The organism is Paenibacillus paludis (assembly GCF_042610515.1).
In the GTDB taxonomy this organism is placed as follows: Bacteria; Bacillota; Bacilli; order Paenibacillales; family Paenibacillaceae; genus Paenibacillus_AQ.
Genome location: NZ_JBGJZP010000009.1, coordinates 57,672 through 173,014, shown reverse-complemented (window position 1 = coordinate 173,014; position 115,343 = coordinate 57,672). Strand labels below are relative to the sequence as shown.

The window sequence follows — 115,343 nt, the reverse complement described above, 5'->3', positions numbered from 1 at the left end:
CTCCTCGGTGACAATGCGGCTGCCGTCATAAGTTCCCAGAATCACTCTGCCGGAGCTGGCTCCAAGATCCACGGCCAGCACTCTTTTGAACTCGCTCATCGAAACCACCTGCCTAAGTTCTGTCAATGATACAGCGGACCGAAATTGCGGCATGCCCGGTAATCGGCATCCTCCAGGCTGTCTGTTCCAAACAGCGACCACACACGCGGTCTAAAGATCTGTGATTCGTCGACGTTATGCATGCTGACTGGAATTCGCAGTATAGAAGCAAGTGTTATCAGATCGGCTCCAATATGGCCGTAGCTGATGGCTCCATGATTGGCTCCCCAATTGTTCATCACATCATAGACCGATTTGAACGAGCCGGTTCCGGTAAGGATTGGAGCAAACCAGGTGGTCGGCCAGGTCGGATCGGTGCGTTCATCCAACTGGCGGTGAACCTCTCCGGGGAGTTCGGCGGTATACCCTTCCACCAGCTGCAGAACGGGTCCCAAGCCTTTGACGAGGTTAAGCCGCGCCATCGTGACAGGCATGCCGCCTTTGGTCAAATAGTCGGTAGAGAAACCGCCGCCGCGGAAATATTCCTGCGAGGCAGGGCGGAAGAAGGTCTCCTTAAGCGAAGCAGCCACTTCTTCATCCGTAATGTCCCAGAAGGGCTTGATCGCCGGCTTGCCTTCGAGGGATTGCTGCCCGGTTCCGTCTAGCGCGGCCGAACCGGAGTTGATCAAATGAAGCAGGCCATTCGCAGCAGCGCCTTCCAGCTCGTAGCCGGTCACACGCTTCACGGCTGCCGGACTCCAATACGTGCGGACATCAGCGAATATTTGCGCCGTATTCGTCAGCAGATAATTAAACAGCATCGTCACGCCGTTCAGGCTGTCATTTTCGGTAGCCAGAATATAAGGTGCCCGTTTGCCGTTCCAGTCAAAGGAGGAATTCAGGATCGTCTCCATAAAGTCGCCATTCGGGAAATGGTCGGTCCACTGGCGTTGCCCTTGAAAGCCTGCAGCAATAGCGTTATGTCCCTGCGCTTCTTCTTCAAAGCCAAGCTCCGCAAGCACAGGATTGCCGATCATGAGGTCACGTCCGATCAGGGCCATCTTGACACAGATCTCCCACTGCTTCTCCTTCTCTTCTTCGCTGACCTGCAGATGGGCAGGGTTGTTGTCAGGCCCTATCTGACAGTTCTCCTTGGTCCATTTCAAGGCCCGCGCGAATTCCTCCGGATCATAGATTTCCTCTTCGAAGCGGCGCACGAACTCAGACATGTCGATATATTCATTACGCATGCCCAGATACTCCTGGAAGAACTGGTCGTTCACGATGGAACCGGCGATTCCCATGGAAACGGAACCCATGGATAAATAGGAGCGGCTCTTCATAATGGCAGCAGCCAACGCCGATTTGGCAAACCGGAGCAGCTTGGCCTGAACATCGGCCGGAATCTCCTCGCTTCCGGAGTCCTGCACATCCTCCCCGTAGATCCCGAAGGCCGGAATTCCCTTCTGGGCGTATGCCGACAGAACTGCGGCTAGATAAACGGCACCGGGTCTTTCCGTGCCATTGAACCCCCATACCGCATGGGGAATTGCCGCATCCATATCCATCGTTTCGGAGCCGTAGCACCAGCAAGGAGTTACTGTAATGGATACCCCCACATTTGCTCCGGAGAACTTCGAACGTGCAGCCGAAGCCTCACTGACCCCGCCAATGGTAGAATCCGCAATGACGCATTCCACGGGCGATCCATCAGGATAACGCAAATTTCCCTGCAAAAAATCAGCTACCCGTTGTGCCATTCCCATAGTCTGCAGCTCTAACGATTCGCGCACACCGCGTCTTCTGCCGTCGATCGTTGGACGAATGCCGATTGCCGGATACTTTACTGCCATACTGAACAACCTCCTCAAAGGTAAATGGGTTTATAATATAAATAAATCGCTTTCATCTGCTTCATCATAAAATCTGGGAAATGGAATGTCAACAAAAAACCACACGTTAATGTGACTTTTTGTGGATTTTATTTTGATAATCGCTAATAAATGTGGAATATCCTTTTATTTCTGAAGTGAATTGTAGTACACTAACCTTATAGATGTTTTAATGCAGGAGGAACTACATGAGAGCTTTTGAACGCCGGGAATATATTATCAACAAGCTGCACCGCTATAAGAAAGTCCATGTTGCTGATCTGGCACAGGATTTCGGAGTCTCCGAAGAAACGATAAGAAGAGATCTCGACAAGCTGGATAAAGAAGGAATTGCCAAGAAGAGCTATGGCGGAGCGGTTCTGAATGTTCACACCAATGAAGACCCCGCCTACTCCCTCCGGCATTCAGTCCATCTTGACGAGAAGCGGATGATCGCCGACAACGTGCTGGGACTGATCAATGATGGCGACAGCCTGATGACAGACACCAGTTCGACCGCTTTTGAAGCTTTAAGGAAAATAACCGAGGTTAAACAAAATCTGACGGTGATCACCAATTCACTGGTAGTCCTGTCCGAGTTCCAGCATTCCGGCCACAAGCTGATCTCTACCGGTGGTGTGCTGGGTGCTGAGACGAACTCTTTTGTCGGACCAACTGCCTCCTATACTCTACAGAAGTACAATGTGGACGTCGCCTTGTTCAGCTGCAAAGCTCTGTCTATGACAGGCGGGCTGAGTGATTCCAATGAAGCAGAGAGCGAGCTTAAGGTTCTGATGCAGCAGCAGGCGAGCAAGGTGATCCTGCTTGTGGACCATTCGAAATTCGACCGTATTGCCTTCATCAAATTGTTCAGCTTTGACAAGGTGGATTACATTGTGACAGACCGCAAGCCATCGGAGGAATGGATTGATTTTTTCAAGGAGCATCAGATTTCACTGGTCTATGGCCCCACAGAGTAGCCTGCAATCTCTACCCGGAAAGGGGGTGAACCCGCCAATGGTCTCAATAAATATAACCGCTGCAGCCGGTCCGCAGTGGCTCCCCTTTGTCCTCCTGGCTGTAGGCTTATGCTTGATTGGGCTGTTATGGGCTGTGTTCAAAAAAATGGACTGATGTTTTGTATGCGCTTTCTATTAACAATTTACCTTCCGTATTCTACCCGCTTAAAGCTTCTACTCAACTTTCAGGTCTATCCATCATAATTCAGACTCCCTTCTTCATATAAAAAATCGGGTGCAATCCCTCTTTGACGGAGGAATCACACCCAATTTTTCCCAAGTGGAAACGGCTTCGCCGTCCTCAAAAGGACGGTATCCGTCAATGCTACAGATCCCTTTCGCTCTGAGCCCGCCGGGCAAAGTCCACGAACTGAAACTTATCCAGCCGGTGCCGTGATTCGGTATACTGGAACAGCTTGGTGTCCACCAGATGCACATAGTTGCGGACTACGACAATATGCTGATAATCGTGCAAATCAAGCAAAAGCTTATCCTCCGGTGTGGCTTCTTCCACAGAGATCTCTTTTTTAGCGTAGCTGATAGTGAGATGAAGTTCTCCTTCCAAATACGCATAGATCGAATTCCCGACGGTTTCAGCAGTGAGAGACGGTACATAGGAGGTTAGAAAATAATCCTTGTCCAGGATGATCTTCTCCCCATCAATCTCCCGGGCACGAACTACCTTCCAAAGCAGGCCCGGCTCCTTCATCTGAAGACGCCGTTCCTCCTCGGATGTACTGGGCACACAGCCGTTCTCATATACAATGGTACGTACGGAACGTCCCAGGTTCTTGGACACTTCCTTGAAGCTGACCAAGCCGGAAACGGGGAAATTCATCCGCTGGGTATCGAGTACAAAGGAACCTTTGCCCTTAATCTTATGGATATAGCCGTTCTGAGAGAGCATAAGCAAAGCCTTGCGTACCGTCTCCCTTGAAGTTCCGTAAGCTTCAGCAAGCTCGCTTTCCGAGGGCAGCTTCTTGCCGGCAGGGAGCTGCCCGGACTGAATCCGGGCCGAATAATCATTATAAATATGAAGATATATATTCTTATTCATCCTTAATCACCATGCCCATAGTACCACGATTGTTAACCTTTAAGATAGATCTTTAGAACAGGAACCGCCTGCCCCTGAACAGGATTTGAACTAGGGATCAGCTCCTCCACCCGTTCGATGATATCCTGCCCGTCAGGCACGATAACCGGTGAAGTCAGCGGGTATCCTGCTGCGGTAATAACATCCCGGTCGAATTCAAGCAGCAGCTGACCCGCCTTGACTTGATCTCCAGTGGCGGCATGAGCCGTAAATCCGCTGCCCTTCATCGAAACGGTATTGATGCCGATATGAATCAGAATCTGTACTCCCGTAGCATGCTCCAGAATCATCGCGTGCTTGCTCTTGATGACATGGGCGACCGTAGCGTCAAATGGAGCATACACTTTTCCTTCGGACGGATTTACCGCCACTCCTTTACCCATTTGCCGCTCGGCGAAGGCCGGGTCCGGCACTTCTTCCAGCGGTACAATCTGTCCTCTCACCGGCGAGACGATTTCCAGAACATTCGCTGCTGATTCCTTGGTACCATCCTTCTCTTGAATCATCGGAGGAAGGGAAACCGGAGTTGTGGCCTGGACGTTATCCGCCTTTGCGTTATTATCCGGTTCTTCTCCTCCCCGGCCGCGGATCTTGCCGAACAATACGGTAGCTCCGAAAGGAATGATTAATACGATGGCCATGCCGACAAAGAAGATTCCCCATTGATTCGGGAAGATGGACAGGAAGCCGGGAATCCCGCCGACCCCGATGGAGGATGCCAGTACATTATTGAGCGCCAGCAGTATGCCCGCCAGACCCGAACCGATCATCCCGAAGATAAACGGATACTTATAACGGATGTTAACCCCGAAGATCGCCGGTTCTGTAACCCCCAGGAAGGCAGAAATGGAAGAGGTCACGGCCAGACCTTTCGTCTTCTCCTGCTTGGCCACGAACAGCATGCCAAGTGCGGCTGCACCCTGTGCAATGTTGGACAACGCCAGCATCGGCCAGAGGAAGGTTCCTCCTTCGGAGCCGATCAGCTGAATATCAACAGCAAGGAACGTATGGTGCATGCCGGTAATAACCAGCAGTGCGTACAGCCCCCCATAAATGAGTCCTCCCAGCGCCGGGAAGGAGCCAAAGATGTTGACCAATCCCGTTGTAATGGCGTTGGCAATCATGAATGTAACCGGACCGATAACCGTAAACGCCAGAAATCCTGTAACCAGCAGCGCTACCGGTGCAACGACCAGCAGCTTAATGGAATCATGCACACGCTTGTTAAGCCAGCGCTCCAGCCGGGCGAGCAGATAAGCGGAGACCAGCACCGGGAGCACCTGTCCCTGATAGCCGATCTTGTTAACTTCCCAGCCGAATAAATTCCAGACCGGAACCGTACCTTCCAGCTTGGCATCCGCATATCCGTATGCACTGAGCAGATCAGGATGAACCAGGATAAGACCAAGCACAATCCCCAGCAGCGGACTGCCGCCGAACCGGGTTACTGCCGACCATCCAATAAGTGCGGGCAGGAACGTAAAGGCCGTACTGGCAATCGTATTGATAATCGAAGCGATGTCCTTCCATTGCGGATACACATCCACCAGGGAACGTTCGTCGAAAAAGATGCCGGGACCCGTCAGAATGTTGTTGATCCCAAGCAGCAGACCCGCCATCACAATGGCCGGGAGGATCGGAATAAAGATATCCGCCAGTGTCTTGATTGCCTGCTGCAGCGGATTCTGGTGTTTGCTGGCCGCCGTCTTTACCTCGTCTTTCGAAGAACGGGCTCCGCCGGTAATGCCGATCATTTCTTCATATACTTTGTCCACCAGTCCCGGACCGATAATCACTTGAAATTGGCCTTGGGAAGAAAAATGACCTTTCACCAGATCATTCTGCTCCAGCGAAGAGGTATCAACCTTGCCCTCGTCTTTCAAGGCAAATCTCAGCCTTGTGACACAGTGCGTGGCTGCTTCGATATTGTCTTTTCCGCCGATGGCCTGTACGATCTGCTCCACGTTTTGCCGGTTAATCGCCATGTTCTCACTCCTTAATTTAGTTAGGTTATATTCGTGCTGTTATCGGATAATCCACATGTAGGATGCATAAGGTGATAGCTCAACCGTCTGGCCCCATACCGGGGTCTGCGGGGTATTACCGACCAGCAGCTCTGCTTCCTTGCCCTTGACCGTCTCCCAGAACACTTCGGCAGCAGTAAATACTACATGTTCACCGCTGAAATTGGAAACGATGACCAGTATTTCGGTTTCGTTAATCCGGGCATACGCGTAAATCTGAGGATGCGCCTCATCAAGCCGGACATAACGTCCGTTGGTAAGCACTTCTTCCTGCTTGCGCAGACGGATCAGCTTACGGTAATGAGCCAGGATGGAAGTCGGATCTCCAAGCTGTGCGCTAACGTTGATCTTCTTGTAACTCTCATCCACCTTCAGCCATGGGGTTCCGCTGGTAAATCCGGCATTCGTTGTCTCATCCCACTGCATCGGTGTCCGTGAATTATCGCGGGAGCGTTCCCGGATGATGGCAAGTGCTTCATCCGCTGACAGGCCTCTTTCCTGCAGGATCTTGAACATATTGGTGGATTCGATATCATTGAACTCACTTATGTCCAGCCATTTCGGATTTGCCATTCCGATCTCCTCACCCTGGTACACATAGGGTGTACCCTGCAGCCCGTGGAGCGTCGTCGCCAGCATCTTGGCACTCTCCACCCGGTAGATTCCGTCGTCCGCAAACCGGGACAAAGCCCGCGGCTGATCATGGTTGTTCCAGAAGAGCGCGTTCCAGCCCCCTCCCCGTTGCATGCCGGACTGCCATTTCGTGAACAGCTGCTTCAATTCCTCGAAATCGTAAGGCTTCAGTTCCCACTTCTGCCCGTTCTGGTAGTCCACTTTCAGATGGTGAAAGTTGAAGGTCATGGAGAATTCCTTCTCCTCCGGATTAGAATAGCGGATACAGTGCTCCAGTGTAGTTGAAGACATCTCTCCAACAGTTACAAGATTGTATGGACCAAAGACCTTGGCATACAGCTCCTTGATGTATTCATGCACCCGCGGCCCGTCCGTATAGTAACGCCGTCCGTCACCGGGTGAAATACTTCCGTCATCCTCCGGAAACCCCTGATCCTTGGAGATCAGGTTGATAACATCCATACGGAATCCCCTGACTCCCTTCTCCGCCCAAAAAATCATCAGGTCGGCCACTTCCTGCCGCACTTGCTCGTTCTCCCAGTTCAGATCGGCCTGTGTCTTATCAAACAGTGTCAAAAAATACTGGCCCGTTGTCTCTTCCCACTGCCATGCAGGTCCGCCAAACTTGGACTGCCAGTTGTTGGGAGGACCGCCGTCCGGTGCTGCATCTTTCCAGATATAATAATTGCGGTAAGCATTGTCCTTCGATTTGCGGGCTTCCTGAAACCAGGGATGCTCTGTTGAGGAATGGTTGACCACAATATCCGTCATCAGATGCATGCCGCGCTTATTAAGCTCATGCATCAGCTCATCGAAGTCCTCCATCGTTCCGAAAGTCGGGTCAATCTGCCGGTAATTCGCGACATCGTAACCGTTATCATTTTGCGGGGATACATAAACCGGCTGCAGCCAAACGATATCAATGCCCAGGTCCTGCAAATAATCCAGCTTCCGGGTCAAACCTTTTATATCACCTGTTCCGCTCCCGGTCGTATCCTTGAAGCTTTTCGGATAGACCTGATACACCGTTGATTTCTGCCACCATTGTTGTTCAGGTGTATTTGCCATTTATTTGTCCCTCCTAGTTGTATGTAGCATTTTCCACCCATTATAGGTTTAGCTCACTTCTCTTTAACCTGTATATACAAGATGGATTGTACACCTGTATATACAGGTTGTCAAACCTGAAAATGCCTCTATTTCATCATGATGCAGCACAGCGTGCATGCCACCATGAAATACAGCTATGTCACTTACTTAAACTAGATAGGCCATTTATTAACAAGTAATTGTCAATAATACCTCCTGCCTGAACAGGAGAGACCGCATTTGGGCTTCTTCATAGCAAAAAACCCCGCAAATAAGTGTCCTCATTTGCGGAGCTTTTACAGTTGCAGCCAATTTTACCGAGCTTATTGAAGAATAGATGAAATGAACTTTTCCATCTCACTGCTGGTCTCATTCAGGCGCTCAATAAGCTCGCTGAACTGGGTGACCAATTCGGCCTGTGCAGAGGAAGAATCCGCAATGGCTTCAATTTCCTGTTCCATCTGCAGAATGGAATGCTGCACGGTGCTGAGTGAATCTTCGATCGTCTTCGTCGCTTCCTTTGTGTTGACGGAAAGCTTGCGCACTTCGGTAGCTACTACACCGAAACCTGCACCCTGCTCCCCTACGCGGGCCGCTTCAATCGCTGCGTTCAGGCCAAGCAGATTCGTCTGTTCCGAGATTTCACGGATAAAACCGGCCACCTTGTTCACCTGCTTTGACTCCTCAACCGTCTTGCGCGAATTCTCCAGAATTTGGGCCGTCGTAGCTGACAGCTCCTCGGACTGTGCGGCAACGTTCTGGACCATATCCATCAATTGGCCACTGATCTGGTTGATACTATCAGTCAGCTGTTCCATTTTGTCTTCGTTCTCAAGCGTATAAGCAATCGCAAATGCCCCGATAATCTCCCCTTCATCTCCGTAAATCGGCACTGCCGAGGAGATTACAGTCGCACCGTACAGCTCGGCAGACAGACGATTCGTCGTAGCACGTCCTGCAAGTGCGTTTCCAAGCGACGGGTCATCCTCTGGAACAGGACTTCCCTTGGTCAGGCCAAAATCAAGTACCTTGCTGGGTGCGTAGTAATGAAAGATCTCCTTATCCGTAATCCCAATCATAATATCCTGTGCGTGAATTTGCTTAATCATTGGTGCAGCCAATACAAGTGCGGTCAAATTATCCATGATGCATCTCCTAAATGTGAATGTTTTTAATTATTATCGTCACATACAGTTCATAAATTAAGAAGAAATTATTCTGTTCTATTTGCTGCGGATCAATCACTTTCCTTGTCTGTTTGTTTGATCAAGAAGTAAGCGATATAGCCGATCATCCCCAGGAATAACCCGGTGCCAACGATGATGTAGACAATAGTAAAAGTTTTCCCTAAAGTGGTTTGCGGAACAAAGGTAGGATGTCCGATTGTACTAAGCGTGGCTACGCAAAAATAGATCGCGTCAATTACAGAAAGTCCTTCCTCTTTGACATAAAAAATAGTTCCGGACGTCAGCGTGATGACCACCAATACGAGCAATGCCTGAAAATTCTTAAGTTTGAGCGCCCGCCATAAGCCGGTCACCAGACGCTTAAGCGTAAGCAAAAACGATAACATGGGCAGCACCTTTCAACTATTTCAGATTGTGAATTTTATAATTCAGTATAATCGGCTAGCTGAAGAAAGTATAGTTCTGCTTTCATGGGGTAGAATTACCGAGCCGGCATAGAACACAACTGCGGTGAATGTTTGGACTTCCGGCCGCTGTTGTCTACAGATTTCTTGATCAATACCGCTCTTAGCGGTAGAAATCCGTAGACAAAGGCGGTCGCTAGCGCTCCTACAGTTCCAAACTTCCCCTCCGCTGCTTTTGCCTCTAGGTGTTCTTTAGTTCAACTTATATTGTTTGTATTTTCCGAAATTCAAAGAATACTCAAATGGATGGACAAACTGTTGTGATGGATAAAAAACCTGAGAATCAATGACTATGCAATAACTTATAAAAGCAATAACACATTTCAGCTCACCATAAATGCAACAAACATAACCGGTGAAAGTATTCCTAAGGGTAAGGCTGACATTCATCCACTTGTTTCTTTTGGGGCTAGTTATGGAGGCTTTGCTAGCGACTCTTATAGTCGTCCAGTTTATCCAGCAATTCGAGAAATTAATGTAAATGGTAATATATCTATTTCACAAAACTTTCCTCAAAAAGAAGTTAACTATATTATTACGGTGGCAAGATAATTTACAGAATGGAATAGAACACAAACAGCGCGTGCCAGTATCCATTGGCTCGCGCTGTTTGTGTTAGATCTACCTCATCATATATCGAGCGGTGAAAAGCTGTATTACACGATCCTTGCGCAGAGCAAATTGCTCCCATCTTACTCAAGCTCGCTCCCAATCCCTTTTTTCCTGGCCTTCTTTACATAATATACCGCTGTTGCAATATCGAAGACAGCCATCCCCATCGGGCAGAAAAAGACCGGCTCATCTTCGGCGAATTCAGTCAGGCCGCTTCGGCAGACGACGTCGCTAATCTTACGGGTGCCGGTACGGGTCAGCCCCTGTTCCAGATGGAGCCGCTCGATGTCTGTATTCTCGCGGCACACTTCATCCCAATCGTCGACAATGACAGCTTTCACCGAAGCTAACGCCTCCGGCTTATAATCACGCAGAGAAACATTCAGCAGAAGACAACCTTTTGCAGGGGGAAGATCGATATACCGGTGATCGGATACGGTACATGTGATGAAGATATTAGACTTCAGATAGACGTCCGCCCAGGTCTCTGCCACTTCAATCCTGTCCCTGTAACAGGACTGAATTCCTGACAGATCGGCTCCCCTTAGATCGAAGATGCGGATACGTTCAATTCGATCACCGTACAGAGCCATTGCCATTTGAAAATGATGCTGCCCAATCGGCCCCCAGCCGATAATGCCGAGCTGAATCTTTTCCAGCGGCCGCGCCTGCATAAAGTGACGGATCATCAGCCCGCTGATCGAAGCTGTCCTGACGATGCTGGGCAGCGGCGAGTTCAGAACGGCTGAAGGCTGGCCCGTATGGGGATCATTCAATATGATAACGCTATGTGCGCGGGGAAGACCGGCCCCGATATTATCCGGGAAGCTGGAAATCCACTTGATCCCTGCTGCATTCACGTCTCCCCCTACATACGCGGGCATTGCAATAATCCGGTTTTGAGGATGGTTATACCTTAGATAAGGCTTAACTGGCTGTGCGTAATCACCGGAATCAAGAATGCGCACCGCAGATTCTGCAGACTCCACAAGGTCAGGCCACTCAAGGCCTATCGCCTGGATATCCTGGTCATTTAAGTACAGCATGCCACTCCCTCCTTTGGCTATTAGGTAGGGACATCTCCGTCTTCAGACGAGAGATCCCGGCCGAACTGGTTCTGAATCCATGAGTCCGAATATACGGTATCGAGGTAACGTTCTCCCTTGTCATGCAGAATGACCGCGCAGTGAGATCCCGGAGTTATTTCTTGCTCCATACGCTTGACGGCGGCAATAATCCCTCCGGAGGATGCACCGGCCAGGATCGATTCATTCTGCGAGAGCGCCCGGCAGCCTTTTATGATCTCCCAGTCCGAAACATACACGATATGGTCGATTAGATCTTTTCTGCAGAAAGGCGGTACAATGCCGGCACCCAGTCCGGGGAAACGCCGGCTGCCCTTATTTCCGCCAAAAATAACGCTGCCCTCCGCGTCGACAGCCACGATCTTGGTCTTTAGCCCATGATCCCTTGCGTACTCCGCCAGCCCCCTGATCGTGCCGCATGTACTGACACTGCAAAACAAATAATCCACCCGGCCAAGTTCGGTCACGATCTCTTTCATGGTCGTATGGTAGTGGGCCAGATAATTATTTGCGTTTCCATACTGATTCGGCCAAAAGCTGCCGGGTATCTCCGCCAATAACTGCTGTACGCGTGTGAGCCTCGCAGGCAGAAACTCGCCTGTTTCCGGGTCTGGCTCCGCGACATAGTCGATTTTTGCATCCAAAGCCTTCAGGATCTGAATATTAGTTTCGGTTGTTCGGGGGTCGATAACGCTGATAAACCGCAGCCCCAAATATTTGCAAATCATCGCCAGGCTAATCGCCATATTCCCCGAACTCGATTCAATAATGACAGTTCCAGGCCTGATTCTACCTTCCTTCCAAGCTTCCTGGATCATCCGCAGGGCAGGACGGTCTTTCGCACTTCCGCCCGGATTCAGCAGCTCCATTTTGGCGTAGACCTCAAACCCGCTGTTCTGGAACAGGTTGCTCAGCTTGATTAAGGGCGTATTTCCGATGGTCGACAGTATGCCGCCACTCAAGTTCATCTCTGCCCTGTCTTTATCTTTCTGGTAATATAGCTTTTTGTTCTTTACCTGCCCGCTCTCCAGCGTCTCGCCATTGGCCACTATAAAGACTTCAATATCGTCAAGCAGGTGATTCCGAATCATCATGCCGATTTCCGGAATGCACTCCCTGATTTCCTCCCTGATTGCCGGAGCTGTGGAGTTAACTGCCGATTTACTTTTGATATAAATGGTCAGCGCATTGTTCCTTACCTTCACCCGGATGATCGCATCTTCTATATGACGGTATACAACCTGTTCGATATCGTACAGGCTGATTTTTTCCCCATGCTTCAGTTCCCGGCCCACCCGTTTGACGATTGAGGCAAAACTCTGCTTTTCCACACCGCCTATCTTCACAGGTCTGAAATCCCTTACCACATCATAGGTAACAAAACGAATGGCTGGCATCATCTTGCGGACGGTTGAAGTAAGAACCAGAATACTTTCATTTTTACCCAGCGGCCTTAAATCTTCACCTAACGCCTCCGTCCCGAGCCCTTCCGCAAAAATTCCGTCGGCAAGGATGTATCTGCCTAGCTCATGAGAGTAATAAGCGATCGTGCCCATTTCAATGGAGCCATACGTATCGACGATGTCCCGTGGATCAAGACCGAACAGGCGCGCCATATTCCGCTGCCATCCCAGTGTGGCGATTTCCCCGACCAGAATGATCTTGCGGATGCCGAAGTCGCGCGGATTTCCGGCGGCATATACGATATGGTCAAGGATGGAAGGCATCGTATACAGCAGCTCAGGCTTAAAGGCTTGCAGCCGTTCAATGTGCTGTTCGATGGGAAGCTCAAAGGGTATTGAACTCTTTTCGAGTCCCAGCCGCTCAAATATGGACAGGGCCGTGTTCGCTGCATGTCCCGTACCCATGTCCGCCAAAGCCCTTGTACAGCCGCTTCCCGCAAGCAGCTCACCGAACAGCTTTGTTTTGATATCAATGTAGTTTTTATCGTCTTCCTCTGAGTAGAATATCGCTTTTCGGCGGCCCGTGCTTGTGCCCGAGGTCCGGTATACGGCCAGAGTAGGGTCACTATCTTGGGTATAATAATGGGTATCCAGAATCTCCGACGTCATAAGCGGAAGGTTCTGTAGGCTATAACTCGTCTTCTCCCCGCCGATCAGCCTCTTGTACCAAGGAAAAACCCCGGTGACTTCTAGCACCTTATCCTGCAAATTGCCGAGCAGCATCTTCGCCGCCTCCTATTGGCCGCATGCTGCAGCCTCATTAGATAAACACCTGCAATAATCTTATGTAGAATTCTCCGGGTGTGTTCTATTGCTGTGTAGATGCCCAATCAAAAACTGAACATTTCCGTAATATAGCCTATGGAACTATAGAGACGGAGGGACAAGATGAAGAAGCAAATAAGGCATATATCCAATAAGCTGACGAAGACAAAGGTGATGGCTCGAAGCCAAGAATTAAGGACATACATCCCGGTAACGAGAAAAATGGATCAAAGCACACTGCATGAGATGCTGCAAAAATATAATATGGTCTACATTAAGCCATGCTGTGGATCCTTTGGGAAAGGTGTGATGCGGATGGAAAAGACCGCCCGGAAGGAACGGATTCAATACAGCTATCAGGCGGGTATACATGTACGCAGCTTCCCGGATTACGAAACAGCTTATCGCGCAATCTTAAAGGAGACCCAGGGGAAGTCCTATTTAGTGCAGAAAGGGATCCGGCTTTTGGTTTATGAAGGCCGCCCCTTCGATATCCGGGTGATGGTGCAGCGAAATCTTAAGGGTGGATGGGAAGCTACGGGGGTTGCAGGACGCGTGGCGCATCCCCGCAAGGTTGTTACAAACGGGAGCCAGGGGGGGACGATTTATCCGGTTGAAGTATTGTTGAACGCCTACACCAGCCTGGAGAAGCGTAAAGCATTGATCTCGGCCCTGAAGGAAATGGGTGTGAAGTCCGCCAAGCAGCTAAGCATAACCTTTCCCGGCCTCCAGGAAATTGGCGTGGACATTGCCTTGGACCGGCGCCTCAAGCCCTGGATTCTGGAAGTGAATACTTCCCCCGATCCTTGTCCGTTTACCAAGCTGAAGGACAAAAGCATGATTAAACGGATCGTCAAATACGCTAACGCCTATGGCCGCACATATAATCTAAAGTGTATGAAATCTAAACAGGGTGTGGTGTAAACTGCGGGGTTCTCTGCGGAACAACGCAGCCGGAAGCGGCGAATTGTGGAGCTGCTCTTCCACAGCTCGCCTGCTCCTGTCAGCGATCTTGTTCTACAGACAGCGCCTGATCCTCTTCCATGGAGGGCTTCAGGTCATCCTGAATGCTGCCTTCCCATAACGGGACTCCCGACCGGTAGGCTGATCTGCCGTTTAAATGGCCTGCTACCGGAGAGGTAATGAATACAAAGACGATAGCAAGCAGCAGCTTATAGCTAACCGTTCCATCGTGAAACAGGAAGTAGACAAACGCTCCGCTCAGCACACAGAGCACCCCAAGTGTCGCGCTTTTAGTAGCGGCGTGTGAACGCAGGTACACATCGGGCAGCCGGACCAAACCGAATGCGCTCAGACCGCAGAATACAGCGCCTAGCAGCACCAGAATCGAACTGAACAACTCACCGGTCATGCCTGTCACCTCCCTCTTCAAATACAACGCCCCGTTCAATATATCTGGCCAGCGCCGTCGTTCCTATAAAAGTAAGAATGCCTATCACCAGAATAATCTCAAGAAAATCCTGTGTATTCAGCAGCATAGAGACTACCGCAATCATGGCCAGCACATGGATGCCTATCGTATCCAGTGCAGCAACCCTGTCAGAACGGGTCGGTCCTTTAAGCAGACGGTACAGACAGGCCAGCATGGCCACCGATAATATAATCAGCGCTGCAGTTAACAAAGTCAGACTCATCAGCGGGTCACCTCCATAATGGCTTGCTCAAAAGTGCCTCTGATCTGCTCGGTAAGCAGCTGTGCATCTTCAATATCAATGGCATGGATGTACAGGATCTTTCCATCTCCCGAAACATCAAGTGTCAGTGTTCCCGGTGTCAGGCAAATCAAACAGGATAATAAAGTGACTTCCCACGCGGATGTTAGGGCAGTCTCATAAGCAAAAATACCGGGACGTATAGCCAGCTTTGGACGAACGATATGACCGATCACCACAAAGCTCGATACCAGCAGCTCGCGGATAAATATCAGCAGCAGCTTCAGCATTGCCCATACTCGTTTGAGATAAAAGGGCTGCGTCCAGGATTTCCGCAGGATCAGCAGAATGAACACTCCAAGCACAAACCCCACGATAAAGCTTGAGCCCGAACTGTTGTTATTCAGCAGCATCCACATGAAAGCAATCATCAGGTTGAACAGTATTTGCAAAGCCATCTCCTCTACTCCTTCATTACAGCTTCAATATAAAGCCCGGGTGAGACCAAGATATCTCCGGCCTGCGATACATAGGCGTATACCCACTCCGCCCCAATACCCATTGCAATAACAAGAACAAGCAGTCCGGCAGCAACGGCCGAAGCGCTTTTTAAGTTGGCCTTTGGTAATTCCTTCTCCGGTTCATTTCCCCAAAATGCCAGTCTGAACACCTTCATCAAGGAATACAGTACAAGAAAGCTTGACGCCAGACCAATCAGAGACAAGGTCAACATGCCGGTATCCAACCCTCCGCGAATGATCAGAACCTTGCCGGTAAAACCGCTGAGCGGAGGAATCCCCACCAGAGCAAGCGCCAGTATAAAAAACATCCAGCCGATCAAGGGGTACTTTCTGATCATCCCCCCCATGTTCTTCAAGTGTTCTGTTCCTGCGGCAGAGATGATCATTCCTCCGAGAATAAACATCAGTGCTTTCGCCAACATATCATGCAGCAAATAGAATACCGCCCCGTTCAGAGAGTCAGGTGTCCCAACTGCCAGGCCAAAGGCGACAAAACCAACGCTGATGATGACATTGTAATTAAGAATACGGGGAATATCCTGATAGGCTACAGCTCCCAATCCGCCCAGAATCATTGTAGCCGCCGCCATCCAGGCTATCCAAGGCTGGGTGAAGCCCGGATCGTTTACGAACAGGAGGGTAAATGTACGAATAATTGCATACAAGCCCACTTTAGTCAACAATGCGCCAAACAAAGCCCTGACCGCCACCGGAGGTGCACTGTATGATCCAGGCAGCCAATAAAACAGCATGAGCCCGGCCTTTAAAGAAAATACGATCAGGAACAAAATGGCTATTACATTAAGTACGCCGCCTTGCCCCGCTTCGGCAATACGCTGGGACAAATGGGCCATGTTGAGCGTGCCCACTGCTGCATAGAGATAAGCTACCGCCGCCACGAACAGTGTGGAGGATACGATATTTATCAGCAAATATTTGGACGTCTCCCGGAGCTGGAGCTTCGTCCCGCCAATAGAAATAAGCGCATAGGAAGAAATGAGCATCACCTCGAAGAAGACGAACAGATTAAAGATGTCCCCTGTAAGGAAGGAACCGTATACCCCTACGAGCAAGAAATGAAAAAAGCTATAGTAGTAAAAACGCTCCCGCTCCTCACCTATACTGCGGAAGGAGTAGAGCAATATGGCAAAGCTGACCAGCGAAGCCGTCAGCAGCAGCAATGACGCTAACATATCGCCAACGAACACAATGCTGTAAGGCGGGGACCATCCCCCCATCTGCAGGGTTTGTATACCCTTATCGTGAACGCGTGAGACCAGGACAGCAGCAATGCCGATATTCAGTAATCCGCTGGCGGAGCTGATCCAGCGCTGGAGCCGGATTCTTTCTTTCAGGAAGATCAGGATCACAGCTGTACACAGGGGGATCAGAATCGGCAGCACCAACAGATTGCTCATTCTTTCTCCTCCTTGATACTATCGATTTCATCCGTACCCAGTGTCTGGTAGGAACGGTAGGCCAGAACAAAATAGAACGCAGTAACTCCAAAGCTGATCACAATGGAGGTTAAGATCAGCGCCTGCGGCAGGGGATCGACATAAGTCTCCGCATTGTCTCCCAGCACCGGTGCAGCGCCTTTTTTGAGTCCGGCCATCGTGAGGAGCAGCAGATGGACGCCATGTGTCAGCAGGGAAGTTCCCAGCACAATGCGCAGCAGACTTTTGGACAGAATCAGATAGACACCAATTGTAAATAAAATCCCTACAGCCACCGCCATTATGAGTTCCATTGTTTATCCCCCCCGATCGATAATATGATGTTCATGGTTACACCCACTACGGCCAAATACACGCCCAGGTCAAACAGAACCGCTGTCGCAAGCTCTGTATCCCCGAGTATAGGCAATTGAAAATGACCAAAGGCATGACTGAGAAACGGTGCATTAAATATGAAGGAACCCGATGCCGTAACAATCGCGATCAGCAATCCGGCTCCCGTAATCAAGCGGTAGTTCACCGGAATAACCTTACGGACCGTATCCATGCCAAAAGCGACAGCCATCAGAACAAGCGCGGCGGAAGTCATCAGCGCTCCAATAAAACCTCCACCCGGATGGTTGTGGCCCGCAAAGAATAAGTACAAGGAGAACGTAAGTATAATGAGGACAATTCCCTTGGACATGGTCTGAAGGATCACATCATTACTCCGCAGCCGCAAGGCTGAGTTTCCAGAATGGACTTTTCCGGATTCAGTCTGACCAGGTTCCATTCTTAAATGGATCAAGCCATAGATAGCCATTGAGGCGATACCGAGCACCATAATTTCAAACAAGGTATCAAAGCCGCGGAAATCCACCAGAATGACGTTGACTACATTTTTACCGCCGGCTGAATTGTAGCTTTCTTTCAGGAAAAACTCGGAAATCGGTTCAAAGGGACTGCTCCCCATCGCCGCCAATGCAATTAAAGTTGTGGTGATACCAACACCAAGGGCGATAATCAAATTCGGCAGCTTAAACCGCAGGCGTTCCTTCTCCTTCTTCAGCTTCGGAAGATATCTGAAGCAGAGAAGGAAGAGAATGACCGACACCGTCTCTATCATCATTTGCGTAAGCGCGAGATCAGGCGCCCGGAAGATGACGAACAATAGCGTTACCATATAGCCGACACAGCCAGTGAATAAAATGGCACTGACCCGTGATTTGGCAAAAGGCACCGCGAATGCCGCAAGCAGCATAACGGCTATTACCGCTGTCTCATAAATGGACAATGGCGCATAGTGCTCCATGCCGAAGCTGATACCCGGTTGTCCTATTAGAGCAGCGAGCAACGCAATAATAAAGAAGCTGAAAATATACAGCAAATAATGACGGTTGGAGCCGGTCATATAAGCATTGGTCAGGCGTTTTGAGCCCCGCTCCAACAATTGAAGGCTCCCATCATAGAGATGGTTGAGCGTTTTCCGTCCGCTTGGCCCACGGTCCAAGACCCGCAACCGGCTGTAGCTTCGGTATAACAGCACACCGGCAGCGATAACACCTATGGTCATAAATATCTCCGGTGTCCAGCCATGCCAGAAATGAATCGAGACCTCGAACGTAGCTTCAGGCGCCAATACCCCGTTATGGATCGACGCCATGGCCGGCATAATCAGCGAATTAGAAACAAGCTCAGGAAAGAAAGCAAAGACTACAGCAAGGGAGACCAGCATCACTGGTGACAGCAGAAGGCCGAGCGGTGCTTCATGCGGCATTTTATCCAGTTTAGCCTTCTGAAGTTTACCCCCAAAGGTCTTAAAGACGAGAATCATACTGTACACAAAGGTAAACACACTGGCAAGCCAGGCGGCTACCGGAAAAATCCCCATCCAGGAGCCAGTATTCAGTATGTCGAACTCACGGATATTCAGCATAGCGGTAAAGAACATTTCTTTGCTGAGGAACCCGCTGAACGGCGGCAAGCCCGCCATGGAGAATGCGCCGATCAATGCGACCGAGAAAGTAATGGGCATGAGGGACATCAGCCCGCCCAGCTTGCGGAGATCCCGGGTACCCGTTTCATGGTCAATAATTCCGACAACCATAAACAAGCTGCCTTTAAAAACAGCATGATTCAGGAGATGAAAGAGAGCCGCTGTAGTAGCCATAGTATAGAAAACAGCTTCTTCCTTCCCGGCAAAAAAGGAAGCCGCCGAACCAAGTCCCAGCAGAGACATGATCAGACCAAGCTGGCTGATGGTAGAGTACGCAAGCAAGCCTTTGAGATCGCTTTGCTTAATCGCTTTAAATGCTCCATAGATCAGTGTCACCATTCCTGTGAGCGAAACCAGCCAGAACCACCCGGATTGACCTGCAAATACAGGGGTGAGCCGTGCAACCAAATAGATTCCCGCCTTAACCATCGTAGCCGAATGAAGATAGGCGCTGACCGGTGTCGGTGCTTCCATCGCATCAGGCAGCCAGATATGAAATGGAAATTGCGCGGATTTCGTGAACGCTCCCAGCAGGATCAGCAGCATCGCCGGGATAAACATGGAGTGGCCCGGCAAAGATCCGGCTACAGCTACAATTTCCCGGATACTATAAGTTCCAGTCATGACGTATAACAGATTAAATCCGGCAAACATAGCCAGACCGCCAAACACCGTAATGAGCATCGACTTCATTGCACCGTAGCGCGATCTTTCCCGGCGGTGCCAGAAAGCAATCAGCAGGAATGAAGAAATACTGGTGAGCTCCCAGAACCCGTATAGAACCATCAGATTATCTGACAGCACAACACCCAGCATCGCCCCCATAAACATCAGCAGGTACATGTAGAATTGGCGAATCCCTTCGCAGTGCTTACTCAGATAATAAATGGAATAGAGTACCACCAGAGCGCCCATTCCGGTAATCAGCAAAACAAACAACAGGCTGAGTCCATCCAGGTAAAGTGTAATATCGACTCCAAGTGAAGGCATCCAGGAGAAGCTTGTCATTAGATTTGATCCTGCTTGAATACTTGGGATTCTTGTCAGGAAGTAGAGAAATAGAGCTGCAGGCAAGGGCAGAACGATCCAGCCCACATGAAAACGCGGCAAATATTTAGTAAGCGGAATAAATGCAGCAAGCAAAAATGGAAGTAAAACTACAAGATGCAGCACGGTCCAGCACTCCTCCTCTTTTATTCATGTTCTAGTTTTCTGCTATTGCGGTTGTATCCATTCATTCTGTACAATTCTCAGGTATTGATAATTAACTTATTTTCCCAGTAAAAAAACACAAAAAGAGCCCGCTTTTGGCAGGCTCCTCCGTTTGATTCCGTATACAATTAAAAATAATTATACAGTCAGCGCAAGAAACTGTAAAGCCCCGTTCGAACGAATGAAAAAAAGATAAATACAATATTCCATAAATATTTATCCAATCTTTAGGTTTGGTTTAGAATGAATAAAGGTTAGAGAGTTATATTGAGTAGGGGTGATTTATTATATTTACGATACTGATCGCTGATGACGAACTCGAAATCGTCGAATTGCTGCAGCTTTACCTTGAAAAGGACTACCATATTTTGAAGGCTACCAACGGTATGGACGCTTTACATATCATTGGGGAGCATACCATCGATTTAGCTATTCTCGATATTATGATGCCGGGGATGGATGGATTACAGCTGCTTAAGAGTATTCGCCGGGCGTATCATTTTCCCGTCCTGTTCTTATCGGCCAAAAGCCAGCATCATGACAAAATTCTCGGTCTGGAGCTCGGAGCGGATGATTATATCTCTAAACCCTTTAATCCGCTGGAGGTCGTTGCCCGTGTCAATGCTTTGCTGAGGAGAGTCCATCATTTTGATGTTTCTCCTGTGGAGAAGGAGCCGGCGGTTGAGAAAATTGTACTTGGAGCACTGACACTAGATCTGAGCGAGTGTGTTCTGTATGTCTCAGGGGAACCGGTTGTGTTGACCTCCACTGAATATAAAATCCTTAAGCTGATGATGGAGGAACCGGGGCGGGTGTTCACGCGCAAGCGAATTTATGAAGCGGTTTGGGAAGACTTCTATATGTATGAGGACAACAGTATCATGGTACATATCAGCAACATCCGTGAGAAGATTGAGCTGGATTCCAAGAAACCTGAGTATCTGAAAACCATCCGGGGATTGGGGTACAAAATTAATGCGCCTGTGGAGAACTAGAAACCAACGGCCGCTGCAGACGTCGCTAGCCCTTGACTTTTTACGGTTTCTTGTCATTGTTCTTGTCATTTCGCTTGGCGCCTATTTGTTTATACAACTGGATGTGACGCAAAAACTAAAGGATTATCAACTTGCGGATCCGGATTTAAAGGTCACGGCAAGCCAATATTTGAATAATCCCAAATCCGGACCGGAAACCGAGAAATTGCTGCGCAGCCGGGGCTGGCTTGAAATCTTGGACGGAAGCAAGCTCATCAAAGAAGTGATCGGAAATAAACAGGATCAGATGATTAGCTACTCAGAGGAACAATTGTATAAACTGCTTGAGAATGATCGAAGTCAGGATTATTACTATTCATTGTCCCGCTACCCGGGCCCTGGTTCGCCAGACTGGCTGCTGCTGAAAATCCCACGGGACCGTATTGACATCTCCATTAACAGCTACCCGTTTATGTCCTATTTTAACCATTCGGTTACCTTCTATATTTTGATTGGGGCGATGGTGCTTCTGGTGCTGGTTGTTGTTTACAGCTATTCTGTAGCCCGGCGGATTCTCAAACCGCTCAAAACAATTAACGAAGGATTAAAGGAAATGATCCAAGGTAATTACAGCACCAGGATCTCTGTCCATGCTGAGCAGGAATTCGAGCAAATGGCTGAAACGTTCAACTACATGGCAGATATGATTGAGAAAACTACCAAGGCTACGCGGCTGGCGGAAGAAAGCAAGCAGCGGATGATGATGGACCTCTCTCATGATCTGAAGACTCCGGTTACCAGCATTCAGGGTTATGCGCAAGCCCTGTATGAAGGCCGCGTCGAGGATGTGGAAAGACAGCGGAAATATCTGTCATATATTCACAATAAGTCCTCCCAAGTCACTAAATTAATTCAAAATATGATGGAACTGCTCAAAACAGATTCGCCGGATTTCCTGTTGAAAATGGGGCATCACGAGCTTGGCGACTTCCTGCGGGAAATTATCGCCGATTCGTATGGAGAAATCGAACAAAAGCGGTTTACGCTTCAGTTCCAAGTACCCGATCAGGATATTTATGCGCTCTTTGATCCTGAACTGCTGTCACGAGTGGTCTATAATCTGATCACCAATGCTCTGACTTATAATCCGCCCGGAACGAATCTTCGGATTGAGCTCATTCCCCAGGCCACCCGAATGGTCATTGAAATTGCCGATAATGGTGTGGGGATTCCTCAAGAACTCAGATCCACCCTTTTCGATCCCTTTGTGCGGGGAGATGAAGCCAGAACGGCATCTGGAGGAACCGGCTTAGGCTTGGCTATAGCCCTGAAAAATACGGAAAGAATGGGCGGAACTTTGGAACTGGCCAACCCCGGGAAGGAATCAACTGTCTTTAAGATCAGTTTACAAAAATAGTCTAACGCCAAATAAATAGCGGCAGCCAAGGACGATAGAATAATGTCCTTGACTGCCGCTGTTTTATTGAAAAATTCAAATTGGCTCCGGTATAATGCCAACCACGGTTACATTCACTTGTGACACTTTTAATCCAGTCAGTATTTCAAGGCTGCTCTTAATTTTTTGCTGCAAAAGCTGTGCAAGCTGGTGAAGAGGAGTTCCGAGCACAAAAACCGGAAATATGTGAACCGCCAGTTCTCCCCCGTTTATCTGGAGGTCAATAGCTTTATAGAAGTCATCTCTGTTTTTGCGTTTTGTTTTGCCTTCCATAAGCGCCTTCACTTCTTCCGCTTCCTGAATCGCCTTGCCGGCAATCTTCAATATGGCCCGATTTGAAATCGTAATGTTACCTCTATATCCGTTATTTAAGTTGTTCATCCTATCGCCTCCTTCGATTTATACGAACTATAGTCCCTCCCATTTTTCTTTAAAGAACAAATGATACGTATGCTTAGATAAAATTTTGATGACCATATACACAGGAATAATGATCAGCATGCCAATGAATCCAAAGAAATTCCCCACTCCGAGCACAAGAACTGTTGTGGTAATGGGATGAATATCAAGGCTTTTGCCAAAGACCAACGGTGAAATGATGTTATCCTGAACCTGCTGTGCCAACAGGATAATAACCAAAGCCCACAATCCCACAGCAGGAGATTCAACCAGTCCTACAATCACAATAGGAACAGATGAGATGATGGCCCCAAAATAAGGAATAAAGTTCATAATGACAGCAATCAGCGTCAATACAAGAGCATAAGGTAACCCGATCAAAAGGAATCCGAGATACATCAGGACACCCAGCGCCAGATTAACGATAACTCTGCTAACGATATAGCTGCTGAGCGCGGCATCGATTTCTTTTGTAATTGTACTGGTTTTCCCGCGAAAACGTTTGGGAACAGCTCTTACGATGATTTTCCCGAATTTGTCGCCCTCCTTAAGCATATAGAACAACAATATTGGAAAGGTAAACAGTATAATCGCTAAGTTGGAGACCGCTGAAAATAGCCCTGTGACATAACTGGTTAATAAAGTGAACCCCTTGTTTAAATATTCATTTAATTGGGAGAGCAGGCTGAAATCTTCGGGGAAAATTTTCGAGAAAACTCCTGTCTTCTCCAACTCCACAATTTTATCGTTTAATAAATTGAAAAGATGAGGCGCATTTTGCACCAGATTTATTAATTGCGATTTCAAGGGAGGCCAGACACCCCCAAAGAATGCCATTACAATGATAAACAAGAAAAGGTAAATCAGAAGGATCGCCGGTGTTCGCTTCAATTTCCACTTTTCCAGCAGAGGAATTAAAGGCCGCAAGATATAGTAGAAAAAAACGGCTAGCAGCATCGGGATGAGGATTACACCCGTCAGCGCCTTAAAGGGTTTAAAAATAAAATCCACTAAAGAACCCACATAAATGATTGCAAGGACCAGCAGTATTGCTTTACCTATGGTAAGAAATTTATTTACATTTTTCATCTGCCATCTCCTGCTCTATCCAGCTTATTTGTATTAATATAGCGTTCCAATCTTTATACACTCTAAACTGAACCTAAAGATTAGATAAATATTATTACATTTTATCAACTCAAATGATGCAATCGGTGTTCTCCTTCAAAGCGATTTGCCCGTTCAAGCAGCGGCCCCTTGGCTCCCATAACAAAGGCATAACAGCTGCCGCGGATCGGGGTTATAACTGGAGCTCCATCCAAATCACTTTAATAAGATTCAGAATTCTTAGCAGCTCATAGTAAACAACCGTTTCCCCATTGAACAAGGAAACGGTCGCTTTAAATTGGTGTTACAACACATACCCAAATCCCAGTATCGTTCATTAAACAAGATCATGGCATGGCAGCGTCCAGTTCACAACAAGCGGATCGGCTGTTCAGATTAAAGCTCCGTCCACCCATATATTCGCTGTCCCGAAGCCGGGAATGCCCCCTTTTTGTCGTACTAGGCTGAAGCAGCGGTTATCCTTGAGCGGTCAGCTAAAAAATAAGCTTGGAGAACTGATACAAGCCGTTCTTCCAGACCGGCCAATCGTGGTCGCCATGTTCTTCCACCCAGATATGCGGCACGGAATGCTGCGATAAATAGGCATGCGTCCGGTCGCTGACATTCTTGAGACTGTCCAGATCACCACAGGATAGCCAGAGCAGGCTGAGCAATTCTGCCGTCTTCAGCGGTTCCGGCACCAGCAGCTCGGGCAGCTTCGTATTGGGAGCCGGGGAGAACGCCCCGATCCAGGCGAACTGGTCCAGATTGTTCAGACCGATATTCAGGGATTGCCCTCCGCCCATGGATAATCCGGCAATGGCGCGGTGCATCCGGTCCGTCAGGACCGAATAATTCGCTTCTATATAAGGGATAAGATCATGGAGTAAATCCGACTCGAAGGTTTCGAACGCCTGTACCTTGTCGTGAGCAAAAACATCTCCTTCCGCCCGGTCATTCAACATCGCCCGGCCGTTCGGAAGCACGACGATCATGGGCTTCAGCATTTGATCGGCATACAGATTGTCCAGGATAATCTGAGGCTTGCCGTGATTGTACCATTCGCTCTCATCTCCGCCAATTCCGTGCAGCAAATACAAGACACCGTATTCCTCGGCGGCGGAATATCCGGGCGGTGTATATACCATTGCCTTCCGGGCGTTCCCTACCGTTGTAGAAGGATATTCTATAGTACGGATCACTCCCCGCGCAATGGCTTCCCTCTCCTTATCATATCCGGCCGTTGGTATCGTATAATTCTGATTGCTCTCGTTCATTCCCCCTCATTCCTCCCCTAGATATAAATGGATTGCCGCTTGAAATATTGCTCGACCAGAAATTGCATAACCTCACCCGAAGGCTCCTTCACAAATTCTGCCTTGTCCGCAAAAACCATGCCGTAAGGCGCCTCCGGCGTACACGGTTTCCAGAGAGGCAAGTCCTCCCCGGTGGAATCTTTGCCATTCGGATCGCCCGTGCCGATGAAATAGGCAAGATAATTGCACATCTGGCGGGCAAGATCATAATGCTTGCCCACAAAAGGCCGCCAGCATTTGGCCAGCGTTTCGAAGTGGAACCACAAATCCACCGAATGGAAGGTTCCCGGATCATCCCAGCCCGGAATTTCCGTATCAAAAGTGTAATAATACATTGGTACGCCGCTGCCGGAATCGCAATTGGCCTTAACGGCAACACGGACCGCATATTCAATATTGCTCACGGAAGCCTTATGGATCATTTCCTCCAGCTTCCCTGAATCAACACCGCATAGCTTAAGGTACTCTTCCGCTTTACTGCCGAACATTTCAACCGCCAAGGCTCTGAATTCCTCCACGCTGCCGGCATCGGGAACAGCGAAAAATTCGGAAGAGGTATTTCCCAGCATGACCGGCACCTTATGGTGCTGTCCCTTCAGAAAAAGGTTATAGGGGTTGCCCGGACAGTACAACTGGTCTATGACCGTTCCCCAGAAGCTGCCGTACTCCAGCATTTTATCACGGACATAGAGGGCATCCAGCTTGCGGGCCTCTTCCAGAGTCGACACTCCCATAAATTCAAAGAAGGCTGCCCCTCCTCTTCAGCCTGACTGAGGGTACGCTCTATCGGAGGCACGGGGTTGTTCGGGTACAGCGGAGTAAAGATCCCGCTCATAATCACGGCTCGCTGAAACAGCCCTTCATTCTGCGGCGAGGCCAGTTGGCTCAGCACACTTCCACCGCCGGCTGATTGTCCCCCGATTGTGATTTGGTCAGGGTCTCCGCCAAAAGCAGCGATATTGCGTTTCACCCACTGCGTGCCCGACTGCTGATCCAGATGCCCGAAATTCGCGGGAGCCACGGGGGATTCCGCAGTAATCTCGGGATGGCTCAAAAAGCCAAACGCATTCAGGCGGTAATTCACGGTCACCACGACAATTCCCCGGCGGGCAATACGTTCGCCGTCAAATTCCATTTCGGCTGTATGGCCGACCTGAAATCCTCCGCCAAAATACCATACAAAGACGGGAAGCTTCTCATCTGCGCAGACGGCCGGTGTCCAGACATTCAGGTAAAGGCAGTCCTCATCCATCGGAAGATCCGGGTCAACCGACCATTCGCGGGAATAAATATTATTCACATCTATGATGGTTGGGACCTGCATCGAAATCGGGGCAAAATCATACGCTTTCAATTCCCCTTCCCAGTCTTGCACAGGCTGGGGAGCACGCCAGCGGTTCTCCCCCACAGGCGGGGCAGCAAACGGAATTCCCTTGAAGCTGGTAATACGCGGATCAGCCGCCGGCAGTCCTTGAACAATACCATTTTCCACACGCACTATTCTTAACACACCTTTGCTCCTCTCTGAATATTAGCGCTTACTTCTTTGTTTATTCGATCAGCAGAGGAAGTACTCCCTCTGCTTAATTGGAAGGGTACGGATTGAGGGGTTGAATTGTGCCGTCCGGGTTATACTTCAGCTCTGTATATTTGACACACCGCTTATGGTTGACGCCATCAGAGAGCGAGCAGTCATGATAGAACAGATACCATTTCTCTTCAAACTGTACAATCGAGTGATGGGTGGTCCAGCCGATCACAGGCGACAGAATTTCTCCCTTGAAGGTGAACGGGCCCATAGGCTGCTCACTGACGGCATATACCAGCGTATGCGTTGTGCCTGTTGAGTAAGACAGATAGTACAGCCCGTTATATTTATGGACCCATGGCCCTTCGAAATACCTCCGGTCCTCGTCGCCGGCAAGAATAGGCTTCCCTTCCACGTCCACAATGGAAATTTCCTGCGGCTGCTCCTCAAATGAGAGCATATCTTCACTCAGCACCGCTACACGCGGCCCGATCGCCGGCTTATCCAAGGCAGGCCCTTCTTGCTCAGGATTAAATTCTCCAGTCTGCCACTTCTCCAACTGCCCTCCCCAAAGACCGCCGAAATACATATAGGCCTGGTTGTCTTCATCGACAAAGACGGCAGGGTCTATGCTGTAGCTCCCTGGAATATACTCGGGTTGTGCCTGAAACGGACCTGCCGGAGAAGGAGAAGTCGCTACGCCAATACGGAAAATGCCTTCCTTGTCACGGGCAGGAAAAAATAAATAATAGGTATTATTTTTGTAAGCCGCATCCGGTGCCCACAACTGCTGCGAGGCCCAGGGAATGTCTCTCAGATGAAGAGCCTCCCCATGATCCACCACCGGTGAAGCCAGATTCTCCATCGAGAAAATATGATAGTCTTCCATTGCATATTGATCCCCGTTGTCATTGCTCGGTTCATCATGATCGAGATCGTGGGAAGGATAGATATAAATTTTACCTTCAAACACATGCGCGGACGGGTCTGCGGTATAGATATGGGTGACGAGAGGTTCGTTAGGCTTCGGAATTGATTTTATATTGCATCTCCTTTTTTATATTGTATATTTGATTGGAAACGTGGCGGTTTATCTCACGGTTACTTCTATAAATATCTTTTTCAGCTCCTGGTTCAGATCTTTATCCTCTGTCAGATCCAGGACCGGAACACCGTCAATGTCAAAATGCACGCGGCGCAAACCCGAGCTTCTCGGTCCGTCAATTTCCGGTCTTGCATGGTAGGCGTTCCAAATGACTCCATCCTCGTCTGTCACATAGGAATTGTGGCCTGGGCCATATTCCCCCGGCACGTTTCTTGAAGTCAGCAGTGGATAGTTCCCCTTGGTCCAACTGCAGATATCCAGTAAATCTGCACCCTTGTCTGCAGTTAAAAGCCCCACAACATAAGTTGCATCCACCGCTGCGCTGGCAAAGGTCAAAAATAATTTGTCATCGGTATAGAGAGCGAAGGGCCCTTCATCCACAAAGGTGTGATTATTGGCCCAGCCATAATCAGGTTTTGTCAAAAGCACCGGATCACTGGTCAGCTTCCACGGCTCCTGCGGGTCGATTGTGGCGATATAGATCCAAGCTCCAAGATCGACAGGCATGAACTGGCGCTCTGACCATGCGGCGTAATACTCTCCGTTCCATTGAATTACGGTCATATCAAGGGAAATGGTCTTCCCTGCTTCGCACAAATTCGTCCCGTCCTTCTTCACTACACGCCGGGGCATCGACCAATCGGCTGCGCACATCGGATTTCCGCCTGCCCGCAGTTTCATTAAATGTGACTCCTCATATAGAAATTCCCCCGGTGTTGCCGCATGAAAGAGATACAGCTCATCCTGAATGATATGAAATTCCGGCGCCCACAGCAGCCCGCCAATCTGCTCATACGTCTTCGAATCCAGAATCAATGCTTCCTCGGCATTTACCAGACCGGGGATGGTATCGGCTTCCCGCATATACAGCGTGTGATTTTGGTCCGCGTCGTTGGTGGCAATGAAATAATACTTCCCTTTCCATTTTGCAATGCAAGGGTCCGCACGGTCGAACGCAATTGGAAACGGGTAATGCTCCTGATGGACCTCACCGGAAATTCTGTAGGTTCCCGCCTTGTCCCATTCGATTTCGTCCGTATTCCAATTCACCCTTTTCAGCGCTTTAGTGCCGTCGCTGTACAGCGCCGTGGCCCGGATAGCCTTCACGTCCTCTTCCGATGCCGCTGTCACACGGTCCGGAACTTCAATTACAATGTTGGTCGGAACCGTAAGCTTACAGTAGAGCCTGCGGGCTACTTCCTTGGCTACAGGGATGTAGTTGCGCGGCAGAATCCCCTCAATATCGGCAAGCACTGTATCCAGGGTAAAAGGCAACACCGCTTCCGGTGCCGAGATATCCTTCAAGCTCATAATATTGGTTATAAAATTCTGATAACCATTCCCCAGCTCGTCGATCCAGCGGATCAGGTAGCCCTTCCGGTCGGTATCGTACTCGCAGGAAACTTCACTTACAAAGGTATCGGCCTTAAGCTCCAGCAGTCCAACCTCGCTGTATTGCAGCAAATCACCGGAAGAGAACAGTAACACTTTTCCCTTGCTCTGGGCATCGGTTTCGCCTTCTGCCTCCGTACGAACGGCGATCACCCCGAAATTCCCCTCGGAGGTGTGGAACAGATACGGATTCTTCAAGCTCTTGGCCCGTAGTGTACCATCCTCGTTCTCTGTCCCCTTGGCGAATAAAACGCCCGAATTATGGTTCAATTCTTGAAAAAAAAGCCCGTCATTGCTGTAAGCTAAATGCATGCTGTGTGCCAGTTTTGGAGCGTACACCATGTCCTCCTGCGGTAATCGAGTATAGCAAAGGATATAATTCCGATCTTCGTTTTGTTGTGGTATCATGAAACAAATGACCCTCCTTCATTATTGATGATTTCTAATTTCCATAAATTAGAAACTCAGTGACTTAATTTTGGATTTCGCCAAAATCCCCTTAATTTACAATATAAATTATAGAGAAGCACTGTAACTCTAACAATGACATTTACTGATCATTAATTGATCTATCCAAAGAAAGGAGAACCCAATGCCCACGATTCACTACGTAGAGTATGACGCTGCGCATTCTGACGATTTTGTGTACAGCATACCCGAAGGGCTGGATGCCTGGCTTCTGGTACTCACACAAACTGCGGCGTTGTTTGAAGTAAACGGAGAATTGAAGGAGTTTCCGGCCCACTCTGTTGTTCTATATCCGCCTAAGCACTACATCTATTACCGTGCTTGTTCCAAAAAGTACGTTAACGACTGGGTCCGTTTCGATGCGGACGAATCCTATATTACAGAAACCACTTTGCCTGTTGGTGTTCCATTCTCACTGCCAGACCCCGGCTATTGCCATCATTTGTTTCAACTGTTGACCCTGGAGAACACTTTTCAGAACGACTATCGCGAGATTTCCATCGACTACCTGTTCAGAATCTTCTTCAACAAGCTATTAGAAGCGTCCCAAGACAAGCTGAGTCCGCAATATTATAATCTTCTGGACTTACGCAAAACTCTGTACAACAACCCGGGCCACCCTTGGACCGTGTCAACGATGGCCGAGTATCTGCACATCAGCGCAGGCTATCTGCAGACCATCTATAAATCAACCTTCGGTATTTCCTGTATGGAGGACGTTATTCATTGCCGGATTCGGCTGGCCAAAGAAAAGCTTGGCTTTGGCCAGCACAAAATCGCCGAAATCGCGGCGCTCTGCGGCTATGTGAATGTGGAGCATTTCTGCAGGCAGTTCCGGCAGCTTACCGGCTATTCCCCCCGGGCCTACCGTGACAAGCTTTCCTCCAAAGAACCAAAAGCCCGGGCGGACCAATAACTTGAGAACGGCTCCCCAGTTTCAGCTTATATAGCTCTTTCTTATTTACTGAGTTCACCAAGGACAGGCAACGCCGCATCATCGCGCAAGAACAGAGGAATCTGCTCCAGGGGCGCATCCGGCATTCCCGGGAAGACCCAAACGTCTGCGGCATCCTCGCCCAACTCTCCGCCCGCCTTCGGTCACAACAATAAGAAAACCGGAAGAATGCGCCTCTGGATCTCATCACGTTATTTCCATATTGGACTGTCTGTGTTCTATCACTTGTATACTTCCGGGTCCAGCCTAACCCTGCCTGTGATAATGAAAATAATCGAAATCGGCATAACCGCCGGACTGTTTAGTTGCGTAATTGAACAGGCCAATCCGGTATCCCATAAAATGGTCCAGCGTATATTTCATATACAGTGTCCGGCCAATCGGCTTCCAAGCGGTTCCATCCTCCGAATAGAAGAAATCGGCCTGATCCAGACTATCCTCAAAATTGAAAACAATTCTGAGATAAACCTGGTCGCTGGTGAACTCCACACTCTCCACTGTCTCCTCGCCGCCGTCGCCGCCATTGACACACATGCCCACGTTGAACCGGCCTTGCTCCCCGGCTGCAATCCCAACAGTGCCGAACCCGTTTTGCAGGGCTACCATACCTGCCCGGTCGCCGGGCCGCAGGCCGGAGAGGTCCAGCACCGTCTCCGCGCTGCAGGCCGGACCTTCTGTACGTTGCGTCAGCGTATTGCGTGCCCATAGGATGCTGTCTGCTATTTGACCGGTGCGGAGCCGCAGAAAACCCGGCCGCTCAGTGACAGACCATAGCCCGTTGTCTGGATTATGGTTCCACTGCCAGTTCAGTGCCAGCCGGTTGTTTGCATAGTCGAACTCATCGCTGATGACAAGCGGCTTCGGCTCAGCGGCAGGAAGCTTCGTCGCAAAAACTTGAGACACTCTGCCGTTCTCCCCGACGACCGGCCAATCATTCTCCCAGCTCATGGGAAACACGCAGGGAATCCGTCCGACAGCATCATGATCCTGGAACAGCACCGTGTACCAATCGCCACCCAGAGTATCTACAATGCCGCCTTGCGCGACACCGTTATTATGGTAATCCAGATCATCATTCAGAATAATCTTCCGCTCATAAGGACCCAGAAGCTCGCGCGAACGGTAGCATAGCTGGCGTCTGCGCCGATTGCCGCTTCTTGGCCATTCAATAAAGAATAAATAGTAATAACCATTCAGCTTGTACGCATGACAACCCTCGATCCGCAGACCAATGTCTGTCCGTTCGCCTTCGAGCAGCAGTTGATCGATTCCACCTGGCTTCACAGCCGTAAGATCTTCCGTCAGCTCCTTAATACGGATACTACCATTACCGTAGATCACATAATTCTTGCTATCGTCATCCAGCAGCAAACTAGGGTCATGGTGAAGCCCCGGTATCACCGAACGCTCCCATATTCCGTGTTCAATATCCTCCGTGCGGTAGATATAGAACCGGTCCATGTCATTGGATGAAAAACAGACGTAGAATATCCCGTCCTTGTATCGAAGGGATGCCGCCCAAGAGCCTTTTCCGTAAATACCTTTTCCGTCCTGCAGCTGGTGGGCCTCGTTATCCTCAAAGGTATCATAGACATAATTCACAATTTCCCAATCGTTCAGGTTCACCGATTTCATAATCGGACAACCCGGCATGGAATGCATGCTGGTACTAACCATATAGAACACAGACCCAAACCGGATGACATCAACATCCGGGACATCTGCCCACATAACAGGATTGGTAATGATGGCGGTATTCAATATATTGGCCTCCTTGGGATTAACTCCGCTGCTCTATAAATCCCCAGTCTTCCAGCTCGAACAAGCCGGTCCCGCTCTCGCCCGCAAACACCAGATACAGGTGATGGACTCCTGCCGCTCCCTGGACCTCCGTCTTTAACTCCATCCGTTTCTCCGGCCCATTCGCGGCGGGAACGGACAGTTCGCCAATTAATAGACCTGCCGGTTCATCCAGATGCAGTTCGATGGTACCGCCGCCCTCAAGGCTTATGACGGAAGCACTGAATGCCCCTGCCCCTTTGCTGCCGAAATCGACCCCGGATAATCCGATCCAGTCACCATTGTCAATATCCGTTACAACCCGTTTTCCCACGACTGCCCCGAATTCCGTCTTTACGCCTGCGCTCCACCCTATTGTTGACGCTTGTACGCGTTGATACGGGCTTAAAAATTTGATTTGCTGCACACCTTTATAGTCTGCTTCAACACCCTGAATGGAACCATCCTCGTTATGAAAAAGACGGTTGAGATGCGTCGAACGGTAGCCGTTCGCAATTCCCTGTGCCTTGGACAATGTCTGTGCGTGATAGGCGATGTACCACTCGTCATGAAATTGGAAAATCGCATGATGGTTATTTCCGGATACTCCGAAGAAATGTCCCGGATTCTTCAGGAGCGTCTCGCGATAGATCCAGGGACCCATAGGATTTCTGCTCGTCATAAACGCGATTTCTCCCGCAGGAGGACTGCCTTCCGGACGTTCCCCGTAATAGAAATTTGAACAGTAGGTATAGTAGTAGACGCCTTCTCGCTTATGTATGCCGGCATCCTCGAACATGAAGGGGGCAGGAATAACCTCAGCAGTACCCAGTACGCTGGTCATGTCATCTCCCAGCTTCATGACCCGTGCTGTGCCAGGCTCCGCGAATTGTCCTTCCGGGACACCACCTCCGAAATAAATGTAGCCCTTGCCGTCATCATCGACCAGAACCGCCGGGTCAAATAGCCAGGTTACATCCTCGACTCCCGGAGTGGAGCGCAGAATCAGCGCCTCTCCGATGGGGTCGATCCATGGCCCCACCGGACTGTCACTCGACAGAACGCCGATGCCGCTGGCATTATTGGCGAAGTACAAGAAGAACTTGTCCTTGCCGTCAATCACTTTATGGACCGCCGCAGGCGCCCATGACTGGGTAGCCCACTTGGCCGCCCCTTCCGGCCCGGCCACCGCGATCTCGCCGTGATCGGTCCAGTTGACCAGATCGGCGGAGGAAATTACCGTAATCGTACGGATGCTGCTGTAAGAGTTTTCTTTTACCGTGCCGTTCCCATCGTACTCCAGCACGTCGTTGGTCATGTACAGATAGACCCTGTCCCCGAATACCAGGGCATAGGGATCGGCCCCGTATCTGTGCGCAACCAGCGGATTGCCGCTTGGCGGTACCTTTCCGACGGCCTGATTCATTTGCTGTGTCATTTGATTCCTCCATTGTTGTTAAGCGTTTCAAATTTCAGTGAATGTTATGATTTCGAAGCCGCCAGATCGACAAGCCGTCCGAACGAAGCTTTGGGCTGCTGGTGTTCGTCAAACAAAAAAGGCCAGTTTTTACGTCCGCGAACCGGGAAACCGTCCAGCCAGGTATAGTCATCAGCCACACCCCAAAATGTAACAGAATCAATAGCCTTTCTATATTCCAGCAGCAGGGCAAAAATCTCCGCATAACGTTCCTCCTGCAGCTTCAACATCTCATCTGTTGGCGCTTTCAAATCAGTTCGCTTGTCTTCGAACCGGAACATAGAGAGGTCCAGCTCTGTAATGTGGATTCTAACGCCAAGAGAAGCATACAGCTCAAGCGCACTGCGGATTTCGTCGATTGAAGGGCCATAGATATTCCAATGCGCCTGCATGCCTATCCCGTGAATCGGTGTATTTTGATCGAGCAAGCTGCGGACCAGCTTGTAGATTTTGTCGCGTTTGACAGGATCGGTCTCATTATAGTCGTTGTAGAACAGCAAGGCGTCCGGGTCTGCCTGATGGGCCATCTCAAAAGCCTGGCGGAGATAATCTTCTCCGATGATGTCCAGCCATTTGGTATCCCGCAGGTATTGATCGGACTTATCCTCGATGGCTTCATTGACCACATCCCAGGCATAGGCCCGCCCCCGGTATCGTCCTACAACCGTATTGATATGGGTTTGCAGACGGCTGAGCAGTTGCTCTCTGGTGCACGGCTCACCCGCCGAATTGCGGAACATCCAATCTCCTGTCTGATTATGCCAGAGAAGCGTATGGCCCCGGACTCCAATTTGATTGGCCTCCGCGAACTCAAAGATACGGTCGGATGCATCAAATGTATAGATTCCTTCCTGCGGCTGGACTTCCTCCGGCTTCATTATATTTTCCGCTGTAATGCTGTTGAAATGCTTGGCAATGAAAGGAGCTTGGGCAGATAAAATATCAGTGCTGACCGCAGCGCCAATTTTGAAGCCGTCCCGGAACAATTCATGCAATGCGGGTAACCCGCTGCTTGTCTGTGTAATCATCTAAAACCTCCTAATTTGAATGTTATCAGACAGTTAAGTCTATGATATCGCTTTTGTATGCGTTCACCATTACCAAATTAAAGAAATATACCCATCATCCTTCAGAGTGAGCCTGGTTGCGGTAAGCGACTGGTTTCAGCGCGGTCCGCTTCTCAAACTCTCTTAAAAAATGATGGTAATGCACATAACCCACATTCTCTGCAATGTTCCGCACGGTCTCGCCCGTTTCAATCAGCCGCTTTTGGGCTTGTTCGATGCGCAAATTATGAATATATTCGAGGATGCTGATTCCATTCTTCTTGATAAAAGCCTGGCCAAGATATACCGGATTGATATAAAATCGCTCCGCAATCTCTTTCACGGTCAGTGGCTTTGAATAATTGTCCTTCAAAAAATACTCCACCCGTATAAGCGGATGCTCGGAGCCGCGTTCCTTATGCTGCTTGATATATCCCATACATGAATTCAACAAAACCCGAAGGGTGTCCTCCAGCGCTCCGAGCGACTTTGGCTCTGTTTTAAAAAAGTCTAAAGAGTCGCTCCACTGCTCAGCCGTCCCTCCGAACTCCTGCACCAGCTCTATACTTTTCAGCATGATATCAACGCTGGTCATCTGTACAACTTCAGGCGCAGTCCTATTCTGTTTGAAAATCCTGAATATTTCCTTTAATTTATCCCAAGCTTTCTGCTCCTGCAATCTTTCCACTGCGCTCATCAGTTCCTCGGTCAGCTCTGCGGAAGGTAGATTATAGCTAAGCTCGCTCCGGGGGTTCGTGGCGGAATCAATAGGCCCGTCCGGCTCCGAATAGAAAAAATGGCGGGAAGCGGCCCTTGCAGCCACCATATAGGAGACAGGCAGCTCCCGAAGCGACCGCACACTTGGCCCAATGCTGACAGCCCCCTTCACACCGTTCCCTGACAATGACAGCTCGGCATGTACCCGCCTAGCCAGCTCCGCCGCTCGTGCTGAGCTATCCACAACAATTCCCGCCTGATCGCCGGACAAATCAATGAACAAGGCGCCCACCGAAACAGCCAGTTCCCGGCAGATTTCCGAGATACTGCTTTTGGGGCCATTTACATGTATATAAGTCCACCCCGAAACTGCCTCGTCCAGACGATCCATTTGTTCGGCAATCTCCTCTTCAGGCTCCGTCCACTGCCCTTCAAGCATACGGGCGATCGCAACGGGAAGAAGCTGGTTCGCCAGCATGTTCTGCTGCGTCTTCTGCTTCATGCGCGTTTCCAGCTCGTCCGTAATTGCAGCAAGCGCCTTCTCCCATTCCGCTTCTAGAACAGGCTTCAGCAAATAGTGTCTCACACCATAACGGATTGCTGTCCGCGCGTATTCAAACTCACCGTAACCGCTAAGGACGATGAAGATGGGCGGCTCCATATCCAACTGGCGTGCGCGCTTGATTAGCTCCAGTCCATCGATGCCGGGCATGCGGATATCTGTAATCACAAGGTCCGGAGAGCACTCAGTAACCGCAGTCAACGCTTCTTCCCCGTTCTCGCATACTCCGCAGATTTCAAAGCCCAGCTCCTCCCAATCGGTCAACGTTCTTAATCCCTCTAATGCAATCGTTTCATCATCAGCCAAAACCACTTTAAACATGAGATTCCTCCACTTTTGAAACCATTGCCAAATCTATGGGAATTTGAATGGTGATAGCCGTCCGTTCATACTCGATGCTTTCAATGGTAAACCCGGCTCTGTCGTCGTAATACATCATCAGGCGCTTATAAACATTTCGGAGCCCGATATTTTTACCGAATTCTTGCTCCGATTGCAGGTGGGACTCGATCCATTCCAGCTTCTCCTTCTCGATTCCCTTTCCGTTGTCAGTCACAACAATCATTAGACCTGCGTCGTTCATAGAAGCAGACACGTGAATCTTCCTTGCACCTTTGACCGACTGCAGGCCATGCTTGCAGGAATTCTCCACCAAAGCTTGTACGCTCATCTTGGGAATCCGGCAATTCAGCACGGCAGGGTCGATGTCCAGATCGTAAGTGAATCGGCTCTGAAAGCGGAATTTTTCAATTTGCAGATACATTTCAATAAAGGATATTTCTTCTTCGACGGTAATCAGATCGTCCTTCCAGCTTAGCAGCCTGCGCAGAATAAGAGCGAGATTCCGGATCACATCGGTGACCTCTTCATATTTGTATTTCTTGCAGATGACCAATATGGCATTCAATGTATTAAAGAGAAAATGCGGGTCCACCTGACTTTCCAAATACTTCAATTCAGCCCTTACCTGTTCAAGCTCAAGGTCCTTTTTCTGAATTTCCAGCTTATAGACATCATTGATCAAATTGCGAATTTTCTCCGTCATCAGATTGAAGCTGCGGATCAAGCCGCCGATTTCATCCTTCCCCTCATACATATCAATGTTCTCAAAATGTTCGTATTTGACGAGCTTCATATGTTTGTAGAGCAACCTTACCCGCAGATTATAAGATTGTATAATTACAATCATTAATAGTGTGGGAATAATTATCGTCAATACAGCAAAAATTAGTGAAACCCGAAGTGCCCGGCTCATCTCACCATTGCTTTTTCTGCTTTCCGGAGTTCCGATCAGCCTCCAGCCCTCTGTATATCCTGCACTGCCCAAAGTTCGGACTATCTGCTTGGACGGCTGGCTGTCGCCCGTGTCAACGTTTAACAAGGCGTTTTTATCCAGTGCGTAGAAGGATTGATCCGATTCCAACACAACACGGCTCTGCTCATCCAAGAGCTTGAACCGCAAATAGTCGCGCTCCTTCTGAAACAGCTCCTGGATATTGTTCAACCGCAGATCAATCCGCAGATATTTATGGTAGGGCTGTCCCGTAAAGTTATCCAATTTGCGGATAAGGCTGACAAACACCTCCTTTTGAGGCGGATTAAGCGGGTTGGTTCCCTGATACGCGGTTAACAGCACCTTGTCCGCACCACTGGAAATTTTGCGGTACCATTCACTCTCCTTGTCGCTGTCGGAGAACACAAAGTAGCTGCCGCCATTCTGGATGGTCGGATTCGTAGTATACACACCCATCCAATAAATATAGGAATGCAGAGTGCTGTATTGCCGCATCTTATCCCTTAGAACACTGTCATAGGCTTCATAATAAGCCTCGTTATCCGGAAAAGTATAATCCATTATTTCATTAAAGTTACTGTCTGCGGCGACCGTATTGCTTATCGCTACACATTCATTCACGATTTGCATGATATCATAGACTACGCGATCTACAGAGATCTCAAGATTGCCTCTTTCACGAGCATCTACATTACGGCTGATCTGAACATAAAAGAGGGCGTTAATGCTGAGAATGGGGACAAGTACGCACAGCAAATAGATAAACAGAAATTTATATTTGAGTGGAATATCGTTGACGAAGGCAGATGGTTTCCGTTTACCCTTCATGCCGCTTCCCTCCTCCCCTTTGAATTAGCCCTTTTTGTATACTGAAGGCGAGACGCCATTCAGCGCTTTGAACTTGGCAGCGAAGAAATCCGCGTCGGAATAGCCCACACGCCCCGCGACATCCGAAATGCACATATCCGTCCGGCGCAGCAGCTTCTTGGCTTCTTCAATGCGGTATTCATGGAGAAATTCGTTAAAGGAACTGCCATGGTGTTTCTTGATTCGTTGTCCCAGATAGGCGGAATTCACATGCAAGTGCTTCGCAATGTCCTGCAGCTTCAGCTTCTCCTGATAATGTGCCCGGACATAATCCATCGCCGCCGATACGATCTGGTCCTCCTGACGGTTGTCCGCTGCGGCGAACCATTCTGCAACCTCATGAAGTTCTTCCTCTGTCTGCCGCTCAAGCAGCGGCAAGCAGCAAGCGGTGACCCGGGGCGGAAACCACTTATTCGCCCATATGGCCGCTTCCCCTCCTCTAGCGTCGATTTCACGGAGCAGTTCTGCTTTGATATTGGCCAGAAAAGCGTCGATCCATGCATTTGAAGCAACATCACTCGAGAAAATTTTGAATATATCGCTCAATTGAGCGCTTAACCGGTCAAATTCCCCTTCCGTAACCGATTGCAGCAGCGATTTCCTCAGCCCTGCCGAAAGCGACGCCATTTGATCCTTGTCCTGTTCCCGAAAGAAACCAATATCGATGTTATCCAAGTCCGGTCGGTGTAATTCAGCCGCCAGCGCTTCATGATAGGCTGTATTCAGGAACTTCGCCCCGCGATGCTCCAGGCTTGCTGAGAAATGTACATGACCGCTGTATTCAGTCCGCACCTCATGGACCCAGCTCGCAATCATCTTCGGGTCAAGCACCGGGCCTTCCTGCGGGGAAACCAGCAAATAGCCATGCTTATGGCTTCCGGCTGTAAAAGGATAAGCGGTTATATTGCGGAACGGCTCCTTGGCGTTCATGGAACCAACCTGGCTTCGCAGCTGCATGCTGCCCGGCGAAGCACCCCGGGCCAATACACAGCATATCCGGGAATCGGGACGGATATTAAACGCCTTCGCCCCTGCCGCCAATTCTTCTTCTGGAGTGTTCTCCCGCATCAAAAGACGGGATATGGTTTCCATCTGCATGAAAGCGGAAACCGCTTCGCGCCTTGAAGCAACCTTGCGTTCAGCTTGTATTTGCTGGGCTACAGCCTGCAGTGCCTCTGTGAGTTCTTTTTCATCCAAGGGTTTCGTCAAATAGTTGGACACACCATACTTAAGAGCTTTTTTGGCATATTCAAAGTCAGCATACCCGCTAAAGATGATGAACTTAGGCTGGAAATCGCTTTCAGAAAATTTTTCAATAAGCTCCAGTCCGTCGATTACAGGCATGCGTACATCAGTTATGACCAAATCAGGCCGCGTGTTATGAATAAGCTGCAGCGCATCTTCGCCATCGAGAGCCTCGCCGCACACTTCAAAGTCCAGGTCCTCCCAGTCCAACAAAAATCGCAGCCCCTCCAACATCAGCGGCTCATCATCGGCAAACACTACCTTAAGCATTGTATCACCAACTTTATTTCTGAATTATGATTCCGATAAGCTGACCGTTATTGAAAAGAGAAACCGCTTCGGTCGCTGCCGAAACGGTTATTATTCACCTATGATCTATTTCAATAGATACGTCCAGTTATTCTTTGACACTTCCCAGGTTCAATCCTACCACGAAGTACTTCTGCAAGAAAGGGTATACGAACAAAATCGGCACGGCGGTAACAATGGTGATGGCTGCACGCATAGAAGCCGGTGTAACCAATGACTGCACCTGATTGTTCTGATTGCCAGCTATTAGCGAAGGATCATTATTCGTACTCATGATGGAACCGAGCAGCTTCATCATTTCATATTGCAGTGTGCTCAGCTTGATATCCGATGATGCGTACAGGAACGTGTCAAACCAGTTATTCCACGCGCCAACGGCAATGAGCAAAGCTATGGTTGCCAGCACAGGAGTACACAGCGGGAAAATGATTTTCCAGAAAATCCGGAAATCCCCCGCCCCGTCGATCTTCGCCGACTCCGTGAGACTGAATGGAAGGCCGCGGATATACGTCCGCATGATAATCAGGTTGAACGCGCTGACCAAGCTGGGAAGGATATAAACCCAAAAGCTATGAAGCAGGCCCAGCTCTTTAATCAGGAAGTAGTTCGGAATCAGCCCGGCATTGAAATACATGGTCAGGATGAACAGCATGCTGATTTTTTTACGAAAAATATATTGCGGCTGCGCCAGGGTATATGCCAGCATGGTGGTCAGAAAAACGCCGAATACTGTAGAGAGCACCGTGCGGGACACAGAGATAAAAGCGGCATGATAAATCGTCCCTGAAATAAAGACGGCTTTATAGTTCTCCAAGGTCCATTCACGGGGCCAGATATTGATTCCACCGGCAAGAGTGTCACTGCCGTCATTTAAAGAAACAGCCAGCGTGTGGAGGAATGGATAGAGCGTGATGGCAACCACAAAGAGCATAAATATCGTGTTAATCGTATGAAATACAACCGGCTCAATGCGGCTTGAACTTTTCGTCACTGCTTTCATATGGGCTTCCTCCTCTATACTAATCGCTCTTCGCCGAGGCGTCTTGCGATATAATTTGCGCTGAATACAAGAACGACACTGACGATGGTTTTGAAGATCCCTGCCGCCGTAGCCAGAGAGTAATTCCCCATAGAAATACCATACTTCAGTACAAAGATATCAATGGTCTGCGACCAGTCCACAGTGAGCCCGTTGCCAAGCAAATATTGGAGTTCAAAGCCGGCATCCAGAATATGTCCGATGTTCATAATCAGCAAAATAACGAATGTAGCCTTAATCCCCGGAAGTGTGACATAGCGCATCTTCTGAAAACGTTTGGCGCCGTCTATGGACGCTGCCTCATACAGAGAAGGATCGATCGAGGTAATGGCCGCCAGATAAATGATAGTACCCCAGCCCACCTCTTTCCACACGTTCGAAGCCCCGACAATGCCCCAGAAATATTTCCCTTCACTGAGCCACATAATCGGTTCTTTAATTAAATGAAGCTTCATTAAGATTATATTGACAATTCCATCATCAATCGACAGCGAAGTGGCAACGATGCCCGCCGCGATAACCCAGGACAAGAAGTGCGGCAAATACGAAATTGACTGAACGATACGTTTGAAAAACTTGACTTTGATCTCATTCAGCAGCAAAGCCAGGCCGATTGCTGTAACAGTACCAAGCACAAGGTTAATAAAGCTCATGGCAATCGTGTTGCGCAGCACCATCATAAAGGTCTCATCTTCAAATAAAAACTTAAACTGCTGCAAGCCTACCCATTCCTGCTTGCCGAAGGGTAGCGCCGGGCGGTAGTTCTGAAAGGCCATCAGCCAGCCCCAAATGGGAGCATAGTTAAAGATAATTAAATAAATAGCAAGCGGCACGGACATGAAAATAAGCTGCTTTTGCGTTTTTAGCGTTTTCCAGCTAAGGCTCACACCGATTTCCGGATCGACTCTGCGTTTTCTGGTCTTCTGTGTTTTGACCTGTTTGTCCAGTACGGTATCAGACATGTAGTGTTCCCCTCCTGTAAGATCATTCTCTCCATACTATCCGGATTAATGAAGAGCGGGAAATAGGATTTCCCGCTCTGTTTGCAGCTTTGAATTACTTCACGCTCCAGTTTTTGATGCGCAACTGGATTCCTTCATTTATCCGGTCTTCATATGCCTTGATATCCAGCTTTTGAATCTGCTTGACATAATCTTGCCAGACCTCTTCAAATTCAGCCGGACTGGCCATAATAGCCTTGGGCAAGTACTTGATCTGAAGGTCATTCAGCTTGGACTGCGCAAGCTGGGCTGCCGAACCGTCCTGAAGAACGATGGAGTAGGCAGGGAAGTAGATATTATTTTCTTTGGGTTCCTTGAAGAATTCAGACCATGATTTCTTGTTATACGCCTTCAGGATTTTCTGATCGTAAGGCTTCAGACTGTCGAAGAATTCCTGCGGCTGAGTTCCTGGATCTCCTGCATTTCCGTCGCTGTAGGTACCTTGAATTTTAGGCATATACCCATGCATGGTTGTGATTTTGTTAGCTACCTGCCAGCTTGTTTTATCTGCGTTCGCCCGTTGCTCCGGCGTCCGGTAGAATGTGCCGTCTTCCTTGACTTCATAATCTTCGCCTTTGATACCCCATTGAATCGTTTTCTGCCAATCTTCCGTAATCATCTGATCCCAGAATTTGATAATCCGGACAGGGTCCTTGGCATTGATTGAAATCCCGAATCCGCGGTTGGTGCCGACCGCTCCGCGGTCACGGTACCATTCCTCAGCGCCTGGATAGAGCAGTGGAAAGCCGATATACGTATTTTCAATTTTGCCTTGGGAGATTAAGGACTTTTCACCATCTTCAAAGTTCCAGTGCTGGTCGAACATACCGATGACCTTGCCGCTTGCGACTTTGGCCAAGTACTGGTCATAGTTCTGTACGAAGGCTTCCTTGTCCATCAAACCTTGATCGTTAATTTCATTAAGCTTCTTGTAATAGGTCTTGGAAATATCCTTATCAGCAAAAATCTGCGCTTTGTTGTTGTCTACAACAACGGCCCCGTCATTCGGATGGCCCGACAAGTGCTCAGGAGCATTCTGAAGCGGGAATACACGCCAGTCGAAGTTGAGCGATTCAAATCCGATCATATCCGGGTGTTTTTCTTTATATTTGGCAATGATATCGAAATACTCATCCAGGGTCTTCGGTGTCGGATATCCCATTTCCTCAAGTACGGCCTTCTGAAGCCAGAAGCCTGGTCCCTGGTAAGTCGGTTCAGTGATTTTACCTTGATATACGCCATAGCTCGGCAAAACATAGATGTGGCCGTCGGTCTCATCCTTGATCTGATTCCAGACTGCAGCATAATGTTTTTTCAGGTTTGGAGCGTGCTTCTCAATCAAATCCTCAAGCGGAATGTAAGCCTTGGCATTGATTAATTTGTCATCGCCCGACATAATGTCCGGGTAGTCTCCGCCGGCAATCATTACTCCCAGCTTCTGCTTCAGGTCGCCCACGAGAAATTCCATATTGAAGCTGACCCCGGTTTTTTCTTTGATCAGTTTGAGAATCTTGTTGTCGGCTGTAGGCTGCTGCCCGGGACCGCTCATAAATACCGAGAACGTTGCCGGTGAATTATCGTCCCCATTTGCCGCTGGACTAGCGGTTCCTCCATTGGCTGTATTGCTGTTCGTGCTGTTCGTGCTGTTCGAACTACAGCCGGTCACTGCCAGTGCTAGCGCGAATACACCGGCTGCTACTGCCTGGGCGGAACGTTTTGCCGTTTTGTGCATTTTGTTATGCCTCCCCTTTTTGGCTAGTTGCTTATATTGGTTCATTACCTGGTGACAACTATAATTATACCTCCCAAGAATGCGCTTCCAATTCATAAAATATAGTTCTTCCCCCCAAAAAATACGATAGAATGTAAGCGCTTGTTATTCATGTACTCCTTTGACTTGCTAAAGTACAAGGCTTGTCCATACCGGATTACCGAAATTGGATGGAGTGAAGGCTTCCAGAAAAGTTATTTCTGCGGGTGAAGCAAAAGCGATGCAGAACGATTTCAAGAAACGTCGATTGCATAGCGGAAATGGATTTGCCTCAAACGAAGTCCCTGCCAAGCGAAAAAAGGCTGGCGTTAATACGCCAACCCCAGCCAGCACTGTTCTATTATACAGACAAAAACACCCTGGCAGGTAAATATGGTCTTGGAGGTGATATATTTTCTTACCGGGTGAACGTATAGGAGCATCCGGCTTCTCCTGTGAACGAAACGGGGTCAAGACCGGGAGCTTCCAGACAGCAAGGACCGGTAACTGTGCAGGTCACAACAGCTTCCGTAACAAGACCCTCCGCCCAGGTGAAATCGAGGGTATATCCGCCCCTTGCCCGCAGGCCTTTGACGCTCCCCTCGCTCCAGCTTGTCGGCAGCGCGGGCAGCAGCTTGATTCCATCGGCATGGCTTTGCAGCAGCATCTCGGCAATCCCCGCCGCTCCTCCAAAATTGCCGTCAATCTGGAACGGAGGGTGGTTGTCAAACAGGTTGGGCAGCGTAGAATGCTCCAAAAGAGCACGGACGTTTGCATAGGCTTTGCCCTCATCCTTCAATCTGGCCCAAAAGTTAATAATCCAGGCCCGGCTCCAGCCGGTGTGACCGCCGCCGTTCGCAAGCCTGCGTTCCAGCGTCGTCCGGGCGGCTTCAGCCAGTTCTGGCGTATGCTCCATGCTAAAGGAGTCGCCGGGATAAAGTGCAAAAAGATGGGAGATGTGGCGATGCCCCGGCTCCACCTCTTCATAATCCTCCATCCACTCCTGGATCTGGCCATATTTCCCGATTTGTGGTTTGGGAAGCCGCTCCAGAGCGGAGGCGAGTTCTTCGCGGAACGCCTCGTCCCTGCCGGTAATCTCTGCACTGCGGATGCAGGCTCCAAACAGCGCTTCTATTATCTGAAAATCCATCGAAGCCCCGGCGCAGAGCACTCCCGACTCGCCGCTTGGCAGCTTATAGGTGTTCTCAGGGGAGACGGACGGGCAGGTAATCAGCCGGCCTTCGGCGTCTTCCATCAAATAATCAAGCAGGAACTGGGCCGCCTCCTTCATCGTCTCATACGCCTGTGCCAGAAAATAATGGTCCTGGCTGAACCGGTAATGCTCCCAGAGATGCAGGCACAGCCAGGCTGCGCCCAGCGGCCAGAAAGAAGCCGGCAGGTAGGTATCCTGAGGAGCTGTGTCTGCCCAGATATCCGTATTGTGATGTGCCGTGAACCCCCGGCAACCGTACATAACCCTGGCTGTGACCCTCCCTGGCTCCCGCATCCGCTCGATCAAATCAAACAGTGGCTCATGGCATTCAGCCAGGTTGCAGATTTCCGCAGGCCAATAATTCATTTGCGCATTGATATTGATCGTGAATTTGCTGTCCCAAGCTGGGGTGAAGCTGTCATTCCAGATACCCTGCAGATTCGCGGGCAAGGAGCCTTGACGGCTGGAGGAGATAAGCAAATAGCGGCCATACTGGAAATAGGTCGCTATCAGACCGTTATCCTCCTCTCCCTTCCGGAGCAGTTTCAGCCGTTCGTCGGTCGGTAAAGCACGTTTATGTGGGATCTCCGGCAGTGCCAGCTCAACTCGTCCGTACAGTCCGCGGTAATCTGCGATATGCCGGGCCAGCAGATCTTCATATGGAACCTGGCTCAGCTCTTCCAGCCGTCTTTTGGCGTAAAGCTCCGGATCAGGATGGCGAAACGTGGTTCCTGCGGCCAGCAGTAGCGTAACCGAGCATGCACCATCCACAAGCAAATACTCGCCAATGGTCCGGCAGATACCTTCTTCCGTGACAGCCTTCAAGACAGCGGCAAAGGAGCTGCCCCCTTTGCCGCCGCAATCTCCGCTCATCGCCAGTCCGCTGTTCTGCCATTTCTCTGTTTTCTCCAGGTATCTCCAGCTGTGGCGGTTAAACCTCGCCTTCAGGGAAACTCCTTCCTTATTGTCGGTGGAAATTCGAATGACAATGGCCTGATCCGGGTAGCTAGCAAACATCTCGCGGGTATACCAAACCTCACCGATCCGGTAACTAATCCGGGATACGCCGCACTCCAAATCAAGCTCTCTTCTGTAGTCATCGGCAGGCTGTTCGTGACCTCCGAATGACAGCAGTAGCTCACCCAGCGGCAAATAATGCCGCTGCGCTTCGGGCAGTCCCGCCATCGACATTGCAGCCAGTGTCTCAGCCTCCATGAGCCTTCCCTCCAGAATCAGCTTGCGAATCTCGGGTAAATGAGGCAGCGCATCTTCATTGTTGCGATCACGCGGACCGCCGTACCATACGGAATCCTCATTAAGTTGCAGCTTCTCCTCGGCTGCACCGCCAAAAATCATAGCACCGAGCCGCCCGTTTCCAATCGGCAAAGCCTCATTCCATTCTCCCGCCGGTTGGCGGTACCACAACTGCTGCTTGTGTACCATGCTTGTCATGCTTGTACCCTCCTTTAATCTGCCTAATAGTGTTGAACATAGCGATACTATATCGTGATACGCGTGCAGATCGATTCCGCAAATGCCGATCCGGCGAATCTGCTTCGCACCGGATCATACAATATATTGGAAGCCGCATTCGAGTCCGGTTACCAGCATGTCAGTTATTTTTCCAAGTGGTTCAAATTTTATATGAATATGACGCCTTCAGACTACAAGGCCAGTTATTCTTCCGGTCTTTAGCCATCGGACCAGCCAACCGGCAAGAGAAAAAAAGGCAGCACCAGAGTATACCCCAAGCGCTGCATTCTTTTTAAAGAGTATTCAAAATCCACTTGGGATTATTCCAAAGTAAATGAGGCCAGACTGGCACCGCCATTGCCGGTATACGTAAAATACAGTGCTTGTACACCGTCCGGAATAGCTAGTTCAGTAGAGTATTCCTTCCAGACATTTGCAAACCCTACCGGTATCCGTCCGAGAACCGGTCCGTCCCACGACGTTTTTATTTCAAACACGCCCTGGCAATATCCGCGCACCTTGATTTTGATTTTGGTGACTCCCTCGCACGCGAAATATTTAAAACCGGCGGTAGCCGAATCCGTCATATTGGCAATATAGCCGATTTCCTCGTCGCCATCCCTGCCGTCCTGGGTAATTTTCGGAAACCGGCTGTCCATCCATGCTCCGGTACGGCCGAAGCCTCCGGTGTATATTTCCTGATCTTTGCAGAACAAATGGCAGGTAAGGTATGCCGGATATTCCCCCCGGCCCTCGAGCGGCCCTCCGTTCGGACCGCAGGATGTTACCTCCACCTGGGGAATAGTGCCATCCCCGCGGAATTCAATCCTTTCGATGCAGCCCTGCCGGCAGAATGCCGTCCCATTGGTGTGCCGGTGATAAAAAATGTACCATTCTCCGTTGATTTCAACGATGCTGCCATGGTTATTGCCGCCATAATACATCGGCTGGTCCCCCGGCTTGTACGTATCGATATGAAGATCGCAATTGCTGACAATGACTCCCTGGTAGGTGAAGTCTCTTGTCGGATGCTTGCTGGTCGCATAGCACAGCTCATGCATGGAGATCGAGGAATAGATAAGGTAGTAGGTATCTCCCCTTTTGCGGATGGAAGGAGCTTCGAAGAACTCGTAACCTTCGAATCCGCTCCCCTTGCTGTATGGCTGGCTCGGCGCAACAAATACAGGTTCTTCGACAATTGTGAGCATATCCGGGCCAAGCACCGTTGCCATTGCGCCATGTCTGGATTGGTCTCCATACGCGCAGAATCCGGTGTACAGGTAGGTGTTCTCTCCTTCGGTCAGTACGCCGGGGTCAAACTGCGGCTCGTCGCCTTCCCGCTCTCCAAGGCGTGTTCCATCGGCATATCTGACATAGCCGTAGAACTTATACTTGCCTCCCGGCTTGTCGCAGACAGCTACCGAAACGACGGGAACCTTGTCCAGTACATAGTAGAGATAGTACCGCCCGTCCGGTCCCACGGTGACATCGGGAGCATACAGGCACATGCTGCCTTCAGGGTTAAACGGATCATCCGTAGTCCGGTAGATTACGTCCTCATACCGCCAATCGGCCAGATTGTCCTCCGGTGCCGACCAGCAGACATAGTCATTCAAGCAAAAAGCGTGTCCGTTAAAACGGTCATGAGAGCCATACACATACACTCTGCCTTCAAAAACATACGGCTCTCCGTCGGGTACATATTCCCAAGACGGGAGATACGGATTGAATCCTTGTTTTTTTGCCATCGTAATTTCCCCCTTGTCATTTATAAATTTTGTCTGCTTATGCGTGCATTCTTCACCGGTGCCATCAAGGTCACAAACAGCCTCTTTGACATAAAGCTCCTTGTGCAGTTGAACCAGACCATGATTATGAAAGGTAACCAGATCCGGGGAGGTCCACAGAAGAATATGCCCTCTGCTTTCTACGTCATCATCTCCCAATGCATCAACTCTGACCGCGACAATGCCGAAAGAGCCGTCAGCGGTGCGGAACATGATTTTTCACCCTATTCCTACCCATCACCCTTACATTTTTTTTGCTTCACGGTTTGTCCATTACAGTATAGTGAAGCACCTTGATCGAAGTCCATGACATATAGCCACTTAACATTGATCTATTCTTAGATGTTCCGGAAATGATTTGCGGTGTGGAGAACCAGGCCTGAATCATCTATAAATTTCAAGGAAAACTCTTTAATTTCTATACCACCGCTTATGTTAGACTTTGAGAAAACCATATCCAATGGAGGATTGTTATGAACATCTTCAAAAAAGGCTCCTTCTATACGGGAAAATACAGAAACCTCTTCCAGGAGAACGGAATGTCGGAGAGGCGATCCGATGTGGGATCCGGCGACCAAGCTGATTAAGTTCGTTCCTGAAACTCCTTTCAGCGATCCCTCTTACCCTCTGCCGCATTTCTATGAATTATTTGCCCTGCAGGCGGACGAACAGGACAGAGCGTTCTGGAAAAACGCGGCTCCAGAAGCAGAGCCTATCTGTAAAAGGCTTGCCATCCGGAAACCGGCCTTTCCCCCGAATATTCTTTTATTATTACTTGATATTCAACAATTTCCCCAGCCGAGGTACACCAATCGTTTATGATATCAAATTCTTAAATGGACAACCCTCCAACTTGGACGTTGCCAAGATTGAGCTGAAAACGAAAATTCCATACAAAAAGCAGCGACTCTCCTTTAGAGAATCGCTGCTTTTTTTCTCATTTCATTATTATTATAGCTGCTCATTATCATTTCTCGGCGCAAATCATGAACATCGGTGTTGAACGGTTCAATACTTGCTGCTTCTCATCCAGCACTATGGCGTTCAGGTTCTCTTCTGTATATACAGCGGAGAAACCCTCTTCCTTGAGGGTCCGTACATCCCACTCCGGACGCCACTCTCTGGTCAGCGGCAATAAAAGGCTCAGACGGTCAGTCTCCTCGATATCCTTGTGATGCGGAAGCTCACCAAAACCCCTGTCTATGTAGGCCTGCTGATCCTCGGCATGCTTCAGCTGCATCTCTTCGTCCCAAAGATGACGGTTCCAGTTGGCATCGAAAACCAGCAGCCTTCCCTCCGGCTTGAGTACTCTTCTCCATTCCTTGTACGCTGACTGCGGATCGGCAAGGCTCCAGGTGACATTACGGCATACGATCAGATCAAAGCTCTCCGCTGCAAAGTCCAGCTTGTGTGAATCCATCTTGCGGAAAGTAACGGTGACACCTTCCCGGCTGGTATGTGCTCTCGCTTCTTCCAGCATATTGTCTGTGCAGTCGACCGCAGTGACCAGATGCCCGGCACTGGAGAGAATCACAGAGAAGAAGCCGGGACCGCAGCCAATATCAAGAACATGCAGTCTATCCTTCTGCGGTGCATTCGCCAGGATAAGCTTCAGCCACGCTTCCCGCTGGAATCCGTTCAGTTCCCGCTGAATGCCTTCACTATACAGCTCTGCTTCACCTTCCCAATATGTTTCTACTTCCTGCTGGATACTCATGTATCATTCACTCCTTCTTGGCTATAATCATGAACCGGTTTACATTCTGGTAGCCGTATTTCAAATAATTCAGCGGCATCGCACGGGCAGGAATAAAGTTCCGCTGAACATCTATGCTGCGGAATCCGGCCCGTATCAGCGCTTTCTCATCGGCCTCAGGCCGCAGTACATTAACAAACGGCAGCTCGCTTAGCATACTTTTATCCTGATTACTCCGTTGCCGGATTCTCTTCTCTGTAAGCAGAATCAGTGTCCAAGACAAGGCATACCATAGTCTGCGAAATACAGTCCTGCTCTCGTTATACAAATAATTACCGTCAAAAATAATCAGGGCCCCTCCAGGCTTCAGAATCCGGTACCACTCGGCATAAGCCTTCTGTGGATCGGGCAGCGTCCATACCACATCCCGGCAAACCACTGCATCAAAGCTGTCGTCCAGCTCAGCATGCAAATCCGCAGCATCGCCGACATAAGCAGGAACTTTATATCCAAAATGTTCAAAATTCTGTGAAGCTCTATAGATCATCCCCTGAGATGCATCAACGGCTGTAGGCAGATGTCCCATCTGCGATAAGAGGATGGAGAAAAAACCGGGCCCGGTTCCCACATCCAGCACCTTTTGATGGGATTTAACTCTCAAGCCTTTTGTAATCAGCTGCTTCCACAGGTTAATGGTTGTCTTGCTGCGGAATTGGGTCTGTATGACTTTGTCATAACTCTCCGAGCTTGCGGTCCAATATTTCGAAATTTCTCTCAACATCATTCTCCACCTATATCCAGCTGATTCCAGAAGATTGGCGAGAAGGTGGTATACCCGGCTTTGAACCCTGTTACTCTCTTGTTCACTGCCAGGATATCATCAGGGAAGTATATAGAAGCAAACATGGCCTCCTGGTACAGCTTGGTGAAAATAGAGTCATAAGCGCTCTGGCGTTCCTGCAGATCGGTTGTACCTACGGCTGTGTCAATCAGTGATTCCAGTCCAGCATCTGACCAGACCACAGCAGGTGCTTCCTCAGTTTCATGGAACAGAGATAGGAGGAACGCATGCGGATTATATGCATCATCGTAGGTCCGGTACATGATCAGATCATAAGCTTTGGTTGTCCATAAGGCATCGTAATAGGCATTAGGCTCCAGAACCTGAAGATTCACAGCAATCCCAATCTCTTTGAGTTCGGACTGAATCAGCTCACTGATCGATTTCCATTCCGGAAATTCAGCCTGCTGCAGTACAAAGTTCAGCTCAAGCGGCGTACCAGCCTGCTCGACAATTCCATCTCCGTTTGAATCACTATAACCTGCATCCGCGAGAAGCTGTTTCGCTTCCGCCGGATCGAAGCCGTACCAGGTATTATTGGAGTCCGTCACATAAGGAACTGTCAGCGGGAACAAACCTTTAGCTTCACTGCCGATACCATCCATCAGATCATTGACGATACTTTTTTTGTTAATAGCCAAATTAATGGCTTTACGCACATTCAGATCTTGCAGAGCGGGTGTATTGTAGTTGAAGATCATGAAATGAGAGTTTGTTCCAGGTGCTTTTTGCAAGCTCAGTGAGGAAGCCGCTTCGATCACGGCTACACTTTCCACCGGAATCTTACCCATTTGTCCCCCGGCAATGTCTATATCCCCGCTTTGCAGCGCCAGTACTCTGGACTGCGGGTCAGGAATGACCTTCAGAATGATTGTGGACAGCTTCGGCATTTCTCCCCAATAATAGGGATTTCTGACGAGTACGGCTTCCTGATCGGTTGTGAAGCTCTCGGCCATCCATGCCCCGGTTCCAATCGCTTTGATGAATTTGCCGGTAACATCCCCTGCAGGCTCCACCGCGGAAGGGCTGATCATCCGTACTGGTCTTGCAAAGGAAAGCTCTGTCAGGAAGGGATAATAAGCTTTGGTGAAGGTCATGGTAATCGTATGCTCATCCACAACATCAATAGATTGCATCGCTGTAGCCACATTCAACGAATTGGCCGGATCTTTAATCCAGCGTTCAAAGGAGAATTTAACAGCTTCAGCATTAAACTCCGTACCATCTGAGAATTTGACTCCTTGGCGGAGATGAAAAGTATATACTTTTCCATCTTCGGAAATATCCCAGGACTCCGCAAGTGCCGGCAGGATTTCGCCCTTTTCTCCGTACTCCACCAATCCGTCATATATCATCGCATGCACATTCATCGAGCCCTTATAGGCACCGGCGTCCAGCTGATCCACACCGGCATCAGCCGATATAGCAACAGTGATTACCTTGTCCTGAGCGTTGGCTGCTTGTGCGGCTTCATTATTGGCAGTGTTATTCGAACCGGCCGTTGGAGTGCTGCTATTATTGTTGCTGTTGCTGCAGCCTGATGTCACCATAATTACCGCAAGAAGCATTAAGAATAATAGTTGTGTTAATAAGCTGTTTGTCTTTGAATTCGTTCTCATTCCCAGTACTCCCCTTCTCCATTTAACATCATCAGAACGGCTGTAGTGCCAAGCTTTGCTAGACTTTCTTTCTTAACCTGGGGTCCTGCACTGGTACTGATGACAGCAATGTTCGTGTATAAGGGTGGCTCCCTTGCTGCATGATATGCACACCCGATTGCTTCTCCACAATTCCCCCTTGATACATCACAGCCACACTGTCGCACAAACGGCTTACAACGGACAAGTCATGTGTAATGAAAACATAGGATAATCCCAGCCCATGCTTCAACTCCTGCAGCAGATCCATCATTTGTTTCCGCAAGGTAACATCCAGACTCGAGAAGGGTTCATCACATACAATCAGCTCCGGCCGCAGCGTGATCGCTCTGGCAATCCCTACCCTCTGCTGCTGGCCGCCACTGAGTTCATGCGGATAGCGGCGGATATGCCGCTGCTCCAGACCCACAAGATCGAGCGTATCTGCTACCACTTCCCTGAGGTTTTCGGCCTTGCCCGTTCCGTAGTTTCGCAGCGGCTCGCCGATAATCTGCTCTACCGTAAACAAGGGATTGAAGGAAGCGAGACTATTCTGAAACACCATTTGCATATTGCTGCGGATCATACGCATCTTGCTGTGGCTCCAATCCGTATAATCCGTGCTTCGGTACAGAACCCTTCCGGAGGACGGTTTCTCCAATCCCAGCAGAATTCTGGCCAAAGTGCTTTTACCACACCCGCTTTCACCTACAAGTCCCAGGCTTTCACCGGCCTCAAGACTGAGTGACAGATTGTTCACGGCTTGAACACTCTTGGCCTTATGTGTGAACCACCCCCTTTCCGCACTATACCTTTTGTTCAGGCTTACCGCTTCCAACAGCTTTATAGCTCCCACCTTCTTTGAATTTATGTGTTATTACAGTTGTTATCTGCATTCTATTAAATACTTAGTATATGGATGCACTGGATTCGAAAAGAGTTCAAACACGTTTCCCGATTCCACGATCTTCCCGGATTTCATCACATATACATAATCTGCGAGCTCAGCTACAACGCCGAGGTCATGTGTGATCAGCAAGATGCCGACATGGTTCTCCCATCTAATTCTGTCCAGCTCTTTGAGAATCTGGGCTTGAATGGTTACATCCAGTGCTGTTGTAGGCTCATCTGCAATAAGCAGGCGTGCACCGGAAACCAGTGCGATGGCGATCATTACCCGCTGACACATGCCACCGCTGATCTGAAAAGGATATTTATTGAAAAGCCGCTCAGGTTCGGCCAAGCCTGCTTGCTGCATCTGCCTCAAGGCAAGCGCCTTAGCTTCTTTTCCCGATACCCGTTTGTGCAGCATAACCGTCTCCATAAGCTGCCTGCCAATAGTCAGCACCGGATTCAGCGCATTCATGGGATCTTGAAAGATAACAGCCATTTCTGTTCCCCGGAGCTTCCTTAACTGGCGGCTGGAGCACTCCAGAAGGTTGTTGCATCCCAGCCGGATTTCTCCGCTCTCAATAATGCCTGGCGGGTCTACTAATCCTAAGATGGACATTGCCGTAACACTTTTGCCGCTGCCGCTCTCACCGACAAGTGCTACAATTTGCTGCGGCTTCACTTCGATGCTGACATCATCCACAGCCGTAACTTTTCGACTCCCTGTATGGAAGCTGGTACGTAAATGACTGACTTTCAGCAGTGCAGGTCCTTCCATCATCTTCTGAATCCCCACTTCCCTATAGTAACGGAATCATGCTCTGACCGGCGCAAGCCCTCCCCCAGCAGATTAAAGCCCAGGACAGCAAGCATTATTGCCAGTCCGGGGAACAGCATTAGCCGCGGCTGCGTCTGAATGTAGGCGCGGCTGTCGTTCAGCATAATCCCCCATTCCGGTGTTGGCGGCTGGGCTCCCAAACCCAGAAAAGACAAACCTGCAATCGAGAGCATAATTGTACCCACCTCCATAGAAGCAAGAACCAGAATGGGACGGGCAGCGTTCAGCAGGATATGCCTGAGTACGATTTGCAGATGGGGAGTGCCTGACGCTTTGGCTGCCAGAATATATCCACTTTCCTTAATTTCAAGCACCATGCTGCGGATCACCCTGGCGTACCCCGTCCACCATACTGCGGCAAATGCGATTAACAGGTTCTTCATACTGGGTCCCAGCATGGCTGCAATGGCAAGGGATAGAATCAGGCTCGGAAAGGCAAGCAGGATATCGATGATCCGCATCATCAAGTGATCGATCCTTCCGCCAACGTAACCGGCAAGAAGACCAACTGGAATGCTGATCGCAAAAACAACGATCAGTACTATGAATGAATAATACAGGGATGTCCGGGTTCCATAGATCAACCGGGATAAGACACAGCGTCCCAGATGATCGGTACCGAGCGGGTATTGCCAGGAAGGCATGCTCAATTTGTGTTCCATGTGAATCTGCAGCGGATCAGAGGGTGACAGCCAGGGGGCGAAGAGTCCTATACAAATGAATAAGAGCACTATGCCCGCTCCCAACCGGGCTCCTGTATTCTTAAATAAGCTAATACGAAACATGACAAGCGGCTCCTTCTAGAGCTTCACCGCAGCCTGATTCGAGGATCCAGCAGCAGATGCAGCAGATCCACTGCCAGGTTAATCAGGACAACGACAACAGCCATCAATAATACATAACCCTGAATGACAATATAATCCTTCCCAAAAATAGCCTCGATGGCATATTTACCGATTCCCGGCCAGGAAAATATAGTTTCAACAATAACAGAGCCGCCGAGCAGCCCGGCTATGTTAACACCAAGGAGGGTAAGACTTGGAAGAAGCGCATTGCGGAGTGCATGACCTGTGATAATCCTCCATTCCTGCAGTCCCTTGGCTCTGGCTGCCGTGATGTACGGCTTGCCCAGAACGTTCAGCAGACTGGAACGAATCAAACGGATATAGACTCCTGCCATACCAAAGCCTAGTGTAAATGCAGGCAGAATTACACTGGCAGCCCCCTCCATTCCCGTAACAGGAAACAGTTTAAGCTTCACTGCACCATAATAAATCAGGAGCAGGCTAAGCCAATACCCTGGCATTGAAACACTGAGCAGTGCGACTACTCTGCCCAGCCGATCGGGCAGTCTCCCCGGATACAGTGCTGAGCCCACTCCAAGAGGCAGGGCAATAAGAATTGCAGCCAATAAGGAACAGGCGCTGAGCAGCATTGTGGCCGGAAAACGGTTCATTAGCTCCGTGAACACGGGACGGCTGCTGCTGTAAGATATCCCTAAATCGAGATGGAGCACCCGGTACAACCAATGGAAGTACTGCATATGTATAGGACCGTCCAGACCAAGGATATGCCTGGTCGCTTCAATAGCTTCACGTGTAGGCTTAATGCCGTCAACACGCAGCATAATCTCCGCCGGATCACCTGGCGTTAAGTGCATCAGCGCAAAGGTAATGAAAGAGATGCCTAACAGCACGGGGATCATCTGCAGCAAACGCTGCAACAGATAACGAATGATGGCATTCAACTCCAAATTATTAATCGTAATTATTACGATTATATCACAATAATTTTGAATTAGTAGTCTTAAAAATATTTATTTCATGTTTATCCATAATAATTACGATTATGACAAGTCTACTAATTTGGTAAATCCCCTACTCCTGCCGAAGAAACGCCTGCTCTCCACGATTCGTAGAATCAAAAGGAACAAAATAAATAAATAAGACCTATACCAAGAACAATCTTTATATAACCCACGTTGGCACGATTCTATACTCTGTACCAATAGCGCTAATGATCCTAGCACGCTTCAACAAGCAGATAAAGCAATGTCTGCAGCGAAGTTAATCCGGAGTAGGGCTGCAAGCACAGCTCCGGAGGATGCCCCTAAAAGTCCGGGCATTAATAACGTTTTCCCAAGTCCATTATGCAGGTCGAATAAATTTGCTGATTTATAGTTACCTTAAGACCATTTGCCTGTTAATACCTAATGATATGAACTGATTTACGTTCTCTCATTGACGGGAGTACCGCAGCAATCGCATATAGACCCCTTTATTGTTGACGTCAATCATCTGCTCCCATTCCTCAATTTTTTTCTTAAACGGCATGATACCCGCATTATTAACTAATACATCAATCTGCCCAAACTCTATTTCGTTTTTAAAAGTAGTTTTAGACGCTTGATTATCCTTAAATGTACCTACTCCGTCTATTTAATGAGGGTAGAACATTTTCTTTCAAGAACGGATTCTCCAAAAAGCTTTGCCCTCCTATCGAGTACTGATGGTCCTTATATACCAACTCGTTTACGAGAACATTTCTACACCACACCTGTACAAAACAAAATCCATTCTTTTTGAACACCTTCACTATTCATCCCAAAGTAATCTCCTCTTGCAGACACATGCTTCAAGTTTACATCTTTGCAATTCCATAATGTCTCTAGCGCGTTTGACAGAGCTACATTAGTGAGGTGGATATAGCTTGCACGCCGAAATATGTATACCAAATTCCCGAATGAGCCATTTCTAAATACTTATAATCAATGCCTTTTCATGCTTTTTTGTTATCCCTTATATATTGAATAAGCAGCTCAGTTGCGGCACTGAAGATTTGTGACTTTTTCCATGCAAATACATGTCCAGTGGTAAGCAGTGGTGTGAAAGGAATAAACCGAGTATTTTTGCTGCCGCGAATTTCATGAGCACCTTCGACACAAATGGCATAACCCAACTTTTCCTCAACCAATAGCGATGCATTCGTCAGTAAATTATGGGTAGCAAATATCTGGAGTTCTTCTTCTGAAATACCAAACCAGCTGGACAGTTCGTTTCTAACAATCATTCTTCTGGGTGGAATAAGAGGCAGCTTTATCACTTCTTCTATCCCGATTGAATCTCTTTGTGCTAGAAGATCGTCCTCACGCATTACAATCCCCCACTTTTCCAAGGTTGGCAAATGAATATAGTTATATTTTGCGGTTTCAATCGGTTCTAGTAGTATCCCAATATCAATGATACCCTTATCAAGCTTCTCGCGAATATCATCTCCGTCCGCACTATATAGGTCATATCGAACAAGCGGATAACGATTGGAAAACTCCCTTAGCACCTCTGCAAGCATACGTGAGGCATTAGTTTCTACACATCCAATAGACACTGTTCCCCCAACAGAATCTTTCTGATGGGTAAATTCATGCGTGGTCTTGCTAACTAAGGAAACGATTTCGTTAGCTCTTTGCTGAAACAGAATCCCCTCAGTTGTTAAAGTGATTTTTTTATTCCCTCGGATAAATAAGGTAACACCTAGCTCTTCTTCCAACTGCTTGAGTTGGCGGCTTAAATTGGGCTGTGAAACATGAAGAACCTCAACTGCTTTGGTAATACTTCCTTCTCTAGCTACAGTTAAATAGTAATTTATTACTCTCAATTCCACCACGAACCCTCCTAAAGGCAGGATAGTTTAATAAAATGATATTAATCCACACTTCTACGGGAGAAACACCAAAGCTAAGTGCGGCCGGACGCATGTATTTAAGCTGGTCAATTCCTTGACAGCCGATTAAAGTGGGGCAGTCTCCAATAAATTGGATTCATACCCTGGAAACAGTTTTTCAAGATACTCTTTTGCGGCTTCTGTAGTTTTCATTAACTACATCTCCTTATAGTATGGAATTTTGTCCATTTCCCGTTTACATATCGCCAGACAAAGATGATTCCTTTTACTAACCAATCGCAGTATATGGCGATCCATGTTGCAAACATATCCATGTGGAACCAATATACAAATGCATAAGCAAGTGCAATACGACAGAATATCATCGTTAGCATACTAATTTTCATAGGGTAGGTTGCATCCCCTGAAGCACGGAAGACAACTGGCAATGTATTGCCAAGAGGCCATATTAGCATCATTACAATGGCATGGCTCCATACGATTTTGGTCGTCAAAAGAGTTGCTGCTTCTGATAAGTCATAAGCATTCAAAATAGCCGGTAACAGCAACAAGATGACGATCGAGCTAATGATCTGTGCGATATAGATAATGAGGATAATTTTCTTCGTGTAATATCTGGCCTGCTCATAATCATTGGCACCTGCACATCTGGCCACGATGACCGTCAAACCCAACCCTATGGCCATTCCGGGGAGCGCCTGAAACGACACAATCGTGCCCCCGACTGAATTGGCAGCTATTGCAGCTGTTCCGAAGGTAGATACAAGACTCAGTACCAGAAGCCTTCCGAAATAAAACATGCCATTTTCTAAACCAAAGGGTACGCCGATCGCCAATATGCGCTTGATCATTCCCAAATCAAATTTGTGCCGGAATGTCTTTTGTAGATATAAGATATTTTTAGGGTTGAATGCGAGAAAGATAATGATACCTGCAGCCCCAAGTCTCGAAGCTAATGTGGAAATTGCAATACCTGAAGTACCCATGTCAAAGAGATAAACAAATAATACATTTCCTACGACATTCAAAATATTCATATAAAGCATGATCTTCATGGGTAGCTTTGAATTTCCCATCGTACGAAAAATGACAGCACCTGCATTATAAAGTGCCAGAGCAGGAATGGATAACGCTACAATCATCAGATAGGTATTAGCATGTCCGTATACCTCTTCACTAATCTGACCAAAAAGTCCATGTAAAATGAAATTTTTCATCAAGTATATTAGTAACATGACGATTAACCCTAAGCAGCCCAGTAACCATATTAATTGATTGCAGACTTTTCGTGCTTCATTCTCTTGCTTGTTTCCAAGGAACTGCCCGGCAATCACAGCACCACCAGTAGCAAGCGCGGCAAAGATACTGATTAGCAAGGCCATGACAAACTCCACCAATGATACGCCGGATACTGCCGCTTCACTAACAGCTGCGATCATTATAGAGCTTATTAGGCCAACTGAAAATTCTAAGAATTGCTCAACAATTAGAGGAATAAACAGCTTGCTTAAGTCTTTATTGGAAAATAACTTATGGTTCACTAGTGCTGTATTCAAAGTCACACTCCTCATTTATTGAAACTGTTATATGGAATGCACTTATCGTCTGATTGCATCGCTAATTAGCTTGATTTTAAATCAACAGCTTCTCCATAGCTAATACTTATAATTAATGCCTTGTCATGCTTTTTTGTTAGAGAGTAATTTGATGGGCCTTTCACCAAATTTGTTAAATTCTTAAAATAAACATTCATATTCTATCTAAATGTGGCAGTCCAGATATCAAATTAGAGGATTCCACAGAAACAGCGCATCAGTTTCTTATGCGCTGTTTCTTAATATACATATGGGTAGTTAGACAGATTTCAAATAAATGTAAAATAGCCTGCGGCAGTTTCTGCCACAAGCTATTTAATGTTGATAGTTATATTTTTTTGACTACTTCATAAACGTCCCTCACCATATACGGAGGGTAGCAAACCTTACGGGGCCACAAAAAAGAATAGCTGATTGTCCGCTCCGGTATAGGACCACTGCTGGATTTTGGTCCCGTTCATGGTTGAAGCACCTGGAATATCCAGCACTTTGCCGCTGTGCTTATTCACCACCTTATAATAACCCCCGCCTACCGCTTCAAGCTTCCACTGCTGATTATTTCCTCCCGTACCGGTAAGCGCCCACTGCTGAACGCCCGCACCGTCCGTGGTGGAGCCGTTTATCACATCAAGGGCTTTGCCGCTGGCTGTGTTAACGATATTGACATACCCGCTTCCTGCATCGCTGATCGTCCACCGCTGGTTATTTCCGCCTGTATACTCCCATTGCTGGACAAGCGCTCCATCCGCAGTAGAAACATCAGTCACATCCAGGGCCATTTCACTTGCTTTGCTCAAGATCTTATAGGTGCCGCCGGTCACCGGGGCCGAGGTGGACGACCATTTGAATGTGATCGCGCCCCCGGCAGGAACCGTGTACGTGAATGACTGGGAATTCCACTGAATCTTGACGGTCTTAGCACTGGAGAGCCGGTTGGACAGCACAAGCGCAATGGTGCCGTCCGGATTTTTATAGGCTACGTCCTCCATGCTGTCCTGAAACGTATTCGAATCAATGCGGGACGCATTGAGGTCGACAAATTTGCTGCTGTGTCCCAGACCGTAAAATTGCGGGTTGTAGGTCACTGAGTCCGTAGTGTCAGAGCGGATGGTCAGCAGGCCGCGGTTGGCAGTATCAATTCCGGCGAGCGCGGGGCCGCCATTCTGATCCAGCGCGACATTCCACATGATATAGGACTTTGCCCAGTTTCTGGGGAAGCGGATCATATGCATCATCAGATCCTGGAACATTCCCATGTTCGTGCCGCCGCCAATCCACGTTCCGCTGCCGCCTTCCGTGAACCAGATCCGTTTGGTTGGATACTGGTTATGCAGCGTGGTCAGGTTGGAATGGCTAAGGGCCGAATAATAATGAAAAGCACTGCCCTGCGTATAGGCAGATGCGCTAGACCCCAGCACTGACGAGGCATAGCTGATATCGTCATAGTTGTGGTCATAGGCCATAATTTGAGTGTTAAGTCCGTTCTGTGCCAGCTTCGGGCCCAGCACATTGATCAGATTGCTTTGTTCACTGGCAGACATTAGCAGTCCGGGATAGTGTGGGGCAAATTTCGGTTCATTCTGCAGGGAGAGGGCATAGACAGGTGTTCCAAGTGCAGCATACTGCTGCAGATATTTCACCAGATAATTGGCATAGGCATCATAGCTATCGGTACGTAGAGTGCCGCCCGTATCGCCGTAGAGGCTTTTTTGCGTCTTCATCCAGGCCGGAGGACTCCACGGGGCGGCGAACAGCTTGATCCGGCCCGGATTAACGTTGTAGGCCTGATTAAGCATAGGGCGGATATAGGCTTCATCCCTCCAGAGCGAGAAAGCGCTCAGGTTCATATCATCACTGTTCCCGTTCGTATCATCATAGGTCCACATTTCCCAGTTGAAGTCACTCGCGCCGATCGGCTGGCGGAGGGCGCTGATGTTGATGCCGCTGGCGCTGAACAGCTGATTCATGACCTCGGTTCTTTTGGCTGCAGACAGTTTGTTTTGCAGCAGCCAGCTGGATGAATCTGTGAGTGAAGCTCCAAAACCGTCCATCGTCTGATACGTGCTTCCTTCATTGACAGCAATCGTATAGTCGGCACCTGCGCTGGATGCAGAGAACCTGACATCCGACTGTCTTGCCAACCAAGTATTTGTGTTGGGATTGGACAGCCATACCTGTACGTTTTCACCTGCAGCCTGCGCCTGCTGCGGTGAGGACACCGCCCCCATGGGCACGGAAATAGCCAGAACAACTGCCAGAGTCAGCATTTTTTTGATTGCCATAACAGTTCACTCTCCCTGAATAATATGAACTTCTCAAAATGCCCTTATAGTGCTAACAGTTTTGATGACTTAACCCTTTCTTTTCTGAATATGAACTGGAACAGCGGCGAAATTGCCTCCGCCGCTGTTCCTCATCATTCCAAGTTTTATTTAATTCCTTTTTCGTCAAAATACTGATTCGATTGTTCCTGCACATAAGCCAGGAGTTTTTCGACCCCGGCTTTTTTCAGCTTGTCGCGATAGGTCTTGAGTGCAGCGTCCACATCAGGTATCAGCCCGAGCATCAGCGGCTTGCCGTATTGCTCAAACACCTGGTTGACCGCTGCAAGCTCAGTTTTGACCGGATCATAATCCATATAAATGGGTCCAAAAATATCCGGTTTGCTGATTGCATTGAATTCTACCTTCAGCTTATCGAGGCCGTCCCAGCCTCCTTCTTCTTTCAGCATGTTGGGCTCATAGCGCCAGCCCCAGCTTGCGATATCGAAACGCGGCGTCACATTAAGATCGACACCCGGTGCCGGAATGACAATCGTTTTGGCGTCCTTGCCCTTGGCCCAGTGCTTGCCTTCGATCCCGTAGGTCATCAGATCAAAGTAAACAGGGTCGTTGCGAAGCTTATCGAGCACCATCAGCGAGCGCTCCGGATTCTCCGAACTCTTCGGAACAGCCATCGCGTTCGAGCTTGGCAGCGTCGGCATTACATAATTGTGGAACCGGGTGAACGGGAAGTAGCCGATGTCCATATTCAGTTTTTTTGCCTTCACCTCATTAATAAAGCCTCCGGCGCTGGACGGGTTGCGCCAGTAGAGCGCTCCTTGTCCGGTCTTGATGAAATCGCCGGCTTCCTGCTTCGAGGACAGCGAATTTTTGTTCCAGTAGCCCTTGTCTGCCCACTCCTTCATCTTCTTGACCCAAGCTTCGTACTTGTCGGTAAACGGTACGATTTGAATGTCCCGCGGAGTATCGTAAGAATTGGCCGCGATCACCTCACTTCCGCCAATCATCCGGAAATCATTCCAGTATTCGGATAGGAACTTCACGTTATCATAGACCAAGCCATTGATCGGGGTAACATGCTTCTTCGTCTTCACGGCATCCATGTAAGCCTCAATCGAATTCAGGTCGGTGAACTCCGGCAGGCCCAATTCCTTGCGCCAGTCCTCCCGGTAGACGTAGCCGGCTGGCGTGTATTCCGGAACCGTATTCGGCACCGCGTAAATACCGCCGCCGACCGTGACGGAGCCCCAGTCATCCTTCGGCACATTGCCCCAGGTTACCAGCGCATATTCAGGGAGCAGCTTCGTCAGATCCAGGAACGCCCCCTGCTTGGACAGCTTGTAGAAATCTGCCCAGCTCGATGCGAAGATCATGTCGATCTTCTCACCGGAGGTTAACAGCAGATTATATTTAGTCTGCCAGTCGTTCCAGGTGGTAAACTTGAGATCGACCGTAGTGTTCAAATCTTTTTCCAGCATTTTGTTCCATTCGTCCATCACCTTGTCCATATCCTTATGCGTATCGCCAACCAGATACCAGGTCAGCTTTACCTTTTTTGCTGTAGCCTCATTTGCCGATGGGCTGGCATTGCCTCCGGACGTATCCGGATTGTTCTTTTCCGCCGCACCGTTATTCGATCCGCCACAGCCTGCCAGCAGCGATGCCAGCATGGAGAGCGAGACGAGCAGCGTCCATCTTTTTTTGATTTTCCCCAACTTGATTCCTCCTCAATTAATGTGCTAAATGCTTCGAGCCTGTCTGACCTTGCCCTTTATTACTTATAAAAAAATACTATGTTAGCCGGCAAGCCGGTTCTAACCTTTGACCGCTCCAACAGTAAGCCCTTTCACGAAGTAGCGCTGAACGAAAGGATATAGCAGGATAATTGGCCCTGTCGCCACTACAGCAACGGCCATTTTAAGTGTTTCTGTCGGCGGCACGACATTAGCGGCCAAGTAGGCCCCGTTATTCGTCCGCAGCACCGCTGCGCTGGACAGGATTTTATAGAGCAGGAATTGCAGCGGATATTTACTATCCGTTGTAATGAACATATTGGCATTGAACCAGTCGTTCCAGTAGCCGAGTGCGAGAAACAGCCCGATTGTGGCGAGTCCCGGCGTCGACAGCGGCAGAATCAGCCTCTGGTAGATTTTGAAATCACCTGCGCCATCAATTTTGGCGGACTCTACAATGGATTCAGGGATCGACTTCATGAAGCTGCGCATCAGGATAATGTTCCAGGCACTCAGCAGCGGAGGCAGAATCAGCGCCCAATAGCTGTCTTTGAGCCCCAGATTTTTGGTCATGAGAATATACCAGGGAATCAGGCCGCCGCTGAACAGCGTTGTGAAGTAAATAAAGAACGAAATGCCGTTGCGCATCGCGAAATCCTTGCGGGAGAGGACATACCCGGCCATCGAGGTCAGGAAAATACCCAGCAGCGAGCCGGCGACGGTCACACCGATCGTTACACCATAAGCCCGGTATATTTGCTCCGGCGTACTAAATAAGGACTTATACGCCTCGAACGAGACCGTGTCCGGGAACAATTGAAAGCCTTTTGAGATAATCTCCAGCTCATCGGTAAAAGAACCGGCGACGATCAGCCAGAAGGGGATGAGACAGATCAGGGAAACGAATGTCAACAGCGTGTAGCCGATGATATTAAAAACGATGGTTTCCTTGTCCTGCTTGATCCGGCTGCCCTTGAAGGCATCCGCTTTGGCCAGTTGTTTGACTTGGGTACTCATGCGTATACCTCCTTTCTAAAACAAGGAGTAGTCCTTGTTCGTCTTACGGATGATGTAATTGACAATCATGATTAAAGCGAAGCCGAAGAATGATTGATACAGGCCGGCTGCCGTACCCATACCGATGTCAAAATTGACTGTCAGGGAACGGAACACAAACGTGTCGATAATATCTGTGGCATCGTAGAGCATACCGTTGCTGCCGATAATCTGATAGAACAGATCGAATTGCCCCTTCATAATGCCGCCTAGACTGAACAGAATCAGCAGAATGAATGTAGGCTTCAGCAACGGCAGCGTAATATTGCGGATTTGCTGAAAGATAGTCGCCCCGTCGATTTTCGCCGCTTCGTAATATTCATCGCTGATCGCCATAATGGCCGCCAAATAAATGACAGTGCCGTAGCCAAGCCCTTTCCAGACACTAAAGAACACAATAATGAACTTCCACGGTGCCGTATGCAGGTAGAAATCATAGGAATGAAGTCCAAGCTGCTTAAGTACGCTGTTGACTACCCCAAGATCTGAGAACAGGTTATAGACGAACGCGCCTACCAGCACCCAGGACAGAAAATAGGGAAGAAACATCAGCGACTGGGCTGTCTTCTTAAACAGCTTGCCGGACAGCTGAGCAAGGAATACGGCACAAATAATCTGCATGATATTACCCAGTAAAATGAACGCCAGATTATACAGCACGGTATTCTTGGTCAGATTCCACAGCACTCCAGTATTAAATAAGAACTTGAAATTCTCCATCCCGACAAACTGGCTTCCAAACAGCCCTCCGTCAAAATCAAACTTCGTAAAGGCGTAATACACGCCTATCATCGGGATGTAACTAAACACAATGAAAAACACAATGGTTGGTGCAATCATTAGCAGAAGCGTCTTGCTCTGACGCAGCTCCCGGATGATCCCGCCCTTTCCGGACATCGAATCGGCCTCCTTCTCCTTCTGTTTGTATATTCCGCCGGTACTCCCGGCTTCAAGCTCCATACTAGGAGACCGCCTCTTTCCGGGCAACTTACCATATGCGATATGACTCACTTTCCGCTTAAAAAGCAGACTAATTTTTTCCGAACTGACTGCTTATTTGCTACCTCTGTCCGTTAAAAAAGGCGATCCTGCGCGATTTCGCCGCCATGGATCGCCTTCTCTTCTAATCAGCTGCAATGCCTGCCTCTACGCCGTCATCATCCTTTCGCCCCCGGCCCGTTCTGCGGTATTCCGCAGGCGTTACACCATTGTACTTCTTGAACGCTTTGAAAAAGTACGGGCTGTTCGAGAAGCCGGCGCGTTCTGCGATTTCTCCGACGGGGGCATCCGTATGCAGCAGCAGTTCGCGCACTCTGCTCATCCGCACCTCCTGGATATAACCGAGTATCGTCTGCAGCGTATGCTGTTTGAACACGCGCCCGATATAGGTGGCGGACATGCCAAGCTCCTCTGCCAGCATGTCCAGAGACAGATTCGGATCAGCATAACGTTCATCGAGAATTTTTTTGATCCGGCCCGGTAATTCATCCTGCCGGCTCTTCTTCCGTTCATTCATCTGATTCTCCAGCTGATCAAATAGGGACATACAACGTTCAATGAACTGCTCCATCGTCTCTATCCTGGAGTGCGGCATATACAGCTGCAGGTTAATGAACTCCCAGTCCTCGTTCGACGGAGAATGCTGCCGGATAATCCGCAGCGCGTTCTGCAGCGCAAAGGTCAGATGTGAAACGGCAAACTGGTAGGAAATATAGGTATAACCAGCCGTATCTATAATGATCTCGCGGAACTGCTGCCTTACATCAGCTATCCGCCCCAGCATCAGTTCATCAATCATCTGCTTCTCTTTATGCAGTGGATATTCATAACGTTTGGTCTTGTTCTGTTCCACCTCTTCAGCTTCGATATGGCTGCCGGCTCCGCTGAACACCCAGCTGTATGAGGCTTCAACCGCCTGCTGATATAAGGCGTGCACCGCTTCAATCCCCGGGCCGCTCAGGCTGGAGGAAACAGTGACCGACAGCTTCAAATATTCGCTGACCGCCGCCTGAATCCAGGAAGCCGACTCCTGGCACCGCTCCCGGTCACCTTCGGCATCGCCGGACATCTGAAGCAGCACCGCCGCCTGTTCATCCCCGATATCCGCCGCGGCGGCGGGAATGCCGGCGGCAGCGAACAGCTCCTGGGCAATGTTGAGCACTCCGTAGAGCAACAGCTTGCGGTCCTCCGCTTTGTATCGGTTCACGAACAGCAGGTGATCGTCCACCATGATCAGCAAGACACGGACCGGCTGTACAGGATCCAGCGGAATGCTGTACTGTTCAAACCGGGCGGCTGCATGCCGGGCGTTCATCTGTGTATATCCCTTCAACAGGCTGCGGAGATAATCCGTGCGCATGGCCTGGACACTCTCCCGCTGCTCTGTTTCCAGCTTACCCAGCCGGGAGAGCTTGTGGTTCAGCCCGCTGAAAATCCGCCGGGACAGCAGAGAAGACAGCGCAAGTCCGGCGAGCAGGATGCCCCCGGCAACGATCATCGTCTTGGTCCGCATACTGTCGATATTCCGGCTGATCACTGAATAAGGCACAATGCGGATATACCTCCAGCCCAGATAGTCAGGCCTGCTGTAGGTGACCAGTGATTTGACATGATCTACCGCAGCGGCAAAATACCCTGAGCCCTCCGGATCGCGCAATATCCGGTCTATATACGGCGTGCCCTTAAGGCTGGTCAGCATCGGTGTCTTCCAGCTGTTCGTGACAAGTGTGCCGTTCTCGTCGATCAGAAAGGTATTCGTCGGATCATTCGTCAGAGAACCGTCGATATGCTTATGCAGCTGCGTCTCCTTGATATTGACGACGACCGCATTCTTCCGCGACTTCTTGCTGAGCGTGTCATACAGCAAAAAAGTATACGTATCCCGTTCCCGCTCAGCGATGTTTCCGACGAGCCCATCGATCCTCAGCTTGCGGGGAATCGGCATTAGCGTGTTGTAATCGTTCACATGATGGAGCATGCTGCGCAGCTCCTGGTCGTAAAAATCCGGCTCGCTGAACACAGAAGGCACGTTCATATCGGAAGTGACATAGAAGGTGCGCGCCTCGGCATTGTACACATAGATAGACTCGATAAACGGCGAGGTTTCACGGTAATTGGTCAGCTGCCGGATGGAAGCGGCGATGTCCAGCGCACTGACGTCGGGAAAATTAAGCAGATTGGCGACATTCTGGTCGCTGTGAATCTGCTTGGCGAATGTGGCGGCGGTCACAGCCATCACGGAGGCTTCCTGAGTCGTCTGCGCCAGACTGTCCATCGTCTGATCATAGGATTGGCGGAGCGCGATTTTCTCAAAATTCATATACAGAATGATAGACAGGATGGAGATTGTCAGAAAAATCGTGACTACCATTACGGAAAAAAACTTCCCGAAGTAGCGATCTACCTTTCTGTGCGGCATTTTCATGCATGATCCCCCCACCAAAGGATAGTGTTGTTCCAGCCGCGTAAGTAGGCATTCATTTCGAATCAGCCCCTTTTTGCGAAGAACCTTTGACAACCAACCTGGAATCGATCATAAAATCCCTTTGACCCGGCTGGAGATTACCGTTGATCTGATCGATAACCTTGTCCGCCAGCAGCGCCCCCAACTCGTACAGCGGCTGTTCAACTGAGCTGATCTTAGGCGATACATAGTTGGTAATCCGGATATTGTCGACGCCCACCACCGCCATGCGGTCCGGAATCGCAATGCTATACTCAGAGCAAGCTTTGTACACACCTAGTGCCATCTCGTCATTGGCGGCAAAAACCGCTGTGAAATCGCTGCTCTCTTCCCATAGACGACGGAAAGCCGCATATCCTCCATCTTCGGAGAATTCTCCTTTGTCAACCAGAGTTGGCAGAAAAGGAAGTCCAGCCGCAGCCAGCCCCTCCTTGAACCCTTGCAGCCGCTCGATGCTATCCAGCGCATCCTCGTAGCCGTTCAGAAAAGCAATACGCCGGTGCCCGTTCGCTGCCAGATGAGTGACCACATCACGGCCGATTTTCCAGTTATCCGTAGTGAAGCAGGGAATATTGAGATGTCCAAGCCGGCGTCCGATAACCCCAATCGTGTAGCCTTCACCAGCGAAGGCTGCGATCTCTCCGTCGCTTAGCATCGGCGCCACCAGAATAATGCCGTCTACTGTCCGGTTCTGGAGCAGCGACAAATACTCCAGTTCCCTCTCCTTCTCATTTTGCGAATCACAGATGAGGATTTTGTAATTCATTGCGTTCGCCCTTTGTTCAATTCCCTTGATAATCTCGGCATGATAGGATATACCGATATCGAGTACGACGACGCCCAGCGTCATGGTCTTCCGGGATCGGAGCTGTTTGCCCATGGCGTTCGGTTTATAATTCAATTCCTGAATGGCCTTCAGTACCTTGCTTTGCGTTTCCTTGGTTACCAGCGGACTGTCGTTCAATACGCGGGATACCGTGGCAGGTGAGACATTGGCAATTCGGGCAACATCGATAATTTTGCTATCCTTCATCAGTTCACATACTTTCAAGGTTTGATAAATCCATTATAGCATTAATGAAATCGATTTCAATCTCCTTTCGTTCCCTGCCTGCAGGCGGCGTGGCATAAGGAATGCCCTTGAAGACACACTATCTGCCTTCCTACAGCCCTTCTAACTTTCCACTTGTTATCTCAATAATCTTCCAAAATCCCCCTCCCTCTGTATTGCCCTTTTGTGTAGTTATTAAGTTCATTCAATATAGCCTTCACTTCTTTACGTTTTACGGCAAAACAAATCAGGCACAGCACAAGCTATGCCTGATTTCTGCCCTTCCTTTCGAAGGATCGGGCCCTCTCCGGCAAAATACGTTCGCCGAAACGGCCGCCAATTCAACTAGTACATTATTCCGTACAACCGATAAAGCGTGACAGCAGCTTCAGCCCTGGTGATCGGCGAAGCGGGCTGTAAGTAACCGTTATAACCCTGGAACAAGCCGGCTGAAACCGCCCGGGCGACACTTTCCCTGGCATAAGCGGATATCTGCGAAGCATCCCGGAATTCTGGCAATGCCTCCCCGCTGCCCACGGAGCGTTCCTTGCCTGCAGCAAGCATGGCGTTGTCCAGCATCATCATCATTTCCTGACGGGTTACCGGCTGCTCCGGCCGGAACTCGCTGCTGCCCGTACCGCGCACAATGCCCAGCGTCCGCGCAGCATTCACATCTTCATAGTAATAATTACTCTGCGCTATATCCGTAAAGGAATGGGACGCCTGCACCTGCAGATCAAGCAGCCGCATAATCATGACTACCGCATCCGCGCGGGTAATAGTTTGCGCAGGCGAATACGAATGCTGCGAGACTCCCCGGATGGCGCCCTTAGAGGCAAGAGCTTCCACCGCGGGCTGCGCCCAGCCGTAGCGGCCCAAATCGCCGAAACTCTTGGCTACAGAGACAACTGCATAGCGGCTGAAGTGATGTGTGGTGAATAACATCTCGCCGCCTGCGCTGTCATATCGTCCGCTGACTACCGGCTGTCCCTTCCCGTCTTCCCCGATCTGCCAGAACGTCAGCCGAGACGGGTTGAGCGCTTCGGCGGAAGAAGGCTGGTAAGGCGTGCGGAACGTAACGGTCGCTAGATTGTTCTGCCAGCTGACAGGGTTGCCGTCCACGGCTGCGCCCAGCTCGACAACCGGACGGCTGCCCGCAGCCTGCTTGACGTCCTCATCCGCACCGGACAGATCCGCGAGCTTAACGGACACAGCAATCTGCTTCGCGTCTTTAGCCATGCCTGCAAACATATCGCCCGGAAGCAGCAGGCTGCCTGCAGGGGTAATAAATTTGATCAGCACCTGCTTCATCGAAGCCAGATACGAGGCTGGCAGCTGCAATTCGAATGTTGTCTTACCCGCGGCTGATCCGGCCTCAAACGTAAGCGTCCGCACTCCATTGGCATCCGCCGGAGCGGCGGCAAGCGCCTTCGTAAGCTCCGCTGTGCCGGGAGCAAGAACAGACTTCGCACCGTCTGCTACGCCAGCGGAGACGGACGGGGTCGGTGTGCCGGTTCCGGTATCCGGGCTGGTAGCAGGCGTTCCTTTCTTGCTGATAACCAGCATTTGCGTTCCAGGCACGGCTTCGTAATAGACGAATGTGCCTTCACCCTCACGGACCGGCTTCAGGTTCTGCGAAGCGGCTCCCCGGGTGAGAGTAACCTCACTCCATTCTGCCGGAACCTTCGTTCTCAAGGTCAGCGGCTCATTGTAAACTGCCGGGTCCAGTGTGCCCTCCAGCTTAACCTCAATTGCACCGGAAGCGGCTTTAGCAGCCTTAACCGTGGCGTTCTGTCTTTCACGCGAATATTTGCCCACCTCGGCAAAGGTACCATTCCAAAGAGCATCTATCCGCTGGGCTACATATCCGTAATGATTGTCAAACAGGCTGAGCGGAGGTGAGGACCAGCCTTCACCATCATTGCCATGGCCGGTCAGAATCAGCCAGTTGCCCTTGGCGATGCCAAAGTCGGTCCACGCATCCAGTTGGGCAGCCGTTGTCGTACTTTCAACCATTGTGCTGCTCAGGTTGTAATACTGTTCTGTGCCGCTGGCGTTGCCGGCATTGTTGCCTCCCTGGCGCGCGGCAACGAAATATTTGGCTGCTTCCGCCGCAACCGCCGCATTGCCCGTATTGTACGGGAGCGCCAGCGTTTCCGGCTTATAGCCGGTCTTCTCCTTGATCCGCGCGACAGAATCCTTGAACTCGGAGGACACATCTGACGCGCTGAGCGTAGTCAGATTGCGGTGAGTAACCGTATGGCTTGCTACATCGAAAACCCCTTTATCCAGCAGCGCTTTCCACTGCTCCCACGTTCCCGTGGAAGCGCCAGTGTCATTATAGGCATCGTCGATCCAGCCGCTGATCAGCGCCAATGTTCCCTTCAGGCTGTATTTTTCATGCAATCCGGCAAACCGTAAATTGGATTCGTAGATGCCATCATCGTACATAATCGAATACGCACCGGCCTTGCCATCCTTCCAGGTCGTAACCTCTGTATCCCCAATGCTGTAAAGTGTGCCCCGGATGGCTGTGGCCGCGTTCACGTCGATCAGGGTTGCGCCTGTCGCTTCGGCCGCCTGACGGATCAGAGGAATGACTCCGTTTTGCAGGACGGAGGCAACAATGCCATAAGCCTCGTTCGGATCGTCGTTGAACACTACCGGCGGCAGATTGACAAAGACCTTCGGATGACTTGGCAGTGCCTGATACAATTGAATCAGCTCTTTATAATCGCTCAGAAACTGGTTCTGCCCCTTCTTCCAGTTCCAGGATTTCGTGTCGTTGGTGCCAAGCTGGATAACCACGACGTCTGGTGCATAAGTCTGGCTAGCCGCAAATGCCGCTTCCTTCCAGTACGGATCGTCGCCATCCTTTTGCAGCGTACGGCCGCTGACACCGAAGTTCTTGACGGCAAAGTTGCTGCCGAGCAGCGACTGGAGCTGTGCCGGATAACTTGTTACCCCGGCATATTTCAGCCCGGCTCCCGCTGTGATGCTATCGCCGACCGCAGCTACCTTGATTTGGCCTTCCGGATGGTTCTTCTCCGGAATCTTTTCCGTATACGTGGCGGGAATTTCATCCGACGGATATTCGGCAAAGTACAGATCGTCAAAATAATAGGTGCCGGGATTCCACTCCGACAACCGGATTTCTTTTAGACGGCTGATGTCCGCAGAGGTCTTCATCAGCGGAAGATACACCTTCGTCCACTGCCCCTTGACTGAACCGACATCGGTCCAGTTGTTCACGGAGACCGTACCGTCCGTATCCGCAAAGGTAACGTGGACGGTGTTCGACCCCTGCATATCCTTAACATAGAAAGCCAGATAATTGAAGCCGGAAGCATCTATCGAAGCTGCGCCGCCCTGGGGTCTAATGATGACAGATTGCTTATCTGCTCCCGGTGAGCCGCCGTCTCCAGTGACTTCCAGCTTCACACTTCCCGTTCCTCCAGGATTGACCCCGAATGTCCGGTCCACCGCCGCAGCGGCATTCACACCCTGGCCGACCTGTACGTCTGTCTCCTCAAAAGACTGGAACCAGCCACTGGAACCAACAGGATACGAAGCGGGCTCCGCGCCGTTCTTGTAGGTTGCCGCGAAGAAGTTGTCGACCCATAGCTGTTCAGAAGCATTCACACCGATCCTGATCTGGGTAATCGCCAGCGTATTCAGCTGCCGGCTGGACAGCGGCACGCCCTGCGCCTTCAGAAGCGGAACACTCAGCCGCGTCCATGTGTCTTTTACCGTCTTCCCTTCCGTCTCCGTTGTCCAGGAACGCCCCTCGGCATCCACAAGCGTAACGGAAAGAGGTCTGTCCCCCACGCTGTCCTTAGCGTAGAAGTTCAGGTAATTGTAGCCTGTCAGATCACTGTTGATCGCGCCGCCCTGCGGAACAAATGCGGCATAAGTCCCGTCCGCACCGGAGTCTGCTGTGATCTTTAGACTCTTCGTGCCGTTGCCGGCTGCACTGTCCGCTGCTGATTCCAGCTGCAGCTGAGCGGATGAAGATAAATAACCCCGGCCCGACTCAAAGCTCTGGAACCAAGCCGAAATACCTGCCGGCTGCGGCTGTGTTCCGGCCGAAATCCGGTTATACCGGTTATACCGCTCCGCCAGAATATCCTTCACCTGCTTCGGCGTTGTCCGGTCCATATGATACAGGCCCATCGTCTGCAGGCCCGTAATATTGGTATACCAGTTATATGCGGTCCACCAGGCCGCGCCGCTCAGCAGTCCGCCCGGGTTCGGTGTTCCGTCCTCCGCCCGGGTAGCTGTGCGGGCAAAGGCATTGAAGGTGCCGGTGAATAGCGTCGTCTGCCTTGTGTCCGAGGCGGTTTCGTCACCCGACCAGTAGCCGTACTCTGTGGCGATGATCGGCTTGCCCGGATGCAGCGCATGTATAGCCTCGATTTCCTCCTGTGTCTCCAAGTCTGTATTTGCACCGTAGAAGGCTCCGAAATACATGGTCATTCCGATGATATCCGCCGGGGAATGCGAATGGTCGCTCACGCCTTTGTACGGATTCGCCACGGCGGACTGGCCGACCAGTCTTGTTCCGTCGATGGCATGTGCAGCGTCGCGCAGCTCTTGGATAAAGTTGACTCGCTCCAGCTGCCCGCCTGACTCATTGCTGACTCCGTCAAACCAGACGGAAGGCCGGTTGTAATTACTGAAGATCATTTCCTCCATCATTTGCTTGGCCTGGCCCCGCTGACGCTGCAGGTCGAAGGCTTCTCCGCTGAACCAATAGGCCGGAATTTCCTGCCAGATGGCCAGGCCGATCCGGTCGGCATACTGATAGGTCGGCAGGCTGTGAGGGAAATGCCCGGTCCGGACGAAATTGGCCTTCAGCTCCTCCTTGATCTTCAGCAGGTCGCTGTACCGGGTAGCATCATCCAGAGAAGGTCCTTTCTCACTGCTGTCCTCCGTATAACCGACCCCGGTAAGGAACGGGGCCAACTCTCCGTTCAGCTTAAGCTGTACACCCTCCGCTTCCAGCGTACGGATACCGAACTGGGTATAGAAGGTGTCCGTTACTGCTCCGCCGGTCTTCTGCTCTACCTTTAAAATATACAGATTCGGTTCAGACGGACTCCACAGCTGCGGCTCAGGTACCTTCACCTCGACCGTTTGTACCGCCTGCCCGCTGGCCGGAACCGTAAATGCGCCTCCTTGCACCGCGGCGGCTTCCGTACCCGTCAGGTTCTGTGCATATTCGCTGAGCCGGTTACCCTCTCCGATCTCCGCTTCATAGACTGTATAAGACAGCTGAACCTGCTCCGCCGTTTTGCCCGTATGATTCAGAAAGGTGCGGACCGACAGATGTCCATCGGTATCCAGCGTACGCACATCACTGCGCACCACATAAGTGTCCGGCATAAATTCAAAGTAGGCGTCCCGCAGGATTCCTGTGTAGTTGAACCAGTCGGACGTCGCGTATGGCAGTATTTCCCCGTTATTGAACGTGTCCCATTTCGGATTGTCGACCCGCACCGCGATCACATTGTCGCCGCCATAGTTCAATAGACCGGAAGCGTCCAGTGCGAACGGCGTGTAACCGCCCTGATGCCCGCCCGCATATTGTCCATTGATCCACACATCCGCGAAATAGTTGACGCCGAGGAAAGTAAGCTGTGCAGGCTGCCCCTTAAGTGAGCTATTCACCTCAAAATGCTTGCGGTACCATACCCCGCCCTGATAACCCGACTTGTCACTCTTGTTCTCCGGTCCGCTCGGAGATTCGTAAACCGCGCTCTCATCCTCCGGGAGAGGCAACGTCTTGCCGGCCCAGCCGGAGTCGTTGTAACCAGTCTGCTGTCTGCCGCCCGCCTCTTCCTCAAGACCGGCAGTTCTGGCGCTGTCCCGGGGTGCTGCTGACAGCTGGGAATCCAGGGTGGTTCTTTCTTTTTTCCAATCCCCGTTTAAAGAGAGGTACGTTCTGTCCTGCTGCTTCTCGAAAGAACCCAGCGGCAGATTGCCCGAATAAGGCATCGCTTCACCGTCCACATCCTTCAGCACCAATTGCGTAAAGCCGGCATTCGGAAAGCCTGCGCTTTCATTTTTACCGAAATAAAATTCATCCAGATAATAGGTCCCCGCTTTCCCCGGCGTCACCGTCACCGCGCTAAGGCGTGCAAATTGGAAACTCACGCTTTTGTCCAAAGGCATGACGATCCGATTCCAGCCGTCTGCTGTCGTCCCTCCGGTCTGCCAGTCAACCGTTCTGCCGCCAGCATCCTTCAACTGTACCGACAGCGTCTGACCGCCCTGCTCATCCCACACATAAAAGATCAGATGGCTGAAATTTGTGGCGTCGAACTCCGGCTGATAGTCGTATGGCAGGTTCTTATCCGGGGACTCTTCGAGCGCCTGCGGCCTGACGGTTATGCCATTCATGGCAGGGTTGGACGAATCCTCGGACAGCACAGCCCGAATGCTCGCAGAGTTGTATGCACTCGCAGACTTCTCCATGCTGAGTGCGGTACTCACCCCAGTACCGGCCGTAATCCCGTACTGTCCGTCCTGTCCTCTCGTCTCGAAATTCTGATACCAGACCGCTCCGATATTCTGGGTTACGCTGATGAAGCCGGCCAGCACATCGTCTTCGGCTATGGCAAAATACATATCATCAAGATAATACACTCCGGCATTGTAAAAGCCGACGTCGACCGAAACGATTTTTGTCAGGTCAATCTTCGAGGCACCTTCCAGCGGAAGCAGCATTTTGACCCATTTATTCTTGGTCGAGCTGGAGGTTCCCCACGTGTCCCAGACGCCCCCGTTGGCGTCCTTGATACGGAATTCAACTCCATTGCTGCCCTGGGTGTCCTTCAGATAGAAAGCAAGATATGAATAAGCCGACGCATCGAACGTACCGCCTGCTTTGGGCTGTACGCTCAAATAACTCCCGGCCGTATAAGGCCAGTCATTTTTGCCTGTCGTGACCATGACACCGGCCTTGCCTGCTGCGTTGGCTATATCCCCTGAGGATTCGGCGGTGGCAGCGCTGCCTGCGGAGTATCCGGTTCCGCTCTCGAAATCATTGAACAAGGCCGTGCGCTCTGGCTCAAAGGCAGGCGAAGCATCCGTTTCGTTCTGGGCCAGATAAAGATCATCGTAGTAGTACACATTACCGTACCCCCAGTACGTTCCGAGCTCAATCTGCTGCAGTCTGGACAAATCAATTTTCGATTTGTCCAACTTTACGGTCATTTTCACCCATTGCTTTGACTCCGTCTTGACCGCTGCGCTTGTTTCCGTATCCCAGACCCCGCCTTGGGCATCCTTGAATACAACATGAATACTGGATCCGGCTGCCGCTGTCGTATCCTTGACATAGAACAACAGATAACTGAAGGGGGAAGCATCCATATACGTCGCACCGGATACGGTCAAGCCGCCTTCAGGTTTAATTCCGGCTCCATAAACGCCGGTGTCCCAGGCTTCGTTCCGTTCCTTCCCTTCCCCGTCCGTATAGGTGTTCTGCACCATTTTAAGACTGCCGGAGCTTGAGGAATAAGCAGCATCCGTGGTGACACGCTTGGCGGCGGTCGCGCTTCCCTGACCTGCCAAGCCATAGCTGCCATCACTGCCGGGTGGTTCGAAGCTCTGGTACATGACAGGCGCCGACGGCTCTACGCCATCATCCGGATAAGCGGGCGGCGGAGCGGCAGCAGATTTGGCAAAGTACAGCTCGTCAAAATAATAGATGTTGCCCCAGCCCCAATACTCGCCCAGCGAAATGGAGACAATCCGCGAAAAATCGAGTTTTGTCTTATCGAGCGGAATCGAAAGCCTCGTCCACTCATCCTTCACGGACAGTGCCTGGTCCGTATTGGCATTCCATACTTTCCCGTCTGCATCCCGGATGACAACATTCGGGTTATGAACATCGGCGTCCAGAATGTAAAAATTTAAATAGTTATAGGCAGAAGCATCATAATAGGTCGCTTCTGTAACTGTATCCTTCTGCGGCGATACCGTGAACCCGTAAACATCGGTGTTCCAGGCTCCGCCGCCGGGATTATTGTCGTTCGTCTGGATCAGGCGTACACTTCCCCGGCTTCCGCCTCCAGGTGTCCGGTCTGTAACCGACGCTGTTGATGAGGTGCCAACGGCAGAAATTCCATAGGTTCCATCCGGCCCGGCCTGCTCAAAGTTCTGATACCACTTGCTGTCTGTCTGCGTCTGTGGTGGCGTCTCCTGCGCGTATGCGATATCTCGTGCCATTCCCCCGAACACGACTGGGAACAGCAAAACCAGTGCCATGGCAGCCGCGAAATATTTGTTATGCCCCCGCTTGCGCTTTACCGATGTGCTTATGGACTGCATACATGACTCCTTTCGACTCTCATTGTTTGTAATCGATTTCATTTTCATGATAAAAAAAGAAAACAGAATTATTTTTTCATTCCTCCCTCTCTCAAAACCGTATAAAAGGTTTGAGCACCTAAGGCATCAAATGTAATATGACTCCTTTGGAATCTCATTTTCTTGAAATCGATTTCATTAAAGAAAACAGATTGCCCCTTTTCATCCCTCCCACTCTCAAAACCATAAAATAGTTGAAGCGAATAAGGCAACAAATGAAATCGATTTCAAATCTATTATAAGAATACACCAATAAAGATGTCAACGCTTTCTTTGATGTTATTATTAAGGTTGCAGCCGATTGCAGCTTTTCAATTCCCCTTCGGGATGGGCTATAATACGCTTGCATACTTCTATTTCTAAATGCAAATCAGCGTCTTATTCTCATGATTAATAACAAGTCCGTTTGTAAATCCCATATCAGCTTTTCGTTAATTATTTCTTCGCTATAATGAAATCCTACTTTTCACTAGATTGAACAATATTACTAACGATTTAGAAAGTCAGTAGAGGGGCAAGACGCTTTTAGCGCTCATTTAGCATTAACTCCAGCAGCGGATTTGGCTTTGCCCCATCCCTGTTACATCAAGGAATAGTTATCGAATTCAAGCTATGAAAGTCGAGTTAATATAAGTGCTTTTTCATATTCTCAAGAATAACTGAATATGCATTTGGCCACATATGAACACCTTCCACAGTATATTCTGCTCTTAAATTCCCTTCTTCATCTGTTAAACCTTCATTAACGTTTATAAAGTTAAGCCCTAATTTCATAGCTAATTCTTTGACTTCTTCATTTATTGACAAAATATTTGTATTATTACGAGAAGCAAACATGTTGCTTTGACTTTCTGAATCCAGCCCAAAATTCCCCTTTGCATTTACTGGATAATAAGCCATTACGTACACTTCACATGTAGGCAATATTTCTTTGATGCGCAGCAGAATTTCTTTATAATTTTCTAAAAGTATTTCTTTTTTTTCATTATCCAGACCACCGCCGATATCATTTGATCCAATATTTATAAATATTTTTGATGGTTCTAATTCAAAAATGCACTCATTCATTAGAGAAAGCAGATCTTTTGTAGTGATGCCACCAACTCCGCGATTATAGATAAAACGGTCTAAACTCAGTACAGCTTGCATTTCCTCAATAGGAAAATGTTCCATTAATGAAGAGCCGACAAATAAAATCTGTCCCTTTTTAATATACTTATTACGCATTCTATATTTTTTCACTAAAGCTTTTTGATATTCAAGAAAATTACTGTGCTCCCTCTGTCTTATTAATTCATTAATTTCCGGGTCTTGTAAAAGCTCCTTCATTCTGTTTGTTGTCATAATAATCACTCCCGTTCAATTTTAAATTTCCTTATTCATATATTGTTCAACTAAAAATAAAAACACGGTGATGGCAAGTAAGTCTGCACTTCCACCCGGACTGATTTTTTCTGTTATAAACTCCTGGCTCATTTTTGCTATCCGTTCTTTACCCTGGGTACTTTTCATACCGCCTATTTCAATGATGACTCTCGCTTTTTCTTTAACGCTTTCCAGTTTTTCTATACTGTGTCTATGAAGTATCGTCGTATCATTGCATTGCGCCATTAAACCAATCAATGTATGAACTAGCCTGTCATTAATACTTAAATCTGCATTTTGTTTAAATAGTTCTAAGGAATATTGAAAAACAATCGGCATTCCTCTTTCGACTTCACCTCTTATACCTTCAATTTTATATTTCAGGTATATTTTTTCCCCGTGTGATAGTTCCGGCTTATTTAACAGTGCTATAAAATCATTTTCTACCAAACCGTTAGCCATCTTTATTATTATATTTCTTAATTCACCAAAGGTTTTTTTTTCATAAAAAGCTTTACCTACTGCAGCACAAGCTATGCCCATCAGGAATAACATCCCTTTGTGAGTATTTATCCCTTTGGTTTTCATAAACATTTCTTCTTCTGCTTTGACTCCGAGGGCTCTAACATCTTTAAAAATTTCCAGATAAGTTTGACTGCTATATCCATGCTGCACAAATAGGGCTAGATACTTACTCAAGACTGCAGTGCTATCAATAAAGGTAAAGTAGTCCATATCCTCGTGCGCTCCATTAGATGTCGGAGAAACCAGCCCTGGGGATGGAAAACATGATACTTCATAAAGTATGGACTGCAATGCGAAGCTACTGATTGTTAAAGAAATTTCGTTTAGAAATACTATTTTTTCTTTCTCCATGATACCCCCAAAAAATTTTCAGCTTATCCGTTGTTGCACTTCTCTCTTTCTCTTGTTATTAGCAACATCGCAGAATCTAGTCCACTATTCATGGCAGATATGCATCGTGAATCAGGAAAACCCTTTTTTGCGAGATTTGTAAGAGTGTCTCCTGGTCCAATCTCAATAAATAATCGGGTGCCCCGTTCAAACATTAATGTAGTACCTTCATGCCAACGAACGGGATTTGCTACACCCTCTGATAAATCATTCCTTATTTCCTCTGCTTTTCTTAGTACCCTTGCCCTACAGTTCCCAATATACGGAATATTTGAATCCTTAAGTTTAACACTCTTCAGTTCCTTAGTGAGTTCATTAGAAACCGAACTAAGAAGTCTGCAATGAGATGGTACACTTACGTCAAGCAGCTTTGTTTTGTACGCTCCTATTGAACGGGCCAATGTAAAAACTTGTTCTACAGCAGAAATACTCCCTGCAATCGTAATCTGATCCTGTGCATTCAGATTTGCAATATAAACCGGATTATTCTCTGTATTTATCTTGGTTATTAGTAAAGTTAAATGTCTTTCATCCAGTCCAATAATAACCCCCATCCCAAAACCTGATGGATAAGCCTCTTCCATTAGCCTTCCTCTTAACTCCACTACAGCTACTGCATCTGAAAAGCGGAGCGAACCACACACAACAGCTGCTGCAAAAGCTCCTATGGAGTGCCCTCCAACCATGTCTGCAACCGCTCCCTTAGACTTTAATAAGCTGGCTGCTGCTACTTCGTGAATAAGTAAAGAAAGCTGAACTGCCCTTGTTGAAGAAGAAAGGGCTTCATTTGTATCCAGTGTAAGTGCATCCTCTCCTAAAACCATGCTTGCTTCCTCAATTTTTTCAGTTATTATAGGGTGTTTAGGTAAATCATGAAGCATGCCAGGTGCTTGTGATCCTTGACCTGGAAATAAATATGCAATGCTCACTCTGCACCTCCAAACATAATCCTATAGTGATTGACTCTCAACGAGCCGAGGCCCATCTGTTGTTCGTAGCATAATTGAACTTTCCCCTCTTGCGTACTCAGCAAGTATTACACAGCCTTTTAATGTTTCTAGTTGCACATCAACTTTGACAGTTGTCTGCAGGAGCCTATTCATCAACTGTTTTGAAGTGTTCACAGGCAAACACTCCGAAACTCGAATAATAATATCCATATCGCTGTTTTTTGTAGCGGTATTAATTCCACTAGCAAGCTCATAACCTATGCTTCCAGTCGGTCCCCAGCTTATTCCCTCCTGAGTTAAAATGCTGTCTACAAACTCAAGGGCATAAGAAATCCCGATTTCTTGAAGATGCTTATTTGTTCTCCAGCTTTTGCGGAATGCGAGCTCTTCTGGAGAGACACGCTCAATTATATTATCGATTTCTATAGTCGCAGCGGACCTCTGATTTCGACGATTTCCGCGTATCCCCACCGGAACCGCACACCCTAGTATTGGAGCTCGGCGTACCACTACGAAGGGCGCTTTCATCAGAGATTGAATAGCCCATGGAGGTTGTGGTGAATCAAAGATTATACTGTCAATATTTCTAAATCGTACTAAATCGTGCGGATTTAATTCCATTCCTCTGCAAGCCTTTCCCGTACTTTTATGGAAGCAGCCCTTCCTGTTACAGCATTATGGGAAGTGAGCCGGTTGCTCAAGTCCTTTGGAGATTCACGTGCAGCTTTTATAGCCGCTGCCAGACTAGTTAATACCTTTTCAACATCCTCTTTGCCTGGGTCATCCGCATTGATACCCGTCATTAATTCATGCAAAGCTCCAAGGGTTGAATAGGACCGAATATCATAGGCTATTGACGGGACTTTTTTAGAAGCTGACTCCAATTCATCAACACTTCGCTTTGTAATTCTGGCAGCAGACTGTTTTGACATTGCATGCACTATAACACCCGGATCATCAAACGCTATAATCCTATTCGCCTGATATCCATGTGCCAAGAATGCTCCAGATATAGCTGGCCCAACAAGTAATGCGATAACCGGGTGACCGGCATATCTTGCAGTTGCATAAGCATCTACTGAAGCTGCGCAGGATAAAAATATTCCTAGTAATTCTTCTTTATAACCATAAGCTTGACTCGGTACATCTACTACTGCAACTATTGCCCGACGTATTTCTTTGTTTGCATCTTCTTCTATTGCTTCACGGACATATTTTGCAATAGTCCAACCTTCCTCCAAACCCACTTCACCATGACGAGCTCTTGGAAAACGGCTATTGGGATTTGGAACCACTGTAATATATCGAACAAGTTCCCCGCTTAATTCATTATCAGCACATAATACTGACGGCACATTCCCGAATCCTGGATTTAACAAGCCCGTTAGGGCTTTAAACCAGATTTTCCCGCGACTTATCACTTCTTCATCAAAATTTTCAATATGGTCCTTTACTTCATGTTCAACAACCCCCATACTAGCTTCGCTTTCCCACATTTGACGTAATTCTAAAGGAGTTAGCGTTTTAGTAGGGTCAATAGCGTAAAGCTTGGAAAGATAAGAATCTACTTGAGAGCTTCTGAATCCGTTGCATTGTTCACTTCTGAAAGTAGTTAGAAGCGCTTCCTTTATCGCAGTTATGTCGTCTTCAACAAGAACATCTACTAAACCTGTAGCATGACGCTGTATACCTCCGATCGTATTCCATATCATTTGTCTGTCTGTAGAATCCCATTCAGCTATACCAGCCTCCTGTTCAATAACCTCGGGACCGTTCAGTGTGAGCCTACCTTCAGGAGTCATTAAGATCGTACTGAATAAGCCTGCTGTCATGGACATTCCGCCAAAACAACCTACCTTTCCCGGTATAATACCGACTACCGGTACAAGCTTACGTAAAGCAACAATAGCGGATTGAATTTCCGAAATCGAAAGCAATCCATAGTTGGCTTCCTGAAGTCTCACACCACCGCTGTCCAACACAACTACTGCAAGAGTTCTTACACCTTTCTCGTTATCACGAATTGCAAGTTCCAGTGCTCCGGCGATTTTCGAACCGGAAACTTCACCAATCCCGCCTCCTTGAAAAGCCCCTTCAATAGCTATAACTACAGCGGATTTTCCATCAATTAAACCGCGAGCTACCACTACACCGTCATCGCTTTGCGGTACTATACCTTGCTGTGACAAGTGTGGAGATTCCAGTCTTTCAAATGGCCCAAGCAATTCTCTAAACGTATCTTTATCAAGTAGGGCCCTTGACCTTTCGCGGGCATTTAGCTCTACAAAACTATCCTTCTGTTTTTTCAACGCTGCACACCTCCAACACCTGTAATAATCTCATCGAAACCATTCCTGGAGTTGCGCCGAAATCGTTAATTTCAATATTTGCTGCAATGTCATTTACAGAAAAAAATCTGTCTAAAACGCTCTTCCATGTCTGCCTGAAACCATCAGAAGAAGTTCTTACAACGACGTACGAAACCTCTTTTTTTGATGGCTCTAGTAATATTTCCAAATCCCCTGAAGCAACTACTCCAACATATGCATGCTTAGTCACGGATTTTGTAGCTTTATATTCAAAAGACAATTGCTCCATAATTCTTACACCTCCCATGAATCACCTTACCAGTTACGGAACTTAGCCGGTGGTTCATATAATCCATCGGACCATTTCACTAGATCATCTATACTTTTTGCTGCCAGTAAGGAACGTTTGGCATCAGTCCGCCTAACATGAAGATCCTCCGGCAAAGCCACAATTCCATCCTGTCTTAATTGTTGCACCATCTCAATACTGCATGTTTGTCCTATGGGTGTTACCCCAGCTACTGCGGCTAACGCCATACGCCGCTCTTCAAGGCTCCTTGCCTTGAATAAATAAGCAATTCCTTCTTCTGTTACAACATGTGTAACATCATCACCGTAAATCATTACCGGCGCTATAGGCAATTTAGCATCATGCCCAACTTTAATCGCATCCAAGGACTCAACAAATACAGGTGTATGACCATTTTGATAGGTCTCCACCATTTGAACAACTAGTTTCCGCCCCCGAACTACAGGGCTTTCCCCAGTAATCATATTTAACCAAGCATCCGTTGCATGTCTTCTCCCATGAGGATCGGCTCCCATATTAGGCGCTCCTCCAAAGCCGGCAAGTCTGCCTAAGGTAACCGTTGATGAATTTCCATCAGCATCTATTTGAAAAGTAGATCCTATAAACAAATCCACTGCATATTGTCCAGCAACCTGCGACATCGCCCGATTAGAGCGAAGGCTTCCGTCACGGCCAGTAAAGAATACATCCGGTCGTGCTGCAACATATTTTTCCATACCTACTTCCCCACCAAAACAGTGGACACTTTCCACCCAGCCACTTTCAATAGCAGGAATAAGTGTGGGATGAGGATTAAGCGCCCAATTTTTGCATATTTTTCCCTTTAACCCGAGGGATTCCCCGTAAGTTGGAAGAATCAGCTCAATGGCTGCCGTATTAAAGCCTACTCCATGATTAAGTGAAGTTACGTTATGACGCTCATATATTCCACGAATAGTCATCATAGCCATTAGAATATGCATCTCACTAATCAGTCTGGGATCTCTCGTAAATAAAGCTTCCAGCTGATAGGGCTTATCAGCTACAACGATAAAGTCTACCCATGAACCTGGAATATCCACCCTTGGCAATTCATCAACCATTTCATTAACCTGAACAATAACAATGCCATCACGAAATGCTGTAGCTTCAACTATAGTGGGTGTCTCTTCCGTGTTTGGTCCGGTATAAAGATTCCCCTCTGCATCTGCCTTGTCTGCAGCAACCAAAGCTATGTTTGGCGTTAAATCAATAAATAGCCTTCCATATAACTCAAGATAGGTATGAATTGAACCTACTTTCACAATGCCATCCTCAATCATTTGTGCCATTCGAAGACTTTGAGCTCCAGAATATGAAAAATCAAGTATCCTAGCAATACCCTTTTCAAAGATTTCAAGATGCTCCGGTCTTGAAACACTTGACATGACCATATGCAAATTATTAACTTTACCCGGATCTACATTATTAAGTGCAGTAGAAAGGAAAGACGCCTGCTTTTGATTATTGCCTTCCAGTGCCACACAGTCACCAGTCACTATAAGGTTCTCAAGAACTTCAACTATTCTGTCAGTGGGTATTATGCGGCCTTTCACTAGCTTCTCAACCTTAGCTAATTGACGTGTTTTTTTGTCACGGCGAGTGGTCCAAGATCGTCCTGAACTTTTAGCTAAGTCCAATTCATTCATCATATATTTTCTCCTTTTTAACAGCCTACTGCTCCACTAATTATATTATAAGATTGAATATATATAACGTCTAAGATATCATTATGTATAGTATGTATACATCTAAATGTATAAAAGGAGTTATTTATGGAACTATTACAACTTAAATATTTTCGGACAGTTGCCCGTTATGAACACGTTACACGAGCAGCGGAAGAACTTCATATCCCTCAACCGGCACTTAGCAAAACAATTTCTTCATTAGAAAAAGAACTTGGAGTTTTATTGTTTGACCGCCGCGGAAAGTATATATACCTTAATCAATATGGAAGAGCCTTCTTAAGAAGAGTAGAACAAGCTTTGACTGCTATAGAGGATGGTAAAAATGAACTTAATGATTTAACTGGAAAATCAATTGGATCCGTAAAACTTGCCGTCTTAGCTGCTTCAAATTTGCTACCCGATCTCTTAAGCTCTTTCCGAAAGGAGTATCCACATATAAGTTTCAACCTTATACAACATTTCTCCAATTCAATAACCAAGCCAGACTATGATTTATGTATTTCCTCATCCGCCATCAAGCTAGAAGGAACTACAAGTATTCCCATTCTAACGGAAGAAATTTTCCTTGCAGTCCCTATCGAACATCCTCTTGCAATGCGGGAAAGTATTTATTTAAATGAGGTTGCGGGTGATGATTTTATTAGCCTAAAAACAGGGCAGGGTCTCCGGGAGATCACTGATAAATTCTGCAAGCACTCGGGGTTCACACCTCATGTTATTTTTGAAAGCGATGATCCATCAACGGTTCGTGGTCTTATAAGAGCAGGGCAGGGGATCGCTTTTATACCTGCAATTACGTGGGGCGGGTCTACAGGCACTTCTATGAAACTCTTGCATATTGAAGAACCTGTATGTGAGAGAACCCTCTCTCTCTCATATACTGTAGAACGCTATCTGCCACAGGCAGCGCGATTATTTCGTCAGTTTGCCATTGATTATTTTGCTAATCTTAGTTTAAAGGCGCACAAAAACCGTGTCTGACGAAGAGAATTTCGTCAGACACGGACACTTAGAAAATAGCAATAAAAGCAAGCACCCCTCTTCTAGCCTATTCCTTCACACCGCCCAAGGTTAATCCGTGCACAAAATATCGTTGCAGGAACGGGTAGATCACGATGATGGGCACTGCAGCCACAATCGTAATGGCAGCTCGTATGGAGGTTGGTGTAACAATGTTCGCCTGCTGGTTCTCGGAGTTTGAAAACAAGGTTTCTGCGTTTCCACTAACGCTCATGCTGGCGGATTGCAGCTTTTTCATCAATTCATATTGCAAGGTGCTCAGATCTTGCTTGGAAGAGTTGTACAAAAAGGTGTCAAACCAACTGTTCCACTGTCCCACAGCTACGAACAATGCCACTGTCGCCAGAACCGGCATACTGAGTGGAAAAACAATTTTAAGGAAAATCGTAAAATGATTGGCTCCATCTATTTGCGCAGATTCCACCAAACTATCCGGCAGCCCTTCCATAAAAGAACGCATAACAATCAGATTAAAAGCCCCGATTAGCCCGGGAATAATATATACCCAGAAGGTGCCATTCATGTGAAGGTTTTTGATAAGCATATAGCCTGGAATCAGTCCACCGCTGAAATACATGGTAAAGATAAAGAGAAACGATATTTGGCGGCGCAGAAAATATTCTTTTCTGCTGATCGTATAAGCCAGCATAGCCGTGCAAAATACACTAATTATCGTTCCTATAACCGTCCGAGAAACGGAAATGTAAAAGGCATGATAAATCATATTGTCCTCAAACAAATTCGAATAATTTAAAGTAGTAAATTTGCGCGGCCAAATGAAATTGCTGCCCAACACAGTGTCTGTAGCCTGGTTAAAGGACACAGCCAATGTATTGAGAAAAGGATATAATGTGACAACCAACAGCATCAGCATCAGCAACACATTGACATAATCAAATGCGGACAGCTTCCAGTTTCTTCTCTGCCCCGTATCTATTCTTTCCATTCTCTTCCCTCCTAAAAAAGCCTTTCTTGCCCCATGCGCTTGGCGAACTGATTAGCGGAAACCAGCAGGATGACGCTGATCAGCGTTTTAAATATGCCGGAGGCGGTGGCAAACGAATACCTGGATAAGTTGATACCATATTTGAGTACGAACAGGTCAATCGTCTCCGCTTGATCCACAACCATTGGAGTCTGCAGCAAGTACTGCTGTTCAAACCCGGCGTCTAAAATATGACCAATGCTCATAATGAGCAGTATGACAATGATCGGTCTGATTCCGGGAAGCGTGATATGGAAAATCTTTCGAAAACGGCCTGCACCGTCAATACTTGCAGCTTCATATAAAGAAGGGTCGATCATCGTCATGGCCGCCAAATAAATGATCGCTCCCCACCCAACACCCTTCCAGACATTGGATGCGCCTATGATCCACCAAAAATACTCTCCTTTTGACAACCACAAAATAGGCTCCTGTATCAAATGAAGACTTACTAAGATATGATTCACAATTCCTTCAATGGAAAGCATATTCATGATTAGATTTGCCGCAACAACCCAAGATATAAAATGGGGAAGATAGCTTATGGTTTGCACAAAACGCTTGAACATAATGCTGCGCAATTCATTAAGCAAGAGGGCAAGCGTAATGGAGCTTAAAAAGCCGAATACCAGGTTGATAATGCTCATCGCCAATGTATTGCGAATGACACGAAGGAAAGAATCATCCCGGAACAGCTCTCGAAAATTTTCCAGCCCGACCCATTGATTTTGTAGCATGGGAGTGCCCAGCTTGAAATCTTGGAATGCCATCAGCCATCCCCACAGGGGAAAATAAGAAAACACGATAACGAACAGTACAAAAGGAATGGACATGGCCATGAGAGCTTTCTGTTGCTTGACCTTTTTCCATAATGAACGGGTCGGTTTGACCGATCCTGCCTTTGGATTTGCCTTTAATTCACTTGCAGCGTCCATGGTTCCCCTCCTCATTTTCTTTGATGATCGGCACAAGGTGGCATTCTAGTCCCCCGTGTGCCGTCATCAATTATAATTACCAGTTAGCCTGACGATCCTTCACTCCTGCCGTAAGCTCCTCCAGCCAGCTACTTACATCCAGCTTGTTGACATCAGCGACGTAATCCTTCCAGGACTTTTCAAAATCCGCCTTCGTCTTGGATAAGACCATTTGCGGAGGATATTTCTTGTTCAGGTCGTCGAGCTTTTGATTGAAAATTTTTCCTTTATCGGAAAGCTCAATGCTCCACAACGGGAAATATTTTCTCTTGGTATTCGGCGGATTGAATAAATCCTCATAGGTCTGAACCCCGTAACCCTTCAGGATTTCCTTATCCATCTCATCATAATCGGCAGAAATTATTTCCGGCTGCCTGTAAGACTCATAATGGTTTCCGTCCGGCATGGTGCCGGAAGCGCTTGGCCAGAACCAAACAACGTTGCCACTCCAATTCAGAGCGTTTTTGGAATCGGACAAGTATTTGCGTTGCTCCTCCGTGCGGTAGAAGCGCCCGTTGTCGCTGACCATGAAGTCTTCACCCTTCACTCCCCAGTTTCGGAGAATTTGGCCCTCATCGCTGGCCAAATAGTCCGCGTACTCGATGGCTCCTACCGGGTCCTTACAATTCACGGATATGGACCAGCCGGTATTATAGTTCATGCCTGGAAGATCCAGATAATCGCCTTTGATGCTATCGTCAAAGGTAAGCTGAAGCGGAACGAACATGCGGTTACTCTTGCCCTGTTGCTTCAGGGAGGCCAAGGCCGTCTGGAACTGCCATTTTTGATCGAACATGCCCAGAACACGTCCACTTGACAGCTTTGCCAGGTATTGTTCATAGTTCATAACGAATGCTTCTTTGTCAATCATACCCTCATTATATATATCGTTAAGTTTGGAATAATACCGTTTCGTTATGTTCTCATCGGTTTGGTAAAATGTCAGTTCATTTTTCTCAGGGTCCACCATGGCTCTGGAATCATTGGGACCACCCGCCAGAAACTGCATAGCTGTTGTGAGTGTGAAGTTGCGGGTATCGTATGTCAGAATTTCAAAAGGAATGGTATCTGCGCCATCAATCTGCGGATGCTTCTTCCAGTAATCCCGCAGAACATCAACATATTCATCGAAGGTTGTGATCTTGGGATATCCCGCCTCCTTCAGAACCTCCTTCTGGACCCAGAAGGCAGCGCTGATTCCTTTGGTGGCATTGGTCACAGGAGCTCCCATCGGCAGCGAATAGATATGTCCGTCGGAGCTTTTTAAGCGGTTCCAATAAGGACCGTAGAGCTTCTTGATGTTGGGCGCATGCTCCTCAATCAGATCCTCCAACGGAATAAGCGCTTTCGCATCAACAAACTTTGTGGTTGCATCCGTAAAGATCATGTCTGGATAATCCCCGCCTGCTACCATAACCCCTATCTTCTGATCCTTCTCCCCGACAAGACGCTCATACTTGATGGTCACGCCTGTTTTCTGCTGAATAATATCTCCGAGCTTGGTGTGTTCCGGCACATTGTCGCCCGAAGTCATAATGAAATACGAAAAGCTGGCCGTCTTGATAGAATTCTGTGTGGACTCTGGTGAGGATGAGGGCTGGGACTCATTTGAGCTGCATGCTCCAAGCACCGTTGTTAGAAGCATGGTTGTTGCAGCCATCATTGTAAGCGTTCTCTTTTTAAACAAATCGTTAACCTCCTTATGTTTTTGACATTACAAATCATATCAAGAATTCGGGAGATTCCGTACCCGCGACATCTTAGGAGTATACCTGACAAATTTAACATTGTTCCTCATTTCCCCCGATAAAGAGAGGGGGTGCAGCCAACCAGTTTTTTAAACTGCTGGACGAAATAATCGGAATCGCTGTAACCCACAGATAACGCAATATCTGCTATTTTATTGGATGAGCCTTTCAATTTTTTTTTAGCTTCTTCCACTCTGATTTGATGAACAAAATTATTAAAATAGCTTCCGGTTTGCTTTTTAAAGAGCTGACCCAAATAAATGGGATTCAGAAAAACCTTATCCGCTATCTCTTTTATCATTAACGGTTCCTTATAATGCTCTCGAATATACCGGATGACCTCTTCTACTGCTTCGCTATTCTGCACTACATTCCCCGGTATTTCTAGTGGCAAGGAATTATTAGCAAGCGCAATACGACACCGTGTGCGCTGAAGGGCTTCAATTAATTGTTCCTCATCGATGGGCTTTAAAATATAATCGATAGCGCCATATTTCAGCGCCCTTTGGGCATAATCAAATTCGCCGTAACCAGAAATCACGACAAATTGGCAATCAAATCGGCCCGAAACCTCCATCATCAAATCCAATCCACTCAACAACGGCATTCGGATATCTGTGATTACTAAAGAGGGCCTTTCACGTTCAATTAGCACAAGGGCCTGCTTGCCGTCTTCAGCATCACCGCATAATGTAAAGCCAAATGTCTCCCAAGGGATGATCTTTTTCAGTCCTTCCCTCACTTTCGGCTCGTTATCGACAATAATGGTTTTTAGCATCATCTCACTCCTCGCTAACAGGAACATAAATCTTGACGGATGTTCCTTCACCTGCTTTAGAATCAATATTTAAAACGGCTGCTAATCCGAAGTGCCATTTTAGTCGATCATGGACATTTTTCAGACCAACATGGCGCCCATAATTGACACCTTTTTCCATAAAATCCCTCAGATTTTCCATGTCCTCTTCATCCATGCCCAGTCCGTTATCGGTTACCTCAATCACAAGCACGCCATCATGAATATGCGCAGATACCTGAATGAGACCCGTTTTTCCGCTGTTCTCGATTCCATGAATACAGGCATTCTCCACTAGCGGCAGGATGCTCAGCTTTGGGATCAGAATATTCAATGCAGAATCATCCATGGACAACTGGTAGCTAAACCGCTGCTCGAAGCGAAATTTCTGAATCTCCAAAAAATCAGAGACAAAATCCATCTCTTCCCTCAACGGAATCCGGTCATTCCCCCACTCGATAGACCTTCTAAAGCCTTTTGCCAGCCTGCGGATGATTGAAGCCGTTTTCAATTCTCCGTTGCTCACGCAATTCATGCGAATGGATTCCAACGTATTGAACAGGAAATGTGGATTGATTTGGCTTTGCAGCGCATTAAACTGAGCCTGCTTGCGATCAAGCTCCGCCAAGTACACATCCTGAATCAGCCTGCTGATTTGCACGGTCATCCGATTGAATTCTTCTGTTAGCTGGCCGATTTCATCGGTAGAGGGCTTTATGGGGAGAGGCTCAAACCTCTGGTTTTTCACTCGTTTAATCTGCTTCAGCAAAAGTCCAATTCTTGTATTCAATGAGCGGGAGAACTGAAAAATAAAAACACTTGGAAACAAAAAATTCACGATCGTAAGATACAAGATAAACGACTGGGATTTTAATACTGCTTGCAAAGCCTGATTATCAGGGTAAACTCCGACCATCTTCCAGCCTTTCAAAAAGCTCACGTTATCAAAGTTTCTGGACAACACCATAGTATGATCAGTCTTTTGCTCCCCTAACACTTCCCCAACAGCTTTGCCCCCCGACGAAAAAACCACGATTTCCTCCGGGTTCAACAAATATACAAGCCTTGAACTTGAATTGTCTTGCAAGGTATTCTCTAAAAACTGCGGTATGATGTCAATTTTGAGCAGCTTATCGTAATTGCTATACCCTTTATAGAAATCCAATTTGCGGATAATGCTAAGGTAAGGCTGTCCACACGCACCTTTCGTCGGGGAAATGGTCTGGTCCTCACATACAGAGGGATTCGTGTACACCAACAGCTTGCCGGGAGCTTGATCGTTCTTCAGTTCCTCGTACAATACCTCCAGATCCTTGTCCTTCAACAGTGGTTTCAACACCCCTGCTGAAATCAAGGTAGGGTTATTCGTATACACATAAGCGTTATATAGTTGTTTTTCGATAGGCACGAAGCGGTTTAATGCAGGGTTGATGACGGTGTTGTAGGCCTGAAGCATGGCATCCTCATCGGTATATGAGGTGTCCAGTGAATTGTATAAGGAAACATCGCTATACAGTGCAGAGGAGTAACCAATCAATCCTTCAATCATTTTTTGAAAGGTTTCCTTATTCTTTTCCAAGGACAAATGGTAATCAGCGGTCTTTTGCCTCTGCACACTCTCGGCAGTTTTCCAATAGAAAGCGGAATTAGTCAGCATGACCGGGATAAAAACGACAGCAAAATATACAACCATTAATTTATACCTTAATCTTAAGTCATTCCATCGAAATAAGCATGATTTCACTGAATGCCCCTCCTTCTGTAGCTACCCAGCGCATCGGTAAATAACTGCATGATACCCTTTATTATGGATCTGGTTGACCAAAAAGTAACCGTAAACCTGAACCAAGCACTCTGCGTCGCCCTTGACATAATCAAAGGTGCGGTACCACCTCTTCTCCTCTACCCATCGGCATTGCAGGTCGTTATGGCTAAAATACGGATTGTCGATCAGACCATGGCGGATCAAGGCAGAGTGGACGAGGTCTTGTTGGCATGCACATGCAAGGGGCAATGGCCATAGTTGCAGTAAATCTCAAAAGAATAATGACACTATTGAAGTAGAAAACAAGAAGTAATCTATAAAATAAAGGCGAATTCTCATTCATAATTGAATGGAATTTCGCCTTTATTTATTTTTGGGCATTTCATAAGTCCAAACTTAACCTTTTTCAGCGGCCTCGAAATGAACCCGAGGGTTTCGTGCTAGTAGATTTACTTTATTGTTATTTCATCCACATAAATTGTTGCTTGACCAGTTGGACCGGAAAGTGTCCTGACCTGAAGTCCAAATGCTTTCATGAAATTTAAAGTTGTTAGGCTACTAATATCCAGCGAAACGGTCATAAATCCATTTTCATCTACTGCAGATTGAGTTGTAAACGGATCTGAGATCGTCCAGCCCTGCCAAGACTCTCCGCTTTGTGCAAACAAATGGACTCTTACGCCAGCCAATGATGTCCCCTCGTCACTAGGTACGATTTTCACTTTAGCCGTAATTGTCGAAGCGCCGGACAAATCGGTTTGACCTACGTGGCGGATTTGAAACAATCCGCCGCCGGCAACCAAGCTGAAATCTGCCTTAATTGAATAGTTGCCCTGTGCGTACACAGCGTTCGTAACCGAAAGATTAGTAGCCAAGGCTGTATTATACTGATTATTGCTGGCAGTATTTAAAGCAAAGCCCTGTAATGTCTGATCTTCAAATCCGTAGACCAAAGAAGGGAACGATGGTTCTACAACCTCCTCGGAAGGAGTCAGTTTAACGTAATCGATGTTGTAGTAGCCCCAGCCGCTATTGATCAATATGGTATTTAAACCTTGAACCAGACTGACAGGAATCGCTTCTCTATCTGTAAATGAGCTTGAAGAAGCGAGGTCTACATTTACTGCGGCTCCACCGTTAATAACCAGTTGGGTCTTCTTGTCGCCATTCGGTGAGCTGTATCCTAGTACCAGATCATAATTCCCCGCTGTTTCGGCATCATAATTGAGAGTAATGGAACCATCGCTTTTGAAGGCTACGTATCCGTCCCCTGAATAACCGCCGACAGAAGTCGCAACCGCTGCTGTTCCGGTTAAGGTGCCGCTTTCGGCCTCTATCGTGTTGTTCGGAACTGTCTTGGTAACGGCAACCGCCTTCACATATTCAATTCCGTAATACCCCCAGCCCTTGGCGAAGCTGATCACATTAACGCCAGCCACCAGTTGTAGCTTGCCCAGTGAATACTCAGCCACTTTGCCTTCGTTATTCGGAATCGTAATATCCGAGTACGCACCTCCATTTATGCTTACAGATGTTTTCTTATTTACGACGTATGGATTATAGTAACCAAAACTCAGTTCGTACTCACCGTCGCTCGGAACAGTCAGTGTGAAATCGGCAGTTCCGTCTGTTCCGCCAAACCAGACATAGCCATCTCCCGAATATTCGGTGTCAGGGCTGGTAGGGACTTTTTTGAAGCTTGCTCCGTTCAGGATTGCATCCTTAGCATATGCCATTAAGCTGTCCGTCTGCCCATCATCCTCTACAAACGTGGACGCCACTTCCGTGAAATACTTATTTGGCATAACAAGAGTCGTGCTGGAGGCAAAAGGGTTTGCAATTGCCCCGATATCCCCGATCCATTTGTCGAATTTCTTGCCCACCTTGGTAGGTGACTTGATGGTTACCGCTTCGCCAGGTGTAAGGGGCCCGGAGCCACTTCCGCCAAATACGGACAAATAATATACCTTGTCGGTTCTGAAAGGAGAGGCCGGCAAACCATCTTTATTGTATAGATTTCCTATTGGCGAGTCATTCCAGTTGTATTTCACTGTAACGGGGTCACTGACCTGCTCCGAAGAAACGACCACCGTGTCGCCGACGATTTGTGCATCCGCCCAGTGATAGACGCCGTCTGCACCTGCAATCGCGAAGCCTTTAAGCCCGTTCAAATCTTCCGTTACCGGAACCAAATCCACCTTAACTCCTGCCATTAATCCCGATCCGGTATGATCAAAGGAAAGAATCAGTTTATTTCCTGACTTCTCTACCGAACGATAGATAGGCCCGGAGTATTCTATCGATTTATTATAGAATTTGCCCAACACACTAATTGCGGCGCGTTCGCCAACATCTTGTTTATTGGTTGGGTGAATGTCTTCCGGCGTACCTACATCTGTCGTCACAACCAGACTCGTAAGCGGATCGTTCAGCACCGTCTGAAGCTGAGCATCCCGAATGACCGTCTCACCGGGATTGTTTTCGAGTTGTGCAGGATTGTCAATGCTTTGAAGTGCACCGTATGCTGCAAGCTGAAGAATTGTAAACGGCAATTGCTCATCATCAAAGGTTTGACGCCAATTCTTGATCAACGCAGGAAGAGCATTGTAATAACGATACTCACCCCAATTGGCTGAACCTTGATACCATAGCACACCCTTCAGCTTATACGGGGCTACTGGTGCAATCATCCCGTTATAAAGAACTGTTGGCGATGTTGCCGTATCTATGTTCGCTGCTCCGCTCTTGATGTCCAGAGCAGCCTGAGCCAAAGAAGGCATGGTTTCGAGCGTTTCACAGCTGGTCCAGTTCTCGATCTTTGTTCCGCCTACCGCAGAAAAAATAATTCCGACTGGAACACCCGTTTCCTCCGTCAATTTCTTCGCGAAGAAATAACCCACTGCTGTAAGCCCAGGTACCGTATCCGGCGATGCAACCTGCCATTGCTTCTGGCTTGTAACCATTGAGACCGGAGACCGGCTGGTCAACTGCGGAACGGTAAAGAAACGGATGTTCGGGTTATTCGCATTACTGATTTCCGTTGCTGAGTTGGTAACCTTGGACATCGGAAACGCCATATTTGACTGCCCGGATGTTAGATACACATCGCCGAAGAGAACATCGGTAAATGTAGCGTTCTTCCCCGCGCCCGTCACAGTTATCGTATGAGGTGCGCCTGTTTGATTTACTCCTATCGATACTTTCCAATTTCCATTTGAATCGGCAATTCCCGAGAAAGTAGTATTATCAAGCTTGACGCTTATCCCAGTTCCAGGATCCGCCCAGCCCCAGATCGCCACATCCTTATCTCGTTGCAAAACCATATGGCTGCTGAACATCGGATTCACGAGTGGCTTGCTAGTATAATCAGGCAGGGCGGTGTATTTCAGAATCGCACTCTCGGCATCGAATTCAGCTGTGGAGCCAATTTGCCGAGCATAGGCTTTCAATTCATATTCGCCTTGTTCAGGCACTTTCCATGAATAGGAATAGTTTTTACTATAGTTGTTCACATACTCCCATTCACCGCCTGCCTTTCTTGCCAGGAAGCGATATTCTGCCGAATTGTTAGCAAGCGCATATAGCGTTACTGGAGTGTCAACCGCACCTGAAGCTCCTGCTGCTGAATTCAGATTTACAGAGGTCACAGACCCTCCCCCGCCAGTCAGTTGAATATAGTCAATATCCATCCAACCCCAAGCGGTTCCAATATCGATGGTATTAGCGCCCGCTGTGAAGTCATATTGCCCCAATATGGCATCCTTCCAGATGCTCGTTTCGGCAAAGTTATAATTAGCAATTCTCGTACCGTTCAGGCTGACCGGATTTACTTTACTTCCACCTGCTGTTTTGTAGTGGATAGCAAGCATATACGTCCCGGCACGCTCCAGATTGACCGGAATCTGCAAAGTATCCCCGGAAGTTTTGAAGCCTGTTACATAGCCTGTACCGGAAAACCCGCCACTTTCTGTGGACACGGTTACTCCTCCATTTAACGTACCGCTCTCCGCCTCAAATTTGATGATATTCGGATTCTCAACAACAACGGAAGGGGTCAGTCTGATGTAATCGAGGTTGTAATAGCCCCAGCCACTATTGATCAGAATCGTATTTGAACCTTGAACCAGATTGACAGGAATCGCTTCACTCTCTGTGAAGAAGCCTGAAGAAGCAAGGTTTAACTCTACTGCTGCTCCACTGTTGATGGTCAGTTGGGTCTTCTTGTCGCCATAAGGTGAGCTGTATCCTAGTACCAAATCATAATTCCCCGCAGCTTTGGCGTCATATGTGAGAGTAATGGAACCGTCGTTTTTGAAGGCTACGTACCCGTCCCCTGAATATCCGCCGATTGAAGTCGCAACTGTTGTTGTCCCGGTTAGGATACCGCTTTCGGCCTCTATCGTGTTGTTTGGAACTGTCTCGGTAACGGCAACGGCCTTCACATATTCAATTCCGTAATATCCCCAGCCCTTGGCGAAGCTGACAACATTTGCACCAGCCGTTAGCTGTTGCTTGCCCAGTGAGAACCCGGCCACTTTACCTTGGGTATCCGGAATCGTAATATCCGAGGACGCACCTCCATTAATACTTACAGATGTATGTTTCGAACCGTTTGGAATATAGTAGCCAAAACTCAATTCATACTCACCGTTGCTCGGAATATTTAGTGTGAAATCGGCCGTTCCGTCCCCACTAAACCAGATATATCCATCTCCTGCATATTCAGTGTCAGGGCTGACAGGAGTTTTACTGAAACTTGCTCCGGCGCCCGTCAAGACTGCATCCTTGGCATATGCCATAATGCTGTCCGGCTGTTCCGAACTATCTGCATACGTAGCTCCCACTTCCGTGAAATGCTCATTTGGCATGACAAGAGTCGTGTTGGAGGAAAGAGGGTCCGCAATCGCCCCGATGTCCCCAACCCATTTGTCGAATTTCTTGCCTGCCTTGGAAGGTGCCTTGATGGTTACCGCTTCGCCAGGTGTATGGAACCCGGAGCCGCTTCCGCCAAATACGGACAAATACGACACATTGTCGGTTCTGAAAGGAGAAGCAGGCAAACCATCTTTATTATATAGATTTCCTATTGGCGAATCATTCCAGTTGTATTTCACTGTAACAGGGGCACTGACCTGCTCTGAAGAAACGACCACCGTGTCGCCAACGATTTGTGCATCCGCCCAGTGATAGACGCCGTCTGCACCTGCAATCGCGAAGCCTTTAAGCCCGTTCGTATCTTCCGTTACCGGCACCAAATCCACCTTTACTCCTGCCATTAATCCCGATCCGGCATGATCAAAGGAAAGAATCAGTTTGTTTCCTGATTTCTCCATAGATTGATAGATAGGCCCGGAGTATTCTATAGGTTTATTATAGATTTTGCCCAACGCACTAATTGCGGCGCGTTCGCCAACGTCTCGCTTATTGGTTGGATGAATATCTCCCGGCGTACCCACATCTGTCGTTACAACCAGACTCGTAAGTGGATCGTTCAGCACTGTCTGAAGCTGCGCATCCCGAACGATCGGCTGACCGAGGTTGGTATCGGGTTGTGCTGGATTGTCAACGCTTTGAAGTGTACCGAATGCCGCAAGCTGAACAATTGTAAACGGTAATTGATCATCACCAAAAGTTTGACGCCAATCCTTGATCAACGTAGGAAGCGCTTTGTAATAACGAGCCTCGCCCCAATTAGCCGAGCCCTGATACCACAGTACGCCCTTCAACGTATAAGGGGCTACCGGCGCAATCATCCCGTTATAAAGTGCTGTTGGAGATGTTGCTGTATCTATGTTCGCCGCTCCGCTCTTGATGTCCAAAGCAGCCTGAGCCAAAGAAGGCATGGATTCGAGCGTTTCATAGCTGGTCCAGTTCTCGATCTTTGTTCCGCCTACCGCAGAGAAAATAATTCCGACTGGAACCCCTGTTTCCTCTGTCAGCTTCTTCGCGTAGAAATAACCTACTGCTGTAAGCCCAGGTACTGTTTCCGGCGAAGCCACCTGCCATTTCTTCTCGCTTGTAACCATGGAAACCGGGTACCGGCTGGTCAGCTGCGGAACGGTAAAGAAACGGATGTTCGGGTTATTCGCATTACTGATTTCCGTTGCCGCATTGGTAACCTGGGACATCGGAAATGCCATATTCGACTGCCCGGATGTCAGATATACATCACCGAAGAGAACATCAGTAAGTGTAACTGTCTGCCCCGCACCTGTCACGGTGATCGTATGAGAATCGCCTGTTTGATTGACTCCAATCGGTACATTCCAATTCCCGTTAGCATCGGCAGTTCCCGTGAAGGCCGTTGCATCAAGCTTGACGCTTATCTCAGTTCCAGGCTCCGCCCAGCCCCAGATCGACACTTCCTTGTCTCGCTGCAAAACCATTTGGCTGCTGAATATCGGATTCACAAGTGGCTTGCCAGTGTAATCAGGCAGTGCGGTGTAATCCAGAATCGCACTCTCGGCATCGAATTCGGCTGTGGAGCCAATTTGCCGCGCATATGCTTTCAATTCGTATTCGCCTGAACCAGGGGCCGCCCATACATAGGAATAGTTTTTGCTGTAGTTGTTCACATACTCCCATTCGCCGCCTGCCTTTCTTGCCAGGAAGCGGTATTCCGCCGAATTGTCTGCGAGCGCATAAAGCGTTACCGGGATGTCAACCGCACCCGAAGCTCCTGATGACTTCAGATTCACAGAGGTCACTGGTCCTCCCCCGCCAGTCAGTTGAATATAGTCGATATCCATCCAGCCCCAGCTAGTCGCAATCTCGATCGTATTGGCGCCCGCTTTAAAATCATATTGTCCCAGTACAGCGTCTTTCCAGACACCCGCTTCAGCGAAGGTGTAATTGGCAAGGGTTGTACCGTTCAATTTGACCGTATTTACTTTACTTCCGCCTATTGTTTTGTAGTGGATGGCAAGCATATACGTCCCGGCACGCTCCAGATTGACTGGAATCTGCAAAGTGTCCCCGGAAGTCTTAAAGCCTGTTACATAGCCTGTACCGGAAAACCCGCCACTTTCAGTGGATACAGTTACTCCTCCGTTTAAAGTGCCGCTCTCCGCCTCAAATTTGATCGTATTCGGATTCTCGGGAATGACGCTATCACTCGAAATTCGTACCTCATCGAGATAAGCCGCAGTATTGCCCGATCCGCTAAAGCTGTCAAACTTCACGCCTATGACCCTCACCTGACTTAAATCGGAAATTCCGGCAAGAGGCAGCGACAAGGTGGTAAATGCAGTGGAGTCCACATCGAACGGTCCGCTGTCTGTCCAGGTCCAATTGGAACCCGTCTTGATATACAGACGAGCCTTCGCTGTTCCATTCGAAAGCTTTACCTTTGCGCTTAGCGTATCAACAGCGCTCAAATCCAATGTCACATTTTTCGTCAATTCGAACTCAGTTCCAGCAAGAGAAAAGGCAACGAAAAGTGCCTGAGCGCCTTCTGTAGAAGCCTCAGAGGTTACAGTCACCGGCTCTGCACTTGCAGTGTTTGACTCAATGGTCCATCCCTCAGTATCCGTTTCAAATCCATACAGAAGCTGAGGCCCTGCAGCCGTACCGCCATCGGGAACTCCGCCTGTTCCGTCATTGAACGCCTGGATGTCATCAAAGTACAAGGTACCAGTTGTAGCAGCCACCGATGAACTCTTGTTCACAAATATTGAGAACGTTTGGACATCCTTCAGGTACTTCTTTGTAATCACTTGGCCCGCATTGGCGGTATCCCAAGGAGCAGGCTTGAACTCACTGAACGGAATCGCAATCTCACCTGCCGTCTGTCCGGCCAAGGATGGATAGGCCTCGAAGGAAATGCCGCTCATCTTGATTTGAACAACCAGCTTTTGGTTGCTTCCGTCCGGCTCATACCAGAATTTCAGCTGGTTTGCTTCGGACCAGTTGACATTGTCCATATTCTTCGTTTGTCCGGTATATCCTTGAACCCCTACGTTGTAAGCGAATTTCAGGCCGTACTGACCGCTATTCTTGTGTTCCGTGTCGAGAGAAATTGTGCTCAAGTCACCTCCGGGACTGTATGCATTGTCAAGCAGTTCATTATTGCCATTGTAATTCTCAAACGTATCCACTACCAAGGTGTTTGAATTTGGCAGCGTATCATTAACATATACTTGAATCGTTTGCTTAATGACGCTGCCGTCCTTTGCATACGATTTGACTGTAATGGTCGTGCTCAGCCCGGAAAGTGCAGCACCCGGCGTCCATGAAGCCAAATAATAGAATCCACTGTTGTCAATCGTCATCGGATGTTCAACAGAATCACTGCCGATCAGATAGACTACTTTCTCAGTATTCTGATGCAACACGCGTGCCCTAATGAGTGAAGCGCTTTCAATAAGAACTGTTTCATTATTGGTTGGTGTTGCGATATGCAGATAAGGATTCTTTTTGGACGCCTCCACATCCTTCGTGTAAATGTTGTCAGTCTTCACTTCTTTGTTAAAGGAAGTATACGGATCATTGTAGTAATTCACCAAATCCGGCAGCAGCTCATGATCCCCAAGTCCGTTCAGCCCGTTCTTGTAAGGAACGAAGAAGTTATCAGTACTGAAATTGGCCCAGGTCATCATATAAGCCATTTTCTTGGCATCCGGATCGGATTTTAAAGCATCCAGCAGTTTGGTAAAAAAGTGAAGATCGTTGGTTCCGGACGGCCGCAAATTGGAGTAACCAAATTCCGTCAAGGCCGCTACCTTGCCTTTGGAATCAGCCAGTCTGGAGACCAGCTTGGCATCCTGCAAAACGCCTCCGAACCAGCCTTCCGAATTACCATTATAGTAAGAGTCAAAGCCAAGGATATCCACATATTCGTCTCCAGGATAAGTCTCCATATAGGTAGCTTCCGAATTGTTGAACGAACTGTTCGGCGAGTAGGCATATAGGAAGTTGTTAACGCCCTTGACATCACGCAGATACTCTACGGTGTATCGATATAACTCAATGTACTGCTCCTTGGTTCTGTATGGGGCTCCCCACCAGAACCATCCTCCGTTTTGCTCATGGAACGGGCGGAAGATGACTGGAATCTGTTTGTTGTCATCATCCTTCAGATTGTTGGCGAAATCCGCAATCAAATCCAGGAACTGGTTGTACTCCTCATGCTTTTCTCCGCCTGGAAGAATGCTGGATACAACCTTGCCTTTAGTATCATTGAAGCTGCCTCCGGTGACGAAATTCGGCATATGAGCGCTTAAAGTCACTACGCCGCCTTCCTCATACGCCTTCTTCATCACAGCGACTAAATTATCCCTATTCTGCTGTTTGTTGTTCAGCCCTACACCCGGCTTTTCTTTCCCCTCCAGGCTTAGCGTGTCCCAGCCGAACACTCCCGGTAAATCGCCGACCGCATTCAGCACATCGGATTGGGTACCATCCTTGGCTGTAATAGATAAACCCTCTGTCGTATCATGCTGATGTCCAAACAATACCTGAGTTCCCCGAACTTCATTCAGGTATTGGAACAACGATCCGGTCTCCGCAGTAGCATTCACATCCACCAAATCAATCGTTTTATTCTCTGGATTGACTGGGTCGACTGGATTGCCGGAACCACTAGTTCCATTCCCCGTCGTTCCTGTCGTATTTGTTTTAGTGCCTACAACCTCAAGCTTGCCTTGTTTAAGAACATAGCTGGTGTTTTTGGTGAGCATTTGTCCGTTAACCGTCACACCATCAGCTAAAACGGTTATTTCAGAAATTGTACCTGCTCCCTCAATGATTGTTCCAGCCCCACCGCTGTTAATGGTCAAATGATTCACTGAGGAGTCGCTATCGAAGGCTAGAATCGCCGGAGAATTCACTATAATATTCCCAGCGTTCGATTTCTTTGAAAACACGATACGAACCTTGCCGTCAGGACGCTGAACTACAAGATCTCCTACAGTGGTCTGATTCATATGAATAGAGTTCTCGCCGCCACCGGCTACATAAGTTATGCCCTTGATTTGCGATTTCTCCAGTGTTGCATCACCGTTTCCGATCCCGGCAGATAGATACAGATTGCCTGAAATATCTGAATCCTTAAGCGTTACTCCATCTGCACTGATAACGGCATGATTATTGATTTTTCCACCATTATAGGTACCTGCAGAGGAGTACAACTCCGAAACTAACGAGTCAAATACCTTGACCACCTCTGCTCTGGAAATGGATTTATCCGGTTTAAATGAACCGTCGGGATACCCCTTCAAAACATCACTTAGAGCAGCGATGGCTTCTCGTGCATATGGGCGAATAGCATCATAGTCAGAATAAGATTTGGATGCTCCATCTACCTGGGACTTCAAATAAAACGCTTTCACAATTAGCGTTACTGCATCCTGTCTGGACACAGATGTAGTTGCCTTGGCCAGATTTCCAGGGAAACCTTCATAGTATCCAGCTTCTTTGGCTATGGATAGCGCGTTGCTGTACCAAGCATCCTTGGGCACATCGGTAAATGATTGCCCGGAAGCCTGAGTATACCCGAAAATCCGATTGATCATCGTTGCGAGCTCTGCTCTTGTTACCTGCTGATTGGGATGAAAGGTACCATCCTCGTACCCCTTCACCACGCCAAGACGAGTCCACTTGTCGATGCTGGACTGAGCCCAATGCTGTGATTGTGACGTCTGATTAACAGAACCCGCGGAAGAAGTTCCCGACAAGGAATCAGCAGTCACTGTGCCTTGAACGAATGTTGTGAATAACAGAATCATGATCAGAAAAATAATCATACCCTTTCTTACCGATCTCATTTTACCCCTCCATAATCAAGATGTTAGTCGTCCGGTTACCATCATAATGAATAATAATGACTGCCTGAACATCACCTCCCTTCAAGTGAAAGCCGGGCCAGCACACATTAGGTCGTGAACATAGCCAGCTTCTCTTTCAATTTGGTTGACTCGTTTTCCAATTCGATTAACAGCTCAACAAGCTTGTTCGCGACTTCCTTCTGGTACTCACACACGGAGGCCACTTCCTGTGAGGTTGAGAATGACTGTTCAGCCACCGCACTGACTTGTCCCATCGCATCCGACATCGTAAATTGCGATTTGTTTAAGTTCTTAATCGAAGTTGTAACAGAACTCAACTGATCATTAAAATACCCATCTGATCCTGCACAGACTGGAAAATTTGATACGTATCCTGTACTACCTTAACCAGACGCGCATACAAGGGACTCACTTCAGATATTGAAGCCGCTCGGAAATAATATGTCGGACCATGTCCTGAATATCGCGATTGGACAATGACTACTGGAGTGAATCCTCATAACGCTTCAGAACTAATTCAAGTATGTCAGCTGTTTGAGAGATGGTATGTTGATTCGTGAATCTAGCATTATTCTGAATAGTTGTTTTGATATTTGATAGGAAAATAACCCTAGCGACATCGTAAATAATAGAGTTCCTGCAAAAACAATAATTAATAGACGCATCCCTACAGAAGTTCAGGATTCAGGTTCATGCTACGAACCCAGCTTTTTTTCCCTTCAATATCGTATTCCTCCTGATTCATTGATCTCACGTATATCACCTCTGCTGCTGACCCCTTAACATTCTTACTGTTATAGTTTCATGAACTCCTGAAGTGTTCTGTCGCTCAAATAAGGTAAATACTCATGCCCGTACTCGTGGTATACAAGAAGATCCTTCTCCGAGGTTATTTTGTTATATACTGCAAACTGTGTTGAAGGCGGACATACGATATCGCTCAGCCCTGATACAAAGACGACTCTCGCAATAATTCTATCCGCCAGATTCTGAACATCTATGTAGCCCAGCTTGTTAAAAATCTCGTCCTCCCGCAGATGATGCGGATCAAAGAAACGGAAATAATACACCAGCTCCTCATAAGCCGAGGAATTGATATCCAGCTCCCATCCACGCTTGTAATCACTCAGGAACGGATAAACCGGAACAGCTAATTTAACTCTCGGCTCTAGTCCTGCGCAAGCGACAGCCAATCCCCCGCCCTGGGATAAGCCATGCACACCGACTCGCTCGGGATTGATATGATCTAAAGACATCAGGATTCTAACCGTTTGAACGGTATCTAAAAAAACATTACGGTAATAAAGCTTATCTTCATTGGGATCATCAATACCACGGATAATATGTCCACGAATCGTTGTTCCTTGAACGTTTAGATTATCCTCAGACCATCCGCCTTGTCCCCGGCAATCCAGTGCAAGCACCGTAATGCCATGCGCCGCATAGTTCACCTTGTCCATCCAATCACCGCTGTCACATGAGTAGCCATGGAAGTAGGCCATCCCTGCTCCCTTGCCCTTAATCACCTTTGGTTTTACATACTTGGCATGTATTTTCGCTCCGCCAACTCCGGTGAAATACATATGGTAGCACTCTGCATGAGGACTTTGAAAAAGAGCCGGAACTAATTCAAATTCGAGCGACTGCTTATCCAGCTCCTTAAGCGCTCTATCCCAGTAGTCATCAAACAATTCCGGTCTAGGACTATTTCCGGCATATGCCTTCAGCTGCTCCAATGTCATGTCCTTTCCCATGATCTCTTCCTCCTTAATATTGAAACGGATTACATCATATTTGATCTAATCCGTTCTCGTTCTTGTTCAATTGAAGAGTTACATTTTTCCAATCTCTGCATCATCTGCTACATCTTCATGGGTCGCTTTCACGTAATCCACAATTTCCTTAACTGTGGTATAGGCAACCCCTACATAGGTGTCTGCAGCTCCATAATAGATAGCAATTTTTCCACTTTCGGCATCCTGCAATGTCGCACAAGGGAACACCACATTCGGCACAAACCCGCGCTCTTCGTACCATTCTTCCGGTGTAAGCACATATGTGCTTGAACGGTATTTCACTCTGGACGGCTCATCACGGTCAAGGATAACAGCTCCCATACTATAAATAAGACCGTTACAAGTACCCGTTACACCATGATAGAACATCAGCCAACCTTCAGAGGTTTCAATTGGAGCTGGTCCTCCGCCAATTTTGACTGCCTGCCACCAGCCTTGCCCACCTTTAGTCATTACATGACGATGCTTGCCCCAATATACGAGATCAGGGCTTTCACTCAGAAACACATCGCCAAACGGAGTATGTCCGCTGTCACTTGGACGAGATAGCATCACATAATTGTTGTTAATTTTCTTCGGAAACAGCACGCCATTACGGTTAAATGGAAGAAACGGATTTTCTAATCGAACAAATGTTTTAAAATCCGTTGTCTTGGCCATCCCTATCGATGCGCCATAGAAATCAGTGCACCAAATAATATAATAAGCATTCTCAACCTTTAACAACCTCGGGTCATAAGCATAGTTAGGTTGGAATGGCTTTCCTTCTTCGTCAATAAACTCAATACGCTCTTCTTCGATTTCCCAGTTGTACCCATCCTCACTTTTACCTAAGTGCAAATGCGGACGTCCATTGATCGTCTCGGCACGAAAAACGCCAAGAAAAGACCCTTCATACGCTACTACAGCGCTATTAAATATTCTTGCGATTCCTTTAGCCGGATTTCTCTTAACAACAGGGTTCTCGCTATGTCTCCAGACAGGGCCAACAGCCCCCTCCGGTTTGTCTTGCCAAGGAATATTCTTAAGGTTTTCTCCAATAATTTTCACAGTTGTCATTTGTAATGATCTCCTTCTAACTATTTATAATGTTTTATTTAACTGATCCTTGTGCAAAGCCGTTGTAAATGTATTTTTGCAGTGAAAGAAAAATAACCAGAATCGGAACAATGGTAATCATAATTCCGGCACAAATAACTTCCCATTGCGAACCGTATGGACCTTTAAACTTGAACAATGCAGTAGACAGTACCTGCAAGTTCTCACTTGGCATATACAGGAACGGGGTATAGAAGTCGTTGTAGACGCCAACACCCTTGATGATAATAACCGTAACGATCGCCGGAGCCAGCAGCGGAAGAATGATCCTCCAGAAAATAGTGAAGTAGGATGCCCCGTCCAGCATTGCCGATTCGTCTAAAGACTCTGATATGGAATTCAAAAATTGAAGGAAAATGTAAACGGCAATAATATCCGTTCCCAAATAGAGCAAAATTGGCGCAAATCTGGTATCCACTAAATGGAAAAAGTTGATGATACGAAAAGTAGCTACTTGCGTCGTTACACTTGGAATCAGGGTAGCCAGCAAAAATGCCCCCATTAAAAGCTTGTTGCCGCGAAATTCAAAGCGGTTCAGAACATAAGCGATCATCGAGCCGATCAAGGTAGCGCCAACAATTGAAACAACAAGGATGATGATGGTGTTTCCGAAGCCAAGCAGCATTTTTCCGTTAACAAGTGCTTTGGAATAGTTGGCGAAATTCAGCCAATTTTCCGGTGGGGTCAAAGGGCTTGTGCTGCTGTATTCCTTATTCATTTTAAATGAAGCAAAAAATACAACCACGATAGGCACAAGAGCTACAAACGCTCCGAAAAGCAGGGATACATATTTAACTAGGCCGCCTGCGGCATACTTTAGTCTATACATGAATTATTTCTCCTCCTTGATCAACAACCGTTGCAGCAATGTGGCGATAATAACGATAAAGAGGAGAACGACTGCCATGGCAGAAGCTAGACCCAATTTGTTATACTTGAACGCTGTTGTTACAGTCTGGATAACGAATGTATTACTACCGTTAGAACCACCGGTCATAATATATGGAATGTCAAAAGCACTAATCGCACCACTTATCGCAAGAATCAGGTTCAATTGAACAATTTGCTTGATGCTCGGAAGAATAATATGTCTGAATTGATGCCATCGATTAGCACCGTCTATTTCTGCAGCTTCATAAATATCCTTGCCGATCGAGGAAATTGCACCCAAGAATATAATAAAGTTAAAGCCCATGTATCTCCATATAGCAGCACCTGCCAAAGAAACGTTTATGATTTTAGGATTAAGCAACCATCCTTGAATAAAGTCTCCCAACCCTACAGCGCGCAAGATGGTATCAAGCGTACCGTCAGGTCTGAAGAAGAACAGGAAGATAAAGCCGATGGCTACACCATTTAATAGATAAGGAAAAAACAGAACACCCTTAAAGAAGTTTTTGAATTTTACATTAAAGCTCAGAATGGTTGCAAAATACAGGGCGATCGCCATCTGCACAAACGATGCAGCAAAGTAATACAAGCTGACTTTGAAAACGGAAAAATACTTGGAATCCGTAAATATGGTTTTATAATTATCAAAGCCCACATAATCAAAGCTTTTGCTATAGCCATTCCAGTTGGTAAAGCTGTACTTGAACATATTGAATACGGGCAAATACGCAAGGGTGAACAATAAAACGACCGGAATCAGGGAAAAGGAAATAATAATAATTTTCCGCTGTGCTTTATAGCTTAAATTTTTAAACACCACTCATACCTCCAATAAATCTAGCTGTATACAATTTCACGCCAACGCGAATGAACAATGTAAGGGAAACGTACTAAGTCATACGTTCCCCTATCCATATTCATCTAACCTCAACTAGATATAAAAAGTCGCCTATTATTGAGCTACTTTTGCACGTGCCTTCACCCATGCATCGTTCAAATCCTTCATAATTTCATCATAGGATTCGTTTGTATTACCAATTGCCGCTTCGATAATACGTTTCTTGAATTCAGGCTGTCTGAGGCCGACTTCACCCTCTTTGTCGATCTTGTCGACCAGACCTTCTTGCCCCTCCTTGGCAGGACTCGGCAATTCAAACTTAATGTCAGTGCCTTCAAATTGCTTTAAAGAGGCGGGAAGCTCCGCGCCGACAACTGGACTCATACCGCCGACTTGTTCGGTCGGGTAACCGGATTCTTTAATGAACCAATCGAGCCATGCTCTAGCCGCTTCTTTATTTTTACTGTGTTTGCTAATTGCAAGATTATAGTCGCCAGCCAAAGGCAAAATTACTTCAGATGCGTTTGTAGGGAACGGCATGTAGGCAATATCATCAGGATTTTCAGCTAACCCTTGAACTTGAACGATTGCCCACGAACCAAGCACCATAGCACCGATTTTTCCATTAGCCATGTCATTCTTGGAAGCTTCCCAGTTCGTTGTTGTTGGGTCAGCTTCGATCAAGCCTTCTTTGGCAGCGTCATACATTACTTTGTACAAATCATAATGTGGTTTACCCGGAACAAAGTTTTCATCCGTATTTGGCTGCTCCACATTTACATAATCCACACTGCCTGCAACCGTCGTAAGTCCACCCTCCCACTGAGTCAAAGGCCAGGAATCAGCATAGTTGGTGTACAAAGGAACAACCGAGTTGTCTTTTGCTTTAATCGCTTTCAATGCATTCAAGAACTCATCCGGTGTTTTAGGGGTAGTAGTCACGCCTGCATTTTCAAACACTTTCTTGTTATACAAAATACCTGTGAAGTTAACCGCAGTGGGAATACCGTATACCTTTCCTCCTACCGTTCTTTCCTCAATACCGATGTATTCCTTGCTCAGATCGGAATAATCGCCAAGCGGTTCAAAAAAGTCTGCAGCATCTTTAATCGGAATACTTGTCGGGAACAGCAAAACGTCACCATAGTCATCGGAGTTCATACGAACTGAGATTTGTCCTTCAAAGTCGGACAAGGCCTGAAATTTCACCTTCACATCAGGATAAATCTTGTTGAATTCAGCAGCGTATTCTTTGAACACTGTATCCACAATATCTGTTCTTTGGGTGATTACAGTGATCTCACCAGAGGGCTTTCCGGTTTGTTCTGTTGCTTCTCCATTGCTTCCGGTATTAGCACCCGTATTCGTGCTGGACGTATTCTTGTTTGAAGTACAACCTGCCATCATTGTTCCTACGAGCATTAACGCCATAAATCCAAAAAACATCTTGTTCTTTCTCATTCCTTAACCCCTCTCAATCTAAAAATTAGGTTATCGATAAACTACAAACAGATTCTATATTGAATACGTTTTCTAGTCAATAATTATTTGCATTAAACTTTTATTTTGTTTATAATTATCTTAATTAATTACTTAATAATTACTTTGAATAACTGTATTTAATTAGTCTTTTTATTTGGATGGGATAAATGTATACTTAAATATGATCAATTTTTCAAAACTGATTTTTGATAAAGTAAATCAGGATGGTGAATAAGGCAAATGCGAGGCAACATTACAATGAAAGATATCGCTGATAAAGTAGGAGTCAGTAGCGTAACGGTATCTAAAGCTCTTAGCAATAAAGAAGGAGTTAGTGAAAACTTAAAGATTAAAATCAAAAAGGTTGCCAGTGAAATGGGCTATCGATTTAATTCCGCAGCAAAGTCAATTAAAGATGGGCTATCATATAATATAGGCGTTATGATTCCTTACCGGTTCACTGGAGTTAACGACTCCTTCTATCTTCGTATGTACCAGCAAATTGCAATTCATTTAGACCATTACGGATATTTTGGTATATTAAATATTCTAAGCAATGAGGATGAAGAGCAACTAAACTTTCCTCGAATTTATAGCGAGAAGAAAGTCGATGGCATCATCATTCTCGGACAGTTTGACAAAAAATATATTGAAACTGTTAAAAAAATGGAACTCCCTAAGATATTTCTGGATTTCTACGATGAGCATGCTGATATCGATTCAATCATTTCGGACAATTTTTATGGAGCCTATGAAATTACAAACTATTTGGTACAATGCGGTCACCGGGAAATCGCTTATGTCGGCAATATTCATTCGACCAGCAGCATACAAGACCGTTATCTGGGATACTATAAATCCTTGCTTGAGCATGGGTTAGCTTATGATGAGCGATTGTTGCTAAATGACCGTGATGAACGTGGAAAATTTATTGATATTCAGCTCCCTGAGAAGATGCCCTCCGCATTTGTCTGCAACTGTGACCAGGTTGCCTATAATTTGTGCGAAAGACTGACCAGTATGGGGTACAGTATTCCTCAGGATTTCTCTGTGGTTGGATTTGATAACGATATTTATGCAACGTTTGCCAATCCACAGCTTACTACGGTAGAGGTTGATATTCAGGAAATGGCCCTTACAGCAGTAAAATCAATTATAGATAAAGTAGCCAACCCAAATCGCCGCAACGGACGTATTCTTGTTCAAGGTAAAATCATATATCGAGACTCTGTGCGAGTAACTAACCCTCCTGTTAATTCACCTCCAAAATAAACGCGCGTTAATACAAAACGCTTAAGGCAGATTGCTCTTTCTGCCTTAAGCGTTTCACGTTCCACCCTCTAAAAAAATATCCTAACGATAACAATTTCGATCATGATTTTTATTTAACTGCACTCAAATATGCCTTAGCAAAATCGGCCAACATCAGTGTTGCAGAATGCAGTAGATGCTTCCGCAAGATTGTCCATACAACACCCTACCGCTACCTTATTGATTATGGTATCAATCGGAGTTTAGATCTATTGAACACAACAAGCTTGTCTGTTACTGATGTTTCAAGTTTTGTTGGTTTCAATCATGTTAATCATTTTATACAATCCTACCTCACGAATACTAAAATAAACAAATTCGGAATGGATACTGATCCTAATATCATTGCCGATGCCGGCTACAATATGTTAATCAAACGAGATCAGATTGAAGAAACCTTCTCAGTAGAGGCTGTTTCAGCACCTGAAAATGGCTAATAACACAAGCAAAAAAATGTGAGGATTAAAAAATACACAGAAATAAAATCGGCGACCACTCCAGCTCTTATAAGAACCGCAGTTGATTTAATAATTCCCCCAACTTACATTCGAGCAAGACCATGTACAGAGCTGAAAACCGATTTAGAATGCTCTGCCGTTCTGCTGACTTCTTTTGAGCTTCTATTAAATCCTCATCCACAGTTTCAGTTTTAAAAATGATTTTATTGGGTTCAGTCACTGGAACCCAACCACGACTATCTATTCGTAAAAAAGCAGAGTTTTGTACCGCTATTAGAAATTCAATTCATATCGTTATTTAAAAGAATTGTATACTATCTGTGCAATTTGCGCTCGGTTAGCAGAGGCCTTAGGATTTAACTCATTACCATTTCCTGTGATCCATCCCGCCTCCACTAATAACTTCATCGCATCTTTTGCATAGCCGGCTACAGCAGCTGTATCAACAAAACTTTCATAGCCCTTAACATTTTTACCTGTAGGCAGCTCATCCAGCTGCTTCAGAATGTTGTACAGAATAACAGACATATCTTGTCGGCTTATCGTTGCTTCCGGCATAAATTTATTGCCGTCCACACCAGAAATGAACCCTAATTTACGTGCAGTGCCCAAGTACCCGGTATAGTACTTATTCCCTGCATCCAAGAAATTATCGGTTATTGCGGTATCTATCTCGATTCCGTAAGCATTCATGACCATCATCAGGAAGTCTGCCCGCGTCACATTTTTCTCAGGTGCAAATGTACTCTCTCCGACGCCATTCGCAATTCCTCTTGCCGCCAAATAGCCAACCGCATCGCTATACCAGTTCTCCAAGTTAACATCATTGAATGTCACTTCGTTATATCCCACAGCATAATTTGAGAAATGGGTTGTCTGAAAGTTCACCTTTCCTGTTGCCGCATCATAACCTCCCTTAACCGGTTTGAGGTTTCCTGCTTTGTCGATGTAATATACAACAATGGCATTCTTCTTTTCACTCGTCAATGGAGTGTAAGGCACGCTAATCTTTAACTTTCCGCCATTGAATTCTGTAATTTCAGCATTACCTGCTTTTACAGAGAAATCAAACACCGGTCTGTCCCCTATTTTGTTCTGAACATTTTCTGGCAAGTCGGATTTTGCAAGCTTCTTGATGCTTATTCTGCTATCCGCTGCTGTACTACCACCAATGGCAGCTGCTGCTTTTGGATCAAAGGTGATCACAGCAATGCCTGCATCCACTCTTAGATCAGCTTTGGCCGTGTCGACTAACGGTTTGAGAGCCTCCATCGGAATTACTAAACTTACAGACTTTTCATTTGCTGCAGCATCAATCTTGATATCGATCACTACTTTTTGTCCAGCAGCTTCAGACTCTTTGACCTTTTGGACCATGTCGGTGATCATGCTCGAATCAAGCTTGGCAGTGGCTACATTTGTTGCCATATCCTTTGTTGCCTTGACCATCACGGTATAAAACGTAGTATTGCCAGTGATAAGAGTACTAGGCTCTGTTTTTGGAGTGCTAACAGGCTCCGTTTTTGGAGTACTAATTCCCCCGGTACCGCTGCCAGAAGGATTATTGCCGGTACCTCCGCTAGTTGGGGGAACTGGCGTAACTGGGGAGTCACTGGTTTTAACCAGAACAAAATCGTCATAGGAACCCCAGTCACCAGGCTTCGCATCCAGAGAAACCCCTATTTTCAACGTTCCGTCAATGACCTTAATATTTTCTATAGCTGCTTTGTTCCATACATTCCAACCCTTATTCGCAAAGCTGGAAATTAATTGGGTCTGATCACCACTAACTGCGTATAACTGATTCTTCATTTCTTCGCCAGCACCCTGCGACCAAGCCGACAAAGTGTAGGTTCCATTCGTCAAGCCGGTAATCGTCTGAAATGCTTCAAATGTATATGCCGCTTCCTTCCAAAATCCAAGTGACTTTGCACCTTTATAAGCAGAATTCGATGCTAAAGGCGTAGAATCAGGAATGGTCCAACCTTCAGGAGTACCATCTCCATTGACATTTTCAAAGCTGGAATTCATAACAGGGTTCGGGTCCACAGTGAAATGAATGGTATACGTTCTTGTACCCTCTCCCGTTACAACAACCTTTGCGCTGCCAGGTAAAGCAGTTGCTTGTGTAATCACTGCCACTCCGCCGTCTGCTGTTGTTGCCGCAATTAAAGGTATGGTAGTCGTACCATACGGCAGAACCACATTATATTGCTGAAGGTTTGGATCAAATCCAGGAACCGTAGCATTATTCACTTTTAAATCTGCCAATCGGGTGTTATCTTTCTTGATCAGCTCAAAATCGTCAATATTCCCCCACTGCCCGCCAGAAAGTTTATAATGGGCACCTACGGTTAGCGTTCCATCCGTGACTTCAATATTATCCAGAGTAGGCTTGCTCCATTGTTTCCAGCCTGTATTGGTAAAGCTCTGAGCTTTGCTGCCGGCAAAAATCTCCGAAACTTCTTCACCACCACCGCCGGAGACCCAGGCCGATAATGAATATGTTCCATTTTCCAGCCCTGTGATGGTTTGAGAAGCCCTAAATTCAGCAGGGGTCGCACTATAGTAGTGTAATGCCAATGTACCGGAATGCACGTCAATATCGGTGCTAACCGCGCTTTCATCCCCTGAGATGCTCCACGAATTCAATCCGTCCTCAAAACCAGGGTTCTGTATCAAACTTGTACTGGGTACTACGGTAACTTCGCTTGAGGCAGTAAATCCTCCATCATAGGTAACAACTGATACGGTTGCAGTTCCAGTGGAAATTCCGGAAATAGTCCCACTATAACGGTCTACTTTGACAACTTCTGGCTTAGAACTGGTAAATATTACTCCTTTATAGGTTGCATTCGTAGGGTCGATGATTGCTGATAATTTATCCGTCCCACCAACTTCAATATTAGCCGTATGCTTATCAAGAGCCACCGATACAACCGGATTACGGTTGATTCCGGCAGCACCATCAATGAATGCATCCATAGCGAATGTCGGTGTGCCATCTATGTTCCATACGGATAAGGGATAGTCAAACATGATTCCTGTAGGTTCCCAGTAAAATATACCAGTTCCCATATGGTTTGGAACGTTATGCAGTTTATTTTGAACGGCTACAAGCATGTTATACACGCTATCGACATCCTTGGAAATGTCTCCCCCGACTTCAACGATCATAACTTCCTTCCCATACTTCTCTTCCAATTTATTCATATTTTCGCTTAATTCATTAATTGAGGATGTAAAGACTGAATCCGGATAATAGGACAAGCCTATGATATCGTAATCGCTATCTTTGAGACCGGCATCTACGAGACCGGCAAAAAAGGGATCGACACCCGTTTCAGCTCCATTTGCTCTATGGATAATAACCTTGATTCCTGGAAATACCGCTTTGGCTGCGCTTGATCCGGCTTGAATCAGTTGAACGAGGTTGGACGTATTGCTGTAACTCCCCAACGGATGCATCATTCCATTATTAATTTCATTTCCTATTTGTACCCATTCTGGTGTTACGCCTGCTTCTTTTAGAGCAGTCATCACCTCAGAAGTATATTCCGATACATGTACTTTTAATTGTTCTAAATCATCGTTAGCCCATGCTGCAGGAGTGATCTGTTTTCCAGGGTCAGCCCAAGTATCGCTGTAGTGTAAATCAATCATAACCCTAAAACCGAGAGCGCTTACACGAGAGGCTAATGCAACTACTTCTTCTGTACTGTTATGACCGTTGGAAGGGTCATCTGAGGGATCAACCCATGCCCTAATTCTTATGGAATCAATTCCATGATCCTTTAAAATCTGTAGAAGATCCTGTTCTTTCCCATTATCATTATAAAATTTATACCCTAAAGCTTCTAATTGTGGCAGCCAGCTAATATCTGCGCCTTTGGAGAATGAGTCAGGAGCAAACGAGGCTATTGCCTTTGCGGGTAAACCAAATGATGTCATAGATAGAATCATTGAAAATGTAAGAATGATTGCCAGAATTCTTTTTCTGTTTTTCATAGTACAGCCTCCATATTTTATTTTATGAAACTTGGATTTTTCCTCTCAGTTTCGTTAAGCGCTTTCAAAGATACAATAATTTTTTTGTGATAAACAGGTCGCCCTGGGGTCAACCGTTCACGTACAGGCCCTCCTTATATAGAGAAAAAGGGCTGCCCCAAAGCTCATGCTTTGAGAGCAGCCCTGAAGCCGTTACATAAAGTTCCACTCTTATTCAGCTATTTTTTTTGTGCTGCAAGGAAGGCGT

The 115,343-nt window shown here is 47.7% G+C and carries 81 protein-coding genes and 3 pseudogenes (2 of these 84 cut by a window edge); 10 read left to right on the top strand and 74 right to left on the bottom strand.

The window, feature by feature from the left end:
- On the bottom strand, positions 1-99 hold the 5' end (the start) of the coding sequence (locus tag ACAN56_RS19025; RefSeq protein WP_379144989.1) for a rhamnulokinase. It extends 1,332 nt beyond the left edge of the window; only the first 99 of its 1,431 coding nucleotides appear in the window; the start codon lies at positions 97-99; its stop codon lies beyond the left edge, outside the window.
- A 23-nt stretch (positions 100-122) separates the two neighbouring features.
- Complete coding sequence (locus ACAN56_RS19020; protein ID WP_379144987.1) at positions 123-1,892, bottom strand: L-fucose isomerase; 1,770 nt, start codon at positions 1,890-1,892, stop codon at positions 123-125.
- A gap of 227 nt (positions 1,893-2,119) precedes the next feature.
- On the opposite strand from ACAN56_RS19020, the gene ACAN56_RS19015 reads away from it, so the two are divergent.
- Positions 2,120-2,890 carry a DeoR/GlpR family DNA-binding transcription regulator gene (locus ACAN56_RS19015; protein WP_038589951.1) on the top strand — a complete coding sequence of 257 codons (771 nt, stop codon included), beginning with the start codon at positions 2,120-2,122 and terminating at the stop codon, positions 2,888-2,890.
- Between the two features lie 364 nt (positions 2,891-3,254).
- On the opposite strand, the gene treR is transcribed toward ACAN56_RS19015, so the two are convergent.
- The 7 genes from treR to sbnA form a co-directional block, all read right to left on the bottom strand.
- Positions 3,255-3,986 (bottom strand): trehalose operon repressor, encoded by a 732-nt coding sequence (treR, locus tag ACAN56_RS19010; RefSeq protein WP_379144984.1) that lies wholly within the window; start codon positions 3,984-3,986, stop codon positions 3,255-3,257.
- A gap of 32 nt (positions 3,987-4,018) precedes the next feature.
- Positions 4,019-6,010 (bottom strand): PTS system trehalose-specific EIIBC component, encoded by a 1,992-nt coding sequence (gene treP, locus ACAN56_RS19005; RefSeq protein ID WP_379144982.1) that lies wholly within the window; start codon positions 6,008-6,010, stop codon positions 4,019-4,021.
- Positions 6,011-6,049: 39 nt separating this feature from the next.
- The gene (gene treC / locus ACAN56_RS19000) at positions 6,050-7,750 is read right to left on the bottom strand and encodes an alpha,alpha-phosphotrehalase (RefSeq protein WP_379144980.1); all 1,701 of its coding nucleotides are present in this window, start codon (positions 7,748-7,750) and stop codon (positions 6,050-6,052) included.
- Positions 7,751-8,094: 344 nt separating this feature from the next.
- A complete protein-coding gene (locus tag ACAN56_RS18995) occupies positions 8,095-8,916 on the bottom strand; it encodes a methyl-accepting chemotaxis protein (protein WP_038589941.1) in 822 nt (273 codons plus the stop codon).
- 92 nt (positions 8,917-9,008) lie between these two features.
- Complete coding sequence (locus ACAN56_RS18990) at positions 9,009-9,344, bottom strand: potassium channel family protein (protein WP_038589938.1); 336 nt, start codon at positions 9,342-9,344, stop codon at positions 9,009-9,011.
- A gap of 770 nt (positions 9,345-10,114) precedes the next feature.
- Positions 10,115-11,080, bottom strand: a complete 966-nt coding sequence (locus ACAN56_RS18985) for an ornithine cyclodeaminase (protein ID WP_038589936.1) — start codon at positions 11,078-11,080, stop codon at positions 10,115-10,117.
- Between the two features lie 20 nt (positions 11,081-11,100).
- Positions 11,101-13,305 (bottom strand): 2,3-diaminopropionate biosynthesis protein SbnA, encoded by a 2,205-nt coding sequence (gene sbnA / locus ACAN56_RS18980; protein ID WP_379144976.1) that lies wholly within the window; start codon positions 13,303-13,305, stop codon positions 11,101-11,103.
- Between the two features lie 165 nt (positions 13,306-13,470).
- Here sbnA and ACAN56_RS18975 point away from each other — a divergent pair, with 165 nt between their 5' ends.
- Positions 13,471-14,271 (top strand): YheC/YheD family protein, encoded by an 801-nt coding sequence (locus tag ACAN56_RS18975; protein ID WP_379144974.1) that lies wholly within the window; start codon positions 13,471-13,473, stop codon positions 14,269-14,271.
- A 79-nt stretch (positions 14,272-14,350) separates the two neighbouring features.
- Here ACAN56_RS18975 and mnhG read toward each other — a convergent pair whose 3' ends face one another.
- The 6 genes from mnhG to ACAN56_RS18945 are packed head-to-tail and all read right to left on the bottom strand — an operon-like array spanning position 14,351 to position 20,146.
- The gene (gene mnhG / locus ACAN56_RS18970) at positions 14,351-14,719 is read right to left on the bottom strand and encodes a monovalent cation/H(+) antiporter subunit G (RefSeq protein WP_379144971.1); all 369 of its coding nucleotides are present in this window, start codon (positions 14,717-14,719) and stop codon (positions 14,351-14,353) included.
- On the bottom strand, positions 14,709-15,002 hold the full coding sequence (locus tag ACAN56_RS18965) for a Na(+)/H(+) antiporter subunit F1 (RefSeq protein WP_379144969.1): 294 nt from the start codon (positions 15,000-15,002) through the stop codon (positions 14,709-14,711). The genes mnhG and ACAN56_RS18965 overlap by 11 nt, the downstream gene beginning before the upstream one ends.
- Positions 15,002-15,478 carry a Na+/H+ antiporter subunit E gene (locus tag ACAN56_RS18960; protein WP_379144967.1) on the bottom strand — a complete coding sequence of 159 codons (477 nt, stop codon included), beginning with the start codon at positions 15,476-15,478 and terminating at the stop codon, positions 15,002-15,004. Before ACAN56_RS18960 ends, ACAN56_RS18965 begins: the two co-directional genes overlap by 1 nt.
- Positions 15,479-15,483: 5 nt before the next feature.
- Complete coding sequence (locus ACAN56_RS18955) at positions 15,484-16,959, bottom strand: Na+/H+ antiporter subunit D (protein WP_379144965.1); 1,476 nt, start codon at positions 16,957-16,959, stop codon at positions 15,484-15,486.
- Positions 16,956-17,291 (bottom strand): Na(+)/H(+) antiporter subunit C, encoded by a 336-nt coding sequence (locus tag ACAN56_RS18950; RefSeq protein WP_081966165.1) that lies wholly within the window; start codon positions 17,289-17,291, stop codon positions 16,956-16,958. Before ACAN56_RS18950 ends, ACAN56_RS18955 begins: the two co-directional genes overlap by 4 nt.
- Positions 17,279-20,146 (bottom strand): Na+/H+ antiporter subunit A, encoded by a 2,868-nt coding sequence (locus ACAN56_RS18945; RefSeq protein WP_379144962.1) that lies wholly within the window; start codon positions 20,144-20,146, stop codon positions 17,279-17,281. Before ACAN56_RS18945 ends, ACAN56_RS18950 begins: the two co-directional genes overlap by 13 nt.
- A 323-nt stretch (positions 20,147-20,469) precedes the next feature.
- Here ACAN56_RS18945 and ACAN56_RS18940 point away from each other — a divergent pair, with 323 nt between their 5' ends.
- Both ACAN56_RS18940 and ACAN56_RS18935 read left to right on the top strand, forming a co-directional pair.
- On the top strand, positions 20,470-21,180 hold the full coding sequence (locus tag ACAN56_RS18940; RefSeq protein ID WP_379145166.1) for a response regulator transcription factor: 711 nt from the start codon (positions 20,470-20,472) through the stop codon (positions 21,178-21,180).
- Entirely contained in the window at positions 21,161-22,576 is a 1,416-nt protein-coding gene (locus ACAN56_RS18935) for a sensor histidine kinase (protein WP_038589916.1), read from the top strand. The genes ACAN56_RS18940 and ACAN56_RS18935 overlap by 20 nt, the downstream gene beginning before the upstream one ends.
- 75 nt (positions 22,577-22,651) lie before the next feature.
- Here the strand turns inward: ACAN56_RS18935 and ACAN56_RS18930 are convergent, their stop codons facing one another.
- From ACAN56_RS18930 to ACAN56_RS18900, 7 genes are all read right to left on the bottom strand, one after another.
- Positions 22,652-22,996: an Asp23/Gls24 family envelope stress response protein gene (locus ACAN56_RS18930; RefSeq protein WP_038589913.1), complete on the bottom strand. Its 345-nt coding sequence runs from the start codon at positions 22,994-22,996 to the stop codon at positions 22,652-22,654.
- 27 nt (positions 22,997-23,023) lie between these two features.
- The gene (locus tag ACAN56_RS18925; RefSeq protein WP_038589910.1) at positions 23,024-24,103 is read right to left on the bottom strand and encodes an AI-2E family transporter; all 1,080 of its coding nucleotides are present in this window, start codon (positions 24,101-24,103) and stop codon (positions 23,024-23,026) included.
- Between the two features lie 512 nt (positions 24,104-24,615).
- Positions 24,616-25,398 (bottom strand): alpha/beta hydrolase, encoded by a 783-nt coding sequence (locus ACAN56_RS18920; protein WP_038589907.1) that lies wholly within the window; start codon positions 25,396-25,398, stop codon positions 24,616-24,618.
- Positions 25,399-25,415: 17 nt separating this feature from the next.
- The gene (locus ACAN56_RS18915) at positions 25,416-26,171 is read right to left on the bottom strand and encodes a carboxylesterase family protein (RefSeq protein WP_379144958.1); all 756 of its coding nucleotides are present in this window, start codon (positions 26,169-26,171) and stop codon (positions 25,416-25,418) included.
- A complete protein-coding gene (locus tag ACAN56_RS18910; protein WP_379144955.1) occupies positions 26,075-26,947 on the bottom strand; it encodes a carboxylesterase family protein in 873 nt (290 codons plus the stop codon). Before ACAN56_RS18910 ends, ACAN56_RS18915 begins: the two co-directional genes overlap by 97 nt.
- Before the next feature lie 73 nt (positions 26,948-27,020).
- Positions 27,021-28,007, bottom strand: coding sequence for a glycoside hydrolase family 43 protein (locus ACAN56_RS18905; RefSeq protein WP_379145163.1), 987 nt, complete (start codon positions 28,005-28,007; stop codon positions 27,021-27,023).
- Between the two features lie 48 nt (positions 28,008-28,055).
- Complete coding sequence (locus ACAN56_RS18900) at positions 28,056-29,870, bottom strand: family 43 glycosylhydrolase (RefSeq protein WP_379144953.1); 1,815 nt, start codon at positions 29,868-29,870, stop codon at positions 28,056-28,058.
- A gap of 184 nt (positions 29,871-30,054) precedes the next feature.
- Between ACAN56_RS18900 and ACAN56_RS18895 the strand changes: the two genes are divergently transcribed.
- Complete coding sequence (locus tag ACAN56_RS18895) at positions 30,055-30,846, top strand: helix-turn-helix transcriptional regulator (protein WP_038589895.1); 792 nt, start codon at positions 30,055-30,057, stop codon at positions 30,844-30,846.
- A gap of 41 nt (positions 30,847-30,887) precedes the next feature.
- On the opposite strand, the gene ACAN56_RS18890 is transcribed toward ACAN56_RS18895, so the two are convergent.
- The 11 genes from ACAN56_RS18890 to ACAN56_RS18840 all read right to left on the bottom strand — a co-directional run bounded on the left by ACAN56_RS18890 (position 30,888) and on the right by ACAN56_RS18840 (position 46,636).
- On the bottom strand, positions 30,888-31,010 hold the full coding sequence (locus ACAN56_RS18890; RefSeq protein WP_269322524.1) for a hypothetical protein: 123 nt from the start codon (positions 31,008-31,010) through the stop codon (positions 30,888-30,890).
- 121 nt (positions 31,011-31,131) lie between these two features.
- Complete coding sequence (locus tag ACAN56_RS18885; RefSeq protein WP_379144949.1) at positions 31,132-32,646, bottom strand: glycoside hydrolase family 43 protein; 1,515 nt, start codon at positions 32,644-32,646, stop codon at positions 31,132-31,134.
- A gap of 19 nt (positions 32,647-32,665) precedes the next feature.
- The gene (locus ACAN56_RS18880) at positions 32,666-34,102 is read right to left on the bottom strand and encodes a glycoside hydrolase family 43 protein (RefSeq protein WP_379144946.1); all 1,437 of its coding nucleotides are present in this window, start codon (positions 34,100-34,102) and stop codon (positions 32,666-32,668) included.
- A 44-nt stretch (positions 34,103-34,146) separates the two neighbouring features.
- Positions 34,147-35,169, bottom strand: coding sequence for an endo-1,4-beta-xylanase (locus tag ACAN56_RS18875; protein WP_379144944.1), 1,023 nt, complete (start codon positions 35,167-35,169; stop codon positions 34,147-34,149).
- A gap of 94 nt (positions 35,170-35,263) precedes the next feature.
- Entirely contained in the window at positions 35,264-36,787 is a 1,524-nt protein-coding gene (locus ACAN56_RS18870) for a response regulator transcription factor (RefSeq protein ID WP_379144941.1), read from the bottom strand.
- The gene (locus ACAN56_RS18865) at positions 36,780-38,588 is read right to left on the bottom strand and encodes a sensor histidine kinase (protein ID WP_038589880.1); all 1,809 of its coding nucleotides are present in this window, start codon (positions 38,586-38,588) and stop codon (positions 36,780-36,782) included. The genes ACAN56_RS18870 and ACAN56_RS18865 overlap by 8 nt, the downstream gene beginning before the upstream one ends.
- 24 nt (positions 38,589-38,612) lie before the next feature.
- Positions 38,613-40,142: a response regulator transcription factor gene (locus ACAN56_RS18860; protein WP_379144939.1), complete on the bottom strand. Its 1,530-nt coding sequence runs from the start codon at positions 40,140-40,142 to the stop codon at positions 38,613-38,615.
- 127 nt (positions 40,143-40,269) lie between these two features.
- On the bottom strand, positions 40,270-41,181 hold the full coding sequence (locus tag ACAN56_RS18855; RefSeq protein ID WP_379144937.1) for a carbohydrate ABC transporter permease: 912 nt from the start codon (positions 41,179-41,181) through the stop codon (positions 40,270-40,272).
- A gap of 14 nt (positions 41,182-41,195) precedes the next feature.
- Positions 41,196-42,182: an ABC transporter permease gene (locus ACAN56_RS18850; RefSeq protein ID WP_038589874.1), complete on the bottom strand. Its 987-nt coding sequence runs from the start codon at positions 42,180-42,182 to the stop codon at positions 41,196-41,198.
- A gap of 94 nt (positions 42,183-42,276) precedes the next feature.
- Positions 42,277-43,953 (bottom strand): type 2 periplasmic-binding domain-containing protein, encoded by a 1,677-nt coding sequence (locus ACAN56_RS18845; protein WP_379144933.1) that lies wholly within the window; start codon positions 43,951-43,953, stop codon positions 42,277-42,279.
- Between the two features lie 436 nt (positions 43,954-44,389).
- Positions 44,390-46,636, bottom strand: a complete 2,247-nt coding sequence (locus ACAN56_RS18840) for a glycoside hydrolase family 95 protein (RefSeq protein ID WP_379144930.1) — start codon at positions 46,634-46,636, stop codon at positions 44,390-44,392.
- 54 nt (positions 46,637-46,690) lie between these two features.
- Here ACAN56_RS18840 and ACAN56_RS18835 point away from each other — a divergent pair, with 54 nt between their 5' ends.
- Positions 46,691-46,879 (top strand): helix-turn-helix domain-containing protein, encoded by a 189-nt coding sequence (locus ACAN56_RS18835; RefSeq protein ID WP_038589865.1) that lies wholly within the window; start codon positions 46,691-46,693, stop codon positions 46,877-46,879.
- A gap of 98 nt (positions 46,880-46,977) precedes the next feature.
- On the opposite strand, the gene ACAN56_RS18830 is transcribed toward ACAN56_RS18835, so the two are convergent.
- A complete protein-coding gene (locus ACAN56_RS18830; protein WP_379145161.1) occupies positions 46,978-48,405 on the bottom strand; it encodes a family 43 glycosylhydrolase in 1,428 nt (475 codons plus the stop codon).
- Positions 48,406-48,993: 588 nt separating this feature from the next.
- On the opposite strand from ACAN56_RS18830, the pseudogene ACAN56_RS35505 reads away from it, so the two are divergent.
- Positions 48,994-49,163 (top strand): annotated as a pseudogene (locus tag ACAN56_RS35505) (glycosyl hydrolase family 8); the annotation flags it as partial.
- A gap of 248 nt (positions 49,164-49,411) precedes the next feature.
- On the opposite strand, the gene ACAN56_RS18820 reads toward ACAN56_RS35505, so the two are convergent.
- The 25 genes and pseudogenes from ACAN56_RS18820 to mdcA all read right to left on the bottom strand — a co-directional run bounded on the left by ACAN56_RS18820 (position 49,412) and on the right by mdcA (position 85,100).
- A complete protein-coding gene (locus ACAN56_RS18820) occupies positions 49,412-50,161 on the bottom strand; it encodes a class I SAM-dependent methyltransferase (protein ID WP_379144923.1) in 750 nt (249 codons plus the stop codon).
- A 7-nt stretch (positions 50,162-50,168) separates the two neighbouring features.
- The gene (locus ACAN56_RS18815; RefSeq protein WP_379144921.1) at positions 50,169-50,921 is read right to left on the bottom strand and encodes a class I SAM-dependent methyltransferase; all 753 of its coding nucleotides are present in this window, start codon (positions 50,919-50,921) and stop codon (positions 50,169-50,171) included.
- The gene (locus ACAN56_RS18810) at positions 50,921-52,600 is read right to left on the bottom strand and encodes a nickel ABC transporter substrate-binding protein (protein ID WP_379144918.1); all 1,680 of its coding nucleotides are present in this window, start codon (positions 52,598-52,600) and stop codon (positions 50,921-50,923) included. Before ACAN56_RS18810 ends, ACAN56_RS18815 begins: the two co-directional genes overlap by 1 nt.
- A gap of 58 nt (positions 52,601-52,658) precedes the next feature.
- Positions 52,659-53,456 (bottom strand): ATP-binding cassette domain-containing protein, encoded by a 798-nt coding sequence (locus ACAN56_RS18805; protein WP_379144916.1) that lies wholly within the window; start codon positions 53,454-53,456, stop codon positions 52,659-52,661.
- A gap of 48 nt (positions 53,457-53,504) precedes the next feature.
- Positions 53,505-54,290: an ABC transporter ATP-binding protein gene (locus tag ACAN56_RS18800; protein WP_076112363.1), complete on the bottom strand. Its 786-nt coding sequence runs from the start codon at positions 54,288-54,290 to the stop codon at positions 53,505-53,507.
- Entirely contained in the window at positions 54,287-55,132 is an 846-nt protein-coding gene (gene nikC / locus ACAN56_RS18795; RefSeq protein ID WP_076112362.1) for a nickel transporter permease, read from the bottom strand. The genes ACAN56_RS18800 and nikC overlap by 4 nt, the downstream gene beginning before the upstream one ends.
- A gap of 23 nt (positions 55,133-55,155) precedes the next feature.
- The gene (nikB, locus tag ACAN56_RS18790) at positions 55,156-56,100 is read right to left on the bottom strand and encodes a nickel ABC transporter permease (protein ID WP_379144913.1); all 945 of its coding nucleotides are present in this window, start codon (positions 56,098-56,100) and stop codon (positions 55,156-55,158) included.
- 458 nt (positions 56,101-56,558) lie between these two features.
- Positions 56,559-56,722 (bottom strand): annotated as a pseudogene (locus tag ACAN56_RS18785) (SDR family oxidoreductase); the annotation flags it as partial.
- Between the two features lie 170 nt (positions 56,723-56,892).
- Positions 56,893-57,081 carry a DUF3737 family protein gene (locus ACAN56_RS18780; protein ID WP_081965792.1) on the bottom strand — a complete coding sequence of 63 codons (189 nt, stop codon included), beginning with the start codon at positions 57,079-57,081 and terminating at the stop codon, positions 56,893-56,895.
- 44 nt (positions 57,082-57,125) lie between these two features.
- Positions 57,126-58,007 carry a LysR family transcriptional regulator gene (locus ACAN56_RS18775; RefSeq protein ID WP_379144910.1) on the bottom strand — a complete coding sequence of 294 codons (882 nt, stop codon included), beginning with the start codon at positions 58,005-58,007 and terminating at the stop codon, positions 57,126-57,128.
- A gap of 212 nt (positions 58,008-58,219) precedes the next feature.
- Entirely contained in the window at positions 58,220-59,584 is a 1,365-nt protein-coding gene (locus ACAN56_RS18770; RefSeq protein ID WP_379144908.1) for an MATE family efflux transporter, read from the bottom strand.
- 425 nt (positions 59,585-60,009) lie between these two features.
- Positions 60,010-61,905, bottom strand: coding sequence for an RICIN domain-containing protein (locus ACAN56_RS18765; RefSeq protein WP_379144906.1), 1,896 nt, complete (start codon positions 61,903-61,905; stop codon positions 60,010-60,012).
- Between the two features lie 146 nt (positions 61,906-62,051).
- A complete protein-coding gene (locus ACAN56_RS18760; RefSeq protein ID WP_379144903.1) occupies positions 62,052-63,620 on the bottom strand; it encodes an extracellular solute-binding protein in 1,569 nt (522 codons plus the stop codon).
- Between the two features lie 99 nt (positions 63,621-63,719).
- On the bottom strand, positions 63,720-64,655 hold the full coding sequence (locus tag ACAN56_RS18755) for a carbohydrate ABC transporter permease (RefSeq protein WP_052091999.1): 936 nt from the start codon (positions 64,653-64,655) through the stop codon (positions 63,720-63,722).
- A gap of 15 nt (positions 64,656-64,670) precedes the next feature.
- Positions 64,671-65,591: an ABC transporter permease gene (locus ACAN56_RS18750; RefSeq protein ID WP_038599402.1), complete on the bottom strand. Its 921-nt coding sequence runs from the start codon at positions 65,589-65,591 to the stop codon at positions 64,671-64,673.
- A gap of 226 nt (positions 65,592-65,817) precedes the next feature.
- Positions 65,818-68,118 (bottom strand): helix-turn-helix domain-containing protein, encoded by a 2,301-nt coding sequence (locus tag ACAN56_RS18745; RefSeq protein WP_379144900.1) that lies wholly within the window; start codon positions 68,116-68,118, stop codon positions 65,818-65,820.
- 52 nt (positions 68,119-68,170) lie between these two features.
- Positions 68,171-69,208 (bottom strand): LacI family DNA-binding transcriptional regulator, encoded by a 1,038-nt coding sequence (locus ACAN56_RS18740; protein WP_379144898.1) that lies wholly within the window; start codon positions 69,206-69,208, stop codon positions 68,171-68,173.
- Between the two features lie 345 nt (positions 69,209-69,553).
- A complete protein-coding gene (locus ACAN56_RS18735; RefSeq protein WP_379144895.1) occupies positions 69,554-77,545 on the bottom strand; it encodes an S-layer homology domain-containing protein in 7,992 nt (2,663 codons plus the stop codon).
- A gap of 663 nt (positions 77,546-78,208) precedes the next feature.
- Complete coding sequence (locus ACAN56_RS18730; protein WP_197073686.1) at positions 78,209-78,928, bottom strand: GDSL-type esterase/lipase family protein; 720 nt, start codon at positions 78,926-78,928, stop codon at positions 78,209-78,211.
- 21 nt (positions 78,929-78,949) lie between these two features.
- Entirely contained in the window at positions 78,950-79,825 is an 876-nt protein-coding gene (gene citG, locus ACAN56_RS18725) for a triphosphoribosyl-dephospho-CoA synthase CitG (protein ID WP_379144892.1), read from the bottom strand.
- A gap of 23 nt (positions 79,826-79,848) precedes the next feature.
- Positions 79,849-80,793: a malonate decarboxylase subunit epsilon gene (gene mdcH / locus ACAN56_RS18720; RefSeq protein WP_379144890.1), complete on the bottom strand. Its 945-nt coding sequence runs from the start codon at positions 80,791-80,793 to the stop codon at positions 79,849-79,851.
- Between the two features lie 21 nt (positions 80,794-80,814).
- Positions 80,815-81,435 carry a malonate decarboxylase holo-ACP synthase gene (locus ACAN56_RS18715; RefSeq protein ID WP_379144888.1) on the bottom strand — a complete coding sequence of 207 codons (621 nt, stop codon included), beginning with the start codon at positions 81,433-81,435 and terminating at the stop codon, positions 80,815-80,817.
- Positions 81,426-83,123 carry a biotin-independent malonate decarboxylase subunit beta gene (gene mdcD, locus ACAN56_RS18710; protein WP_379144885.1) on the bottom strand — a complete coding sequence of 566 codons (1,698 nt, stop codon included), beginning with the start codon at positions 83,121-83,123 and terminating at the stop codon, positions 81,426-81,428. The genes ACAN56_RS18715 and mdcD overlap by 10 nt, the downstream gene beginning before the upstream one ends.
- Positions 83,104-83,412 (bottom strand): malonate decarboxylase subunit delta, encoded by a 309-nt coding sequence (locus tag ACAN56_RS18705; protein ID WP_038589815.1) that lies wholly within the window; start codon positions 83,410-83,412, stop codon positions 83,104-83,106. Before ACAN56_RS18705 ends, mdcD begins: the two co-directional genes overlap by 20 nt.
- Positions 83,413-83,438: 26 nt before the next feature.
- The gene (gene mdcA / locus ACAN56_RS18700; protein WP_038599394.1) at positions 83,439-85,100 is read right to left on the bottom strand and encodes a malonate decarboxylase subunit alpha; all 1,662 of its coding nucleotides are present in this window, start codon (positions 85,098-85,100) and stop codon (positions 83,439-83,441) included.
- A gap of 126 nt (positions 85,101-85,226) precedes the next feature.
- Here mdcA and ACAN56_RS18695 point away from each other — a divergent pair, with 126 nt between their 5' ends.
- Complete coding sequence (locus ACAN56_RS18695; RefSeq protein ID WP_038589813.1) at positions 85,227-86,123, top strand: LysR family transcriptional regulator; 897 nt, start codon at positions 85,227-85,229, stop codon at positions 86,121-86,123.
- 67 nt (positions 86,124-86,190) lie between these two features.
- Here the strand turns inward: ACAN56_RS18695 and ACAN56_RS18690 are convergent, their stop codons facing one another.
- From ACAN56_RS18690 to ACAN56_RS18630, 13 genes are all read right to left on the bottom strand, one after another.
- Complete coding sequence (locus ACAN56_RS18690; protein ID WP_038589810.1) at positions 86,191-87,108, bottom strand: carbohydrate ABC transporter permease; 918 nt, start codon at positions 87,106-87,108, stop codon at positions 86,191-86,193.
- Positions 87,109-87,119: 11 nt separating this feature from the next.
- Positions 87,120-88,082 carry an ABC transporter permease gene (locus ACAN56_RS18685; RefSeq protein ID WP_038589807.1) on the bottom strand — a complete coding sequence of 321 codons (963 nt, stop codon included), beginning with the start codon at positions 88,080-88,082 and terminating at the stop codon, positions 87,120-87,122.
- A gap of 76 nt (positions 88,083-88,158) precedes the next feature.
- A complete protein-coding gene (locus tag ACAN56_RS18680; protein WP_379144881.1) occupies positions 88,159-89,808 on the bottom strand; it encodes an extracellular solute-binding protein in 1,650 nt (549 codons plus the stop codon).
- 107 nt (positions 89,809-89,915) lie between these two features.
- Entirely contained in the window at positions 89,916-90,647 is a 732-nt protein-coding gene (locus ACAN56_RS18675; RefSeq protein ID WP_038589804.1) for a response regulator transcription factor, read from the bottom strand.
- Positions 90,648-90,651: 4 nt separating this feature from the next.
- Positions 90,652-92,409: a sensor histidine kinase gene (locus ACAN56_RS18670; RefSeq protein WP_379144878.1), complete on the bottom strand. Its 1,758-nt coding sequence runs from the start codon at positions 92,407-92,409 to the stop codon at positions 90,652-90,654.
- Between the two features lie 21 nt (positions 92,410-92,430).
- The gene (locus ACAN56_RS18665) at positions 92,431-92,634 is read right to left on the bottom strand and encodes a hypothetical protein (RefSeq protein WP_379144876.1); all 204 of its coding nucleotides are present in this window, start codon (positions 92,632-92,634) and stop codon (positions 92,431-92,433) included.
- Between the two features lie 245 nt (positions 92,635-92,879).
- Complete coding sequence (locus tag ACAN56_RS18660; protein ID WP_379144874.1) at positions 92,880-103,193, bottom strand: CBM35 domain-containing protein; 10,314 nt, start codon at positions 103,191-103,193, stop codon at positions 92,880-92,882.
- Between the two features lie 107 nt (positions 103,194-103,300).
- Entirely contained in the window at positions 103,301-103,531 is a 231-nt protein-coding gene (locus ACAN56_RS18655) for a hypothetical protein (RefSeq protein WP_379144871.1), read from the bottom strand.
- Between the two features lie 477 nt (positions 103,532-104,008).
- Positions 104,009-104,968 carry an acetylxylan esterase gene (locus ACAN56_RS18650; protein ID WP_379144869.1) on the bottom strand — a complete coding sequence of 320 codons (960 nt, stop codon included), beginning with the start codon at positions 104,966-104,968 and terminating at the stop codon, positions 104,009-104,011.
- Between the two features lie 78 nt (positions 104,969-105,046).
- Entirely contained in the window at positions 105,047-106,069 is a 1,023-nt protein-coding gene (locus ACAN56_RS18645; RefSeq protein WP_379144866.1) for a glycoside hydrolase family 130 protein, read from the bottom strand.
- Between the two features lie 34 nt (positions 106,070-106,103).
- A complete protein-coding gene (locus ACAN56_RS18640) occupies positions 106,104-106,937 on the bottom strand; it encodes a carbohydrate ABC transporter permease (RefSeq protein WP_038589788.1) in 834 nt (277 codons plus the stop codon).
- Positions 106,938-106,940: 3 nt separating this feature from the next.
- Positions 106,941-107,816, bottom strand: a complete 876-nt coding sequence (locus tag ACAN56_RS18635; protein WP_038589785.1) for a carbohydrate ABC transporter permease — start codon at positions 107,814-107,816, stop codon at positions 106,941-106,943.
- A gap of 135 nt (positions 107,817-107,951) precedes the next feature.
- Positions 107,952-109,298, bottom strand: a complete 1,347-nt coding sequence (locus tag ACAN56_RS18630) for an extracellular solute-binding protein (RefSeq protein WP_038589782.1) — start codon at positions 109,296-109,298, stop codon at positions 107,952-107,954.
- 261 nt (positions 109,299-109,559) lie between these two features.
- Between ACAN56_RS18630 and ACAN56_RS18625 the strand changes: the two genes are divergently transcribed.
- Both ACAN56_RS18625 and ACAN56_RS18620 read left to right on the top strand, forming a co-directional pair.
- Positions 109,560-110,591, top strand: a complete 1,032-nt coding sequence (locus ACAN56_RS18625) for a substrate-binding domain-containing protein (protein ID WP_379144861.1) — start codon at positions 109,560-109,562, stop codon at positions 110,589-110,591.
- A 146-nt stretch (positions 110,592-110,737) separates the two neighbouring features.
- A pseudogene (locus tag ACAN56_RS18620) lies at positions 110,738-111,067 on the top strand (helix-turn-helix domain-containing protein); the annotation flags it as partial.
- 315 nt (positions 111,068-111,382) lie between these two features.
- On the opposite strand, the gene ACAN56_RS18615 reads toward ACAN56_RS18620, so the two are convergent.
- Together ACAN56_RS18615 and ACAN56_RS18610 are read right to left on the bottom strand one after the other, a co-directional pair.
- A complete protein-coding gene (locus ACAN56_RS18615) occupies positions 111,383-115,096 on the bottom strand; it encodes a glycosyl hydrolase 53 family protein (protein WP_379144858.1) in 3,714 nt (1,237 codons plus the stop codon).
- A gap of 218 nt (positions 115,097-115,314) precedes the next feature.
- Positions 115,315-115,343, bottom strand: the 3' end of a protein-coding gene (locus tag ACAN56_RS18610; protein ID WP_038589773.1) for an extracellular solute-binding protein. Its footprint extends 1,558 nt past the window's final position; only the last 29 of its 1,587 coding nucleotides appear in the window; its start codon lies beyond the right edge, outside the window; the stop codon is at positions 115,315-115,317.

Excerpts from the sequence above, each read along its gene's own strand:
- ACAN56_RS19020 (WP_379144987.1), bottom strand. The coding sequence starts at position 1,892 with ATGGCAGTAAAGTATCCGGCAATCGGCATTCGTCCAACGATCGACGGC.
- ACAN56_RS19015 (WP_038589951.1), top strand. The coding sequence starts at position 2,120 with ATGAGAGCTTTTGAACGCCGGGAATATATTATCAACAAGCTGCACCGC.
- treR (WP_379144984.1), bottom strand. The coding sequence starts at position 3,986 with ATGAATAAGAATATATATCTTCATATTTATAATGATTATTCGGCCCGG.
- treP (WP_379144982.1), bottom strand. The coding sequence starts at position 6,010 with ATGGCGATTAACCGGCAAAACGTGGAGCAGATCGTACAGGCCATCGGC.
- treC (WP_379144980.1), bottom strand. The coding sequence starts at position 7,750 with ATGGCAAATACACCTGAACAACAATGGTGGCAGAAATCAACGGTGTAT.
- ACAN56_RS18995 (WP_038589941.1), bottom strand. The coding sequence starts at position 8,916 with ATGGATAATTTGACCGCACTTGTATTGGCTGCACCAATGATTAAGCAA.
- ACAN56_RS18990 (WP_038589938.1), bottom strand. The coding sequence starts at position 9,344 with ATGTTATCGTTTTTGCTTACGCTTAAGCGTCTGGTGACCGGCTTATGG.
- ACAN56_RS18985 (WP_038589936.1), bottom strand. The coding sequence starts at position 11,080 with ATGCTGTACTTAAATGACCAGGATATCCAGGCGATAGGCCTTGAGTGG.
- sbnA (WP_379144976.1), bottom strand. The coding sequence starts at position 13,305 with ATGCTGCTCGGCAATTTGCAGGATAAGGTGCTAGAAGTCACCGGGGTT.
- ACAN56_RS18975 (WP_379144974.1), top strand. The coding sequence starts at position 13,471 with ATGAAGAAGCAAATAAGGCATATATCCAATAAGCTGACGAAGACAAAG.
- mnhG (WP_379144971.1), bottom strand. The coding sequence starts at position 14,719 with ATGACCGGTGAGTTGTTCAGTTCGATTCTGGTGCTGCTAGGCGCTGTA.
- ACAN56_RS18965 (WP_379144969.1), bottom strand. The coding sequence starts at position 15,002 with ATGAGTCTGACTTTGTTAACTGCAGCGCTGATTATATTATCGGTGGCC.
- ACAN56_RS18960 (WP_379144967.1), bottom strand. The coding sequence starts at position 15,478 with ATGGCTTTGCAAATACTGTTCAACCTGATGATTGCTTTCATGTGGATG.
- ACAN56_RS18955 (WP_379144965.1), bottom strand. The coding sequence starts at position 16,959 with ATGAGCAATCTGTTGGTGCTGCCGATTCTGATCCCCCTGTGTACAGCT.
- ACAN56_RS18950 (WP_081966165.1), bottom strand. The coding sequence starts at position 17,291 with ATGGAACTCATAATGGCGGTGGCTGTAGGGATTTTATTTACAATTGGT.
- ACAN56_RS18935 (WP_038589916.1), top strand. The coding sequence starts at position 21,161 with ATGCGCCTGTGGAGAACTAGAAACCAACGGCCGCTGCAGACGTCGCTA.
- ACAN56_RS18930 (WP_038589913.1), bottom strand. The coding sequence starts at position 22,996 with ATGAACAACTTAAATAACGGATATAGAGGTAACATTACGATTTCAAAT.
- ACAN56_RS18925 (WP_038589910.1), bottom strand. The coding sequence starts at position 24,103 with ATGAAAAATGTAAATAAATTTCTTACCATAGGTAAAGCAATACTGCTG.
- ACAN56_RS18920 (WP_038589907.1), bottom strand. The coding sequence starts at position 25,398 with ATGAACGAGAGCAATCAGAATTATACGATACCAACGGCCGGATATGAT.
- ACAN56_RS18915 (WP_379144958.1), bottom strand. The coding sequence starts at position 26,171 with ATGGGAGTGTCGACTCTGGAAGAGGCCCGCAAGCTGGATGCCCTCTAT.
- ACAN56_RS18900 (WP_379144953.1), bottom strand. The coding sequence starts at position 29,870 with ATGATACCACAACAAAACGAAGATCGGAATTATATCCTTTGCTATACT.
- ACAN56_RS18895 (WP_038589895.1), top strand. The coding sequence starts at position 30,055 with ATGCCCACGATTCACTACGTAGAGTATGACGCTGCGCATTCTGACGAT.
- ACAN56_RS18880 (WP_379144946.1), bottom strand. The coding sequence starts at position 34,102 with ATGACACAGCAAATGAATCAGGCCGTCGGAAAGGTACCGCCAAGCGGC.
- ACAN56_RS18875 (WP_379144944.1), bottom strand. The coding sequence starts at position 35,169 with ATGATTACACAGACAAGCAGCGGGTTACCCGCATTGCATGAATTGTTC.
- ACAN56_RS18870 (WP_379144941.1), bottom strand. The coding sequence starts at position 36,787 with ATGTTTAAAGTGGTTTTGGCTGATGATGAAACGATTGCATTAGAGGGA.
- ACAN56_RS18865 (WP_038589880.1), bottom strand. The coding sequence starts at position 38,588 with ATGAAGGGTAAACGGAAACCATCTGCCTTCGTCAACGATATTCCACTC.
- ACAN56_RS18860 (WP_379144939.1), bottom strand. The coding sequence starts at position 40,142 with ATGCTTAAGGTAGTGTTTGCCGATGATGAGCCGCTGATGTTGGAGGGG.
- ACAN56_RS18855 (WP_379144937.1), bottom strand. The coding sequence starts at position 41,181 with ATGAAAGCAGTGACGAAAAGTTCAAGCCGCATTGAGCCGGTTGTATTT.
- ACAN56_RS18850 (WP_038589874.1), bottom strand. The coding sequence starts at position 42,182 with ATGTCTGATACCGTACTGGACAAACAGGTCAAAACACAGAAGACCAGA.
- ACAN56_RS18845 (WP_379144933.1), bottom strand. The coding sequence starts at position 43,953 with ATGCACAAAACGGCAAAACGTTCCGCCCAGGCAGTAGCAGCCGGTGTA.
- ACAN56_RS18840 (WP_379144930.1), bottom strand. The coding sequence starts at position 46,636 with ATGACAAGCATGGTACACAAGCAGCAGTTGTGGTACCGCCAACCGGCG.
- ACAN56_RS18830 (WP_379145161.1), bottom strand. The coding sequence starts at position 48,405 with ATGGCAAAAAAACAAGGATTCAATCCGTATCTCCCGTCTTGGGAATAT.
- ACAN56_RS18820 (WP_379144923.1), bottom strand. The coding sequence starts at position 50,161 with ATGAGTATCCAGCAGGAAGTAGAAACATATTGGGAAGGTGAAGCAGAG.
- ACAN56_RS18815 (WP_379144921.1), bottom strand. The coding sequence starts at position 50,921 with ATGTTGAGAGAAATTTCGAAATATTGGACCGCAAGCTCGGAGAGTTAT.
- ACAN56_RS18810 (WP_379144918.1), bottom strand. The coding sequence starts at position 52,600 with ATGAGAACGAATTCAAAGACAAACAGCTTATTAACACAACTATTATTC.
- ACAN56_RS18800 (WP_076112363.1), bottom strand. The coding sequence starts at position 54,290 with ATGATGGAAGGACCTGCACTGCTGAAAGTCAGTCATTTACGTACCAGC.
- nikC (WP_076112362.1), bottom strand. The coding sequence starts at position 55,132 with ATGTTTCGTATTAGCTTATTTAAGAATACAGGAGCCCGGTTGGGAGCG.
- ACAN56_RS18765 (WP_379144906.1), bottom strand. The coding sequence starts at position 61,905 with ATGGCAATCAAAAAAATGCTGACTCTGGCAGTTGTTCTGGCTATTTCC.
- ACAN56_RS18755 (WP_052091999.1), bottom strand. The coding sequence starts at position 64,655 with ATGAGTACCCAAGTCAAACAACTGGCCAAAGCGGATGCCTTCAAGGGC.
- ACAN56_RS18750 (WP_038599402.1), bottom strand. The coding sequence starts at position 65,591 with ATGTCCGGAAAGGGCGGGATCATCCGGGAGCTGCGTCAGAGCAAGACG.
- ACAN56_RS18745 (WP_379144900.1), bottom strand. The coding sequence starts at position 68,118 with ATGAAAATGCCGCACAGAAAGGTAGATCGCTACTTCGGGAAGTTTTTT.
- ACAN56_RS18735 (WP_379144895.1), bottom strand. The coding sequence starts at position 77,545 with ATGCAGTCCATAAGCACATCGGTAAAGCGCAAGCGGGGGCATAACAAA.
- ACAN56_RS18730 (WP_197073686.1), bottom strand. The coding sequence starts at position 78,928 with ATGACAACAAACAGAATGAAGGAGCTTTTACAAGACCCGGAAATTAAT.
- citG (WP_379144892.1), bottom strand. The coding sequence starts at position 79,825 with ATGGAGAAAGAAAAAATAGTATTTCTAAACGAAATTTCTTTAACAATC.
- ACAN56_RS18715 (WP_379144888.1), bottom strand. The coding sequence starts at position 81,435 with ATGGAATTAAATCCGCACGATTTAGTACGATTTAGAAATATTGACAGT.
- ACAN56_RS18705 (WP_038589815.1), bottom strand. The coding sequence starts at position 83,412 with ATGGAGCAATTGTCTTTTGAATATAAAGCTACAAAATCCGTGACTAAG.
- mdcA (WP_038599394.1), bottom strand. The coding sequence starts at position 85,100 with ATGAATGAATTGGACTTAGCTAAAAGTTCAGGACGATCTTGGACCACT.
- ACAN56_RS18695 (WP_038589813.1), top strand. The coding sequence starts at position 85,227 with ATGGAACTATTACAACTTAAATATTTTCGGACAGTTGCCCGTTATGAA.
- ACAN56_RS18690 (WP_038589810.1), bottom strand. The coding sequence starts at position 87,108 with ATGGAAAGAATAGATACGGGGCAGAGAAGAAACTGGAAGCTGTCCGCA.
- ACAN56_RS18685 (WP_038589807.1), bottom strand. The coding sequence starts at position 88,082 with ATGGACGCTGCAAGTGAATTAAAGGCAAATCCAAAGGCAGGATCGGTC.
- ACAN56_RS18675 (WP_038589804.1), bottom strand. The coding sequence starts at position 90,647 with ATGCTAAAAACCATTATTGTCGATAACGAGCCGAAAGTGAGGGAAGGA.
- ACAN56_RS18660 (WP_379144874.1), bottom strand. The coding sequence starts at position 103,193 with ATGAGATCGGTAAGAAAGGGTATGATTATTTTTCTGATCATGATTCTG.
- ACAN56_RS18650 (WP_379144869.1), bottom strand. The coding sequence starts at position 104,968 with ATGGGAAAGGACATGACATTGGAGCAGCTGAAGGCATATGCCGGAAAT.
- ACAN56_RS18645 (WP_379144866.1), bottom strand. The coding sequence starts at position 106,069 with ATGACAACTGTGAAAATTATTGGAGAAAACCTTAAGAATATTCCTTGG.
- ACAN56_RS18640 (WP_038589788.1), bottom strand. The coding sequence starts at position 106,937 with ATGTATAGACTAAAGTATGCCGCAGGCGGCCTAGTTAAATATGTATCC.
- ACAN56_RS18630 (WP_038589782.1), bottom strand. The coding sequence starts at position 109,298 with ATGAGAAAGAACAAGATGTTTTTTGGATTTATGGCGTTAATGCTCGTA.
- ACAN56_RS18625 (WP_379144861.1), top strand. The coding sequence starts at position 109,560 with ATGCGAGGCAACATTACAATGAAAGATATCGCTGATAAAGTAGGAGTC.
- ACAN56_RS18615 (WP_379144858.1), bottom strand. The coding sequence starts at position 115,096 with ATGAAAAACAGAAAAAGAATTCTGGCAATCATTCTTACATTTTCAATG.